This window comes from Pseudomonas sp. WS 5010 (assembly GCF_012985565.1).
Classification (GTDB): Bacteria; Pseudomonadota; Gammaproteobacteria; order Pseudomonadales; family Pseudomonadaceae; genus Aquipseudomonas.
Genome location: NZ_JAAQWQ010000006.1, coordinates 229,794 through 345,136, shown reverse-complemented (window position 1 = coordinate 345,136; position 115,343 = coordinate 229,794). Strand labels below are relative to the sequence as shown.

Genomic DNA, 115,343 nt, shown 5'->3' with positions numbered 1-115,343 from the left:
CATCGCCTGGCTGGAGCGCGCCATCTCGTGGGCCAGGTGTTCAATGTGCGCCACTGCATCCGTCACCACCTGGTCGCCCAGTTCGGTCTGCTGGTTGGCCTGGCTGGCGGCAATCGAGGCCTGTTCGGCATGCCGCGCGACTTCCTGGGCGGTGGCGAGCATCTGGTTCATGGCGGTCGCCACCTGCTCGGTTTCGTCACGCTGATTATTCACGCCCGCCCGGGTTTGCTCGGTGACGGCCGACAACTCCTCGGCGGCGCTGGCGATCTGCCGGGCATTGTCGCTGATGCTGCCAATCAGCCCCCGCAGGTTCAGGGTCATTTGCGCCATGCTGCATTGCAACTGGCCCAGCTCATCGCGGCGCCGGGTCTGCACATCGTGGCTGAGGTCGCCGTCGGCAATGCGATTGGCCACGGCCAGGGCCCTGCGCAGTGGCTTGACGATCTGCCCGGCGATTATCCAGGCGGCCAGGGCGCCAAAGAGCACAGCCGCAGCGGTAATGGCGAGCGTCTGGGTGCGGGCCTGTTCGGCTTCCCGATTGCGGCGCTGGGTCTGGTCCTGGCTCAACAGGTCACTCTGTACCAGCAGTTGATCCAGCTGCTGCTCCAACTCGTTTTGCGCCGTTTCGGTGGTGAGCTGGGTATCGCGCAGGCGTGCCAGATGGGTGCGCAGGCTGAGCACGGCATTTTTCAATGCGCTGCTGTCCACGGGCAGTTTCTCCACCGCCGCCTGGGCGAGTTCGAGGCTGCGCTCGGCGTCGCTGACGGCCTGGGCATAGGTATCCAGGCTGCTGGCCGCCCAGGCCGGGCTTAGGGCGCGGTCTTCGGCTTGTTCAATGGCCAGGCGCAGGGCTTCGATGGCATCGAGGGCTTTTTCGTCGTCCTGGTCGGGCAGGTCGCTGGCCAGTTGCGCCAGGCTGTCGCTGGTACGGATGGAGCTCTGTTTCAGCTGTTCGCGGGCAGTTTCCCGCTGCTTGACCAGTGAGGGCACATCCTTGAGCGTGGTTTTGAACTTGCCTGAAATACTGGCCATGCTCTGCAGGTATTGCAGGGCTTTTGGCGCCTTGAGACGGTTTGACAGCTCGCTCATGTACCCGTCGACCTTGTCCATGGAGACGCTCAATTTATTGAGGCTGGTTGCGTCGTCCAGGGTGCGGTACACGATGCGGTCGGCCCGCACTTGTTCACCGGTCACTGCCAGTTGCGCCAGCACGGTCAGGGTTTGTGAGCGGTAGAGCGAGGCGGCGAGGGACTGCCAGCCAGTCAGGGCGATTACAAGGCTCAGGGCCAGCACCAAGGCAAAACCCAGGACCAGTTTGAGAGTGACGCTGGTGTTACCCAGCAGTTGAGTCATTCGACGAAGCATGGCCAACCTCCGGCAAGTGAACAAAGGCGTTCGACGTGCCGGGGCGCCGACGGGCGCGGACACATTGAATCCATTTGAACGCTAGTCGGCGTAGGCGCCAGGTGTACCGATCATGGCCTGAAAAACGTGTAGGAAATTTCACAAGCTGCGAGCGGCGACCCGGACGGATCGCCGCGAAGGGCAGGGGTCAGACCCGGAAGCGGCCGACCAGTGATTGCAGATGGGTGCCCAGGCGCGCCAGTTCGGTACTGGAGGCGGCAGTCTCTTCGCTGGCTGCTGCGGTCTGCTCGGACACATCGCGTACGTTCAGCACGCTGCGGTTGATCTCTTCGGCCACGGCGCTCTGTTGCTCGGCGGCGGTGGCGATCTGCTGGTTCATCGCCTGGATGGCCGAGACCGTGCGGGTGATGTTCCCCAGGGCATTGCCGGCGCGACGGGTCAGCTCGACGCTGCTGTCGGTGAGGCCACGGCTGTTGTCCATGATGGTCGCCACCTGCTGGGTGCCGCTTTGCAGGCCAACGATCAGCTCTTCGATCTCTTCGGTGGATTTTTGCGTGCGCTGCGCCAGGCTGCGCACCTCATCGGCCACCACCGCGAAGCCACGGCCGGCTTCCCCGGCGCGTGCCGCTTCAATGGCGGCGTTGAGTGCCAGCAGGTTGGTTTGCTGGGCCACGGACTTGATCACGTCCAGCACGCTGCCGATCTTGTCGCTTTCGCGCTTGAGATGGCCCATGGCCTCGGTGGAATTGCCGACTTCGCCGGCCAGGCGCTCGATCTGGGCGATGGCTTCGCCGACCACCCTGTCGCCTTCGCGGGCTTGTTGGTCGGCGGCGACGGCGGCTTCCGAGGCCTCCTCGGCATTGCGCGCCACTTCCTGCACGGTGGCGGCCATTTCGTTCATCGCGGTGGCGACCTGGTCGGTCTCCACCTTCTGGCTGTTGACCCCGGCGCTGGTCTGCTCGGTAACCGCCGACAACTCTTCGGCGGCGCTGGCAATTTGCGTCACGCCGTCGCTGATCCCGCCGATCAGGTCACGCAGGCCCATGGTCATGCTTTGCATGGCGCGTTGCAGTTGGCCCAATTCGTCCTGGCGTTGCGAAACCAGATCATGGGTCAGGTCACCGGCGGCGACGCGCTCGGCGACCTTGAGGGTCTGGCTCAGTGGAATCACGATCTGCCGGGTAATCGCCCAGGCCGCCACCATGCCAAAGACCAGCGCCAAGGCGGTGGCCAGCATCAACAGGAACTTGGCCTGTGCGGCGTCGGCGTCGCGGATGATGGTTTGGGAGGCGGTGAGTTTTTTGCTGCGCTCGAACAGCAGGTCACCTTGCTCGGCCATGGCCTTGAGGGCCGCGGCGCTGGCCACCTGGGAGTCGCGGAACTGACTGACGGCGGCGAGGTAGGCCTTGAGGGAGTCGCTGGCCTCCTGCAGGTTGGCGCTGTATTGATCCGGCAGTTGGCTGCGCAGGCTGTCGGCGCTCTTCAGGGCGTTGGCAATGGCATCCAGCGCCGGTTGCTCAGCTTCGACCTTGGCGCTGTAGGTATAGCCGCGCACCTGGAAGCGCGCCTGCTGGATCAACTTGCTCAGTTCGACCGCGCTGTTGAACTGGGGGACGCTGTCACCTTGCAGCAGGACTTTTTCGATTTCCGCGACGCGCCCGACGGCGTTGTCGGCGGTAGCGCCAAGCTTGCTGCGTGCATCTTCGCGGTGGGCACCGGCCTGGACCATGGCGCCAAAGGCCTGTCGATACTTGGCGACGGCGGCCAACTGCTCATCGATGATGGCGACATCGGCCGGTTGCTCGATCTGGCTGCGCGCGGTCTTCAGGCCGCTGTCGAGTTTATCCATCAGCTCGTTGACCAGCCCCGGGCCTTGTTCGCCACGGCGCATTTCATAGTCCAGCCGGGCCTGGCGCAGGTCTTTGGTGAGTTCGTTGAGGCTGGAAATAAAACCCAGTTTATCGCCACGGCTGATCACGCCACTCAGGCCCGTCCAGCCGGTGAAGGTGATCAGCAGCGTGAGGACCAAGACCAGGCCAAAGCCCACGCTCAGCTTGCGATTGACGCTCACATTCCCCAGTTTTTCAGCTAGCCAACGGTACATGCGGTGAACTCCCCTGAACAAGGCTTGGACTTATCCTGAGGGTATCGGCATGCGAGCGGGATTCTGTAGCGGCACAAAGCCCCGTGGTGTTTGGAGGGGCGGGGTTAGAAGAGGCGGGCGAGCAGGGCGGTCACGGCGGTTTCTACGCGCAGGATCCGCGCGCCCAGTTGCACCGGCTGCAAGCCGGCCTTGGCCAGCAAGTCCACTTCATAGGGAATCCAGCCACCTTCGGGGCCGATGGCCAGGGTCACCGGTTCATCCAGGCCGCGTGGGCAGGCCGGGTAATCGCCGGGATGCCCGACCAGGCCTAGGGTGTCCTGGGCCAGGGTCGGCAGGCGGTCTTCAACGAAGGGCTTGAAGCGTTTTTCGATGACGATCTCGGGCAGCACCGTATCCCGCGCCTGTTCCAGGCCGAGGATCAGTTGCTCGCGGATGGCTTCGGGCTCTAGGAACGGGGTCTGCCAGAAACTTTTCTCGACCCGATAACTGTTGACCAGCACCACCCGTGGCACACCCATGGACGCTACGGTCTGCAACACCCGACGGAGCATTTTCGGGCGTGGCAGGGCCAGCAGCAGGGTCAGTGGCAACTTGGCCGGTGGCGGCTGGTCGAGGCTGATTTGCAGCTCGGCCTCGCCCGTTTCCAGGCGCAGCAACTGTGCATTGCCCATCAAGCCGCCAATGCGCCCCACGCGCAGGCTGTCGCCGACCGCGGCGCGATGCACTTCTTGCATGTGCACCAGGCGCCGGTCACGCAGCACGACCCGGTCGGCCGCGATAAAGTCGGCCTCTTCAAGCAGCAGCAGGTTCACGGTTGGGTCGCTGGCGGCTGGTCGTCATCGGCGGGTTGGTCATCCGGGTGTTCGCCGCGCTTGCTTATCAGGCTGCCAAACAAGATGCCAATTTCAAACAGCATCCACATCGGCACGGCCAGCAAGGTTTGCGAGAAGATATCCGGCGGAGTCAGGATCATGCCGACCACGAAGCAGCCGATGATCACGTACGGGCGGATCTTGCGCAGGTACTTCACGTCGACCACGCCGATCCACACCAGCAGCACCACCGCCACCGGGATCTCGAAGGCCACGCCGAAGGCGAAGAACAGCGTCATCACGAAGTCGAGGTAACTGGTGATGTCGGTCATCATTTCCACACCGGCCGGGGTGGCGGCGGCGAAGAACTTGAAGATCAGTGGGAACACCAGGAAGTAGGCGAACGCCATGCCGGTGTAGAACAGCATGATGCTCGACACCAACAGCGGCACCGCGATGCGTTTTTCATGCTTGTACAGGCCCGGTGCGATAAAGCCCCAGATCTGGTGCAGGATCACCGGGATCGCCAAGAACAGCGACACCATCATCGTCAACTTGAGCGGCGTGAGGAACGGCGAGGATACGTCGGTGGCGATCATCGTCGCGCCCACCGGCAGGTACTCGCGCAGTGGCGTGGAGACGAAGGTGTAGATCTGCTGGGTAAAGGCAAACAGCCCGGCAAAGATCACGAAGATCGCCGCGACACACCGCAGCAGGCGGGTGCGCAACTCGGTGAGGTGCGAGACCAGCGGCATATGCTGGTCGTTTTCCGGTTTATCAGCGCTCATGGGGCTCGCGGCGGCAATGTAGGGTCGTGGGGAGCGGGCGACGCGGTAGGCGTCGGCGCAGGCTCTGCTGGGGGAGCGGGCGTGGCGATCGGGGCCGTCTCGGCCACCGGCGCAATGCTCTGCTCGGCCACCGGTTCAACCGGTGTCGGCGCCTGTTGCTGGGGCGCGAGGATTTTGCGCGCTTCCTGCTCCAGGGACAGAATGTGTTCGTTGTGCAGTTGCCGGCGAATTTCGTCGGCGCCGATTTCCCGTTCAACTTCCTGTTTGATGGCGTTGAAACTGCGTTTCAGGCGCCCGACCCACAGGCCAGCCGTGCGCGCGGCGCCGGGCAGGCGTTCAGGCCCCAGCACCAGCAGGGCAACGAGGCCGACGAGCAGCAGTTCAGAGAAGCTGATACCAAACATTAGTCAGTGCTCACGAGTCTTTGCGGGACGGCTCTTCGACTTTCTCGGCCTGTACGTCGAAGGTGCGACGCTCGGTGATCGGCTGTGCCGCCTGCGGGTGTACAGGCTGCGCCGGTGGAACCGGGTTGGCGCCCGTATCGGCCGGTTTTTCGTCGTCGTTCATGGCCTTGCGAAAGCCCTTGATGGATTCGCCGACATCAGTGCCCAGGTTCTTCAGTTTCTTGGTACCGAACACGAGGACGACCACTACGAGAATGACGATCCAGTGTTTCCAGTCAAAAATGCCCATGCTGCAATTCCTCAGTCAGAAAGTTATTCAGGCGGACGGGCGCGAGGCCTTTTCGGCGTGCCCGGACAAGCCGAAGCGACGGTCCAGTTCATCCAGCACGGCCTGTGGGTGCTGCCCCAGTTGGGCGAGCATGACCAGGCTATGGAACCACAAGTCAGCGGTCTCATAGATGACATCGCTGTAATCGCCGCTGATTTCAGCATCCTTGGCGGCGATGATGGTCTCGACGGATTCTTCGCCGAGTTTTTCCAGAATCTTGTTCAGGCCCTTGTGGTACAGGCTGGCGACATAGGAGCTGTCGGCGTCCGCACCCTTGCGGTCCTCCAGCACCTGGGCCACACGGTTCAGGGTATCGCTCATGTTCAATGTCCTGCCGAGTAAATGGCGTGCGGGTCTTTGAGCACCGGCTCGACGGTTTTCCACGCGCCGTTCTCGAACACTCGGTAGAAGCAGCTGTGGCGGCCGGTATGACAGGCGATGTCGCCGACTTGCTCGACCATCAGCACGATCACGTCGGCGTCGCAGTCCAGGCGCATTTCGTGCAGCTTTTGTACATGCCCGGACTCTTCGCCCTTGCGCCACAGTTTGCCACGGGAACGTGACCAGTAGATGGCACGCTGCTCGGCGGCAGTCAGGCTCAGGGCCTCGCGGTTCATCCAGGCCATCATCAGGATGCGCCCGGTCTTGTGGTCCTGGGCAATGGCCGGCACCAGGCCGTCACTGTCCCATTTGATCTCGTCCAGCCAGTCTTTCATCTTCGACTCCGACAGCCGTGCGCGACCCGCCCCGGCAATGTGCAACAGTGTATAACCGGTCGGCCTATCGACGCACGACCAGATAAAGACCCACGGCGACCATGATCCCGGCCGGCCAATGACCCAGCTCGTTCAACGGCCCACCGGCTGCGAGCACCGCGCCACCGCCCAGGTGCGCCGCGCCCAGCAGGCGCAGGAACCAGTCGTCCTTGCGCTGGTGCCACGGCGGCGCCGGGTCCTTGGCGTGGGGCTGGGACATGCGCTCGAGCAGGTCGCGGGTCATGTTGGCCAAGTGCGGTAGCTGCTCGACCTGGCTTTGCAGGTTGCCCAGCAGGGTTTTCGGGCTGACGCGCTCGCGCATCCAGCGTTCGAGGAACGGTTGCGCGGTGTTCCACAGGTCCAGGTCCGGGTACAGCTGGCGGCCCAGGCCTTCGATATTGAGCAGGGTCTTTTGCAGCAGCACCAGTTGCGGCTGCACTTCCATATTGAAGCGTCGCGCGGTCTGGAACAGGCGCATCAGTACCTGGCCGAATGAAATATCTTTTAACGGTTTTTCGAAGATCGGCTCGCACACGGTGCGGATTGCTGCCTCGAACTCATTGAGCTTGGTTTCGGCCGGCACCCAGCCCGAATCGATGTGCAATTGCGCCACGCGCCGGTAGTCACGCTTGAAGAAGGCAAACAGGTTGCGCGCCAGGTAGTCCTGGTCCTCGGGCGTGAGGCTGCCGACGATGCCGCAGTCGATCGCGATGTACTGCGGGCTCCATGGATTTACCGTGCTGACGAAGATATTGCCGGGGTGCATGTCGGCGTGGAAGAAGCTGTCGCGAAACACCTGGGTGAAGAAAATCTCCACACCACGCTCGGCGAGCATCTTCATGTCGGTGCGCTGGTCGGCCAGGGTCGCAAGGTCTGTGACCTGCACGCCGTAGATGCGCTCCATCACCAGCACCTTTGGCCGGCACCAGTCCCAATAGACCTGCGGCACGTACAGCAGTGGCGAGCCTTCGAAGTTGCGCTTGAGCTGGCTGGCGTTGGCTGCTTCACGCAACAGGTCGAGTTCGTCGTAGATGGTTTTTTCGTAGTCGGCGACCACATCCACCGGGTGCAGCAGGCGCGCATCGGCAGAGAAGCGCTCGGCGGCGCGGGCCAGAATGAACAGCCACGCCAGGTCCTGGCCGATGATCGGCTTGAGGCCAGGGCGGATCACCTTGACCACCACCTCTTCGCCGGTTTTAAGCTGCGCGGCGTGCACCTGGGCAACCGAGGCCGAGGCCAGGGGCTCGACGTCGAAACGGCTGAACACTTCGCTGATTTTCTTGCCCAGCTGTTCTTCGATCAGCTTCATCGACTGCTGTGAGTCGAACGGCGGCACGCGGTCCTGCAACAGCATCAGCTCGTCGGCGATATCCTCGGGCAGCAGGTCCCGACGGGTCGACAGGATCTGCCCGAACTTGATGAAGATCGGCCCCAGGTCCTGCAAGGCCAGGCGCAGGCGTGCGCCACGGCTCAGGTCCAGGGTCTTGCGCGGGAACCAGCGCCACGGCAGCACGTAGCGCACTGCCAGCAACAACCACGGCAGCGGCAGGGCGAACAGCAGGTCATCGAGGCGGTAGCGAATGACGACGCGTTGGATTCGGAACAGACGGCGGACGGCGAGCAGCTTCATGCGTTATCGCTTGGATCAAGGGAGCGGTTCAGGCGCTCGAAGCGCGCCTCAAGCCGTTCCAGGTCGAGTTTGGCCTGGTCGAGTTCACGAAAGCGCGCTTCGGCTTCCCGTTTTCCGACGAGGGTGCGCGATTCTTCGCTCAGGTATTCGGCGAGGTTCTGATTGAGACTGGCGAAACCCTGCTGGTACCAGCGCGAACGGCTGCGCAGGTGCCCGCTGATCAACTGGGTGGCCACTGGGCCGAGCCAGCGCGACAGCTCGTATTCCCAGTCCAGCTCCAGGTCTTGCAGCACGGCGGCCAGGTCCATCAGCACCGCGCTGTCGCCTTCAAGGGTCACCTCGGGGCCGTGCAGGATCGCGGTCTTGTCACGGCTCAAGGCCAGGCGCAGCAGGCTCGCCGCCGGTGCACGCAGGGTGCAGTCGGCATCGGCGGCCCAGTGCGCGGCGAGCATCAGGCCTTCATCGCTGGGCAGGATAAACAGCTGCAAGGCCGGGCTGGTGCAATCGACGGCAATGATCTTGCCGTTCAGGTGCGCCAGCCGTGCCAGGGCGGTGCTGTCCAGGCGCAGGACACGGTTGAGGCCGTGTTCGACACTGGCGAGAAGGCCCGTGAACAACATCAGGGCTTGATGCCGCGATGCAGGGCGACGATACCGGAGGTCATGTTGTGGTAGGTCACGCGGTCGAAACCGGCCTCGACCATCATCGACTTCAGGGTTTCCTGGTTGGGGTGCATGCGGATCGACTCGGCCAGGTAGCGATAGCTCTCGGCATCATTGGTGATCAGCTTGCCCATCAACGGCATGAAGGCGAACGAGTAGGTGTCGTAGACCTTGGACATCAGCGCGTTGGTCGGCTTGGAGAACTCCAGCACCAGCAGGCGACCACCGGGCTTGAGCACCCGCAGCATCGAGCGCAGGGCGTCTTCCTTGTGGGTCACGTTGCGCAGGCCGAAGGCGATGGTCACGCAGTCGAAATGGTTGTCGGGGAACGGCAGCTTTTCAGCGTCGGCCTGGACGAACTCGATATTACCCGCCACGCCCTTGTCCAGTAGGCGATCGCGGCCCACCTTGAGCATCGAGCCGTTGATGTCGGCCAATACCACCTGGCCGGTGGGGCCAACGAGCTTGGAGAACTTGGCGGCCAGGTCGCCGGTGCCACCGGCGATATCCAGCACCCGGTTGCCGGTGCGCACGCCGGACAACTCGATGGTGAAACGTTTCCACAGGCGGTGCATGCCGCCCGACAGCACGTCGTTCATCAGGTCGTACTTGGCGGCCACGGAGTGGAACACTTCAGCGACTTTTTCCGCTTTCTGGCTTTCCGGGACGTTCTTGAAGCCGAAGTGAGTGGTGGGTTCGGCATCGCTGCCTTTGCGCTGATCAGTCATATCGCTGTCACCAAAAGAGAATGGGGGCATTCTAATCCCCAAGGCATGCTTTGTCTTGGCAAGGCTGAAGGTAAGATAGGTGGCCGCCGAGACCTTTTGCCGCATGGCGGGTGAGCAGGGTGCTCAATACGTCTTTATAACGAGGAGTCATTCAAATGGCCCGCATACAGATTGAACGTGCCCACGCACTGGGTAAGGAAGCTGCCAGGGCGAAAGCCGAGAAGTTGGCGCATAAACTCAAAGAACAATATGGCCTGGAGCCATCTTGGTCTGGCGACACGTTGAACCTCAAGCGTTCCGGCGTCAAAGGCACGCTGAAAGTGGCCGAGGATTCGTTAAGGATTGAAGTGGAACTGGGCCTGTTGATGTCGGCCATGAGTGGCACCATCAAGTCTGAAATCGAGAAGGCCCTGGATAAAGCCCTGGCCTGATCTGCGACTGCGCGCCGCATTGGCTGGAGGCTCATTGTGCTGTTCTTAGGGTGCCGATTCTAATTTTTCTCCCTACTTTGTACTCAGCCCTCAACTCCTGTGGGCAGTTCCTCCACCCTTTTATGCGTGAGGTGCACCATGGCCAAAGTTATTTTGAAGAAAAAAATCGATACCCAAATCAGCGCTCTGAGCGACGTTAAAACCTATGCTCGCAAGATCTGGCTGGCGGGTTTGGGGGCTTACGCGAAGGTCGGCAGCGAAGGCAGCGAGTACTTCAAGGAACTCGTTAAGACCGGTCAACATGTTGAAAGCAAAGGCAAAAAAGTTGTGAATGAACAACTTGATGCCGCCAACAGTCAGATTGATTACGTTAAGAGCAATGTCTCCAGCGTCAAAGGTCGCGTCGAAGTGCAACTGGATAAAGTCGAGAAGGCTTTTGACGCGCGTGTTGCAAGTGCCTTGAATCGAATCGGCATTGCGTCTAAACATGACGTGGAGACACTCTCTGCTAAGCTCGATGAGCTAACGGCATTGCTCGAACGTGTCGCGCGTAAACACTAAGGAGACATCGGATGGCTGTTAAAAAGACTACTCAGAAAGAAGGCAGCTCTTGGGTCGGGAAAGTTGAAGAATACTCCCGCAAGATCTGGCTGGCTGGTTTAGGCGTGTACTCGAAGATCGACAGTGACGGCAGCAAACTCTTCGAGACTTTGGTTAAAGACGGCGAGAAGGCCGAGAAGTTGACCAAGAGCACAGTCGGTAAACAAGTAGATGCGGCCAAGGCGAGCGCGAGTTCGGCCAAGTCCCGTATCAGTGATGCGAAAAAGCAGGTACTGGGTACTTGGGGCGAACTTGAAGGTGCACTCGACAAGCGCCTGAACAGTGCTATTTCGCGCCTGGGCGTGCCGAGCCGCAATGAAGTGAAGGCGCTGCACAGCAAGGTCGATACCCTGACCAAGCAAATCGAAAAGCTGACCGGTGCTAAAGTCGCTCCCGTCAAAGCAGCGGCCAAGCCTGCTGCCAAGCCGGCCGCGAAAACGGCTGCGGCCAAACCTGCGGCGAAAACCGCGGCCAAGCCACTGGTCAAGGCCGCGGCCAAGCCAGCCGCTAAACCTGCAGCCAAGCCAGCGGCGAAAACGGCAGCAGCCAAACCTGCCGCCAAGCCTGCTGCCAAGAAGCCAGTAGCGGCTAAAGCTGCTGCAAAACCTGCGGCCAAGCCGGCAGCGAAACCTGCCGCCAAGCCTGTGGCAAAAACGGCTGCGGCCAAGCCGGCTGCCAAGCCAGTGGCAGCAAAACCCGCTGCCAAACCGGCCGCCGCGAAGCCTGCAGCCAAGCCAGCAGCGGCAAAACCTGCGGCAAAGCCAGCAGCGAAAAAGCCGGCCGTAGCCAAGAAACCTGCAACGCCCAAGCCTGCTGTAGCGGCCAAGCCTGCAACCCCGGCACCTGCGACCAACTCGGCCACCGCGCCGACGCCCGCCGCAGCGACCCCGACTGTAACGCCGGCCACCCCGACGCCATCCAGTCAGTCCTGATTTACGGGACGTATAAAAACGCCCGGCCTGCAAAGGTCGGGCGTTTTACTGGGTGCTTGCAACAACACATTCCTAATGTGTGTGGGCTTGTGTGGGAGCGGGCTTGCCCGCGATAGCGGTGTATCAGTGCCAGATTTGTTGGCTGACCCACCGCAATCGCGAGCAAGCCCGCTCCCACATTTCTAGTCCGTGTCGTCCAGGTAGCGCAGAGCAAAACGCTCGGTAGCCAACCGCGCCGGCATCAACAGATGCGGCGCCACCAGCATCATCACTTGATACACCGCCACCCGCACCTCGGCCTCACGATCGAGGATGCGTTGGTAATCCAGGGAAAACAGCAGGGTCATGGTGATCTGCTCCACCAACTGCCCCAGTGCCTGGGTATCGCTGACCAACTGCCCCTCGGCCTTGAGCCGCGCCAGCAGCGAAGCCAGGGTGCGCTTGAGCGCGGTCAACAGGTTGCGAATGCCCTTGGCTAGCTTCGGCAAGCGCCCGGCCAGGTTCGACAGGTCCTGGAACAGGAACCGATAGTGCGCCATGCGCTCGACGATCAAGTGCAGGAACAGCCAGTAATCCTCCGGTGCCAGCTGCACATCGGCCGGCGGGTCGAGCAGCGGCGCCAACTCCCCCTGAAAACGCTCGAATAGCCCCAGTACCAGGGGTTCCTTGCCATGGAAGTGGTAGTAGAGGTTGCCGGGGCTGATCCCCATTTCATTGGCCACCTCCATGGTTGAAACATTTGGCTCGCCCTTGTGGTTGAACAACTGCAGGGCACATTCCAGGATCCGGTCGCGGGTTTTCATCCAGTCTTCTTAATCTGATCGTTGAGCTCAGCGCACTCGCACATAGGTGCCCGGCGCCGCTTCCATCGGTGGGTAGTTCTGGTTGCCCAGGGCCGTCAGGGTTTCGCGCTGCACCCCGGAGCGTTGCTGGATCCACTCAAGCCACTGCGGCCACCAACTGCCCTCGATGTGGCTGGCGTCGTAGTACCAGGCGCGGGGGTCGCTGCTCAGCTTGAGGTTCTCGACAAAATTCGCCTTGGGATTGCCCGGCGGGTTGAGGATGCTCTGGATATGCCCGCTGTTGGAGAGCACGAAGCGCTTGTCGCCGCCCAGCAGCAAGGTCGAGCGGTAGACCGCGTCCCACGGCGTGATGTGATCGTTGATTCCGGCCACGCTGAAGCTGTCTACCGTGACTTTCTGCAAGTCGATGGGCGTGCCGCAGACTTCCAGGCCACCGGGGTGGCTCAGTGGGTTGTGCTTGAAAAAATCCAGCAGATCGCCGTGCAAGGCTGCCGGCAGGCGGGTGTTGTCGTTGTTCCAGTACAGGATGTCGAACGCCGGCGGCTCCTTGCCGAGCAGGTAGTTGTTGATCCAGTAATTCCAGATCAGATCATTGGGGCGCATCCAGGCGAAGACCTTGGCCATGTCGCGGCCATCCAGCACGCCCTGTTGATAGGAGCGGCGCTTGGCCGCTTCCAGGGTCTGTTCGTCGGCAAACAGCATGGCGGGGCTGTCGATCTGACTGTCCAGCAGGCTTACCAGGTAGGTGGCACTGGCGACCCGCCGTTGTTGGCGCTTGGCTTGCAGATGGCCTTGCAGCGCGGCGATGGTCAGGCCCCCGGCGCAGGCGCCCATCAGGTTCACTTCACGGGCGCCGCTGATCGCCCGGCAGATGTTCAGGGCTTCTTCCAGGGCCGCCACGTAGGTTGACAGGCCCCACTCGCGATGGCGCACGTCCGGGTTGCGCCAACTGACCATAAACACCTGCAGGCCGTTTTTCAGGGCGTACTGCACGAAGCTGTTGGCGGGGCTCAAATCGAAAATGTAGTACTTGTTGATTTGCGGCGGCACCACCAGCAGCGGCTTGGCGTACTGTTTTTCGCTCATGGGCTTGTACTGGATCAGCTCCAGCAGTTCATTGCGAAACACCACCGAGCCAGGCGTGGTGGCCACCGTCTTGCCGACCTCGAAGGCCTGCTTGGTGACCTGGCGCGGCAGGCCGTTGTTGTGCAGCAAGTCATCGAACAGGTTGCTCATGCCACGCACCACGCTGTTGCCGCCAGAGTTGAGCAACTCCTTGATCGCCAGCGGGTTGAGCAGGGTGTTGGACGGCGACACCGCATCGTTGAGCAACGAGAAGGCAAAATGCGCCCGCGCGCGGTCGTCTTCGCTAAGGCTGCTGTCGTCGATCCAATGCCGGGTCTGTTTCTGCCAGCTCAAATAAGCTTGCAGGCTGCGCCGGTACAGGGGGTTGAGGGTCCAGGTGGGGTCGGCGAAGCGGCTGTCGTGGGGGTTGGGTTCGTGCACGGTTTCACCCAGTAGTACCCGGCCCAATTGCCCACCCAGTGCCAACGCATGCCGCGCGCTGTGCAGCGGGTTGCGCAAGCCATGGGCGGCGACACTGCGCAGGGTCGACAGCAGATCCCGGCCGCGCAGCCCGGTGATCGCACTTTGTGCATTGATGAACGCGGCGGGTGTAGGCGCCGGGACGTTTACGGGTCGGTCACGCATGGGTCAACACTCCTTCGTCAATTCGCCAACAAGCACGCCAATTCAGAACCATAGTCGGTTCTGGCCAAGTTGCGCGTAGGGGTCGTCCTGACCCGATACCGCTCAGGTGTTGCTATAGGGCGCCGGCTGCGGATGGATCACCGCACGCAGGCGTTCCTCCTGGAGAAACTTCATGATGATCGGTGCCACGGCTTCGGCCCGGGTGATCAGGAACAGATGGCCATCGTCGATGATGTGCAGTTGGGCATTGGGAATGCGCCAGGCCAGCATGCGCATGTTGACCAGCGGGATCAGTGGGTCGTCGTCGCCGGCCAGTACCAGGGTCGGTTGCTTGATCTTGTGCAGCCAGTGAATGCTGGTCCAGCCCAGGCCCGCAAACAGTTGCCAGTAGTAGCCCAGCTTGCCGGCCGAGCGCACCTTGCTCGCGTGTTCGGCGGCCAGTTTCGAGTCGCGGCGGAACGAGCCGCCATAAATCATCGGTGCGATACGCACCACATGGGACGGTTGGATGTAGCGCCGCGGGCTGGCCATCAGCCATAGCACTTTCGGCTTGCCGGGCACCATAAAGGCGCCGGCGGCGGTGGCGGCGAGGATCAGCTTTTTGCAGCGTTCCGGGTAGTCGTAGGCAAACTGCTGCGCCAGGGCGCCGCCCCAGGAAACCCCCACGGCATTGACCTGGCCATAGTCCAGGTAATCGAGCATGCGCGCGGTGAGTTTGGCCAGGCCGGGAAAACGATAGGGGCGGCTGGGTGTCGACGACCCGCCGACGCCGGGTACGTCGAAGGCAATCACTTCCAGGTCCGGGTCCAGAGCCTGGACGAACGGAAACACCAGCTCAAGGTTGGCGCCGATGCCGTTGAAAATCAGCAATGGCGTCAAGTGAGACTTGCCCGGTCGTACCGCCGTGCGGATGGTCTGGCCATCCAGGTCGATGGTACGGAAGATGAACGGTTGCGGCATGCTCAAGCCCTGTGAAGTGTTACTGCTGGAATGCGGCCCATGCGGGAGCAGGTGTGTGTGGGAGCGGGCTTGCCCGCGATGGCATCAACTCGGCCTGACAGATACACCGTGTTGCCTGCATCGCGAGCAAGCCCGCTCCCACCCTGACCGAGTTCCCACATTTGATCTCATTGCAATCACACAAAAGTGTGGCCTTAGCGCTCGTGAACGTATGTGCCTGGCGCAGCCTCTGCTGCTGCGTAGGTCTTGTTACCCAAAATCGTAGGGGACTTCTTGAGCTTGCCTGAACGCTCACCCACCCATCCCTGCCAGTGCAGCCACCACGAGTCGGTATGCTTGGTGGCATTTTCCTGCCAGTCCAATGCCTTCTCGCCCATGCTCTCGCTGGTCTGGTAGCGCGCCTTGGGGTTGCCGGGCGGGTTGAGGATGCTTTGGATGTGCCCGCTGCTGGACAGCACGAACTCGACCTTGCCGCCAAACAACTGCGCCGACTTGTAGCAGGACTGCCACGGCGTGATGTGGTCGTTGGTGCCCGCCAGCGAGTAGATGTCGGCTGTGACCTGCTTGAGGTCAATCGGGGTGCCGCACACTTCCAGGGCGTTGGCCCGCACCAGCGGGTTGTTTTTGAACAGTTCGATCAAGTCGCCGTGGAAGGCTGCCGGCAGGCGCGTGGTGTCGTTGTTCCAGAACAGGATGTCGAACACCGGCGGCTCATTGCCCAGCAGGTAGTTGTTGACCCAGTAGTTCCAGATCAGGTCATTGGGGCGCATCCAGGCAAATACCTTGGCCATGTCCCGGCCTTCCAGCACGCCGGCCTGATACGAATGGCGCTTGGCCGCTTCCAGGGTCTGTTCGTCGACGAACAGGGCCACCTGGGTGTCGAGGGTGGTGTCCAGCACGCTCACCAGCAAGGTCAGGGCGTTGACCTTCTTCTCGCCCAGCGCCGCGTAGTGGCCCAGCAGCGCGGTGCAGGTGATGCCACCCGAACAGGCGCCGAGCATGTTGATGTCCTTGCTGCCGGTAATCGCCGTGACCACATCGACCGCCTCTTTCAGCGCTTCGATATAGGTCGACAGGCCCCATTCGCGCTGGGCCTTGGTGGGGTTGCGCCAACTGACGATAAAGGTTTGCTGGTTATTGCGCAGGCAGAAACGCGCCAGGCTCTTGTCCGGGCTCAGGTCGAACACATAAAACTTGTTGATCTGCGGCGGCACCACCAGCAGCGGGCGCTCGTACACCTGTTCGGTGATCGGCTTGTACTGGATCAGCTCCAGCACGTCATTGCGAAACACCACCGCGCCTTCGCTGGTGCCCAGGCTCTTGCCCACTTCAAAGGCGCCCATGTTCACCTGGCTCGGCATGCCGCCGTTGTGCACCAGGTCCTTGGCCAGGTGCGAGAGGCCATCGAGCAGGCTCTTGCCACCGGTTTCAAAGAAGCGTTTGACGGCGGCCGGGTTAGCGGCGCTGTTGGTCGGTGCCATGGCCTCGGTCATCAGGTTGATGACGAAGTGGCCGCGGCTGATGTCCTGCTCCGACAGGTTGCTGTCGCCGATCCAGTCGTGCAGCTCCTTGCGCCACGCCAGATAGGTTTGCAGGTAGCGTTTGTAGAGCGGGTTCTGGCTCCACGCCGGGTCATTGAAGCGACGGTCATCGCTCTCGGGGGCAAGCTCGGACTTGCCGAACACCACATTCTTCAATTCGACGCCAAAGTGGGCGACGTGCTTGACGCTGTGCAGCGGTTGCTTGATGGCCTGGGTCAGCACCATGCGCGCAGAAGCCAGTAAATCCTTTTTCCGTAATGCGATGATCGGGTTGAGCCCCAGGGTGTTTTCCGAGGCCTGGCGTTTCAAGTCATCGTTATTCTTGTTACTCATCTACGACGCTCCATTGTCCGAAAGACGAGTACCGGGTACCGCTGTGCTCCCAATTATCGAGGCACAACACAAGCCTGGTACTGCTGCTCGGGTGACCGTAAATACCGCATCGTCAAATGCAGGGAACTTGCCAATTCCATTGGTTACCCGAGTTTAATTTTTTTCGCAAGCGGGCCAATCTTTGGCCACACGGAGGGGCATTCAAGCAGATGAAATTAGAAAATGCCCACTAATGAGCAAGAGGCTTGAGTTAGAGCATCAGCTTGACGACGGACTGGCTCGGGTCGCGGGTTTTTCCGGCCGCCTTGAGCTCGGCAAGATAATCGGCCCACAGCTCGTCCTGACGTACGGCGAGTTGGTAGAGGTAGTCCCAAGTGAACAGTCCGCTGTCATGACCGTCGTCGAAGGTCAATTTCAGTGCGTACTGCCCGGCAGGTTCGATCTTGGTCAGGCCGACATTCAGCTTGCCAAATTGCAGGATCGGTTTGCCGTGGCCCTGGACCTCGGCGGAAGGGGAGTGGACCCGCAGCAGTTCGGCGCTCAGGTGATAGACCTCGTCGGGGCCGTAGGTCAGCGAGAGGGTCTTGGAGGCTTTGTGCAGGTTGATGGCGGTAGGCAGTTTGGTCATTTGGGGAACCGCTCAGAGATGATCCTGAAGGAACCGGCTTTAAAATGTGGGAGCGGGCTTGCTCGCGAATGCGGTGGGTCAGTCACCGTTGCATAAACTGACCCACCGCATTCGCGAGCAAGCCCGCTCCCACTTTAAAGCAGAGCGGTTCCTGCGTAAGCCTTACAGGATATAACGAGACAGGTCTTCGTTCTGCGCCAATTCGCCCAGGTGGCTGTTGACGTAGTCGGCGTCGATCCTGATTGCTACGCCATTCTGCGCGCCCGCCATGTCGCCGGCGCTGAAGGACACTTCCTCAAGCAGGCGCTCAAGCAGGGTGTGCAGACGACGGGCACCGATGTTCTCGGTCTTCTCGTTGACCTGCCAGGCAATTTCCGCCAGGCGCTTGATGCCATCCGGCAGGAACTCGATCCCCAGGCCTTCGGTTTTGAGCAGCTCGCGGTATTGCTCGGTCAGCGAAGCATGCGGTTCGCTGAGGATGCGTTCGAAGTCGCCCGGCGTCAGGGCCTTGAGCTCCACGCGAATCGGCAGGCGGCCTTGCAGCTCGGGCACCAGGTCGCTGGGCTTGCTCAGGTGGAACGCACCGGAAGCGATAAACAGGATGTGGTCAGTCTTGACCATGCCCAGCTTGGTATTGACCGTGCAGCCTTCGATCAGCGGCAGCAGGTCGCGCTGCACGCCTTCGCGGGATACATCGACGCCACCGGAATTGCCGCGCTTGGCCACCTTGTCGATCTCGTCGATAAACACGATGCCGTGCTGCTCGACCGCTTCCAGGGCCTTGGCCTTGAGCTCTTCCTCGTTGACCAGGCGCCCGGCTTCTTCGTCACGCACCAGCTTGAGCGCGTCCTTGACCTTGAGCTTGCGGTTTTTCTTCTTGCCCTTGCCCATGTTGGCGAACAGGTTTTGCAGCTGGCTGGTCATTTCTTCCATGCCGGGCGGTGCAGAGATGTCGACGCCGGCGCTTTCGGCGACTTCGATCTCGATTTCCTTGTCGTCCAACTGGCCTTCACGCAGGCGCTTGCGGAACAGCTGGCGCGTGTTGGAATCCGAGGCGGGGGCGGCGTCTTCATTGAAGCCCGTGCGTGCCGGTGGCAGCAGGGCGTCGAGGATGCGTTCTTCGGCGGCGTCTTCGGCGCGGTGGCTGACCTTGGTCATTTCCTGTTCGCGCAAAAGTTTCAGGGCGGCGTCGGCCAGATCACGGATGATCGACTCGACGTCGCGGCCCACATAGCCGACTTCGGTGAACTTGGTCGCTTCGACCTTGATGAACGGTGCGTTGGCCAGCTTGGCCAGGCGCCGGGCGATCTCGGTCTTGCCGACACCGGTCGGGCCGATCATCAGGATGTTCTTGGGGGTTACTTCAACGCGCAATTCTTCGGGCAGTTGCATCCGGCGCCAGCGGTTACGCAGGGCGATGGCAACGGCGCGCTTGGCATCGTCCTGGCCGATGATATGGCGATTGAGTTCGTGGACGATTTCGCGGGGAGTCATGGACATAGTGGTGTGTGGTCCTCAAGCAGGAACAAGCCGACGGCTTATTCCGCGAGGTCCTGCTCCTCAATGGTCAGGTTGTGGTTGGTGAACACGCAGATATCGCCGGCGATACCGAGGGCGGTCTCGACGATTTCCCGGGCCGACAGGTCGGTTTTTTTCAGCAGGGCGCTGGCTGCGGCCTGGGCATAGCCACCGCCGGAACCCATGGCGATCAGGCCGTTCTCGGGCTCCACCACGTCACCGTTGCCGGTGATGATCAAGGAGGCGTCTTTGTTGGCGACGGCGAGCATGGCTTCGAGGCGGCTGAGGGAGCGATCGGTGCGCCACTCCTTGGCCAGTTCGACGGCGGCACGCACCAGATGGCCCTGGTGTTTTTCCAGTTGGCCTTCAAAACGTTCGAATAAGGTAAAGGCGTCAGCGGTGGCACCTGCAAAACCGGCGAGGACCTGGCCGTGGTACAGGCGGCGCACTTTTTTGGCGTTGCCTTTCATCACGGTATTACCAAGGGAAACCTGGCCGTCGCCGCCCATGACGACTTTGCCGTGGCGACGAACTGAAACGATGGTGGTCAAGGGGAGAGTCTCCACGCTGCGGGGCGAAAATGCCCTGATGGAACTCATATGGGGGTGGCGGGGGAGATTTCAACCGTAGGAAGGGTGCGCGGACGAGTGGTGTCTAGCGGGCCGGCACAAGCTCAAGAGCACTATAAAACCAATGTGGGAGCTGGCTTGCCTGCGATAGCGGTGCACCCGTCACTGAAAATATTGACTGATACACCGTCATCGCAGGCAAGCCAGCTCCCACATCTGATCCATGTTGCCTGTGGCTCAACGGCTCTGGCGTTGTTGTAACAACAGGTTGCTAAAGCCCGCACCCGCCAGCTGCTTCTGGGCCACGGTCAGCTGTTCACGATTGCTGAACGGTCCCACCAGCACGCGATACCAGGTCGCTTCCTTCACCGTCCCGGATTCCACCGTCACCGTCTGCCCGAGCAGGATAATCTGCGCCCGCACCCGGTCCGCATCCGCCTGCTTGGGGAACGAGCCCGCCTGCAGGAAGAACTTGGTGACCGGCGCCGCCTTGGTAGTGGCCACCGGTGGTGCCGGCGGCGGGGTAATCCCGGCCAACGCCGCCTGGGCTCGTGCGGTGTCGATCTTGGCTGCTTCCGCCGGGGTTACCGGGGTGGTCGGCACTTGCGGCGTCGGCAGGGTTTTCTCCGGCACGGCGTCTTGCGGCACGATCACTTCCGATTCCGGCAGCAGCGTATAGAAGTCGTATTTCGGCTTCACAGGCGCGGTTGGGCTCGGCGGTGTCTTGTTCGCTTCGGCGATCTTGCTGGCCTTCTGCTGCTCCTGCTTGACCCGCTTGACGTCTTCGCCCTGGCCCGGCTCCAGTTTCATCAGGAACACGATAAACGCACCGACCGACAGGCCGATGGCCAGCCACATCCAGCCCGGGATCGGTTGTTTGGCCGGTGCCTGGTAGCGGCTGGCGCCGCGCTTGGGTGCAGGTTTTTTCTTGGCTGCCAACTTACATACGCTCCAGAGTTTCCAGGCCCAACAGTTCCAGGCCTTGCTTGAGGGTCCGTCCAGCCAGTGCGGCGAGGCGCAGGCGGCTTTGCTTTTGCGTTTCGTCGTCGGCGCTCAGGATCGGGCAGTTCTCGTAGAAGCTGGAGAACAACCCGGCGACTTCATACAGGTAGGTGCACAAAATGTGCGGCGTACCTTTCTCGCCCACGCTGTTGAGCACTTCGCCGAACTGCGCCAGCTTGGCGGCCAGGTCGTGCTCTTGCGGTGCTTGCAGGATGATCTGGCCGTCGACTTCGCTGAAATCCTTGCCCAGCTTGCGGAACACGCCCGCCACACGGGTGTAGGCATACAGCAGGTACGGCGCGGTGTTGCCTTCGAAGTTGAGCATCAGCTCGAAGTTGAAGCTGTAGTCGCTGGTGCGATGCTTGGACAGGTCGGCGTATTTCACCGCGCCGATGCCCACCACCCGGGCGATATTGCGCAGCTCGGCTTCGGCCAGTTCCGGGTTCTTTTCCTTCACCAGGTTGTAGGCACGCTCCTGGGCTTCGTTCAGCAGGTCGATCAGCTTCACGGTGCCGCCGTCGCGGGTCTTGAACGGGCGGCCATCGGCGCCGTTCATGGTGCCGAAGCCCATGTGTTCCATGTGCATCGGGTGGGTGACGAAACCGGCGCGGCGCGCCACTTCGAACACTTGCTGGAAGTGCAGGGCCTGGCGCTGGTCGACGAAATACAGCGCACGGTCGGCCTTGAGCACGCCGCTGCGGTAGCGCACGGCCGCCAGGTCGGTGGTGGCGTACAGATAGCCGCCGTCGGCCTTGACGATGATCACCGGCAGCGGCTCGCCGTCGGCGGTCTTGAATTCGTCGAGGAACACACATTGGGCGCCGTTGCTCTCGACCAGCAGGCCCTTGGCCTTGAGGTCGTTGACCACATTGATCAGGTCGTCGTTGTAGGCACTTTCGCCCATCACGTCGGCCATGGTCAGCTTGACGTTCAGCAGTTCGTAGATTTTCTGGCAGTGGGACAGGGAAATATCGCGGAAACGTGCCCACAGCTCCAGGCATTCCGGGTCGCCGGCCTGCAGCTTGACCACCAGGCCACGGGCGCGGTTGGCGAACTCTTCGGATTCGTCAAAGCGCTTCTTGGCGGCGCGGTAGAAGTTTTCCAGGTCCGACAGCTCGTTGCTGGTGATGGGGTTCTCTTGCAGGTACGCCATCAGCATGCCGAACTGGGTGCCCCAGTCGCCCACGTGGTTCTGGCGGATCACGGTGTCGCCAAGAAACTCCAGGACCCGCGCCACGCCGTCGCCAATGATGGTCGAACGCAGGTGGCCGACGTGCATTTCCTTGGCCAGGTTGGGGGCCGACAGGTCGATGGCCACGCGCTGCAGGGGGCCGGCCTTGCGCACGCCGATCTTGGCGTCGGCCAGGGCGGCGTCCAGGCGTGAAGCCAGGGCCTGGGTGTTCTGGAAAATATTGATAAAGCCTGGGCCGGCGATTTCGGCCTTGCTGACCTGTGGGTCGGCCGGCAGTGCGGCAATGATTTTTTCCGCGAGGTCGCGCGGTTTCATGCCCGCAGGCTTGGCCAGCATCATTGCGATGTTGCTGGCGAAGTCGCCGTGGGTCTTGTCTCGAGAGTTTTCCACCTGGATCGCCGGCGTCAGGCCTTCAGGCAACACACCTTCGTTGACGAGTTGGGTGAGGGCTTGTTGGATCAACTGGCGAATTGTGTCTTTCATGGTGTTCTCTTTCGACCGCAAGCGGCGGTGCGCGATGCGCAGGTGGAAAAACTGGACATTATCCGGTGCGCGGGCGGGCTTGCCAACCTTCAAGGTCCGTTACTGGACCTGCGGGCCTCATCGCGGGCAAGCCCGTTCCCACATTTTGATGTGTGAATACCGTCAAATGTGGGAGCCGGCCTGCCTGCGATAGCAATTTATATATCAGTACAAATCCACCGGATCGACATCCAACGACCATCGCACCTGTCGCCCGCTGGGCATTTGCTCCAGCGCAAGTAACCAGCTACTTAATAGCCGATGCAGCGGTGCGCGGGCGGTGGCTTGCAACAGGAGCTGGGCGCGATAACGTCCGGCGCGGCGCTCCATCGGTGCTGGCACAGGGCCCAGCAACTCGATGCCGCTCAGACCCAGCTCACCGAGCAAACGTTCAGCGGCGCTGCATGCCTCGTCCAGGAAACCTTCGGCCTGCCCCGGTTTATGGGCCTCGGCGCGCAACAGCGCAAGGTGCGCAAAGGGCGGCAAGCCGGCGGAGCGACGCTCGCTCAACGCCTGCTCGGCGAAGGCGAAATAGCCTTGTTCTGTCAGTTGAATCAGCAGGGGGTGGTCGGCCAGGTGGGTCTGGATGATCACTTTGCCAGGCTCTTCGGCGCGCCCGGCGCGGCCTGCGACCTGCACGATCAGTTGCGCCATGCGTTCACTGGCGCGAAAGTCCCCGGAGAACAGCCCGCCGTCGGCATCCAGGATCGAGACCAGGGTCACCCGTGGGAAGTGATGGCCTTTAGCAAGCATCTGCGTGCCGACCAGGATGCACGGCTGGCCTTTCTGGATGGTGGCGAACAGCTGGTTCATCGCATCCTTGCGCGACGTACTGTCGCGGTCCACGCGCAGTACCGGGAAGTCCGGAAACAGAATCCCCAGGCGTTCCTCGGCGCGCTCGGTGCCTGCGCCCACGGGCCGCAGGTCGACTTTGCCGCATTGCGGGCAGTGGCGCGGGACCCGCTCCACATGGCCGCAGTGATGGCAGCGCAGCTCGCCGGAGCGTTGATGCACGGTCATGCGCGCATCGCAGCGGTTGCACTCGGACATCCAGCCGCAGTCGTGGCACAGCAGGGTAGGCGCAAAGCCCCGGCGATTGAGGAACACCAGCACTTGCTGGCCGGCCGCCAGGGTCTGGCCGATGGCTTGTTGCATCGGCCCGGAGATGCCGCTGTCCAGTGGCCGGCTTTTCACATCCAGGCGCAGGAAGCGCGGTTGCTTGGCGCCGCCCGCGCGCTCGTTGAGGCGCAGCAGGCCGTAGCGCCCGGTGTAGGCGTTGTGCAGGCTCTCCAGGGAGGGCGTGGCCGAGCCGAGCACAATCGGGATGTTTTCCTGGCGCGCGCGCACCAGGGCCAGGTCGCGGGCGTGGTAGCGCAGGCCTTCCTGCTGTTTATAAGAGCCGTCGTGTTCTTCGTCGATGATGATCAGGCCGGGATTTTTCATCGGCGTGAACAGCGCCGAACGGGTGCCGATAATGATGTCGGCCTCGCCGTCCCGGGCGGCCAGCCAGGATTCCAGGCGTTCGCGGTCGTTGACGGCCGAGTGCACCAGGGCGATCCGCGCATTGAAACGCTGCTCGAAGCGCGCCAGGGTCTGGGGGCCGAGGTTGATCTCGGGAATCAGCACCAGGGCCTGCTTGCCGGCCTCCAGGGTTTCGCGGATCAGTTGCAAATAGACTTCGGTCTTGCCGCTGCCGGTGACGCCGGCCAGCAGGAACGCGTGGAAGCTGTCGGCGCCGGCGCTGATGGCCTCAAACGCGGCGCGTTGTTCCGGGTTCAGTGGCAGTTCCGGTTGGGCCAGCCAGTGCTCGTGGCGCTCGCCGGGGGCGTGGCGGCGGATTTCCACCTGCACCAGGTCCTTGGCCAGCAGCAGGTCGAGGCTGTCCTTGCTCAGCATCAGTTTGCTCAGCAATTGGTGCGCCACGCCATGTGGATGCTGCGCCAGGGTGGCCAGGGCCTCGCGCTGGCGCGGGGCGCGGGCGATGCGCGGGTCGTCCAGGCGCGCGCCGGGCGTTATCGACCAGAAGCGCTCCTGGCGGGTCTCGGCCAGCTCGCCCTGGCGCAACAGCACTGGCAACGCCCAGCTCAAGGTGTCGCCCAGGCTGTGCTGGTAATACTGGGAAGTCCACAGGCACAGCTTGAACAGCGACGCCGGCAGTGGCGGCGTGGCGTCCAGGATGGCCAGGGCCGGCTTGAGCTTTTCTGCCGGCACTTCGCTGTGGTCTGCCACTTCGATCAGAATCCCGATCATTTCCCGCCGGCCAAACGGTACGCGCACGCGCATCCCCGGCTGCAACTGCGACCTTACGACACCCGCAGGCGCCCGATAATCGAAGAGGCGGCGCAGGGGCGAGGGCAGGGCGAGGCGCAAAATGGCGTCGGGCACGCGGGAGGTTCTCATATGGCAGACGGTGAAGAAGGGCGCGAGCCTAGCAGACCCGCAGGGGAGTGTCCTGCCACAGTTTCTGATGAAAGGGGGCATGGCGGCGCTTGCGTGATTAAAAAGCTCTGGTAGAATCCGCGGCCTAATTACGTGCGGTATTCGACAATAGTGTCGAGTGGCGGCACGCTAGCCTGAGGAAGACACCATGAAAGCCGATATCCATCCAGCGTACGAAACCATCCAAGTTACTTGCAGCTGCGGCAACAAGTTCGAAACTCGTTCGAACCTGTGCAAGCCACTGGGTACTGACGTATGCAACGAGTGCCACCCGTTCTACACCGGTAAGCAGAAGACTCTGGATACTGGCGGCCGTGTACAGCGCTTCGCCGACCGTTTCGGTGCTTTCGGCAAGAAAGCTCCAGCTGCTGCAGAGTAAGGTTCGAAAGCCTGATGGGCTTTTACCTGCTTATGAAGAAGGCGTCCCTTGTGGGCGCCTTTTTTGTGCCCGCGATTTGGCTGTCGGCCGCCCAGGCCGAGGTGTTTTGCCCAGCGCCGGCCTCGGTCAGCGCCGTCGAGGTGCAGCGCGTGGTGGATGGCGACACCGTCCGCCTCAAGGACGGGCGCAGTGTGCGCATGATCGGCGTCAACGCCCCGGAGACCGGCAAGAAAGGCCGCCCGGACGAGCCATTCGCCGTGGCCGCGCGCCAACGCCTGCAAGGGCTGGTGGATGCCAGTGGTGGTCGGGTCGGCTTGGTGTCGGGTCGCGAGGGCAAGGACCGTTATGGGCGAACCCTGGCGCACCTTTATGGGGCCAACGGTGCGAATCTGGAGGCGCAACTGCTCGCCGAGGGCCTCGGGTTCCTGGTGGCGGTGGCGCCCAATGTCGATCTGGTCGCCTGCCAGCAAGCCGCCGAGCGCAGTGCGCGGGCGGCCAGGTTGGGCCTGTGGCGCCAGTCGCCTGTGCAGAAAGCCGGGCAAATCCAGCAGTCGGGCTTCGCCGTGGTCAGCGGGCGCGTGAGCAAGGTCGAACGCAATCGCGGCGGGATCTGGATCGAATTGCAGGACTCACTGGTATTACGGGTTGCACCCAATCTGGTCGGGCAATTTGATAACGCCCTGCTCAAGCGCCTGCAAGGCCAGGAGGTCGAGGCTCGTGGCTGGGTGCTGGACCGTTCCCGACGTGGTGGCCTGAAAAGTGGCCAGGCACGCTGGCTGCTCCCCTTGACCGATCCCGGCATGCTGCAATTGGCACAATAAGAAAAAATTGTAGACATTTTTTCAGTCGATTGTGAACAGTTGTAGGCCTTGTATCCCGTGGCTCTTGGCCGAAAGTCGTAGGGCAGGGCCCTTGACACCGGTGACTGCCCAGTCTTGTAGGGACTTTGCGACACGAGTATCCTCGGCGGTCCGTCGTCCAACAGTAAAAAGCGGAATGCCGATATGTCTGATTTGAAAACTGCCGCTCTCGAATATCATGCCCATCCTCGTCCAGGAAAGCTGAGTGTCGAGCTCACCAAAGCCACTGCTACCGCACGCGACCTGTCGCTGGCGTACAGCCCCGGTGTAGCCGAGCCCGTGCGTGAAATCGCCCGCGATCCTGAACTGGCCTACAAATACACCGGCAAGGGCAATCTGGTTGCAGTGATTTCTGATGGCACCGCGATTCTCGGCCTGGGTAACCTCGGCCCATTGGCTTCCAAGCCAGTGATGGAAGGCAAGGGCGTGCTGTTCAAGCGCTTTGCCGGCATCGACGTATTCGACATCGAAGTCGACTCCGAAAGCCCGCAAGCCTTCATCGACACCGTCAAGCGCATCTCCATCACCTTCGGTGGCATCAACCTGGAAGACATCAAGGCACCTGAGTGCTTCGAGATCGAAAAGGCCCTGATCGAACAGTGCGACATCCCGGTATTCCACGATGACCAGCACGGCACCGCGATCGTTACTGCGGCCGGCATGATCAACGCCCTGGAAATCGCTGGCAAAACCCTGTCCGACGCGAAAATCGTCTGCCTGGGCGCCGGTGCCGCGGCCATCTCGTGCATGAAGCTGATCGTGAGCATGGGTGCCCGGCTTGAAAACATCTACATGGTCGACAGCAAGGGCGTGATCCAGTCCGAGCGTACCGACCTGAACCAGTACAAGGCGATGTTTGCCCACCCGTCCTCCAAGCGCACCCTGGCTGACGCACTTGACGGTGCTGACGTGTTCGTCGGCCTGTCCGGCCCGAACCTGCTGAGCGCCGAAGGCCTGAAGTCCATGGCGGCCAACCCGATCGTGTTCGCCTGCTCGAACCCTGATCCGGAAATCGCCCCGGAACTGGCGCACGCCACCCGTAACGACGTGATCATGGCCACTGGCCGTTCGGACTACCCGAACCAGGTCAACAACGTACTGGGCTTCCCGTTCATCTTCCGTGGCGCCCTGGACGTTCGCGCCAAGCGCATCAACGAAGAGATGAAAGTAGCTGCCGCCAACGCCCTGCGTGAACTGGCCAAACTGCCGGTACCTCAGGACGTATGCGACGCCTACGGTGGCGCCAAGCTGGAATTTGGCCGTGAGTACATCATTCCCAAGCCAATGGACAAACGCCTGATCACCGTGATCTCCGATGCCGTGGCCAAGGCCGCCATCGAGACAGGTGTGGCCACCCTGCCGTATCCGAAGAACTACCCGCTGCAAAGCGTGGATGATGTGTTCAACGGCTAAGCCGTTGTAGCGCACCAACAAAAAGCCCCGGCTCTTGCGAGTCGGGGCTTTTTTGTGGCTGTGCAAAACGGTGGGAGGGTACACCGTCAAAATGTGGGGGCGGGCTGCCACAATTGGATCTGTGTTTGTCAGAACAGATCGATTGGCGCCGACTCATCCGCTGGCAGCGGGCTGCCCGGTGCCACGCCATTGCCCAGTTCATTCATCGACGGCGGCGTGTCTTCGCTCTTGAACAGTTCAAAGTACGCATTCGGCGTGCCCGGTGCTGCAGCGCGGCCGCTGATCGGGTCGATGCGCAGGCTGAGGATGCCTTCCGGCTCGGCCTGGGTGTGAGCCGGCTTGTCCTTGAGGGCGGCGCCCATGTAACTCATCCAGATCGGCAAGGCGACGGTGCCGCCGTATTCGCGGCGACCGAGGCTTTCTGGCTGGTCGTAACCTGTCCAGACGGTGGTGATGTAATCGGCGTTGTAGCCGGAGAACCACGCATCCTTGGATTCGTTGGTGGTACCGGTCTTGCCTGCCAGGTCCGTGCGGCCCAGGGCCAGGGCGCGACGGCCGGTGCCGCGCTTGATCACGTCCTGCAGCATGCTGGTAAGAATGTAGGTGGTCCGCCCATCAACCACGCGCTCTGCCACCGCCGGTGCCTGCGGGGCAGAAGCGGCATCGGTAGGTGCCGTGCCAGGCGCAGGCTCGACGGTGATGCCACCATTGGCGGGCGCGGCCAGGCCATCGCTGGCGGCAACGCCGTTGGGCACGCTCGGCGGGTTGGCGACAAACAGCGTGTCGCCGTTGCGGCTTTCGATCTTGTCGATCAGGTACGGCGTGACCTTGTAGCCGCCGTTGGCGAATACGCTCCAGCCGGTGGCGATCTCCATTGGCGTGAGGGTCGCGGTGCCCAGGGCCAGGGACAGGTTGGGCGGCAGGTCCTGCTTGTTGAAGCCGAAGCGGGTCATGTAGTCGATGGTCTTGCCCACGCCCATCGCTTGCAGCAGGCGGATCGATACCAGGTTGCGCGACTTGTACAGCGCCTCACGCACGCGAATCGGGCCGAGGAAAGTGTTGGTGTCGTTCTTCGGGCGCCAGACCTTATCCAGGTACTCGTCGACAAACACGATAGGCGCGTCGTTGACCAGGCTGGCGGCGGTGTAGCCGTTATCCAGCGCGGCACTGTAGACAAATGGCTTGAAGCTGGAGCCGGGCTGGCGCTTGGCCTGGGTGGCGCGGTTGTAGTTGCTCTGCTCGAAGGCGAAGCCCCCGACCAGGGCGCGGATTGCACCGTTCTGCGGGTCCAGGGAGACCAGTGCGCCCTGGGCGACCGGGACCTGGCTGAATTTCAGGCTGTCGTCCTTCTGGCGCTGCACGCGGATCAGGTCACCGACCTGGGCCACATCAGATGGCTGCTTGGGCATCGGCCCCATGCTGTTGGTGTTCAGGAAGGGGCGCGCCCACTTCATGCTGTCCCACGCCACATGTTCTTCGCCGCTGCGGGTCAGGACCTGCACGCCATCCTTTTTTACCTGGGTGACGATGGCTGGATCCAGGCCGCTGATGGAGCGCTGCTTGCCCAGTTCGACGGTCCAGGCGCTTAGGGTCTTGCCCGGCAGGCGCGATTCCGGTCCACGGTAGCCGTGGCGCTGGTCGTAGGTGATCAGGCCTTCATGCACCGCGTGGTTGGCGATTTCCTGCAAGTTGCTCGGAATGGTCGTGGTAACGCGGAAACCTTCGGTGTAGGCATCGCTGCCATAGCGGCCAACCATTTCGGCGCGGGCCATCTCGGCGATATACGGTGCGCTGACTTCTGGCGTCGGCACGTGGTAGCTGGCGTTCAGCGGCTCGGCCACCGCCGTCTCATAGGCGTTCTGGTCGATCTTGCCCAGCTTGTACATGCGCCCCAGGATCCAGTCGCGACGCTCCTTGCTGCGGGCCGGGTTGGCCAGCGGGTTGAAGCGCGACGGGGCCTTGGGTAGGCCGGCAATCATGGCCATTTGTGCCAGGCTGGCGTCGCGAATCGACTTGCCGTAGTACACCTGGGACGCCGCTTCGATCCCGTAGGCGCGGTTGCCCAGGTAGATCTTGTTGACGTACAGCTCAAGGATTTCATCCTTGGTCAGCTGGCGTTCGATCTGCAGCGCCAGGAGGATTTCCGTGGCCTTGCGCGAGAAGCTGCGCTCGCTGGTGAGGAAGAAGTTCTTCGCCACCTGCATGGTGATGGTGCTGCCGCCCGATTGAATGTGTCCGCTTTTTACCAACTGCGTGGCTGCGCGCACCAGGCTGCTGGGGTCCACGCCATAGTGGTTGGCAAAATTATCGTCTTCAGCCGACAGCAGGGCATTGATGAAATTGGGTGGAATGTCGGCGAAACGGATCGGGGTGCGGCGCATTTCGCCGAACTCCGCGATCAGTTTTTCATCGCTGCTGTAGACCCGCAAAGGAATCTGCAACTGGATACTTCTCAGGGCCTCTACCGAGGGCAATCCCGGACTAAGGTAGAGATAGGCGCCGCTGAACACGAGCAGCAGCCCGCAAACGATAGCGACGAAGGAGTACCCGAAAAACTTCAGCAGACGAATCAAGGCTTTTGGATTTCCAGAGAAAAGAATGAGTTAGGTGTCGGGATAGGCATGACTAAAGATGTATCGACCCGACCTGCAGATAAAAAGCGGGAAAAAACGCTGGGCATTAAAGCATTTTTCGCCTCGGAGCGTCATGGGCGCCGCTCAACCGAGCCGACCGAATGCATCAAACCCGGAACTGACCAGCCCTGAGACAGGCAAAGCTTTAGGGAGTTTTATGAAAAAGGGATTTTTCAAGCGAAAAGCCGATACCGTACTGGGCGTGGACATCCAGGACAGCAACGTGAAGATATTGGAGCTGGCCCGCGCCGGCGATGGCTATGCGGTGCGCGCGTATGCGAGCCAGCCTCTGCCTGGCCATGCGGTGCTCGACAGTAATATCGTTGATCTGGAGGTTGTCGCGCAGACCCTTTCCAAGGCATTGTTCCGGGCCCGGACCCAGGTCACCCATGCGGCAGTTGCCGTGGCGGGGCCATCGGTGATCAGCCGGGTGGTGGCGCTGGAGGCGGGGCTTGAGGCCGACGAGATGGAGCAGCGCCTGCGCTGTGAAGCCGACCAGTACATTCCTTATCCGTTAGATGAGGTTGCAATTGATTTTCAGGTCCAGGGCCCATCGGGTCGTGAACCCGGTTATGTTGATGTACTGCTTGTGGCGTGCCTCAAGGAGCAGGTGGAGGCGCGCGAAGCAGTGTTGGCCCTGGCCGGCCTGGTTGCGCGAGTGGTGGATGTAGAGGCGTTTGCCCTGGCGCGGATGACCGACCAGGTGGTTGCCCGGATAGCGCCGGGGAGTGGGATCAATAGTGCACAATGGGCTGCCGATGCCCAGGGATTGCGGGTCGCCTGCGGTTTGGCCCTCAGGAGTTTCGATTGATGACAAGAATCAACCTTTTACCCTGGCGTGAAGAACGCGCTGAGCGCCGTCGCAAGTTCTTCCTGATTTTCCTGTTGGTGATCACCACTATTGCATTGGCCGCCGTATGGCTGGCCGACCGGGTCATTGACCGGGCGATTGATCGACAAGTGGCCCGCAACAACCACTTGAGCAAGCAAGTCACGGTGTTGGATTCGCGCATCAAGACCATCGACGAGCTGCGCGAACAGCGCCAGCAACTGATGGAGCGGATGAAGGTGGTCGAAGATCTCCAGGGTCATCGTGCATCGGGCCAGGAATTGTTCGAGCAGTTGGCCCGCGCGATGCCCGATGGTATCCAACTGAGCGAGGTCAGCGTCAGCGGCACATCGGTGCAAGTCACCGGCACGGCGGTGTCCAACGATGATGTCGCGCGGTTGATGCGTAGCCTTGAGGCTTCCAACAGCCTGCGGGCGCCCAATCTGCGTCATGTGAGGGCCGAGGAGGGCGCAGCCGGCAGTGCCTTCCAGTTGATGGTGGACCATGGGGAGCACCAGGAGACGCAGCGGTGAGCCTTGTGTCCAGCCCGTCAGGGCTGGCACTCCTGCAACTGTCCACGCTGTACCGCAACATCGCCCACTGGCCCTTGGCTGGCAGGATTCTGCTGGGCGCGGTACTTGCCTTGCTAGTGCTGGCGGCGGGGGATGCTATCTACCTGGGCGGTGCCCGTGAGGTCTTGCAGCGCCAGGAGGCGGGAGAAATAACGCTGCGCCAGCAGTTTGCTGCCAAAGCCCGGCAAGCCGCCGAGCATGAGGGCGTGGTACGTGAGCTTGAAACCCTGCGCACTGCCTTTGCCGAACAGTTGCGCCAAATGCCGACACTCACGCAAATGCCCGGCCTACTGGAAGACTTCGCCCGGCTGGGTCAGGTCAGTGGGGTGCTGGTCGAGCAGCTCAGTGTGCTGGACGAGCAGGTGCAACCGGTGTTCGTCGAGCGGCCGATGCAGCTCAAGCTGGTGGGCACCTATCACGACCTGCTGGCTTTCATCAGTGGCGTGGCCGGGTTGCCGCAGATCGTGACCCTGCATGACTTTGTCATTCGCCCTGTGGATTCCCAGGCTGGCGCATTGCTGAGCCTGACGATGCTCGCCAAGACCTACCGGTACGGCAACCAGGGAGCATTGCCATGAGCCGCTTCAAGGTTGCGGGCCTGGGCCTGGTCTTGCTTGCTGGATGCGACAGTGATCCGCAATTGCAGGCGCTGAACGCCGAGTTGCAAGCGATTCGCCAGCAGGCAGTGCCGCTGGCTGACGAAACGCCTGCAACACTGGCGGGACTACGCTTTGTCTCCAGCCCGACTCCCTTGCGTGACCCTTTCCAGCCGCCGGACCAACCCGCCAGTCGTCCCACCGGCAAGCCCGGGCCTGCCCCGGATCTCGACCGCCCCCGGCAGTTTCTCGAAGGGTTTGCTGTGGACCAGTTCCAGATGGTCGGCACCTTGTCCCTGGGCGCGCAGACATTTGCCCTGCTGCGCGGCGCGTCAGGGGTTCATCGCCTGGCGGTGGGGGATTACCTGGGTGCCGATCATGGGCGCGTCGTGAGGATCCATGAAGGTCAGTTGGAGCTGGTCGAACTTTTCCCCGATGGCGAGGGCGCTTGGCTTGAGCGCCCGCGCACCTTGGTGTTGAACGTGAACTCATAACGGAAGCAAAAAATGAAAAGGATTATTTCGTCCTTCGGTGTGGCGCTATGGATAGCGTTCACGGCACCGATGACTGAGGCTGTGCCCAATCGGATCGACCTGATTCACCTGCCACCACCCGGTGCTTCGCCCCAGGGTAGCGGGCGTGGCCCGTTTAGCGGCGACAAGCTCTCCCTCAACTTCCAGGACATCGAGGTCCGCGCAGTACTGCAGCAGATTGCCGACGTGGCCGGGCTTAACCTGGTGGCCGGTGATGATGTGCACGGCTCGATTACCCTGCGCCTCAAGGACGTGCCGTGGGATCAGGCCCTGGACCTGGTGCTGCAAGCCAAGGGCCTCGACAAGCGTGTGACGGCCAATGTGCTGCTGGTGGCGCCGGCCGAAGAACTGGCCGCCCGCGAGCTGCTGGCCCTGGAATCGCGCAAATTGATGACCGAGCTGGCGCCCCTGCGCCGGGAGCTGCTGCAAGTCAATTACGCCAAGGCGTCTGAGCTGGCCAAGCTGTTCCAGTCGGTAAGCGGGCCTGAGGGGGTGGCCGATGAGCGTGGCTCGGTGACGGTAGACGATCGCACCAACAACATCATTGCCTACCAGACGGGAGAGCGTCTGGAGGAGCTGCGGCGCATCGTCAATCAATTGGATATCCCGGTGCGCCAGGTGATGATCGAGGCGCGGATAGTCGAAGCCAATGTCGATTATGACAAAAGTGTGGGGGTGCGCTGGGGCGGGTTGCTGCGCAATAAAGGTAACTGGAGTGGTGGCGGGGTGGATAAAAGCCCGACAGGGGATGGCGAGTCTCCCGATCGCTCGCCCTTCGTGGACTTGGGCGTCGTCAATGCAAGCTCCGGCCTTGGCATCGCGTTTATCACCGATAACGTGCTGCTGGACCTGGAGCTCACCGCCATGGAGAAGGGCGGCAATGGCGAGGTGATTTCCCAGCCCAAGGTGGTCACGTCCAACAAGGAAACCGCACGGATTCTCAAGGGTACCGAGATTCCTTACCAGGAAGCTACGTCCGAGGGGGCGACCTCGGTCTCGTTCAAGGAAGCCTCGCTTTCTTTGGAGGTGACGCCGCAAATCACTCCGGACGACCAGGTAATCATGGAGGTTCGGGTGACCAAGGATGAACCGGACTACCTGAACAAACTCAACGATGTGCCGCCGATCAAGAAGAACGAGGTCAACGCCAAGGTGCTGGTCAGGGACGGCGAGACCATCGTCCTTGGCGGGGTTTTCTCCAAAAACCAGAGCAAGGTGGTAGATAAAGTGCCATTTTTGGGCGATGTGCCGTATCTTGGCCGCCTTTTCCGGCGTGATGTCGTTGCCCAAAGAAAATCCGAGCTGCTGGTATTCCTGACTCCGCGTATTATGAATAACCAGGCGATTGCTGTGAGTCGTTGATTCTGTGCGAAATTTGATTCTTGTAGGGCCGATGGGGGCTGGAAAAAGCACCATCGGCCGTTTGCTGGCCAAAGAGCTGCGCCTGCCATTCAAAGACTCCGATAAGGAAATTGAATTGCGCACGGGCGCCAATATCCCGTGGATCTTCGATAAGGAAGGCGAACTGGGCTTTCGTGACCGCGAACAGGCGATGATTGCCGAGTTGTGCGGCTGCGATGGCGTGGTATTGGCCACCGGCGGCGGTGCGGTGATGCGCGAGGAAAACCGACGGGCGCTGCGGGATGGCGGTCGGGTGGTCTATTTGCATGCGTCGGTCGAGCAGCAGGTAGGGCGCACCGCACGTGATCGCAACCGGCCATTGTTGCGTACCGCCAACCCCGAGAAAACCCTGCGGGACTTGCTGACCCTGCGCGATCCGCTTTATCGGGAAATCGCCGATCTGGTGGTGGAAACCGATGAACGGCCACCGCGCATGGTCGTAATCGACATTCTCGAACGCTTGCAGCAGTTGCCACCCCGTTAAAGCCAGGGCCGAAATGCGCTATCCTCGGCAGCGCGTTGCAACCGTCCGAGGTGTGGCGTAGAGCCATCAGGCAGCGTCCGATCTCGACGGTGCCGACAACGTTAATAAAGGGCAGGACGCCTGCTTCCATCTTCAGCGCGGGGACACATGCAGACACTTAAGGTCGATCTTGGCGAGCGTAGCTACCCGATCCATATTGGCGAAGGCTTGTTGGACCAGCCCGAGTTGCTCGCGCCGCATATTGCCGGGCGACAAGTGGCGATCATCTCCAACCAGACCGTCGCGCCGCTCTACCTTGAGCGTCTGAGTCGCAGTCTTGCGGCGTATTCGGTGATCTCGGTGATTCTGCCCGACGGCGAAGCCTTCAAGAACTGGGAAACCCTGCAATTGATCTTTGACGGGCTGCTCACCGCGCGTCATGACCGGCGTACCACGGTGGTGGCCCTTGGCGGCGGCGTGATCGGCGACATGGCCGGTTTTGCCGCGGCCTGTTACCAGCGTGGCGTGGACTTTATCCAGGTGCCGACCACCCTGCTGTCCCAGGTCGATTCGTCGGTGGGCGGCAAGACCGGGATCAACCATCCCCTGGGCAAGAACATGGTCGGCGCGTTCTACCAGCCCAATGCCGTGCTGATCGACACCGCCACCCTCAATACCCTGCCGCCCCGCGAGCTGTCGGCGGGCCTGGCGGAAGTCATCAAGTACGGGTTGATCTGCGATGAGCCTTTCCTGACCTGGCTTGAAGATCACGTCGATGCCTTGCGCAACCTGGACCAGGTGGCGCTGACCGAGGCTATCTCCCGCTCCTGTGCGGCCAAGGCGCTGGTGGTCAATGCCGACGAGCGTGAGTCTGGCGTGCGCGCCACCCTGAACCTGGGCCACACCTTCGGCCATGCGATTGAAACCCACATGGGCTATGGTGTCTGGCTGCATGGTGAGGCCGTGGCGGCTGGCACAGTGATGGCGTTGGAGATGTCGCAACGCCTGGGCTGGATCAGTGTCCAAGAGCGTGATCGTGGTATCCGCCTGTTCCAGCGCGCCGGGTTGCCGGTCATTCCTCCCGAGGAGATGACTGAAGCCGATTTCCTTGAACATATGGCGATAGACAAGAAAGTGATCGATGGTCGTTTGCGTCTGGTGCTGTTGCGCCGAATGGGCGAAGCGGTAGTGACCGACGATTATCCGAAAGAGATTCTACAGGCCACGCTGGGAGCGGATTACCGCGCCCTGGCCCAGCTGAAAGGTTAACCAGATCCCGATGACTAGTTTGCATGCCGACGAGGCTTTCCTCGGCCATTACCAGTTGAGCCATGACCCTTTTGCGCCACGGGTCCCCGGTTTCAAGTTTTTCCCTGCACAGCGCAAGCCGGTGCTGGGGCAGTTGCACCACCTGGCGCGCTACAGCCAGTTGCTGTTGGTGGTCACTGGCCCCTTGGGCAGCGGCAAGACCCTACTGCGCCAGGCCCTGGTGGCCAGCACCAACAAGCAATCGGTGCAAAGCGTGGTGGTTTCCGCCCGTGGCGCCGGCGACGCGGCAGGTGTGTTGCGCCAGGTTGCCCAGGCGCTGGACGTGGCCAATGCCGAGCCGACTGCAATTCTCAAGCAAGTGGTGCAACTGGGCCTGACCGGCCAGGAAGTCTACCTGCTGGTGGACGATGCCGAGCAGCTCGACGAGTCCGCCCTGGAAGCGTTGCTCGCCCTGGCGGCGGGTACGCCGGAAGGGCGCCCCCATGTCTTCCTGTTCGGTGAGGCGTCGCTGATTGCCGACCTGGAGCAGCTCAGTGGCGAGCAAGAGCTGTTTCACGTCATCGAATTGCAGCCCTACGAAGAAGAAGAAACCCGCGAGTACCTGGCCCAGCGCCTTGAAGGTGCCGGCCAGGGCATCGAACTTTTCTCTGCCCAGCAGATCTCTGATATTCACGAAAGCTCCGACGGCTGGCCTGGCACCATCAACCAGGTGGCCCGGGATGCGATGATCGAAGCAATGATTGCCAGCCGCTCTGCGGTTAAGCGTCCAAAGATGGGGTTCACCATGCCGAAGAAACACGTACTGGCGATTTCCGCTGTTGTCGTGGTTGCCGTTGCCGCCGCCTGGCTGATTCCCGGCCGTAGCAAGGCCCCGACTGCTCCAGGTGCACCGACCGAGCAGGCGCAACTGCCACTGGGCAAGCCCACTACCAATGGCGCACCAGCCGTTGAGTTTGCCGGCTCTGGCCAGCCTACCAACCTGCCGATGGTCGGCCAGCCGGTCATGCGTGGCCCGTTGGCAGAAGAGGCCGGTGCCATTTCCGAAGGCGACGACGGCGTGCCGGTAGAAGGCTCCAGCGCCACGCCACCGACCGTCACCACCGTGGCTCCGCCGCCTGGCGCGACAGCCAGCCCGGCACCGGTGCCTGCGGCCAAGCCGACGCCTGCGCCGACCCAGGTTGCCACCGCCAAGCCAACCCCGGCACCCGTGGTCAAGCCGACGCCAGCCCCGGCGGCCAAGCCTGCACCCGTCGCCAAGCCTGCTGAAAAACCGGTGACCGTGGCCAAGGCCGCTGCCGGCAGCGGCTGGTACGGCAGCCAACCGGCGAAGAACTACGTGGTGCAGATCCTCGGCACCAGCTCCGAAGCCAACGCCCAGGCGTTCGTCAAAGAGCAGGGCGGCGAGTACCGTTATTTCAAGAAAGTGCTCAACGGCAAGCCTCTCTACGTGATCACCTACGGCAGTTTCCCGAGCCGCGCGGCAGCCGATTCCGCGATCAAGGCCTTGCCAGCGAAGGTTCAGGCTGGTAAACCTTGGCCTCGCACTGTTGCCAGCGTTCAACAAGAACTCGCAACAACTCGCTGAAGTCCGGCGACCTTACCCAGGTCGCCCTCCCAGCACCTCAAAAAAAACAACAAAGCGTGCAGCCCTGAAGGCCGCGCGCTTTGTGGTGTCTGCCTCACAGTAGCTTTTGAGTAGTAGCAGTCAGAATTAAAAAAGTTTTGACTAGCACAGCATATCGCTTTAAACCTTTCATAAATGCGACATAGATTTGCGACAGTTCGTCGCCAAATTTGTGGGCGTCTGTGTCGGTGTGTACAATGACCTCCCTTTTGCCCCCGCTAAGCCGGCGTACGTTCGGCGTGGAAGGTAACCGGTTGAATTGAAAAGAAATTTGCCTCGAAATAAGAGGCAGCCTGGTGAGAAAGTGTCTATGAAAGCAGGTCTGTACCAACCCGATGAATTCAAGGATAACTGTGGTTTCGGCCTGATAGCCCATATGCAGGGCGAACCCAGTCATACCCTTCTGCAAACGGCCATCGAGGCCCTGACCTGCATGACCCACCGCGGTGGGATCAACGCCGACGGCAAGACCGGTGACGGTTGTGGCTTGCTGATTCAAAAGCCCGACCTGTTCCTGCGCGCTGTCGCCAAGGAAACCTTCGGCGCCGATTTGCCCAAGCAATACGCGGTGGGCATGGTGTTCTTCAATCAGGACCCGGTCAAAGCCCAGGCCGCTCGCGAGAACATGAACCGCGAGATCCTCGCCGCCGGCCTGCAACTCGTCGGCTGGCGCAAAGTGCCGATCGACACCAGCGTGCTCGGCCGCCTGGCCCATGAGCGCCTGCCGCAGATCGAACAAGTGTTTATCGCAGGCGACGGCCTGAGCGACCAGGACATGGCGATCAAGCTGTTCACCTCGCGTCGCCGCTCGTCCGTGGCCAACGCCCTGGACACCGACCACTACATCTGCAGCTTTTCCCACAAGACCATCATTTATAAAGGCCTGATGATGCCGGCGGATTTGACCGCCTTCTATCCGGACCTGAGCGATGAGCGCCTGCAAACCGCGATCTGCGTGTTCCACCAGCGCTTCTCCACCAACACCCTGCCGAAATGGCCGCTGGCCCAGCCATTCCGTTTTCTCGCCCACAACGGCGAGATCAACACCATCACCGGCAACCGCAACTGGGCCGTGGCCCGTCGCACCAAGTTCGCCAACGACCTGATGGACCTCGAAGAGCTCGGCCCGCTGGTCAACCGCGTGGGTTCCGACTCCTCGAGCATGGACAACATGCTGGAACTGATGGTCACCGGCGGCATCGACCTGTTCCGTGGCGTGCGCATGATCATTCCGCCAGCGTGGCAGAACGTCGAGACCATGGACCCCGATCTGCGGGCGTTCTATGAGTACAACTCGATGCACATGGAACCGTGGGACGGCCCGGCCGGCGTGGTCATGACCGATGGTCGCTACGCGGTGTGCCTGCTCGACCGTAACGGCCTGCGCCCGGCGCGTTGGGTGACCACCACCAACGGCTTCATCACCCTGGCGTCGGAAGTCGGCGTGTGGAACTACCAGCCGCAGGACGTGATTGCCAAAGGCCGCGTCGGCCCTGGCCAGATCCTTGCCGTGGACACCGAAACCGGGCAGATCCTCGACACCGATGCCATCGATAACCGCTTGAAGTCGCGTCACCCGTACAAGCAATGGCTGCGCAAGAACGCCCTGCGCATCCAGGCGACCATGGAAGACAACGACCACGGTTCGGCTTTCTATGACGTCGACCAGCTCAAGCAGTACATGAAGATGTACCAGGTCACGTTCGAGGAGCGCGACCAGGTGCTGCGCCCACTCGGCGAGCAAGGCTACGAGGCCGTCGGCTCCATGGGCGATGACACGCCGATGGCCGTGCTGTCCCAGCGCGTGCGCACGCCGTACGACTATTTCCGCCAGCAGTTCGCCCAGGTGACCAACCCACCGATCGACCCGCTGCGTGAAGCCATCGTCATGTCCCTGGAAGTGTGCCTCGGTGCCGAGCGCAACATCTTCCAGGAATCGCCAGAGCACGCTTCGCGCGTGATCCTCAGCTCGCCGGTGATTTCCCCGGCCAAGTGGCGCTCGTTGATGACCCTGGAGCGTCCAGGCTTCGAGCGGCAGATCATCGACCTGAACTACGACGAGAGCCTCGGCCTGGAAGCTGCTGTGCGCAACGTCGCCGATCAGGCTGAAGAAGCCGTGCGCGCCGGTCGTACCCAGATCGTGCTGACCGACCGCCATATCGCCCCGGGCAAGCTGCCGATCCACGCTTCGCTGGCCACCGGCGCGGTCCACCACCGCCTGACCGAAAAAGGCCTGCGCTGCGACTCCAACATCCTCGTCGAAACCGCCACCGCCCGCGACCCGCACCACTTTGCGGTGCTGATCGGCTTTGGCGCCTCGGCGGTGTATCCGTTCCTGGCCTACGAAGTGCTGGGCGACCTGATCCGCACCGGCGAAGTGCTGGGCGACCTGTACGAAGTGTTCAAGAACTACCGCAAAGGCATCACCAAGGGCCTGTTGAAGATCCTGTCGAAGATGGGCATCTCCACCGTCACCTCGTACCGTGGTGCGCAGTTGTTCGAGGCTATCGGCCTGTCGGAAGAAGTCTGCGAGCTGAGCTTCCGTGGTGTGCCAAGCCGCATCAAGGGCGCGCGTTTCGTCGATATCGAAGCCGAACAGAAAGCCCTGGCTTTGGAGGCCTGGAGCGCGCGCAAGCCGATCCAGCAAGGTGGCCTGCTCAAGTTCGTGCACGGTGGCGAATACCACGCCTACAACCCGGATGTGGTCAGCACCCTGCAAGCCGCTGTGCAGCAGGGCGACTACGCCAAGTTCAAGGAATACACCGCGCTGGTGGATAACCGCCCGGTGTCGATGATCCGCGACCTGTTCCAGGTGAAAACCCTGGACACGCCGTTGGCTATTAGCGAAATCGAACCGCTGGAGTCGATCCTCAAACGCTTCGACTCCGCCGGTATCTCCCTGGGCGCCTTGTCGCCCGAGGCCCACGAAGCCCTGGCCGAAGCCATGAACCGCCTGGGTGCGCGCTCCAACTCCGGCGAAGGCGGCGAAGATCCGGCGCGCTACGGCACCATCAAGAGCTCGAAAATCAAGCAGGTGGCCACTGGCCGTTTCGGCGTAACCCCGGAATACCTGGTCAACGCCGAAGTACTGCAGATCAAAGTCGCCCAGGGCGCCAAGCCCGGTGAAGGCGGCCAGTTGCCAGGCGGCAAGGTCAACGGACTGATCGCCAAGCTGCGTTATGCCGTGCCGGGCGTGACCCTGATCTCGCCACCGCCGCACCACGACATCTACTCGATTGAAGACTTGTCGCAGCTGATTTTCGACCTCAAGCAAGTCAACCCGCAGGCCCTGGTCTCGGTGAAACTGGTTGCTGAAGCCGGCGTCGGCACCATCGCCGCTGGCGTGGCCAAGGCCTATGCCGACCTGATCACCATCTCCGGCTACGACGGCGGCACCGGCGCTTCGCCGCTGACCTCGATCAAGTACGCCGGCGCACCGTGGGAGCTGGGCCTGGCCGAGACCCACCAGACCCTGCGCGGCAACGACCTGCGCGGCAAGGTCCGGGTGCAGACCGACGGCGGCCTGAAAACCGGCCTCGACGTGATCAAGGCCGCGATCCTCGGCGCCGAAAGCTTCGGCTTCGGCACCGCGCCGATGATTGCCCTGGGCTGCAAATACCTGCGCATCTGCCACCTGAACAACTGCGCCACCGGCGTGGCCACGCAGAACGAGAAGCTGCGCAAGGATCACTACATCGGCACCGTCGACATGGTGGTGAATTTCTTCACCTACGTCGCCGAAGAAACCCGTGAGTGGCTGGCCAAGCTGGGCGTGCGCTCCCTGCAAGAGCTGATCGGGCGTACCGATCTGCTGGACATCCTCCAGGGCCAGACCGCCAAGCAGCACCATCTGGACCTGACGCCGCTGTTGGGCAGCGATCACATCCCGGCAGACAAGCCACAATTCTGCCAGGTCGACCGCAACCCACCGTTCGACAAAGGCCTGTTGGCCGAGAAAATGGTCGACATGGCCGGCTCCTCGATCAACGACGCCAGCGGTGGCGAATTCACCCTGGATATCTGCAACTGCGACCGCTCCATCGGCGCGCGGATCTCCGGCGAAATCGCGCGCAAGCACGGCAACCAGGGCATGGCCAAGGCGCCGATCACCTTCCGCTTCAAGGGCACCGCGGGCCAGAGCTTTGGCGTGTGGAACGCCGGCGGCCTGCACATGTACCTTGAAGGCGACGCCAACGACTACGTGGGCAAGGGCATGACCGGCGGCAAGCTGGTGATCGTCCCGCCCGTGGGTAGCATCTACAAGACCCAGGACAGTGCCATCATCGGCAACACCTGCTTGTACGGCGCCACCGGTGGCAAGCTGTTCGCCGCAGGGACCGCCGGTGAGCGTTTCGCCGTGCGTAACTCCGGTGCCCACACCGTGGTCGAAGGCACTGGCGATCACTGCTGCGAGTACATGACCGGTGGTTTTGTCTGCGTGTTGGGCAAGACCGGTTACAACTTTGGTTCGGGGATGACTGGCGGTTTCGCCTACGTGCTGGACCAGGACAACACCTTCGTCGACAAGGTCAACCACGAGTTGGTCGAGATCCAGCGGATCAGCGGCGAAGCCATGGAGTCCTACCGGAACCACTTGCAGCACGTGCTGGACGAGTACGTCGAGGAAACCGGCAGCGAATGGGGCCGTAACCTCGCCGAGAACCTCGATGATTACCTGCGTCGTTTCTGGCTGGTCAAGCCCAAGGCTGCCAACTTGAAATCGTTGCTTTCCAGCATCCGTGCCAACCCGCAGTGATATGCGCCTGAAGAGTTTGATGAGGTTTTAACATGGCTGAACGTCTGAATAACGACTTCCAGTTCATCGATGTCGGGCGCAAAGATCCGAAGAAGAAACTGTTGCGTCAACGCAAGAAAGAGTTCGTGGAAATCTACGAGCCCTTCAAACCCCAGCACTCGGCCGACCAGGCCCACCGCTGCCTGGGGTGCGGTAACCCGTATTGCGAATGGAAGTGCCCGGTGCACAACTTCATTCCCAACTGGCTCAAGCTGGTGGCCGAGGGCAACATCCTCGCCGCCGCCGAACTGTCGCACCAGACCAACACCCTGCCGGAAGTCTGCGGCAGGGTTTGTCCCCAGGACCGTCTGTGCGAGGGTGCGTGCACCCTCAACGACGGTTTCGGCGCGGTGACCATCGGCTCGGTGGAGAAGTACATCACCGACACCGCATTCGCCATGGGCTGGCGCCCGGACATGTCCAAGGTCAAGCCCACCGGCAAGCGCGTGGCGATTATCGGCGCGGGCCCGGCGGGCCTGGGTTGTGCCGACGTGCTGGTACGTGGTGGCGTGACCCCGGTGGTATTCGACAAGAACCCGGAAATCGGCGGTCTGCTGACCTTCGGCATCCCCGAGTTCAAGCTGGAAAAGACCGTGTTGAGCAATCGCCGCGAAGTCTTCACCGGCATGGGCATCGAGTTCCGCCTGAACACCGAGATCGGCAAAGACGTGACCATGGAGCAACTGCTCGAAGAATACGATGCGGTATTCATGGGCATGGGCACCTACACCTACATGAAGGGCGGCTTTGCCGGTGAGGACTTGCCGGGCGTGTACGACGCGCTCGACTTCCTGATCGCCAACGTCAACCGCAACCTGGGCTTTGAAAAGTCGCCGGAAGATTTCGTCGACATGAAAGGCAAGAAGGTCGTGGTGCTCGGCGGTGGTGACACCGCGATGGACTGCAACCGCACCTCGATTCGCCAGGGTGCCAAGTCGGTGACCTGTGCCTATCGCCGCGACGAAGCCAACATGCCCGGCTCGCGCAAAGAGGTGAAGAACGCCAAGGAAGAAGGCGTGAAGTTCCTCTACAACCGCCAGCCGATCGCTATCGTCGGTGAAGACCGTGTCGAAGGCGTGAAGGTGGTCGAGACCCGTCTCGGCGAACCGGACGCCCGTGGCCGCCGCAGCCCCGAGCCGATCCCGGGTTCCGAAGAGATCATCCCGGCCGACGCCGTGGTCATCGCTTTCGGCTTCCGCCCAAGCCCGGCGCCGTGGTTCGAGCAGTTCCAGATCCAGACTGACAGCCAGGGCCGCGTCGTGGCCCCGGAACAGGGCCAGTACAAGCACCAGACCAGCAACCCGAAAATCTTCGCCGGTGGCGATATGGTGCGCGGCTCTGACCTGGTGGTGACGGCGATCTTCGAAGGCCGCAACGCCGCCGAAGGCATCCTGGACTACTTGCAGGTCTGATCTGGTCCCGAGTTGAAACGGGATCAAAATGTGGGAGCTGGCTTGCCTGCGATGCAGGCAACTCGGTCTGTCAGCCAGACCCAGTTGATGCCATCGCAGGCAAGCCAGCTCCTACACAAACCCCATTGCCTATTGAGGTTTGTGCTGCCAGCCATTGCGACAAATTGACCCGATAGACAAAAGGCTGACCTGTAACCGTGCCTTTTGCGTCCGGCTCTGAGAAAATGCCCGCACTTTTTTTGCGGATGCCGACATGACTGCCCTCAAGAACGACCGTTTCCTTCGTGCCCTGCTCAAGCAACCCGTAGACGTCACCCCCGTGTGGATGATGCGTCAAGCCGGTCGCTACCTGCCGGAATACCGCGCCAGCCGCGCCAACGCGGGCGATTTCATGAGCCTGTGCATGAACCCGGAGTTCGCCTGTGAAGTCACGATGCAGCCGCTGGACCGCTATCCACAGCTGGATGCGGCCATCCTCTTCTCCGATATCCTGACCATCCCCGATGCCATGGGCCAAGGCCTGTACTTTGAAACCGGCGAAGGTCCACGTTTCAAGAAAGTGATCAGCACCCTGGCCGATATCGAAGCCCTGCCGATCCCCGATCCGCACAAAGACCTCGGCTACGTGATGGACGCTGTCAGCACCATCCGCCGTGAGCTCAACGGCCGCGTACCGCTGATCGGCTTCTCCGGCAGCCCGTGGACCCTGGCCACCTACATGGTCGAAGGCGGCTCGTCGAAAGACTTTCGCAAGACCAAGGCCATGCTCTACGACAACCCACAAGCCATGCACTTGCTGCTGGACAAGCTGGCGCAGTCGGTCGTGTCCTACCTCAACGGCCAGATCATGGCCGGCGCGCAAGCGGTGCAGATCTTCGACACCTGGGGTGGCAACCTGTCGGCGGCGGCGTACCAGGAGTTCTCCCTGGCCTACATGCGCAAAATCGTCAGCGGCCTGATCCGCGAACACGAAGGCCGCAAAGTGCCGGTGATCCTGTTCACCAAGGGCGGCGGCCTGTGGTTGGAAAGCATCGCCGATGCGGGCGCCGATGCATTGGGCCTGGACTGGACCTGCGACCTGGGCGAAGCCCGTCGCCGCGTCGGCAACCAGGTGGCCCTGCAAGGCAACATGGACCCAACCGTGCTCTACGCCAAGCCGGAAGCGATCCGCACCGAAGTGGGCCGTATCCTCGCCAGCTACGGCAAGGGCAGCGGCCACGTGTTCAACCTCGGCCACGGCATCACCCCGGAAGTGAACCCGGAGCATGCGGGCGCGTTCCTGCGGGCGGTGCATGAGTTGTCGGCGCAGTATCACGAGTAAGCATCAGCTAATAAAAAACCGGCTCAGGCCGGTTTTTTATTAGCTGACGATTGTTGTAGGAGCCGGCTTGCCGGCGATGACATGCCTGAGCCCTGCGGTGATTCTTCGGGCCACATCGCTGGCAAGCCAGCTCCTACAGTTTGAGCGGTGGCAACTTTGCCAGCTTCAACGCCACCAGCAATGCCACGATCAGCAGCGCGACGATAAACCCGCCAATCCCGTTCCAGCCGGCGTAGTGCCAGAAAAACCCACCGGCCGTCCCGGCAATGCTCGACCCCGCGTAATAGCTGAACAGGTACAGCGACGAAGCCTGGCCCTTGGCTTTGACTGCGCGGCGGCCAATCCAGCTGCTGGCCACCGAGTGGGCGCCGAAGAAGCCGAAGGTGAAGATCAGCATGCCGATGATGATCAGTGCCAGCGGGCCGAACAAGGTCAGGGTGATGCCGGCGAGCATCAGCACGATGGTGGCCCACAGCACGCGGCGGCGGCCCAGGCGGTCGGCCAGCGAGCCAATCTTCGCCGAGCTGTAGATGCCCGACAGGTACACCACCGACAGCAAGCCCACCACCGCCTGGCTCAGGTCATAGGGATCGGCCAGCAAGCGGTAGCCGATGTAGTTGAACAGCGTGACAAAGGCGCCCATCAGCAAGAAGGCTTCGAGGAACAACCAGGGCAGGCCGGCATCCTTGAAGTGCATGACGAAACCATTGAGCAAATTGCGCGGCTTGAGGCTGCTGGCGCGGAAGTTGCGCGAGGGCGGCAGGATTTTCCAGAACACCGTCGCCGCAATCAGCGCCAGCGCGCCGATGACCAGCATTGCGGTATGCCAGCTGACAAAGTCGATCAACACGCCAGTGATCAGGCGCCCGCTCATGCCCCCAATCGCATTGCCGCCGATATACAGGCCCATGGCCAGGCCGATGTGCTGCGGGTGGATCTCTTCGCTGAGGTAGGTCATGGCCACGGCAGCCAGGCCACTGAGGGACAGGCCCAGCAGCGCGCGCATCCACAGGATGCCTTCCCAGGTCGGCATCAGGCCGCTGGCGATGGTGCACACGGCCGCGCAGAACAGCGAGGTGACCATCACCGGCTTGCGCCCCAGGCGGTCGGAAACTGGCCCGGTGATCAGTAGGCCAAAGGCGAGCATCGCGGTGGAGACAGAAAGGATCAGGCTGCTCCGCGCGGCATTGATGGAAAACTCGTGGGACAGCGCCGGCATCATCGGTTGTACGCAATACAGCAGGGCAAAGGTGGCAAAACCGCCGGAAAACAGCGCCAGCACTGTACGCATAAACATCGGCGTACCTTTTTCGATGTACACGTCGTTGAGCTGCGCCACCACCTCATCCAGGGCAGTGGGCGGACGTTCTTGGGCAAGTGGAGCGACAGCAGCTTTCACGCGGGACCTCGGCAAGCAAAGGCAGCCAGGACTGGCCATGCAAAAAAGAATATAGCTGGCTAATGATTCTTTCCAATATATTGTTCGACCTGTTTGATAGCTTTTACGACCTAATGAGGTTTTCATGGAATTGCGCCACTTGCGCTACTTCATCGCCGTGGCTGAAGAGCTGCATTTCGGCCGGGCCGCCCAGGTTTTGGGGATCTCCCAGCCGCCCTTGAGCCAGCAGATCCAGGCGCTGGAACAGCAGGTCGGCGCGCGGCTGTTCGAGCGCACCAATCGTCGGGTCGAGCTGAGCGAGGCTGGGCGCCTGTTCCTCGTGGAAGCCCGCCTGGTGCTGGCGCAGGTCGACAAGGCTGCGGATGTGGCGCGCCGTGCGCAGTTGGGGGAACTGGGTGAACTGAAGATTGGCTTCACCTCTTCGGCGCCGTTCAACTCCAGCATCCCACAAGCGATTTTTGCTTTTCGCCAGGCCTTCCCGGCGGTGCACCTGAACCTGCAGGAAATGAGCAGTACCGAAGTGGCGGGTGCGCTGGTGGATGAGTCGATCCAGGTCGGCTTGATGCGCCCGTTGCCGTTGCCGGACTCACTGAGTGTCGTGGAGTTGATGCGTGAGCCCCTGGTGGCGGTGCTCAGTGCCGGCCATCCGTTGGCGCAAGGCAGCGAGCGGGGCTTGCATCTGACGCAGTTGGCCGACGAACCTTTTGTGTTTTTCCCACGGGCCTATGGCAGCGGTTTGTACGCCCAGTTACTCAGTCTGGCTCGCGACGCCGGCTTCAGCCCGCACTTCGCCCAGGAGGCCGGCGAGGCCATGACCATCATCGGCCTGGTGGCGGCGGGGTTGGGGGTGTCGGTGTTGCCGGCGTCGTACCAGCGCATCCGCATCGATGGCGTGGTCTACCGCACCTTGCTCGACCCGGAGGCGGTAACGGCGGTGTGGCTGGTGCAGCGCAAGGACCAGCAGTCACCCATGGCCAAGGCGTTTGTCGAACTGCTGACGCGCAAGGCGTTGGTGTAACCGCGGTCACATATCAGGTAACGGAACCGATTTAGTGATTTGCCTTGGCGTTGCGCAGAATCGTTTCTTTTTCACTGAGTGACATGGATGACACTTCTCTATCAGCCCAAAGAAGGCAGCGTGTTGATTTGACAAAATCGCTGAACTTTCCAGTGAGCAGTTTTTGGCTGTCAAGGCGATGACAAGCCAGCCTGCTTGTGAAGAGGGCGCCGAAAGGCGCCCTTTGTCGTTTCTGGTGCTAGGTAGATGCCGGTTTTTCAGGCGCCGATCAGTTCTGCTTCGACGTCCCCGTCTCCTTGAACAACTGCGCCGCCGTGCCCGCTTCAGCTGCGCCATTGGAGCGCAGCCCGGCCATGATGTCGCGGTCGAGCATGCTCACCCAGCGGTTGTAGTTGCGATGGATCTTGCCGTCCTTGTAGCCCAGTTCCTGGCTGTCGCGGTAGGTGATGGCGTAGCTGGTGCCGGTGTAGCGGATGTCGATTTCGGCGTAGTAGCGGTTGCGCACGTTGATCTGGGCCTGGATCAGGCGTGGGTCGGCGCGTTGTACGGTCCAGTTGCGCTTGTCCAGCGCGGTGAGGATGCTCTGTTTCATTTTCGCTTCGCTGACCTGCTCGTTGGCGGCGAGTGCGTGCTGGGTGTTGAGCACCGGCTTGCTGGTACAGCCGGCAGCGGTCAGCAGGGTCAGGGCGATAAGGGTGGCGCGTAGCAACGAAGACATTGCGTTCTCTCCAATCAGATAAAAGGCTTACTGCCAGCGGCGAAAGATCAGCGACGTGTTGACGCCGCCAAAGGCAAAGTTGTTGTTCATCACGTAATCGTTGTGCATCTGGCGGAACTCGCCGCGCAGGTAATCCAGTTCGCCGCAGCGTGGGTCGACTTGATCGAGGTTGAACGTCGGCACGTATTGGTCGCGGTTCATCATCTCGATGCTGAACCACGACTCCAGCGCCCCGCAGGCGCCCAGGGTATGGCCCAGGAAACTCTTTTGCGAGCTGATGGGCATGCGGCTGCCGAACAGGCTGCTGGTGGCCAGGGTTTCGGCAATGTCGCCTTGTTCGGTGGCCGTGCCGTGGCCGTTGACATAGCCGATGGCATCCGGCGCCAGGCCGGCATCTTCCAGGGCCAGCTCCATGGCCCGGCGCATGGTGGCCTGCTCGGGGCGCGTGGTGTGCTGGCCGTCGGCGTTGCTGCCAAAACCGACGATCTCGGCATGGATATGCGCGCCACGGGCCAGGGCATGCTCCAGCTCCTCAAGCACCAGCATGCCGCCGCCCTCACCAATCACCAGGCCGTCGCGACCGCTGTCGTAGGGCCGTGGGCTGGTCTGCGGGGCGTCGTTTTTCAGGCTGGTGGCGTAGAGCGCGTCAAACACCATGGCTTCGGTGGGGCATAGCTCTTCGGCGCCGCCGGCGAGCATCAGCGGCAGGCGGCCGAACTTGATCGCTTCATAGGCGTAGCCGATGCCCTGGCTGCCGCTGGTGCACGCGCTGGACGTGGGGATCAGGCGCCCGGTGAGGCCAAAGAAGATGCTGATATTGGCCGCCGTGGTGTGCGGCATCATGCGCACATAGGAGTTGGCGTTCAGGCCCTCGGCCACCGAGTTGAGCAGCATATTGCCGAACGCCTTGATCTCATCGGTGCTGCCGGTGGATGAGCCGCAGGCCACACCCATGCGTCCATCCTTGATCGACGCATCGCCCAGCAGGCCGGCGTCGTGCAACGCCTGTTCGGCAGCCCACACCGCCAGGCGCGAAACCCGGCCCATGCTGCGCAGTTGCTTGCGGGTCCAGTGGGCCGGCACGACAAAGTCGTCAATCGGCCCGGCCAAACGGGTGTTCAGTTCGCTGAAGCGATCCCACTCGTCCATGCGCCGGATACCGCTGCGCTGGGCACGGAAGTTGGCGACGATGGTGTCCCAATCGCAGCCCAGGGAGGTCATGCCGGCCATGCCGGTGACTACCACACGTTTCATCAGCACAGGCCCCCGTTCACGGCCAGGACCTGGCGGGTGATGTAGCCGGCTTCCGCCGACATCAGGAAGTTCACCGCACTGGCGACTTCTTCGGGGGTGCCCATGCGCTGCGCGGGGATCATCTTCATCAGTTCTTCCACCGGCACGTTTTCATCGAGCATTGCCGTGTCGATCAGGCCCGGAGCCACACAGTTGACGGTGATCTTGCGCTTGCCCAGCTCAATGGCCAGGGCCTTGGCGGCGCCGATCAGGCCGGCCTTGGACGCGCTGTAATTGACCTGGCCACGATTGCCGATCAGCCCCGAGACCGAAGTAATGCACACAATGCGCCCGGCCGCGCGCCGCCGGATCATCGGCATCATCACCGGGTGCAGCACGTTATAGAAACCATCGAGATTGGTGCGCATCACCACGTCCCAGTCGTCCTCCGACAACGCCGGGAACGCGCCATCGCGGGTCAGCCCGGCATTGAGCACCACGCCGTAATAGGCACCGTGGGTTTCTACGTCGGCTTCAAGGATCTGCTTGCAGGTGGCGCGGTCCGCCACATCGAATTGCAGCACCCGCGCCTTGCGGCCCAGGGCCTCGACTTCGGCCTGTACGGCATCCGCCTCGGCACGGCCACTGCGGCAATGCAGCACCAGGTCATGGCCGGCCTGGGCCAGGCGCAGGGCGATAGCGCGGCCGATACCCCGGCTGGAGCCGGTGACCAGTACGGATTCAGTCATGACACGTGTCCTTCGATTCAGCTAAATAGTTGGCCGCCTGGGGCGGTCGAAATACGTTCAGGCGTGCGCTGGCCTGGATGCCGTCGCCGGTCAGGTGGCATTCGAACACACCCATGCCGTTGTCGTCTTCCAGGGAGCGCAGGCCGTGGATGGTCAGTTCGGCACCTAGGGGAAAGTACTCGACATTGCATTCGAACTTGCGCGTGCCCAGCAGGAAGCCCAACTCCACCGCTTCGCCGTTCTGGCGCGCGCGGCAGCCGGCATAGGCGGCCACGCTTTGCGCCATCAACTCGACGCCGACCCAGGCCGGCAGGCTGCCGTCGGGGCGATTGAACAGGCCGCCGGGCTTGACGGTGACGCGGGTGTGGATCTGTTCTTCATCGAATGCCAACACCTGGTCGATCAGGATCATGTCCCCGGCGTGGGGCAACAGTTCGGCGAGTGGCCAATGGCTCATGGGGCGTCTCCGATAATCAGGCTGACGTTGTTGCCGCCGAAGGCAAACGAGTTGCTCATCAGGCAGCGTTTTTCCAGGGTGTCGCCGACCTTGGCCCAGCGCAGGGCGGGCAACGCCGGGTCGGCTTGACCGTCCCAGATATGCGGCGCCAGTGTGCCCTCGACCAGGCTCAGCCAGCAGAACGCAGCCTCCAGTGCCCCGGCAGCGCCGAGGGTATGGCCGGTCAGCGGCTTGGTCGAGGAACAGGCCACGCCAGCCGGAAACAGGGTGGCCACGGCCAGGCTTTCCATGGCGTCGTTATGCTGGGTCGCGGTGCCGTGCAGGTTCAGGTAACCGATCTGCGCCGGTGCCAATTTTGCACTGGCCAGGGCCTTGCTCATCGCCTGCAATGCGCCCTTGCCGCTGGGCTCCGGCGCAGAAATATGGTGCGCATCGCAACTGGCGCCGCTGCCCAGCAGGGCGATGGGCGCCGGTGTTTTGCTCATCAGGAACAGCACCGCCGCCTCGCCGATATTGATGCCATTGCGGTTCAGCGAAAACGGGTTGCAGCGCTCGGAAGACACCGCCTCCAGCGAGGTGAAGCCATTGAGGGTCAGCTTGCACAGGCTATCGACCCCGCCGCACAGCACCGCATCGCACAGGCCCAGGTCCAGCAGGCGGCGTGCGCTCATCATTGCGCGGGCGCTGGAGGTGCAGGCGGTGGAAATCACATAGGCCGGGCCGCTCAGTTGCAGCCAGTCGGCGAGGAAGTTGGCCGGGGCGCCGAGCTCTTGTTGGCGGTAGTCATAGGTCTGGGGGAACTGCCCTTCGCGCAGGTAATGGGCGATGCCGCGACTGGCCTCATCGATGCCCGAGGTGCTGGTACCCAGCACCACCCCGATACGCGAGGCGCCAAAGGTGTGGATCGCCTGCCGGATCGGGCCTTCGATCTGCAAGGCGGCCTCCAGCAACAGCTGGTTGTTGCGACTGCTCTGTTGCGCCAGGTGCGGCGGCAGTGGCACCAGTTCGCCAGGCACGCTGCCCACCGGCAGTACTCGCTCGGGCACCCAGCCGCTCTCGGCGCGCATGCCCGAACAATCCCCGGCAAACAGATTGCGCCGCACTTGCTGCTGGCCACGGCCCAGGGCGCAGATGATCCCCAGGGCATTGAGATAAGCGGTCATGGGCTGCTCTCAAGCGCGGTGACGCGATAGTTCAGGTGCTGGCCCGGCATGTTCACGCTGAAGGTCAAGGGGGCGCGGTAGATCACCTGCCAGTGCGGCTTGAGTACCCGTACGCCATCGTCTTCACGGGCTTGGGGGTAGTTGCCGGGCATTTCGGCGGCCGGGGTCAGGGCAAACAGCAGCGCCGCAAACAGCTCGCGGGCCTGGGGGTTGGGTGGTAGCAGGCCATCTGCCTGCCAACTGCCGGCCACCAGCTTTTGCCGGGCCAGGGGGATGCCCAGCGGGTCCATCAGCGACCAGCGCAAGGCCTCGCCTTCGCGCTGGATCACCAACAACCAGTCCTGGCGCTGGCCGTCCTGCTCGCGCTCGATATGCAACTGCAGGGGCAACGCCAGGCTCGGTGTATGCACCGGCAGCGGCGGCTGGCTGGCGCATGCGGCCAGCAGCAACAGGCAGCCGATCAACAGCGCGCGGATCATGCTGGCGGGCCTGTGAGTGGCTTGCGTGCAACCACATTCACCAGCGTCTCTTCACGCTCGCCAAACGGCTTGGGCTGGCGCAAGCCCCAACGCTCCAGCAGGCCGAAGTCTGCCGAGCGGCTCCACCACAGGTACGGGTACGACACGTTCTGCGGGCCAAACTCGAAACCCTGCTCGCGGATCATCTCCAGGTACTCATCGGCACTTTTCTGCACATGCATCGGGTGACGGAATAGCCAGCGAATCACCCAGGTGTCGATATAGGCTTCGGTGGACTCGGCAAACAGCAGGTAGCCGCCGGGCTTGAGCACTCGATAAAACTCGGTGAGTGCCCGTTGTTGCTCCACCAGGTGGTGGAAAGTCTGGTGGCAGAACAGGATGTCGACACTTTCATCGGCCACTTTGAGGGTGGCGCAATCGCTGCCAATCAACTCGATCTCAATGCCCTGGCGCGCCGCTTCGGCACGGCTCAGGTCGAGGCTGTGCGGGTCGGCGTCAAGGCCGATCAGGCGCTTGGGAGCGAACACCTGCTGTAAATAGCTGAACGACTTGCCCTGGCCACAACCGGCATCCAGCAGCACCGGCGCCTCCGGCAACTGCGTGCTGAACAGGTTGCGCAGGTCGTTGATTGCCACGCGCAGTACGTGATGCTGCCAGGTGTGGCTGCGCAGGAACCAGAAGCCGAACTTGGTTTCTTCGACGTAGTTTTTGCTCAAGTACTCTTTAGACACAGGTGGGCTGCTCATAGGTTTTCCCCCGCACAGATTTCCGAGAGCATCCGCAAGCGGCGCTTGGGTTCGCTGACAAAGGGATTGCGCTCGTCCCAGGCATAACCGGCGAGGATCGAGCTGATCATGCGGCGGATTTCCGGCGAGCTGCCAGGGTGGTAGATCACATCCTGGAAGGTGCCGGCGTACCAGCCTTCGACGTAGCAACGGAAGGTATCGACCCCGCGTTTGAGTGGTGCGGCGAACTCGGTTTGCCAGTCCACGCTTTCGCCCTTGAGTTGGCGGTGCAGGAGACCTGCGGCCATGCTGGCCGAGCGCATGGCGATGGTCACGCCTGAAGAGAACACCGGGTCGAGGAACTCTGCGGCATTGCCCAGCAGCGCGAAGCCCGGGCCATGCAAGGTGGTGACGTTTGCCGAGTAGCCGCCGATAGTCCGCGCCGGGGTATCCCAGACCGCGTTCGCCAGCACCTTGGACAGGCTCGGGGTTTGCTCGATAAAGCCGCGCAGGCAGGCATCCAGATCCCCATCGCAACCGTCGAAATGCTCCTTGGCCGCGACCACGCCTACCGAGCAGCGGCCGTTGCTGAACGGGATGGTCCAGAACCAGATATCGCGCTGGGTCGGGTGGGTGGTGATGAGGATCTTGCTGCGGTCGAAGCCCGGATGTTCGATACGGTCCTCGACGTGGGTGAACACCGCCTGGCGCAACGGGAAGTTTGACGGCGCCTCAAGGTTCAGCAGGCGTGGCAGCACGCGGCCGTAACCGCTGGCGTCGAGCACAAAGCCGGCCTTGATGTGGTATTCGCGGCCGTTTTCGCGGCGTACATGCAGGTAGCGGTGGCCCGCGGCGAAATCCACCCCGACCAGGGTCTGGCCGTAACGGATCTCCACGCCTTGCAACGCCGCCTGATCGGCCAGCAACTTGTCGAAGTCGGCGCGCTGGACCTGGAAGGTAGTGGGCTTGCCTTCGCTGAAAGTGTCACCGAAATCGAAGGCACTGTAGCGCTCGCCCCAGGCAAACGCGGCGCCGGTTTTCAGCTGGAAGCCGGCGGCGTTGACCGCCTCGAGCATGCCGGCCTCTTCGATAAAGTCGATGCAATGGGACAACAGGCTTTCGCCGATGGAAAAACGCGGGAAGTGCTCGCGCTCGATGATCAACACATCATGCCCGTTGCGCTTGAGCAACGCGGCCGCAATGGCACCGGACGGGCCGGCCCCGATCACCACGACCTGGCGACGTTCCATTTCAACTGTGGGCACTGTGGCTCCTTGCCGGGTTGGCGATCATCACATTCAACAAAAAAAAATTAGTCGGCATCATTGCGCATGTTCCTGGCGGCCGGCCCATGGCGCCAGCATAAAGCTGAAGGCCAGGCCCAGGCTGACCGACAGGCCGAAGTTACTCACCGCCGGGGTGCTGGACACCGCCAGCAGGCCAAAGGACAGCCAGGTGGTGACCGCGGCCAGCAGCGTCCCCAGCAAGCTGACCGCGGCCCCGCCGATCTGTTCGCGCATGAGGATCGCATAGTCGACGCTGATCGCGGTCACCAGCAACAGGCCGAACAGGCTGAACAGGGTCAACGGTTGCCCCAGCCACCCGAGGCTGGCCAGGCTGCACAGCGCAGCCAACAGCGGCAGGGCGACAATGCGCAGCGCGCCGCCCAGGCCAAAGGGCAGGATCAGCAGCAAGACGATCAGTACACAGGACAATAATTTCAGTTCGGCGGCGCTGACCTGGGTCGCGGCAAATACCTGGTTCAAGTCGCCGAGGCGATCCACCAGTTGCACGCCCGGCAGGTCCAGGGCCTGGATACGCAGCAGCGCCGGGTTGTTCAGGCCTTGCAGGCTGACCATCGCCGCCACGCCGCTGTCGACATTGCCCAGCCACAACAGGCGCCACGGCTCGGCCAGCGGGCCGGCGAGGGCGGCGTCGATGTCGGCGGTGGGCAGCGCCTGCAACTGCGCCACCTCCGCTTGCAGGGCGCTGGCGGGGATGCCGAGGTCGAGCAGCGGTTGCCACAGCGCCGGCAGTTGATTCAGGGCCTCGCGCACGTGTTGCTGTTCGCCGGGCGTACTGACCAGTTGATTGAGTGCCAGGTAGCCCTGCAGCTTGTCCATGTGCACCAGTTGATCCAGGCGCTGGCTCAACGCCGCCTGGCGCTCCAGTAACTGTTGTTGATTGTCCGCATGCACCAGGAAGAACTGGCTGGTGGGTTGGTAGCCGGTAATGCGCGCAATGGCCTGGGCTTCTTGCAGTAACTGCGGCGGTGCGCCGATCCACTGGCGAATATCGTTCTTGCTGTTCAACTGCCACAGGCCGCCGGCGCAGAACAGCAGGGCCAGCACCAGCAGCGCCTGGCTCGGCAGGCGCTTGAGCAAGGATTCACGCACCCCCAGCAGGAACTCGGCGACCCGCAGCGGCCATTGCGCCGGGCGCAGGTCCATGCCGTTGAGCAGCGCCGGCAACAGGCACACCGCCGACAGGTAGGCGCCCACCAGGCCGGCGGCGGAGAATACGGCGATCTGGGTCAGCGCCGGGAATGGCGTCCAGGCCAGGGCCAGGTAGCCGATGCAACTGGTGGCCAGGCTCAGGCTCAGGCCCGGCAGGGTCAGGCGCAAGGCCGGCCAGCTGCGCCAGGGTTGCAGGCTCCAGCTCTTGGACAGGTAATGCAGCGGGTAGTCGACGGCCACGCCGATCAGGCTCGCGCCCAGCACCAGGGTCATCACATGCATATGGCCGAACAGCGCCACACAGGCCACCGCGCCAAACAGCATGCCCACCAGCACCGGGACAAAGGCCAGCAACACCCGCCAGCGACGGAACGCCAGCAGCAACAGCAACAGAATCCCTACCGTTGCGCCGCCGCCGACCCAGGTCATCTCGCGGCTGGCCTGTTGTTGGCCGTTGGCCGCGTACAGCAGGCCGCTGGCGGCGAGCAGTTGCACGCCTTGCTCGCTGGCCAGGTCGCGGCTGGCTTGCAGCAGGTCGGCGACTTGCAGCGGCAGTTTCATATCAAAGGCATTGCCCTGGGTACGCGCGCGCAGCAGCACCCAGCTTTTGCCGTCGGCATCGGCAATCAACGCGCCGCTGCCGATATCCAGCTGCACCGCACCGTGTTGCGGCTGGCTGTTCTGGATGCGTCCGGTCAGGCCCAGCCAATCGTCCTGGCTCGGCACCAGGCTGAAGCCGGTAAAGGGGTCGAACAGCGCCTGCACCCGCTGCGCGATAAACGCCTCGGGCTCGCTGACCAACTGCTCGCGGTCCTTGGCCGACAGCATCGCCAGGCGTCCTTGCAGCAATTGCTGGCGCAGGGCTGGCAGGTCGGCCTGCAGGGTCCAGGTGACCTTTTCAAACAGGCCGCTGGCTTGCCACTGTTCACCGAGCTGTTGGGCCATGGCCAGTGCGTGCTGGCGATCGGCATGCCCGACCAGCACCAGCATCTCGCGGTTCAGCGGCTCTTGCATGCGTTGCTCGGCCGCCAGTTCCAGCGCGTCCGGGGTGTTGCCCGGCACCAGATCCATCAGGTTGGCCGACAACGGCGCGCCCTCGCGCCATTGCCAGCCGGCCAGGGCCAGCACGGCCACCAGCAGGATCAGGAACAGGCGCGGCAACCAACGCTCACTGGGCAAAGTCGTGTTGCTCCGCGTCGCTCAAGGGTTGCGTGCTGGTGCTGTCTTGCATGCGTAAAAGGGTGCTGTCGCCCTGGGTTTCCCGCAGTTCGATGGTGTGCACCAACTCGCCGCCGTCGATATTGATATGGGTGAACACTTGCTTGAGCAGCAGCGAGCGGGGGATCAGCTTGAGTTTCCAGGCCTTGGCCTCGCCTTGCAGCTGCAACTCGAAGTCGCGCTGCAAGCCGCTGCTGTCGCCTTGCAGCACGGCCAGGAACAAACGGTTCTGCTCGGCGCCGGCGCTTTTGTTCGGCAGCGGTTGCCAACCGTTGGCATCACGCCGGGCTATGCCTTGGGCGTTGATGCGATAGTCCTGTTGCAGTGGGGTTTTCAGCAGCCAGAGCAGGCCGTGGTCCCGGGCCAATACGAAGGTGCCTTTGCTGGTCAGCGGCTGGGGCAGGGCGCGCAGGTGCTTTTCCTGGATGAAGCTGCCGTGGATCACCGAGGGCTTGGCCAACTGATCGCTCAGTTGTTGCAAGTCGAAGGCATAAGCCCCAACGCTCAGCAGCAACCCAACCCCTGTAGGAGCGAGCTTGCTCGCGAAAAACCGGAGGGCGCTGCGCAGTGTCAGGCCCCCCGCGTTATTGTTGGCGACCATCGCGGGCAAGCTCAGCATTCCAGGGCCCTTTCGACGGCGGTGATGAACACGGTGGGCGAGGCCAGTTGCATCTCGCGGCTGGCAATCTCGACGGCCACTTGCACGGTGCTGGCGCGGGTCAGGCGTTCGCCGCTGGCAAGGTCGGTGATCAGGTAGTTGACCTTCAAGCGGTTCTCCCACTCCACCAGGCTGGCGCGCACGTTGAGGGTCTGGCCAAAGGTGGCGCCACGCACGTAGCGCAGTTGCAGGTCGATTACCGGCCACGCATAGCCGGATTCGAGCATCGCCGTGTAGTTGTGGCCGAGCTTGTCGAGCAGCGCGCAGCGGGCGATTTCCAGGTATTTCACGTAGTGGCCGTGCCAGACCACGTTCATCGTGTCGATGTCGAAGAAGGGCACGAGGATTTCAGTGTCGCAATGCAACACGCCGGGGCTACGCATGCAGCCTCCAGTGTTGCGCGGCGATGCGTTGCAGGCACAGGCGCAGTTCGCCCTCCAGGGCACGGTCTTCGATCACCGGCGGGAAGTCCTTGGCCAGCTCGATGTGCATCGCGGCCAGGGCCGGCGGCAACGGCCTGGCATCCGTGACCTGGGCGCGCAACCACACGCCCTGGTTGGCGGCAAGCAAGGTGGCGGCGGCCACCTGTTCGGTCAGCTCCAGCACGCGGATTGCATCGCGGGCGGCGATCGTACCCATGCTGACCTTGTCCTGGTTGTGGCACTCGGTGGAGCGCGAAAACACGCTGGCCGGCATCGTATTTTTCAACGCTTCGGCGGTCCAGGCGCTGGTGCCGATCTGCACCGCCTTGAAGCCGTGGTTGATCATCGCGCGGTCCGCCGGGGCGCCCGACAGGTTGCTCGGCAAGCCATGGTTGTAGCGCTCGTCCACCAGCAGCGCCAGTTGCCGGTCGAGCAGGTCGGCGACGTTGGCCACCAGGTTTTTCAGGCTGTCCATGGCAAAGGCGATATGCCCGCCGTAGAAGTGCCCGCCGTGCAACACGCGCTCGGCCTCGGCGTCGATGATCGGGTTGTCGTTGGCGCTGTTGAGCTCGATCTCGATAAACGAACGCAGCCAGTTCAGGCTGTCGGCCAGCACGCCGAGGACGTGGGGCGCGCAGCGCAGCGAGTAGCGGTCCTGCAAACGGTGCAGCGGCGCGGTCGGGGCGTCGATGGCCAGGTCCTTGCGCAGCCACGCCGCAACCTGCATCTGCCCGGGGTGCGGCTTGGCGGCGAACAGGCGTTCGTCAAAGTGCTCCGGGTTGCCTTGCAGCGCCACCACGTTCAACGCGGTGATGCGCGTGGCCAGTTGCAGCAGGTAGTCGGCGCGGGCGAAGGCAAGGCAAGCCAGGCCGGTCATCACGGCGGTGCCGTTCATCAGCGCCAGGGCTTCCTTGGGCCGCAGCACCAACGGCGTCCAGCCCAGCTCACGGTGTACGTCGGCGGCCAGGCGGCGCTCGCCACGAAACAGCACTTCACGCTCGCCGGACAAGGTCGCGGCCACGTACGACAGCGGCGTCAGATCGCCGCTGGCGCCCACCGAGCCTTCTTCCGGGATCAGCGGCAGGATGTCGTGTTCAAGGAACGCATGCAGGCGCTCCAGCAGTTCAACCCGCACCCCGGACACGCCGTGGCACAGCGACTGCAAACGCGCCGCCAGCACCGCACGGGTGGCCTGGGCGTCGAGCAACTTGCCCAGGCCGCAGCCGTGGAAGGTGTACAGGTGACGCGGCAATGCCTCGACATGCTGCAACGGCACCGCCACCACGCACGAGTCGCCGTAGCCGGTGGTGACGCCGTAGATCACGCCTTCCTTGTCCAGCAGCGAATCGAGGAACTGCGCGCCCTTGGCGATGCGCTGGCGATACCCGGCATCGTCTTGCAGGCGGGTGGGCGCCTGACGGTTGGCCAGGGCCAGCACGTCTTCGATGCGCAAAGGGAGTTCGCCGAAGGTTACCGGCTCAAGCAGATGCGTCGTCATCGGTCTTCCAGAAAGGGTAAAAGTTGAACCATTGTTGGGGCGCTTGCAGGCAGAACTGGCCCAGGCGTTCGGCGTAGCGGGCGGCCCAGTGGGCGATCACCTGCTGGCGGTCGCTGCGTTTCCATTCGATCAATGGGGCAAAGGGCTCGATGATCAGCCGATAGCGCCCCTGGTGCTTGAGGCACATCAGCAGGTTGACCGGGCATTTGAGCAGGCCGGCCAGCAGCCATGGGCCCTGGGGGAAGGCGGCGCTATGGCCGAGAAAATCCACGCGCACCGTGCGCCCGCCGTGCAGCGGGATGCGGTCGCCGGCAATCGCCAGCCACTCACCGTCGTCCAGGCGCTGGCTGAGCAGCAGCATCACCGCCGGGTCCAGCTCGCTGACCTGGATCAGCCGCAGGTTGCTCGCCCCGGCTTCGCCCAGCAGGCGGTTGAACTGTTCGGCGTGTTTGGTGTGCACCAGCACGTTCATGGTGACTTTCTCACCCAGCTCCGCGAGGGCCCGGCACACTTCCAGGTTGCCCAGGTGCGCGCCCACCAGCATCTGCCCGCGTTCGCCGCGCAGTTGCCCGCGCAATTGGGCCGGGTCGATGATTTCGATCTGTTCCAGGCGCAGCTTGCCGTTCCATACGTCGAGCTTGTCCAGCAAGGCGTCGGCGAAAGCCATGAACTGGCCGAACACCCTTGTGTGGCTGGGGCGCAGGTCGTCGCGCCCGCTCCAGTCGGCCAGGCGCTGCTGGTACTGCCAGATGCTCTGGCGCGCGGCACGGCCAAACACGAAAAAGTACAGGACGATGCCATACAGCAGCGGGCTCAGCACCCGGCGCCCGAGGACCTTGGCGGCGAATGCGGTGAGTTTCATCAGCCAGAAACTGCCGCGTTCCTGGCGGTCGGCCCAGTGCCGGGGGTTGTCGCTCATGCCTGCCACCGTCGCCAGAGGATCATTGGCGCACGCAGCAACATGCCGAAAAACAGCCGGGTGTGCATGGATGAAATCAGCAGGTTGTCGTGGACCAGGCGAAAGTGCGACAGGCCGTCGGCCGGGTAATGCACTTGGGTCGGCAGCCAGCGCATCGGCTGGTTGCGCCATGACAGGCGCACGAGGATGTCGGAGTCGAAATCCATGCGCTTGCCGATCCGTGCCGAGTCCATCAAGGCCAGCACCGGTGCCAGGGGGTAGATGCGAAAGCCGCACATCGAATCGCGGATCTGCAGCGACAGGCTGTTGATCCACACCCAGACATGGGTCAGGTAGCGCGCATAGAGGCGGCCCTTGGGCACGCTGTCGTCGTATTCGGGGTAGCCGCAGATCACCGCGTCGGGGTGGGTGCGCGAGGCGTCGAGAAACAGCGCGACTTCGCGCAGGTCGTGCTGGCCGTCGGCGTCCACTTGCAGGGCGTGGGTGAAGCCCAGGTGCGCGGCTTCGCGAAAGCCGGCCATCACTGCCGCGCCCTTGCCTTGATTGACGGGCAGGGTCAGCAGCGACACGTTATCCAGGCTTGCCAGTTGCGCCAGCACGGCGGCGCAGGCCGGGCTGCTGCCATCGTCCACCAGCAGGCAGGGTAGGCCATGGTCCAGCAGGCTGCGGACCACGGCGGGCACGGCGGCTTCATGGTTGTAGACCGGGATCAGGGCGCAGGGGTTATGCATGGTGGTGGGCACCTGATGGACCGAGTTGCCTGCATCGCAGGCAAGCCAGCTCCCACATTTGGGATGTGCGCTTACCCAACCTATGCATGAGAATTCTCCAGCAAAACCCGCCCGCTGGAACACGCCGCACTGTCATTGCGATAAGCGAAATACAACTTGCCCCGCTCGCGATCAAAACGCAGGTGCAACTCGATCACGTCGCCAGGGCGCACCAGTTGCTGGAACTTGAGCACTTCCATGCCGGCAAAGGTCGGCGGTAGATCGAGCAGTTGCTGGCCCAGGTTGAACGCCCATTCCACCTGCACCACCCCTGGCAACACCGGGGTGTGAGGGAAGTGGCCGCTGAAGTAGGCCAGGTCCGGCGGGATGCTCAGTTGCAGGGTCCATTCGCCGTCGGTCTCGACTTGCGCCAGCAATTCCGGCGCCTTGGGGCGCGGCGCCAGCAGCAGGGCTTCGACATCGGCCTGGGGCAGCTTGCCCTGGGGGGTGAGCGGCAACTGGCGCAACAAGCGCCAGCGGCGGGGCAGGGCCAGGGCTTCGCAGTGCTGGCCCAGGTGCTGGCGCAGGGCTTGGGTGACGCTGCGCCGGCCTTGGTTGCGCAGGGCGTGCAGGCCGTCGCCACTGAGTACCACCAGGGCACCGAGGGACGCGCGGTTTTCCTGGACCACTCCCAGGCGCGCTTCCGCGACCCAGGCGTGGTCGGCCAGGGCCTGTTCGAGCATCGGCAGGGAGATGCGTTTTTCTTCCAGCTTGACGATCCGGTCCAGGCGCCCGAGCAGTTCGAAGCGCCCATCTGCGTGGATCTGCGCGGCATCGGCCGTCTGCTCGACATGCCCGGCCGGCAGGTACGGCGAGGCAATGCACAAGGCGCCATCGGCATCCTGAGTCAGGCGTACATCGGCAAACGGCTGCCAGGGCGTGTGGCCCTGGCGCCAGGCAATGCCGCCGGTTTCCGAGCTGCCGAGGATCTCGGTCGGCCACTGCTGCAGGCGTTGGTGCAGGCTGTCGGCAGCCTCGGCGGGCAGCGCGCCTCCGGAGGAGAACACGCGCTTGACCGTGCTCAAGGCCGTCCAGTCGAGGTTATCGCCCATGCGCTTGAGCAGGGCCGGGCTGGCCACCCAGGCGAAATGCGGGTGCTGGCGGCTGACGCGCTGCAAGTCTTCGGGGAACGGCAGTTGCTGGCGCACAAAGCTGCGACCGGCGCACAGCGGCCACAGCACGCGGAACAATAGGCCATAGATGTGCTGGGTAGCGACGCTGCCGACGATGCACGCGCGGCCCAGGTCGGCGCCCCACAAGGCTTCCAGGGCCTGTACCTCGTTGGCCAGTTGGCGCAGGGTCTTGTCGATGCGCTTGGGCGCGCCGCTGGAGCCGGAGGTGCACAGGCCCAATTGGCAGGCGTCCAGGTCCAGGGCTGCGGCGGCGAGCGGCGGGTGGTAGAGCGCCTCCAGGTCGCCCGCTTCGGTCAGCCAGGCGTCGACCGCAGTGGCCCAGCGTTGGCGGGTCTGGGCTTGCAGGTCGGCGGGCAGCAGCACACTGGCCCCGGCGCGCCAGGCGCCCAGCAGGGCAATCGCCAGCTCGCCGGCGTCGCTCAGGTGCACGGCCAGGCGCTGGATGCCACGGGCTTTGAGCCCGGCCGCCAGGCTCAGGGCCCGTTCGCACAGTTGTGCGTGGTTCATTGCAGGTTCAGTGGTGACCGAACGCAGTTGCACAGGCTCAAGCAACAGATGCTCAAGATTGACCCAATTCATACGCGGCCTCGAACCCTTTGTCGTATCAGCCATTCCACGGCAAACAACAACCCCATCAGCCCATAGGCGATCAGGCCGTTGTACAACGTCCACCAGCTCAACGGTGCCCACAAGGTGAGCGCGGCGGCGAGCAGGCCGTTACACAAGAAAAACCCACTCCACACCACGGTGACCTGGCGCGTATACGCAATGGCCTTTTCAGGCAGATGCGGATCGCTCAGGCGCGCCAGGCGCTCGACCATCGGCGGGCCGTACTTCAGGCTCAGGCCGAACAGCGCCAGCATGAAGATGCTGACCAGGCTTGGGTACCAGCGCAACAACTGCGGGTTGTCGAACCAGGCCAGCAGCAGGCAAAACACAAGCGCCACGCCGGCCATCCAGCCACTGCCGGGACGCCGCGGGCCGGTCAGCGCGCGCAGCAGCCAGAGGCTGGCCAGCAGCAGGCCGAACTGCCACGGGGCGAAATGCTCCGTGCCGTAATACACCGCGAAAGGGTACAGCAGCCCTACCAGCAACAGGCCAAGGCCGATCAGCCGGCTCATGCGGCCGGTTGGACCAGACGGTAGACCGCCTCGACCACATCATTGACCGTACGCACGGCCTTGAACTCTTCGGCGGCGATTTTCTTGCCGGTCTGGCGCTTGATATGGTCGATCAGGTCCACCGCATCGATGCTGTCGATTTCCAGGTCCTGGTACAGGTTGGCGTCGAGGGTGACCCGCGTAGGCTCCAGTTCAAACAGTTCCACCAGGGCGTCGCGCAGGGTGTTGAAGATATCGTCACGAGTTTGCATGGTCGGGTCTCAAGCTGCCTGTCGGGCCGTGACGAACGCCGCGAGGCTGGCCACGTTGATAAAGTGATTGCGGGTGTCCTTGGCGTCGGCATCGATCTTGATGCCGTACTTTTTCTGGATCGCCAGGCCCAATTCCAGGGCATCTACCGAATCCAGGCCCAGGCCTTCGCCGAACAGGGTTTGCTCGCTGCCGATGTCGCAGGCGTCGATGTCTTCCAGGCCCAGGGCCTCGATGATCAGGGTTTTGATTTCGTGTTCAAGGCTGTTGGGGTTGCTCATCTTCGGCGAGCTCCTTAATGAAATAGTGATGCAGATAATCGTTGAGCTTGCGTGAGGCCTGAGGTGGTGGCCCTTGTGAGGCAAACACCTGTGGGTCTATATCGGCACCCACCCGCAAACTGAAGTGAAAGCGGCGGTTGGGGATGCGATACCAGGGCTCGGCCTTGGTCAGCGTGGTCGGGCTGACCTTGAGCACCACGGGGGTGATGATTGTCGCACCGCGCAGGGCGATGGCGGCGGCCCCGCGATGAAAGGCCGGGGCTTTGCCCGGCACGGTGCGGGTGCCTTCGGGAAAGATAATCAGGGTCTGGCCGCCTCGCAGGGCACTGGCGGCGGCATCGAGCATGTCGATGCTGCCATCGTTGCTGATATAGCCGGCATCATTCACGGGGCCACGGGTGAAGGGGTTTTGCCACAGGCTCTGCTTGACCACGCAATTGGCCTGGCGTACCAGGCCGATCAGCACCACGACGTCGATCAGCGACGGGTGGTTGGCGATGATCATCTGCCCGGGGCGCCCGAGTTTTTCGGCGCCTTCGACGCTGTAGGTGAGAATGCCGGCGCGGTACATCATGTTGATAAAGAACCAGAACAACCGCCCGACGGTCAGGCGCGCACGGCGCTGGTGCTGCCGGGCGTCCCCCGGCAGGCAACTGAGCAGCGGGAACACCAGCAAGCGCAGGCACAAGCCGCCCACGCCGAACAGCACGAAGCTGGCTGCCGTGGCGAACAGGCGCCAGTAGTAGGCGTCCCGGGGCTTGTCGGTCAGGGTTTGCGTTGCCAGTTCCATACTCGGTTCTTCCAGGCATGTTGGCAGGCACCTTGCTCGGTGAGCAGGGTGCGCAGCAGGTTCAGGGCGTGGGGCCACTGGGTCTCGGTGGGTTGGACCGTTGTGGTGTGCAGCGCCAGTTGCCATTCGTCGCCTGGGGTCAGCAGCAGGCCCAGGGCGTAGGGGAACGGCACATCATCGATCCACCGCGCGTAGGCCAGGGGTGGCTGCTCTTCGGTAATCACCAGCAGAACGGCCGGCGCGCCTTCGTTGAGCAGGGCTGCGGCTTCGAGCATGCCGTGCTCCAGGCCGTCGCCCGCGGCTGCCAGGGCGGTCATTTCGCTGGTTTCGTTACGCAGGATCGACCACAGGCCAATCACCGCATTGTGTACCGACAGGCTGAATTGGGTGGGCGACAGCGGCTGGTCGTTGGCCAGGTCGCTGAGAATGTCCAGGGTGCGTGGGGTTTCGCCATGACGCGAGACAAATACCAGCGGCAGGTCCTGCAGGCCGTCGGCCAAGGGCCAGCCGACGCTGAAGGCCATCCGGGCCAGGCGGCTCAGGCGCCGGCGCTGCATGGCCGGCAGGAACGACACATCGGGCGCGGCATCGCTTTGGGCCACCAACACTGGGGCCTGGCACCAGTCGCGCCAGGCATCCACGCTGTCGAGCCCAGGGGCCCAGGCGCGCCATTGGGCGATGTTGAAGTTGATCACTGAGAAGATTTCCCGCCCCTGCGGGCTTCCTTGTGCTGCAAATTGCCCATAAAACCGGGGCATGGCGCGATGGCCGAGTGGCGCGCATTATCCCGGTGCGGTGGGGTTCTAGCAAACTTTGGTAAAGAATTGTTCACGAGAAATTACAAATTCGCCGAAAAGAATCAGTGATTGTCCGCCAATGGCTACGGGGGGCTGGTGTCAGGCAACTCTTTATTGGTTGGCGTATTAAGAGATAGTTATGCGGGATCCGTCTTCAGATGCTGTAGTACAAGCTTGATCAAGGTAGCGAGCGGGCGCTTTTGCCCTCTACACTCGGGCATTCATTGATACACGGAGGTTTTTCCATGCGGCGCGTGGTGTTCAATCAAAAAGGTGGCGTTGGCAAGTCCAGCATCGCCTGCAACCTGGCGGCGGTCAGCGCCAGCGAAGGCTATCGAACCCTGTTGGTGGACCTCGATGCACAGGCCAACTCGACCCAGTACCTGACAGGGCTGACGGGTGACGATATTCCCATGGGCATTGCCGACTTCTTCAAGCAGACCCTGTCATCCGGGCCGTTTTCGAAGAAAAACCAGGTGGATATCTACGAAACCCCGTTCGACAACCTGCACGTCATCACCGCCACCGCAGAACTGGCGGACCTGCAGCCCAAGCTCGAGGCCAAGCACAAGATCAACAAGCTGCGAAAGCTGCTGGATGAACTGGCCGAGGATTACGACCGGATTTACCTGGATACCCCGCCGGCCCTGAACTTCTATGCGGTTTCGGCGTTGATCGCGGCTGATCGTGTACTGATCCCTTTCGATTGCGACAGCTTTTCGCGCCAGGCGCTGTACGGCCTGCTGGCGGAAATCGAAGAGCTCAAGGAGGACCACAACGAAGGCCTTGAAGTGGAAGGCATCGTGGTCAACCAGTTCCAGGCCCGGGCGAGCCTGCCGCAGAAGATGCTGGACGAGTTGATCGCCGAGGGCCTGCCGGTACTGCCGGTGTACCTGGCCAGTTCGGTGCGCATGCGCGAATCCCACCAGGAGAGCAAACCGCTGATCCACCTCGACCCGCGCCACAAGCTGACCCAGCAGTTTGTGGAGTTGCATAACCTGCTGGAAAACGCCTGATCATCAAGGATGAGCATGCTCGATGTGGGAGCTGGCTTGCCTGCGATGACGGTGTGCCAGCTTGCATATCCATCAAGCTGCCCCTCGCCATCGCGGGCAAGCCCGCTCCTACAGGGTTACACCCCTTGGCTACGCAACCAGCTCATCAGTTGCGGTAACGCAAATGCCCCGCTCTGGCGCGCCACTTCCCGGCCGTTCTTGAACAGGATCAGGCTGGGAATCGAGCGAATGCCCAATTGCGCCGAAAGCTGCTGGTTGGCCTCGCTATCGAGCTTGGCCAGCCGGCACTTGCCGGCCAACTGCCCGGCCGCCTGTTCAAACACCGGCGCAAACGACTTGCACGGCCCGCACCATTCGGCCCACACATCCACCAGGAGCGGTAAATCGCCCTTGATCTGGCTGGAATAATCGCCCTGGCTTAATTCAAACGGTGTGCTGAGCAACACCGGCTGCTTGCAGCGCCCGCACTTTGGGGCATCGCCCAGGCGTTCGTGGGGGATGCGGTTGAGGGCGTTGCAGTGTGGGCAGGGGATTACAAGAGAATCGGACATGATGGGCTCCTTGGGTGTGGCCTATGGGCTCAATCTGGCGCCCGTCACGGGGATTATCAAGGCCAGACGAATAGGCGACAGTGAAGACTAACGTGGCGTGAGCACGCTGCGCTTTTGATCCTAGGACGAACAACTGATCTCCAAATGTTTGCCCCAATCGGGCGGCCGTTGCGCGTACTGCTCCATCCCGGTCAGTTCTTCAAATGGCTGGCTCAATACCTCATGCAGCCGTCGCACTTCACTGTAGTCACCTGATTCGGCGGCGGTGATGGCGTTTTGCGCCAGGTAGTTGCGCAGGATGTACAGCGGGTTGACCGCGTGCATGCGCTCGCGGCGTTCTGCCTCGCTGCCTGTGCCGTCGCGCTCAACCCGGGCCTTGTACTCGTCGGCCCAGGCATCGAAGCCCGCGCGGTCGACAAAGTCATCGCGCAGGCGCGCCACGGCCAGTGCGGCGGATTCGTCGCCCAGATGGCGGAAGAACAAGGTGTAGTCCACGCCACTGTTTTGCATCAGTTGCAGCAGGCGCTCCAGCAGTTTCTGGTCATCGTCCTCGGCGGTGGTCAGGCCCAGGCGGCGGCGCATCAGGTCCAGGTAGTGGGCCTGGTACAGCGGCAGGTACAGGCCCAGGATCTCGCGCAGGGCTTGCACGCTGATGTACGGCGTCAGCGCCTGGGCCAGGGCGCTGAGGTTCCATTGGCCGATGGGCACCTGGTTGCTGAAGGAGTAGCGGCCTTCGTGATCGGAGTGGTTGCAGATGAAGTGAGCGTCGAAGTCATCGAGGAAGGCAAACGGCCCGAAGTCGAAGGTAATGCCCAGGATCGACATGTTGTCGGTGTTCATCACCCCGTGACAAAAGCCGTAGGCCTGCCATTTGGCGATCAACTCGGCATTGCGCTCGACGATCTCGCGGAACATCGCCAGGTACGGCTCGGGTTGCTCCTGGCAGTGGGCGAAGTGCAACTTCAGCACATGCTCGGCCAGTTGCTGGTGCAGCTCGGTTTTCTGGGTGTAGTAGAAGTATTCGAAGTGCCCAAAGCGGATATGGCTCGGCGCCAGGCGCAGGACCATGGCCGCGCGTTCCTGCTTCTCGCGCCATACCGGGGTGTCGGAGCCGATCACGCACAGGGCGCGGCTGCTGGGGATACCCAGGGCGTGCAAGGCTTCGGAGGCGAGAAACTCGCGGATCGACGAACGCAGCACCGCGCGGCCATCGCCCATGCGCGAGTAAGGCGTTTGCCCGGCGCCCTTGAGGTGCAAGTCCCAGTGTTCGCCCGCCGCGTTATATACCTCGCCCAGCAGCAAGCCGCGACCATCCCCCAGTTGCGGGTTATAGGAGCCAAACTGATGCCCGGAATAGACCATCGCCCGCGGTTCGGCCTCGGCCCACAGCTTGTGGCCGCCGAACAGTTCGGCAAACACTGGCGTCTGGGCGACGGCTGGATCGAGGTCCAGCAGGGCCATGGCGGCGTTGCTCGCCACCACCAGCCGCGGCTCGTCGATGGGCTCGGGCAATACGTGGGTTGAGAAACCGTCGCCCAGGCGGGCGAAGCGGTTGTCGAAGGTCAGGTCGTCGAGGGCTTTCACCGGCCATCTCCAGCAGAATGTCCGAGCATTCTGCTGGGGATAGCGCGGTTAGTCGAGTTTGGCCGGCGGCGTGGGTTGCGGCGAGCCGTCATTGGCCGGCTTGCTCAAGGGCTCGATTTCCACCAGTTTGTATTCCTGGCCGTGCAGGTTCTTCAGGTAAACCTCCATCTGGCGGAACGAAATGTTGATGCTCTGCTTCTTGAACTCGCGGTTGATGAAGCGGTTGACCTCATCGATGACCGGGTTGCGGTCGCCGAGGTCGCGCACATGCATGCGCAGTTCGTGGTCCAGGGTGCTTTCGCCAAAGTTGAGGAAGTACACGTGGGGTTCCGGGTCTTTCAATACCCGTGGGTTATCCCTGGCGGCCTTGAGCAACAATTCCTTCACCAGGTCCAGGTCGGAGCCGTAGTCCACGCCGAGCTTGAGGGTCACCCGGGTGATGGTGTCGGTCAGCGACCAGTTGATCAGTTGCCCAGTGATGAAGGTTTTGTTCGGGACAATGATGTCCTTGCGGTCGAAGTCGGTGATGGTGGTGGCGCGGATGCGGATCTTGCTCACCGTGCCCGACAGGTTGCCGATGGTAATGGTGTCGCCGATGCGCACCGGGCGCTCGAACAGGATCATGATGCCGGAGATAAAGTTGGCGAAGATCTCCTGCATGCCGAAGCCCAGGCCCACCGACAGTGCGGCCACCAGCCATTGCAACTTGTCCCAGCTCACCCCGAGGGTCGACAGGGTCGACACAAAGCCCACGCCGGCGATCACATACGACAGCAGGGTGGTGGTGGCATAGGCGCTGCCCTGGGCCAGGTCCAGCTTCGACAGCACCAGTACTTCCAGCAGGCCCGGCAGGTTGCGCGCCAGGGCAAAGGTAATGCCGATGATGATCAGCGCGCCCAGCATGTCGCCGATGCTGATGGGCACCATGCTGATATTGGCGCCGGTGCCGCTGGTGTATTCGTAGAGGGTGACGTTGTCCAGGTAGGAGAACACCGAGATCAGGTCCGACCAGACCCAGTACAGCGCCGCAATAAAGCCGCCGAGCAGGGCCAGGCGGATCAGGCGCATGGATTGTTCGTTGACCTGCTCGATATCCAGGGTCGGTTCCTCGATCACCACTTCGCCGTCGCCGGCTTCCTTGGCGGCCTGGCGTTTGGCCAGTGCCCGGGCATAGGCCAGGCGCCGCGCGGCAACACCCAGGCCACGGACGAAGGTGGCTTCGATCACCAGCCAGAACATCAGCAGGTACAGGGTGTTGATCAGGCGGTCGCTGAGTTTGAGCGCGGTGTAGTAGTAGCCAAAACACACGGCGATAAACAGCGCGATGGGCAGCGCGGTAAACGCCACGCCGACGACCTTGCGAAACAGCGAGGCCTTTTCATGGGTCGGGCTGTTGAGCAGCAGGCGGCTGAGCAGCCAGGCCATCAGCCCATAACAGGTGAGGACTACGGCGATCCCCAGCACATCATCGGCCAGGGCTGCCGGCTGGTGCTCGGCGATGGACACCACGGCCACCAGCGCCAGCACCACCAGCCCCAGCTTGCGGATCCAGCCCTGGAGAAACTCGACCTGGGGTTTTTCCCAGCGGAAATGCAATTCGGCCACGCCACCCGGCGCGAGGATGCGATAGGCGGTGTAGAACACCAGCCACGCCTGGGAAATTTGCACCAGGGCCATGCCCAGGTTGGCGTTCTGCCCGCGTGCATCGATCTGCAGGGCGTAGCCGCACAGCGCCAGGCCGAGGGTTACCGGCAAGGCCAGCAGGATATTCACCAGGATCGCGACCGGAGTGTGCCACTGGCTGTCCCGCTTGAAGTGCCCGATATCCATATGGATTTTTTTCAGGCGCTCGTAGAGGCTGTTGCGCCGCCACAACAGCGCGCCGATCAATAGCAGCAGGGGCAGGAACAGCAGCGGGCGCTGGGCCAGGCCGTCATACAGTTCGCTGAGGCTGGAGGCCCAGGGCAGGGTGTCGACCTGTTTGCTCAGGCGGTTGGGCACGCCTTCGAGCCATTCGACGTCCAGCGGCTTGTTGCTGGGGATCCAGAACATCTGTTCGTCGAGGGTCGCGCGCAGGCTGGCGGCGGTGCTGAGCAGTTGTTTCTGGTTCAGTTGCAGGGTGATGGATTCGTTGAGCAGCGCGCTCAACTCCCGGCTCAGGCGTTCGAGCAGGTCGCTGCGGGTCACGGCCAGCTCCAGCAGGGTGCGGCGCAACTGTGGCGTGACTTGGTCCTCGGGCTGGTTGGCCAGCAGGTTGTCGACGTAGGTGCTGGGCGAACTGATCAGTTCGCGCTGCTGGTTGACCTCGAACTGGTACAGGCGAATGTTGGCGATATCGTCGGCCAGGTCGCGGTCGACCTTCAGGCGCGGCAAGGCCTGTTTCTGTTTATAGAGGATCTTCGATAGCAGCAGGCTGCCCTTGAGCACGTTGATCTGCTCGTCCAGGGCCGAATCGCTCTGGGTCACGTTGTCCAGCAGCTGTTTGGTTTGCAGGTTCTGCTGGGTCAGCTCATTGAGCCGGTCGGTGCTTTTGAGCAGGTAGTCAGAGAGTTTCAGGTTGGCTGCGCTTTCCGTAGCCAGCAGGCTGCTGCCACCGGCTTTCTGCGCTTCGATGGACTGCTGGGTCACGGTTTCCTGGGACTGGGCCAGGCGTTTCTGGTTGATCAGGGTTTGCAGGTCCTGGATTTCCTGCTCCAGGCGCGCGGTTTTTTCCACCGCCAGGTCATGTTGGCTGTTACCCAGGTCTTGCAGTTGGCTGTTGCCCGCCAGCTCCTGGCGGCGCAGCGGGATCAAGGCGTTGAGCGCCGCCAGTTCGGCGTTCAGCAGGTTGCGCTGGTCGCCATTTAGCGGTTTGCCATTGTCCTTGCCGGCCTTGAGGATGCCGTTGATCTGCTGGATGCGCGTCTGGCTGTTGCTGATTTCGGTCTGGGCACGCTCGGGGCGGGTTTGGGCGGCGATGCTCAGGCTGTTGGCGTCGGCCAACTCCTTTTGTAGGTCGCCTTGCTGGGTGCTGCGCTGCACCAGCAGTTGTTCGAGCTGCGGCACTGGCAGGCTGGCGTAGCGCTGGGCGACCGGGACCACCTTGGTGGCCTTGAGCCGGGCCAGTTCACGGGCGTTTTCCGTGGTCTGGCGTGGCGCGTCTTGCAATTGGCGCTTGAGATCGCTCAGGCGTTGCTCGTAGTCCTGCTTGTTGCCCAGCAACGTCAGGGTCTGCTGCAACACATTTTGCAGCGCCTTCATGTCGGCGTCGGGCAGCTTGCGGTCCGGCAGCTTGTCCAGGGTCTGTTGCACACTCTCGATGCTTGGCGGGTCGGCGGCGAACACCGGGCTGACGCAGAGACTCAGGCCCAGCAGGGCAGTGGCTAAAAAAGTGCGCAGGATTGTCATAGAGACCGGTCGAACAAGATGAAGAATAGGGGGCGTGTTGATGGCCAATGGCACACCGTCGCCCCGCAGTTTAGAGGAAGAGTCCGGGGGCCGGGCGACTTCCTTCGGGGAATCTGACGCCGACTTTGCCGATCTTGTTCCCGTCCATCACGGCGACTGTCCAAATGGTGTTGTTCCACTCCACCTGGTCGCCGACGATGGGGGCACCACCGACCTTCTGCGTGATGAACTGGCCCAGCGGCATGTCCGGATCGATGCCGTCGAGCTTGAGCCCGTACAGCGCCGACACCGCGCCCAGTTGGGCGTCACCTTCGAGCACGAAGTCGCCGAAGAAGCGCAGGTCCAGGCCCCGTTGCGGCGCCTGGCTGAACAGTTTGCCGAGGGCGGCTAGGTTGTGTTCATGGCCGATCACGCACAGCAAATCATCGGCTTCGAGCACCGTACTACCCGACGGATGGAGCAGTTGCTGGCCGCGAAACAGGGCGGCGATCCGCGTGCCTTCGGGCATTTTCAGCTCGCGCAGGGCGGCGCCGATGCACCATTTCTCGGCACCCAGGCGGTAGACGAACAACTCCCACTCGCTGGTGACGTGTACTTCCAGGGCCGCCCGGGAAATCGGCGCGGGCTCGGGCGGTACCGTTACTTTCAAGAGCTTGGCTACCCACGGCAGGCTGGTGCCCTGCACCAGCAACGACACCAGCACGATAAAGAACGCCAGGTTGAAATACAGCTGGGCATGGGGCAAGCCGGCCATCAGCGGGAACACCGCAAGAATGATCGGCACCGCGCCGCGCAGGCCGACCCAGGCGATAAACACTTTTTCGCGGCCATGGAACGCCTTGAACGGCAGCAGGCCAACCGCCACCGACAGCGGCCGCGCAAACAGGATCATCCACAGCGCCAGGCCCAGGGCCGGCAGGGCGATGGGCAGCAGGTCATGGGGCGTGACCAGCAGCCCCAGCACCAGGAACATGCCGATCTGCGCCAGCCAGGCCATGCCGTCGAGCATATGCAGGATGCCGTGGCGGCTGCGCACCGGACGGTTGCCGATCACCAGGCCGCACAGGTACACGGCGAGGAAGCCGCTGCCGTGCAGGGCGTTGGTCAAGGCGAAGACGAACAGGCCGCCGGCGATCACCAGGATCGGGTAAAGGCCGTTTGCCAGGTTGATCCGGTTGACCAGTTGCAGCATCAACCAACCGCCGCCCAGGCCGATAATGCCGCCGATCCCGAATTCGCGGATCAGGTGGGTCAACAGGCTCCAGTGCAGGCCAGTCTGGCCGCTGGCGAGCATGTCGATCAGGGTTACGGTGAGGAACACCGCCATCGGGTCGTTGCTGCCGGATTCGATTTCCAGGCTGGCGCTGACCCGTTCGTTCAGGCCCTTGCCGCCCAGCAGCGAGAACACGGCGGCGGCGTCGGTGGAGCCGACGATGGCGCCGATCAGCAGGCCCTGGATGATATTGAGGTCAAACAGCCAGGCCGCCGCCATACCGGTGAGGCCGGTGGTTATCAACACCCCCACGGTCGCCAGCGATAGGGCCGGCCACAGTGCCACGCGAAAGCTCGCGACCCGGGTCCGCAAGCCGCCATCGAGCAGGATCACTGCCAATGCCAGGTTGCCCACCAGGTACGCGGTAGGGTAGTTATCGAAAATGATCCCGCCGCCATCGACGCCGGCGATCATGCCCACGGCCAGGATAATCACCAGGATCGGGATCCCCAGGCGGGACGAAAGAGAACTCACCAGAATGCTCGCACTTACCAGCAACGCGCCGATCAAGAACAGGCTGTTGATGGTCGTCGCATTCAAAGGCAGTACTCCGGAATTAAGGCGAGGCGCAGACTGACCATGCAGTCTGCGTGCCAGCGATTCTAACCTGTTGAATTGCTGCGCTGTCAAAAAGCTTTTGTAGGATCTGGCTTGCCTGCGATGGCAGCGCCGCGGTGAATCAGGCTCACCGCGGCGCTGCCATCGCAGGCAAGCCAGATCCTACAGGGGGTGACTGTATTTCAGAGGCGGAAACGCCCCACCATCCCATTCAAATCCACCGCCAGGCGTGACAACTCGCCGCTGGCCGCACTGGTCTGGCTGGCGCCCGTGGCCGATTGCACCGACAAGTCGCGGATGTTCACCAGGTTGCGGTCCACTTCCCGCGCGACCTGGGCCTGCTCTTCGGCGGCGCTGGCGATCACCAGGTTGCGCTCGTTGATCTCGATAATCGCGCTATTGATGGTATCCAGGGACATCCCTGCGCCTTTGGCGATATTGAGCGTCGACTCGGCGCGCTCGGTGCTGTTGCGCATCGAGTCCACTGCCTGTTCAGTGCCGGCCTGGATACTGCCGATCATCCGCTCGATTTCACTGGTCGATTGCTGGGTGCGATGGGCCAGGGCCCGCACTTCATCGGCAACCACCGCAAAACCACGCCCGGCTTCCCCGGCACGCGCCGCTTCGATGGCGGCGTTGAGGGCCAGCAGGTTGGTCTGGTCGGCCAGGCCGCGAATCACATCCAGCACCTTGCCGATATCCCGCGATTCTTCGGCCAGGGCGCCGATCAGGGTGGCGGTGCCCTGTACATCGCCGCTCATGCGTTCGATGGCGCTGACGGTTTCCTGCACCAGGTCGCGGCCATCGCCGGCCGAGGTGGTGGCGTTTTTCGAGGCCTCGGAGGTGCTGACCGCATTGCGCGCGACTTCTTCGACGGCGCTGGTCATCTCGTTGACAGCGGTGGCTGCCTGCTCGATTTCGTTGTTCTGCTGGGTCAGGCCACGGGCGCTTTCGTCGGTGACGGCGTTCAGCTCTTCGGCAGCCGAGGCCAGTTGAGTGGCCGAGCCGGAAATGCGCTGCAGGGTGTCGCGCAATTTCTCCTGCATTTTATTCATCGCGCGCAACAGACGGCCGGCTTCGTCGTCGCCATCGACCTTGATCGGCTGGGTCAGGTTGCCTTCGGCAATGTTCTCGGCGGCGTCCAGGGCCTGGGCAATGGGCAGGGTGATGCTGCGGGTCAGCAGCCAGGCAAACAGCACAGTCAGCGCCGTGGCCAGCACCAGCAGGGCCACTACCAGGTCAAAGGCTGAATCATATTGATCGGCAGCTTTCTGGTTGCTGTCGTTGGCCATCGAATTGTTGATGTCCAGCAGGCGCGTCAGCACCGCGTTGACCGCCTCGGAGTTGCTCAGCAGTTCGGTGTTGAGCAAGGTGCGCAGCTCTTCGGTCTGATTGTTGCGCGACAGGCTCTTCATCCGCTCTTCGATCTGCCGGTACTGGCCCAGCAGGCGCACATAATCGTCGTAGGCCGAGCGCTCCTCGCGGCTGTCGATCAGCTTTTCGTACACGCTCTGGGCGGCACGAATCTGCTGGTTGCGCAATTCAAAGGCTTCCAGGGTCTTTTGTTGCACATCCGGCTCGCGGTTGGTCAGCAAGCGGTAGGACAGCACGCGCAGGCGCAGGGTCAGTTGGGTGAAGTCGTCCAGCGCGCGAATGCTCGGCACGCTGCGCAGGGTGATGTCTTCGGTGGCGCCACGGATCTTGCTCATCTGGTTCAGCGCAAAAATACCGAGAAACAACATCAGCGCACCAATGCACGCGAAGCCGAGAAACGCGCGCGGCGCGATATTCATATTACGAAGAGACATGCAATGGTCCTGGGAGAGGCGCGATCCGTGCGGCTTTGAGGCGGGGTAAGCATGACCTATCGGACATACGACTAAAGTCTTGAGGGGCTGTGCGCTTTTGTCGCACCTTGCGCGCATTGGAATGGATTCAGGAACCAGATGGCGTAAATGCAGTCACTAAGGCTCCACAGCGTGGCCTGACCCGTGAAATCGGGGCTGCGCGCCAGGATAACCCTGGCTTCCACGGTGAATTTTCTTTATCGTCACCGCCCTTTGAAAAAGCCCGAGAATTCAAAATGTTAGAAACATCCCTCAGCCAACTGGAACAACTGGTCAGTGACCTGGTGCAGCAGAATCAAGCATTGCTGGGCACCAACGAATCCCTCAAGGCGGAACTGGCCCGCGCCAAGGATGAGAACGACAGCTTGCAACTGAACCTGATGGAACAGGAAGAAAAGCAGGGCGCCACCGCAGCCCGTATCCAGGCGTTGGTTGAGCGTGTGAGCGCAGGTCCTGTGAGCGCATGAGTGAAGGGATAAAGGTCGTTTCGATTCTCGGTGAGGATTACTCGATCAAGGCACCGGACGGGGAAGACAACACCCTGCTCAAGGCCGTGACCCTGCTCAAGGCGTCCCTGGCCACCACCAAGCAGAAGTACCCGACCCTGATCGGCGACAAGCTGCTGGTGCTGGCGGCGCTGAATCTATGTGCCGAGCAGATCGACATGCAGCAGCGTCACCAGCAGGAACTCGACCGTTACCAAGAGCAAGTCAGCGCCACGGTCGACGTGATTGCCAAGGCCATCGGCCAGCCCTGATCAGAACCATTCATCCTGCATGGCCAGGCACGTATCGTCCCGAGTTTCCAGGATCGACAGTTCATGATGGCAGCCCGGTACTTCCCACGTCAGGAAGTACCGGGCCGCTTGCAGCTTGCCTTTATAGAAGGCCACATCCGCCGCATTGCCCCTGGCCAACCCTTCTTCGGCGCGGATCGCCTGTTCCAGCCAGCGCCAGCCAATCACCGTATGCCCAAACACTTTCAGGTACAGCGCCGAGTTCGCCAGGCTGCTGTTGACCTTGCCCTGGGCGAGATCCGTCAACAGTCCCAGGGTCACCCTTTGCAGGCGTGCCACCAGTTGCTCCAGCGGCTCGCGCAATGGCGTGAGTGACGGATATTCCTGCGACCGTGCGCCCGTCTCGGCGATCAGGCGAATCAACTGTTTCAAGCCCGCGCCGCCGTTTTGCCCCAGCTTGCGCCCCAGCAGGTCCAGGGACTGGATGCCGTGGGTGCCTTCGTGGATCGGGTTCAGACGGTTGTCGCGGTAGTACTGCTCCACCGGGTATTCGCGGGTGTAGCCGTGGCCGCCGAGAATCTGGATCGCCAGTTCGTTGGCCTTGAGGCAGAACTCCGACGGCCAGGACTTGACGATCGGCGTCAGCAGATCGAGCAATTCATGGGCCTGCTTGCGCGCGGTTTCGTTGTCCAGGGTGGTGGTGTCATCGAACAGCCGCGCGGCGTACAGGCCCAGGTCGAAGGCGCCTTCCACATAGGCTTTTTGCGTGAGCAGCATGCGCTTGATATCGGCGTGCTGGATGATCGACACCGGTGCGGTGTTCGGGTCCTTGCTGTCCGGCAGGCGGCCTTGCGGGCGTTCCCGGGCGTATTCCAGGGAATACAGGTAGCCGGCGTAGCCAAGCATCACCGCGCCCATGCCGACGCCAATCCGTGCCTCGTTCATCATTTGGAACATACACGCCAGGCCTTGGTGCGGCTTGCCCACCAGATAGCCGACACACTCGCCGTTATCGCCGAAATTCAGCGCCGTCGAAGTGGTGCCGCGCCAACCCATTTTGTGGAACAGCCCGGCCAGCAGCACATCATTGCGCTGGCCCAGGCTGCCGTCCTCGTTGACCAGGAACTTGGGCACGATAAACAGCGAAATTCCCTTCACCCCAGCGGGTGCGTCCGGCAGTTTGGCCAGGACCATGTGCACGATGTTTTCCGACAGCGGGTGGTCGCCACCGGAGATAAAGATCTTGTTGCCCTTGAGCCGGTAGGTGCCGTCCGCCGCCGGCTCGGCGCGGGTGCGGATATCCGACAGCGACGAGCCGGCATGGGGCTCGGTCAAGGCCATGGTGCCGAAGAACCGGCCTTCGATCATCGGTTGCAGAAAACGCTGCTTCTGCTCCTCGGTGCCAAAACTTTCGATCAGATTGGCCGCGCCCATGGTCAGGAACGGGTACGAAGTGGAAGCCGCATTGGCTGACTGGAAATGCGCAAAGCAGGCCTGGGACAGCAGTGTCGGCAGTTGCATGCCCCCGGCTTCGAAACTGCGCGCCGCATTCAGAAAGCCGGCTTCGAGGAAGGCATCCACGGCAGGTTTCACCTCCGGGATCAGGATCGCCTGGCCGTCTTCGTAGCGCGGTTCGTTTTCGTCACCTTTGCGGTTGTGCGGGGCGAAGTACTTTTCGGCGATGCTGCGGGCGGTGCCGATGGCGGCATCGAAGGTTTCGCGATTATGTTCGGCAAACCGCTCGCGCTGGGTCAAGCCCTCGGCATCGAGGACTTCATACAGCTCGAAAGCCAGATTGCGGGAACTGAGGAGCGTCTCGGACATGGCGGCTTACCTATGTGGGAATAGGCCGCAGTCTAAGTGCGCGAATAGAGGCGCGATAGCAAGATTGATCTGGGTGATGGAGCAGCAAAACACAGCGCAAAGGTATGACGCGGTCAATGTGGGAGCTGGCTTGCCGGCGATGGCGGTAGACCAGGCAATATTTGCTTGGCTGACGCGCCACTATCGCAGGCAAGCCCGCTCCCACATTTATCCGGTTTCGACCCATGCAATGCAGTGGGGCACCCATTGCAGGTGCCCCACTGGATTGATTAGCCGATGGTCATCAAGCTTGCGTTACCACCCGCCGCAGCGGTGTTGACGCTCAATGCACGTTCGATCACCAGGCGCTCCAACGCAATGTTGGTTTCGCCCGAAGACAGGCCGTTGACCCCGACAATCGCGCCGCTACGCTGCGCCACTTGCTGGCAAACCCCGCGCAGTTGGTCGCAATCGCCATGGTGCAGGACCGCATCGAAGATCACTTCGTCCTTGGTCCAGTCGGCCACGCGCTGGATCTTCGCCTGAACTTCCTTCGGCAGCCGTGGGAACAGCGCCTTGGTCAGGTCAGTTTCCGGCCATACCGCCGAGCTGCCTACAGCCAATACCGCCGCCAGTTGCGCCAGCAGATCGCCTTCCACCTCTGCCAGGCACAGAACGTGCTCGCGGGGCAGGATGGCGTAGCTGTTGCGCTCGCCGGTCGGGCCGGCCAGCAGGCGGGTGATACCGCTTTGCGATTGAGCGGCGAACTGGTTGCACAGGGCGCCCAGGTCGCTGAACTTATTGCTCTCGGCCCAGGTTTTCAGGGCGGTCAGCGGTTGGCTCATGGCGTCACGCAGACGTACATCCGGCGCGGCCAGTGCGTCACCCCGTACGAAGGATTGCTCGATCGCATCGGTAGGACGTGTCGACAGCAGGCGGTACAGGTACAGCGGGCCACCGGCTTTCGGACCGGTGCCCGACAAGCCTTCGCCGCCGAATGGCTGCACGCCGACCACGGCCCCGACGATGTTGCGGTTGACGTAGACGTTACCGGCATGGACGTTGTCGATCACCTTGGCGATGGTCTCGTCGATACGGGTGTGCACGCCCAGGGTCAGACCGTAGCCAGAAGCATTGATCTGACCGATCAACTGGTCGATTTCCTTACGCTTGTAGCGCACCACGTGCAGGACCGGGCCGAAGATCTCCCGTTGCAGCTCGTCGAAGCTTTCCAGCTCGATCAGGGTTGGCATCACGAAGGTGCCGCGCTTGATTTCTTCGCTGTCGGCGATTGCCACCTGATACACGGTGCGACCCTTGTCGCGCATGGCCTGGATGTGTTTCTCGATGCCCGCCTTGGCTTCGGCGTCAATTACCGGGCCGATATCCACGGACAGGCGCTCCGGATTGCCGAGACGGCATTCGGCCATGGCGCCCTTGAGCATTTCGATGACGCGGTCTGCCGAATCTTCCTGCAGGCACAGTACGCGCAAGGCAGAGCAACGCTGGCCGGCACTGTCGAAGGCCGAGGACACGACGTCGATCACCACCTGTTCGGTCAGGGCCGAGGAGTCGACGATCATCGCGTTCTGGCCACCGGTTTCGGCGATCAGCGGGATTGGGCGGCCCTGGGCATCCAGGCGCCCGGCGACGTTGCGTTGCAGCAGGCGCGCCACTTCGGTGGAGCCGGTGAACATCACGCCTTTGACGCGATCATCACCCACCAGGCGGGCACCGACGCTTTCGCCCTGGCCCGGCAGCAGTTGCAGCACGCCTTCCGGGATGCCGGCTTCCAGCAGCAGGCGCACGGCTTGCGCGGCAACCAGCGGGGTTTGTTCGGCCGGCTTGGCCAGTACCGGGTTGCCGGCGGCGAGTGCGGCGGCGACTTGGCCGCTGAAGATCGCCAGCGGGAAGTTCCACGGGCTGATGCAGACTACCGGGCCCAGTGGGCGGTGGGCGTCGTTGGTGAAGTCGTTACGCGCCTGCACTGCGTAGTAGCGCAGGAAGTCCACGGCTTCACGCACTTCGGCGATGGCGTTGGCGAAGGTCTTGCCGGCTTCGCGGGCCAACAGGCCCATCAGCGGCTGGATCTCGCCTTCCATCAAGTCGGCGGCACGTTCCAGGATCGCGGCGCGTTCGGCCGGCGGGGTGGCCTGCCAGATCGGTGCGGCGTTGAGGGCGCACTGGATCGCGTTGTCCACGTCTTCGACCGTGGCTTCCTGGACATGGCCGACTACATCCCGCAGGTCGGACGGGTTCAGTACCGGCACAGCGGCTTCATTGCTCGAAGCACAGCCGAGCATCGGCGCGGCTTTCCAGTTGTTGTGCGCGGTGGCCAGCAAGGCGCAGGACAGCGACGCCAGGCGGTGTTCGTTGGCCAGGTCGATACCGGCCGAGTTGGCGCGCTCGCTGCCATACAGGTCGCGCGGCAGTGGGATACGCGGGTGCGGCAGGCCGAAGCCGCCTTCCAGCGTAGCCATCTGCTCGATGCTGGCCACTGGATCGGCCACCAGCTCCTGGATCGAGATGGATTGGTCGGCGATCCGGTTGACGAACGAGGTGTTGGCGCCGTTTTCCAGCAGGCGACGCACCAGGTAGGCCAGCAGTGTTTCGTGGGTGCCGACCGGAGCGTACACGCGGCACGGACGGTTCAGCTTTCCTTCGGAAACCTTGCCTACAACCTGTTCGTACAGCGGTTCACCCATGCCGTGCAGGCACTGGAACTCGTACTGGCCGGGGTAATAGTTCTGGCCGGCAATATGGTAGATGGCCGACAGGGTGTGGGCGTTGTGCGTGGCGAACTGCGGGTAGATGACTTCCGGTACCGACAGCAGCTTGCGTGCGCAGGCGATGTAGGAAACGTCGGTGTACACCTTGCGGGTGTAGACCGGGTAGCCTTCCAGGCCTTCGACCTGGGCGCGCTTGATCTCGCTGTCCCAGTACGCACCTTTTACCAGGCGGATCATCAGGCGGTGACGGCTGCGGCGTGCCAGGTCGATCACGTAGTCGATCACGTACGGGCAGCGCTTCTGGTAGGCCTGGATCACGAAACCGATACCGTTCCAGCCGGTCAGTTGCGGCTCGAAGCACAGGCGCTCGAGCAGGTCCAGGGACAGCTCCAGGCGGTCGGCTTCTTCGGCATCGATGTTCAGGCCGATGTCGTATTGCTTGGCCAGCAGGGTCAGGGACAGCAGGCGCGGGTACAGCTCGTCCATCACGCGCTCGTACTGGGCACGGCTGTAGCGCGGGTGCAGGGCCGACAGCTTGATGGAGATGCCCGGGCCTTCATAAATCCCACGGCCGTGAGAGGCTTTGCCGATGGAGTGAATGGCTTGTTCGTACGAGGCCAGGTACTTCTGTGCATCGTGTTCGGTCAGTGCAGCTTCACCGAGCATGTCGTAGGAATAGCGGAAGCCCTTGGCTTCGAACTTGCTCGCGTTGGCCAGGGCTTCGGCGATGGTTTCGCCGGTGACGAACTGCTCGCCCATCAGGCGCATGGCCATGTCGACGCCCTTGCGGATCATCGGCTCGCCGCTCTTGCCGATGATGCGGCTCAGGGAGGAGGTCAGGCCGGCCTCGTTGTGGGTGGCGACCAGTTTGCCGGTCAGCAGCAGGCCCCAGGTGGCGGCGTTGACGAACAGCGACGGGCTGTTGCCCAGGTGCGGCTGCCAGTTGCCGGTGCTGATCTTGTCGCGGATCAGCGCGTCACGGGTGCCTTTGTCAGGGATACGCAGCAGCGCTTCGGCCAGGCACATCAGCGCCACGCCTTCCTGGGACGACAGGGAAAATTCCTGCAGCAGGCCCTGGACGATACCGGCACGGCCGCCGGCGCTCTTCTGGTTACGCAGTTTTTCGGCAATCGAGGCGGCCAGCTTGTTGGTGGCTTCGGCCATCTGGGCCGGCAGGCGGGCCTGCTCGATCAGCATCGGCACCACTTCCGGCTCAGGGCGGCGGTAGGCGGCAGTGATCGAGGCGCGCAGCACCGATTGCGGCAGGATGCTTTCGGCAAATTCGAGGAAGCACTGGTGGGCGTGGTCGTTCTGCACCTCACCGGCGTCGTCCGCGTCCTTGAGGCCCGAACCGTTGAGTTCGGTCAGGGTTGCACCACCCTCCAGTTTCTCCAGGTAATTGAAAATTGCCTGCTTGATCAGCCAGTGCGGCGTGCGATCAATGGAGGTCGCGGCGGCCTTCAGGCGTTCGCGGGTCGGGTCATCGAGTTTGACCCCAAGGGTGGTCGTAGCCATATTTTTATCCTCATGGGTGCCACTACTGCGTGGCATCAGCTGGCCGCAAGATTAGCTTTGCGCCGTACGAGGTGCAACCGGGTGCAACCCATTTTCTTCAGGAAATCCGCACTGCTCGTCAGAATTCATTTTCACTCGACGGAATCGGCTTGTTGTTGGTGCATTTACTTCTGGATTTGGCTGTTCTTGCTCCGAAAAGGAGCAAAAAACTGCCATTTGCCGAAAAACGCCTACAGGTGCAACTAATTCTCAAGAAACTGGTTGCACCTTATTTGCTTTGTTGAATAGCATTCGCGGCCAAGGTGCAACCAATTGTAAAGTTCGGTTCATCGGCTGATGGCTTTCCTGGGGAAACGTCAGTCATAAATGCGCGGCATGCAGCTTCGTCTACAAGAGCTGACAGACCGCCGCTACATAAAAACAAAGCCAGGGCGTAACTCAATGAGCGTAAGTAATCCAACCCTGATCACATTTGTGATCTACATCGCCGCAATGGTGCTGATCGGTCTCATGGCCTATCGCTCCACCAATAACCTTTCCGATTACATCCTCGGTGGTCGCAGCCTCGGCAGCGTCGTTACCGCACTCTCGGCTGGCGCCTCGGATATGAGCGGCTGGTTGTTGATGGGCCTGCCGGGCGCCATCTACATGTCGGGCCTATCGGAAAGCTGGATCGCCATCGGCCTGATCGTCGGTGCTTACCTGAACTGGCTGTTTGTGGCCGGTCGCCTGCGCGTGCAGACCGAACACAACGGCGACGCCCTGACCCTGCCGGACTACTTCTCCAGCCGCTTTGAAGACAAAAGCGGCCTGCTGCGGATTATCTCGGCGGTAGTGATCCTGGTGTTCTTCACCATCTACTGCGCCTCCGGCATCGTCGCGGGTGCGCGTCTGTTCGAAAGCACCTTTGGCATGTCCTACGGGACTGCGCTGTGGGCCGGTGCTGCGGCGACGATTGCCTACACCTTCATCGGTGGTTTCCTGGCAGTGAGCTGGACAGATACCGTACAAGCTACGCTGATGATCTTCGCGTTGATTCTCACGCCAATCATCGTGCTGTTGGCCACCGGCGGTGTCGATACCACGTTCCTGGCTATCGAAGCGAACGATCCAACCAACTTCGACATGCTCAAAAACACCACCTTCATCGGCATCATCTCGCTGATGGGCTGGGGCCTGGGCTACTTCGGCCAGCCGCACATCCTCGCGCGGTTCATGGCGGCGGATTCGGTCAAGTCGATTGCCAATGCCCGTCGTATCTCCATGACCTGGATGATCCTGTGCCTGGCCGGCACCGTGGCGGTAGGCTTCTTCGGTATTGCCTACTTCTCGGCACACCCTGAAGTCGCCGGTCCCGTGACCGAAAACCCTGAGCGTGTGTTCATCGAACTGGCCAAGCTGCTGTTCAACCCGTGGATTGCTGGCGTGCTGCTGTCGGCCATCCTGGCTGCCGTGATGAGCACCCTGAGCTGCCAACTGCTGGTGTGCTCCAGCGCCCTGACCGAAGACTTCTACAAGGCGTTCCTGCGCAAGGGCGCGTCCCAGCTTGAGCTGGTATGGGTCGGCCGGATCATGGTGCTGGTGGTGGCGTTGATCGCGATCGCAATGGCCGCCAACCCGGAAAACCGCGTACTGGGCCTGGTGAGCTACGCTTGGGCCGGCTTCGGCGCTGCGTTCGGTCCTGTGGTGCTGATCTCGGTCCTGTGGAAAGGCATGACCCGCAACGGCGCACTGGCCGGGATCCTGGTCGGCGCGATCACCGTGATCGTGTGGAAACACTTCGAACTGCTGGGTCTGTACGAAATCATCCCAGGCTTCCTGTTCGCCAGCCTGGCGATCTACTTCGTGAGCAAGATGGGCGCCCCGACTGCCGGTATGGTTGAGCGCTTCACTGCTGCCGAGAAAGACTACAACCTCAACAAATGAGGCGTTCGTGTTGGCCTTGATGGCCAGGTGAACTGAAAAAGGCCCGCATCCTTGGATGGCGGGCCTTTTTTTGTGTCGGGATTTACTGAAATTGCCTGTAGCGCACGCAGCCACGCCAGCCTTGCCTGGCTGCGTGCGCGGGTGAGTCAGGCGTTCAGTGACTGTTGCAGGTCATCGAGCAGGTCTTCAATCGCCTCGATGCCCACCGACAGGCGGATCATCTCCGGGCGTACCCCGGCCTTGGCTTGCTCGTCTTCGTTCATCTGCCGGTGGGTGGTGGACGCCGGATGGCAGGCCAGGGATTTGGCATCGCCGATATTCACCAGGCGCTTGAAGATTTGCAGCGCATCGTAGAAACGCACACCGGCCGCATAGCCGCCCTTGAGGCCGAAGGACAGGATCGCCGAGGGTTTGCCCTGCATGTACTTTTGCGCCAGGTGATGGTGCGGGTGATCCGGCAGGCCGGCGTAGCTGACCCATTCCACCTGCTCGTGGGCTTGCAGGAACTGCGCGACTTTCAGCGCGTTCTCGGTATGGCGCTCCATGCGCAGGGCAAGGGTTTCCAGGCCTTGCAGCAGCAGGAAGGCGTTCATTGGCGCCAAGGCTGCGCCGGTGTTGCGCAGCGGTACGGTGCGGGCACGGGCGATAAAGGCCGCCGGGCCGAATTTTTCGCTGTACACAACACCGTGGTAGGCCGGCTCCGGCTGGTTGAGGCCGGGGAATTTGTGCGGGTAGTCGGTCCAGGGGAAGGTACCGCTGTCGACGATCACTCCGCCCAGGGAGTTGCCGTGGCCGCCGACATACTTGGTCAGGGAATGCACGACGATGTCCGCGCCAAACTGGATCGGCTTGCACAGGATCGGCGTGGCGACGGTGTTATCCACCATCAGCGGTACGCCGCGGGCATGGGCGACGTCGGCCAGGGCCTGCAGGTCGACGATATTGCCGGCCGGGTTGCCGATGCTTTCGCAGTACACCAGCTTGGTGTTGTCGTCGATCAGCTCGGCGATGGCCTCGGCCGAGTCATCACGGGCGAAGCGCACGTCTACGCCGAAGCTCGGCAGCAGGTGGGCGAACAGGGTGTAGGTGCCGCCGTACAACTGCGGGGTGGAGACGATATTGTCGCCGGCGCGGGTCAGGGCCTGGATGGCATAGTGGATCGCCGCGCTGCCCGCCGACACGGCCAGGGCAGCGATCCCGCCTTCCAGCGCCGCCATGCGCTGCTCCAGCACATCGTTGGTGGGGTTCATGATCCGTGTGTAGATGTTGCCGGGCACGTCGAGGTTGAACAGGTCGGCGCCGTGCTGGGCGTTATCGAACTCGAACGCGACGTTCTGGTAGATCGGCACGGCGACGGCCTTGGTGGTCGGGTCCGACTTGAAGCCGTGATGCAATGCGATTGTGGCGTCTTTCATGAGTGTTACTGACCTCCCTGGATTGCATGGGGCAGCCCCGGATAAGGTAGGAGCTGGCTTGCCTGCGATGGCATCAGCGCAGAGTACGGGTAATACCGCGTCGCCTGCATCGCGGGCAAGCCCGCTCGCACATAACTCGCTAGAACGTTTTCGCTGCTGTTCCTACATTTGCGACATAAGCACCGCCCAGCATGCAGCCCTGCACCTTTGCCCGCGTAAAAGGTAAACTTCGCCCCCTGCGCAGGAGCAACCATGAATTATCGTCACGCCTTTCACGCCGGCAACCATGCCGATGTCTTCAAACACCTGACCTTGACCCGCCTCATCGCCCTGATGTCGCGCAAGGAGCAGCCGTTTGCCTATCTCGACACCCACGCCGGGATTGGTCTGTACGACCTGCAAGGCGACCAGGCCAACCGCACCGGTGAATACCTGGAAGGCATCGCCCGCCTGTGGGGCGAGGCGGACCTGCCGGCGCTGACCGCCGACTACATGCAGGTGCTGCACGAGATGAACCCGGATGGCCAATTGCGCTATTACCCCGGTTCGCCAGAGCTGGCGCGGCGCCTGACCCGGCCCCAGGACCGCGTACTGCTCAACGAAAAACATCCCGAAGACGGTGTGTTGCTCAAGGACAACATGAAGGGCGATCGGCGTGTGAAGGTCCATCTGGGCGAAGGTTGGCACGTGCCACGGGCCTTGCTGCCGGTGCCGGAAAAGCGCGCGTTGATGCTGATCGACCCACCCTTCGAGCAACTCGACGAGATGCAGCGCTGCGCCGCCTCCCTCAAGGAAGCCGTGGGCCGCATGCGCCAGACGGTCGCCGCGATCTGGTACCCGGTGAAGGATCAGCGCATGTTGCGCCGCTTCTACCAGGACCTGGCCGGCACCGGCGCGCCGAAGCTGCTGCGTGTGGAATTGCTGGTGCATCCGCTGGACACGCCCAACACCCTGACCGGCTCGGGCCTGGCGATTGCCAACCCGCCGTGGGGGCTGGAGGAGGAACTGCGTGAGCTGCTGCCGTGGCTGTCAAAGAAACTGGGGCAGACCCAGGGTGGCTGGCAGATGGATTGGTTGATCGCCGAATAACGGCATCGCTGTTTAGATTGCTATCGCGGGCAAGCCCGCTCCCACATGGTTATGCGATCCCATGTGGGAGCGGGCTTGCCCGCGATGCTTTTGAGGTCAGATCGGGCAGGTCACGCCAGTACCGCCGATCCCGCAGTAACCCTGCGGGTTCTTCGCCAGGTACTGCTGGTGGTAGGCCTCGGCGAAGTACACTGTTGGCGCCTGGTCGATTTGCGTGGTGATCTCGCCCAGGCCAGCCTTGGTCAGTTCTTCCTGATAAGCCTGTGCACTGGCCTGCGCCGCGTCCAGTTGCTCAGGCGTGGTGGCATAGATCACCGAGCGATACTGGCTGCCGATATCATTGCCCTGGCGCATGCCCTGGGTCGGGTTGTGCAGTTCCCAGAACATCTTCAACAGGTCTTCGTACTTGAGCTTGGCCTGGTCATACACCACCAGCACCACTTCGCTATGGCCGGTCAGGCCCGAGCAGACTTCTTCATAGGTCGGGTTTGGCGTGAAGCCGCCGGCGTAGCCGACCACCGTGCTGACCACGCCGTCGCGCTGCCAGAACTTGCGCTCGGCGCCCCAGAAACAACCGAGGCCAAAGATCGCAAAGCCCACATCGTCCATAAACGGGCCCAACAGCGGGTTACCGTTGACGAAGTGCGTCTCGGGCAGGTTCATCGGGGTTTCACGGCCAGGCAAGGCTTGTTCGGCAGTAGGCAGCACGTTTTTATTCACCAGGATTTCCGAGCGCAAGACCATGATCAGTCCTCTCGTCAGGTTGAGTTAACAGTTCAGACCACCAGTGTGCCCGAGTGTTACAGCGCTGTCAGGCGATTGGCCCGCGCGGATAGCGTTTGAGCTTCTCTAGCAACTCGGAGCCGGGAATTGGCCGGTCGAACAGGTAGCCCTGGCCGACGTCGCACCGATGGCGGCGCAGGAACGCCAGTTGTTCGGCGGTCTCGATGCCTTCGGCGACCACCTTGAGCTTGAGGTTGTGCGCCATGGCGATCACTGCTGAGGTGATTTCCATGTCGTCCTGGTTGTCCGGGATCTCATGGATAAAGCTGCGGTCGATCTTGATGATGTCGATGGGGAATTTCTTCAGGTAACTGAGGGACGAGTAACCGGTGCCGAAATCATCCATGGCCAGGGTCAGGCCAAAGCTCTTCAACTGGTCCAGTTGCAGGCGCGTGTCTTCGGTGGCTTCCAGCAGCAGGCCCTCGGTCAGCTCCAGCTCCAGCAGGTTGGCCGGCAGCTGTTCTTCCTTGAGGATGCTGGCGATGGAGGCCACCAGGTCCGGGTCGGAAAACTGCTTGGGCGACAGGTTGATCGCCACCTGCAGGTTGCCCAGGCCGGCGGCGCTCAACTGCTTGCTCATGCGGCAGGCCTGGCGCGCGATCCATTTGCCGATGGGGATGATCAGGCCGGTCTCTTCGGCGACGCTGATGAACTGGTCCGGGCGGATCATGCCCTTTTCCGGGTGGTTCCAGCGCAGCAGCGCCTCCATACCCAGCAGGCGCCCGCTGCGCAGGCACAGCTTGGGCTGATAGAACACGTCCAGCTCGTTCTGGGTCAGGGCGCGGCGCAGGTTGTTTTCGACGAACAGTTTGTAACTGGCCTCGGCATTCAGGGCCTCGGTAAACACCTGTACCTGGTGCTTGCCGTTGGCCTTGGCCTTGTGCAGCGCCAGGCCGGCGTTGCGCATCAGGGTCTGCGGGTCGCGGCCATGCAGCGGCGCGCAGGCCAGGCCCACGGAGCCGGTGACGCTGATCAACTGGTTGTCGACGAACATCGGTTTGTCGAGGGTCATCAGCAACTGGCAGGCCATTTGCTGGCCGGCCTCAAGGTCGGCGTTGTCGAGCAGCACCGCAAATTCGTTACTGGCAAAGCGTGCCAGGCTGCCGCCGGCATTGAGGCTGTTGCGCAGGCGTCGGGCCAGGCTGATCAGCAGCTTGTCGCCGGTCTGGTGGCCGAGGCTGTCGTTGATCCGCTTGAAGTTGTCGATATCCACCAGCAGCAGGCTGATGGGCGCGTCGCTGTCGCGGGCGAAGCGTTCGTCGAGGTTGCGGATAAACGCCGGGCGATTACCCAGGTTGGTCAGGTTGTCGGTGTAGGCCAGGCGCTCGATACGCTGCTGGGCCAGCTTGGTCTGGGTGATGTCTTCGTAGATGCCGATGTAGTGGGTCAGTTCGCGGTTGTCGCCATACACCTTGGAGATCGACAGCTGGCCCCAGTACGGTTCGAGGTTTTTGCGCCGGCTCTTGAACTCGCCCTGCCAACTGTTGCTCTTGGCAAGGCTGGAGGGCGCGTCGAACAGCAGTTCGCTGAGGTTTTCCAGGGCCGGCAACTGGGCCAGGCGATGGCCGTGGACTTCCTCGGTGCTGTACTGGGTGATCGCGGTGAAACTGGGGTTGACGTACTCCACCACGCCGTCGCAATTGACCAGCAGGAAGGCATTGGCACTTTGCTCCACGGCGCGCTGGAACAGGTGCAGGGCGCTGGTGGCGGTGCGCCGGTTATGGTTGTTGATGACCTGGGCGAACTGGTCGGCCAATTCGCCGGCAAAGGCGATTTCATCGGACAGCCAGTCCCGGGTGCCAGCGCTTTGTTCCAGGCACAGTACGCCCACCACCTGGCCATCGACGCGGATGCTGGCGTCGAGCATGGCGTGGATGTCCATGGGCCGCAGGCTTTCGACCATGTCCCGGGTGCGCGGGTCGCGCATCGCATTGCCGGCATCGATGGCGCGGCAGCTCTGCAGGGCTTCGAGGTAGTCCGGGAAGCCACTGGCATCGATCGGCGCCGGCATATGGTGTTGCTGGTCGGCGCGATGAAACGCAGAGATCGGCACCAACTGCTGGCCTTCGAGGTTCCAGATGCTGGCGCAGTCGATCTGGTAGATGTCACAGGCACTGCGGGTGATCAGTTCGGCGGCTTCTTGCAGGGAGTTGTTGGTGCTGTAGCGCTGGCGGGCCAGCAGCAGGATCAGTTCCTGCTGGGCGCGCACCCGCTCCAGGTGCTGCAACTGCTCCTGTTGGGCGCGCTGGTTGAGCTCCAGGGCGATCTGCAGGCGGCTGTTCTGGTCTTCCAGGTCGGCGGCGGGCAGCGGCGCCAGGTTGCTGAATAAACCGTCCACCACCATCAGGTAGCCGCGCAGCAGGTGGCGATTGTGTTGCTTGTAGGCCTCGCCGACCTCCAGCAGGCTCAGCGGGCCGTCGTTGGTGTGCAGGGTGTAGCGCACCAGGTAATGGGGGCTGGTGGTCAGTTGCTGCTGGATCGTGTCGTGCAACTGATAGCGCGCCTGGGGTTCCATCAGGCTGGCGTAGGGCGAGCCGATCAGCGAGCACAGCTCTACTGCGGGCAAGCCGAATTGGCGTTCACAATTGGGGTCGAGGTACAGCAGCGCCCAGCTAGCCTCATTCAGCCGCTCGAAACGCAGCATACCGAGGCGCGAAGGCACCGGTAATTGCGTCACGACCTCGGCCGCCGTTCGGGCGACATCGGGTTGGCTTTTCATGGGGGAACTCGCTTGGAAAAATGCGCATCGCGCCGGGCTATCGCCCTCTTTGCTGCTGTCTGCGGCAAGGTTGCATCATGCAGCGCGGACTGACAAGAGAGGATGAAGGCTAAGTGCTATAAGTGGGTTATCGGCCGCAGGGCGGTTTTCTACAGTCGGCCTGATAGATGGTCTGTCGATTCCCTGTAGGAGCCGGCTCCTGCAAACCACAGGCAAAAAAAGCCCCGCCAAATTGGCGGGGTTGAGGTACGAGCGTGGCGCTCGGAAATCGTTGCAACCAGCCTCCCCGGTGAAGGGGAGGCTGCTGCGGCTTACAGCAGGATGGTGCGGATGTCGTTGAGCAACTGGCTCAGGCGCTGGGTGAAGCGTGCAGCGGCCGCGCCATTGATCACACGGTGATCGTAGGACAGCGACAGTGGCAGCATCAGCTTCGGCTGGAAGGCCTTGCCGTCCCACACAGGCTGGATGGTGGCCTTGGAAACACCAAGGATCGCCACTTCCGGCGCGTTGACGATTGGCGTGAAGCCAGTACCGCCAATGTGCCCGAGGCTGGAGATGGTGAAGCAGGCGCCTTGCATGTCGTCCGGAGTCAGCTTCTTGTCGCGGGCCTTGGCAGCCAGTGCAGCCGCTTCGCCAGCCAGTTGCAGCAGGCTCTTCTGGTCGACGTTCTTGATGACCGGTACCAGCAGGCCATCCGGGGTGTCGACCGCGAAGCCGATGTGCACGTATTTCTTACGAATGATCGCCTTGCCGCTTGGTGCCAGCGAACTGTTGAAGTCCGGCAGTTCCTTGAGCAGGTGCGCGCAGGCCTTGAGCAGCAGTGGCAGCACGGTCAGTTTCACGCCGGCCTTTTCGGCCACGGCTTTCTGCGCAACGCGGAAAGCTTCCAGGTCGGTAATGTCGGCCTGGTCGAACTGGGTCACGTGCGGAATGTTCAGCCAGCTGGCGTGCAGACCGGCTGCGCCGATTTGCATCAGGCGCGTCATCGGCACTTCTTCGATTTCGCCGAAGCGGCTGAAGTCTACGGTGCGGATCGGCGGAATGCCCGAGCCACCGGTAGCAGCGCCGGCAGCCGGAGCTTCCTTGGCCTTCTGCATCATGGATTTGACGTAGACCTGCACGTCTTCCTTGAGCACACGACCGTGTGGGCCGGTAGGGCTGACAGCGCTCAGCTCGACGCCGAACTCACGGGCCAGTTGACGCACGGCAGGGCCGGCGTGAGCCTTGGCACCACTTGGCGCTGGGGCAGCCGCCGGGGCCGGTGCGGCCTCGGCTTTTGCCGCAGGAGCCGGGGCGGCGGCAGCCGGTGCAGCTTCAGCCTTGGCAGCAGGAGCAGCGGCCGGCGCCGGGGCAGCAGCAGGCGCAGCGCCTTGTACTTTCAGCTTGAGGATGAAGTCGCCAGTGCCGACTTCGTCTTCGAGCTTAACCGCGATGCTTTCCACGACGCCGGCAGCCGGCGATGGGATTTCCATGGAGGCCTTGTCGGACTCCAGGGTGATCAGCGACTGGTCGGCTTCGACAGTGTCGCCGACCTTGACCAGCAGCTCGATGATCTTGGCCTTGCCCGACGAACCGATGTCCGGGACGTGAATGTCCTGGACAGTCGCCGCCGCCGGTGCAGCCGCCGGGGCCGCAGGGGCCTCGGCAGCCGCCGCTGGCTTTTCAGCCTGCGCCGGTGCAGCAGCGGCAGCAGGCGCCGCCGCCGGGGCCGCATCAGCGGCACCTTCGATTTCCAGCTCCAGCAGTTCGTCGCCTTCTTTCAGGCGGTCGCCCAGCTTCACTTTCAGGCTCTTGACCACGCCAGCCTTGGGAGCAGGGATTTCCATGCTCGCCTTGTCCGACTCCAGGGTCAGGATGCTCTGGTCGGCTTCGACGGTGTCGCCGACCTTTACAAACAGCTCGATTACTTCACCTTCACCGCTGCCGATGTCAGGTACGCGAATGAGTTCGCTCACAAAAAATCTCCTCAGCAGTCCAGTGGGTTGCGTTTTTCCGGGTTGATCCCGAACTTGACGATAGCGTCTGCTACCACCTTGGGTTCGATTTCACCACGGTCAGCCAAGGCTTCCAGGGCTGCCAACACCACGAAGTGACGGTCGACCTCGAAGAAGTGACGCAGCTTCTTGCGGCTGTCACTGCGGCCGAAACCGTCGGTGCCCAGGACTTTGAATTCCTTGGACGGGACCCACTGGCGAATTTGTTCAGCAAACAGTTTCATGTAGTCGGTAGAGGCGATGACTGGACCTTTACGGCCGGTCAGGCACTCTTCGACGTAGCTGCGCGCAGGCTTCTGGCCTGGGTGTAGGCGGTTGCTGCGTTCCACGGCCAGGCCGTCGCGACGCAGTTCGTTGAAGCTGGTAACGCTCCATACGTCAGCACCGACGTTGAACTCTTCACGCAGGATCTTCGCCGCTTCACGCACTTCGCGCAGGATGGTGCCGGAGCCCATCAGCTGTACGTGGTGTGCCGCTTCCTTGGTGTCTTCTTCGAGCAGGTACATGCCCTTGATGATGCCTTCTTCAACACCGGCCGGCATGGCTGGTTGCTGGTAGGACTCGTTCATCACGGTGATGTAGTAGAAAACGTCCTGCTGCTCTTCGGTCATCTTCTTCATGCCGTCCTGGATGATCACCGCCAGCTCGTAGCCGTAGGTTGGATCAAAGGTGCGGCAGTTCGGGATGGTGGCAGCCAGGATGTGGCTGTGACCGTCTTCGTGTTGCAGGCCTTCGCCGTTCAGCGTGGTCCGCCCGGCAGTACCGCCGATCAGGAAGCCACGGGTACGGCTGTCGCCTGCTGCCCAGGCCAGGTCGCCAATACGCTGGAAGCCGAACATCGAGTAGAAGATGTAGAACGGCAGCATCGGCTGGTTGTGGCTGGAGTACGAAGTACCGGCAGCGATGAAGGAGCTCATGGCGCCCGCTTCGTTGATACCTTCTTCGAGGATCTGGCCCTTCTTGTCTTCCTTGTAGAACATCACCTGGTCTTTATCGACTGGCTCGTAGAGCTGGCCGACGGAGGAGTAGATGCCCAACTGGCGGAACATGCCTTCCATACCGAAGGTACGGGCTTCGTCCGGGATGATCGGGACGATGCGCGGGCCGATTTCCTTGTCCTTGACCAACTGCGCGAGGATCCGCACGAAAGCCATGGTGGTGGAGATTTCACGGTCGCCCGAGCCGTCCAGGATAGCCTTGAGGGTATCGAGTGGTGGCGTCGGTACGCTGAAGCTCTGGGCGCGGCGCTGTGGCACGAAACCGCCCAGTGCAGTGCGACGCTCGCTGAGGTAGCGGGCTTCGGCGCTGTTTGGCTCGGGCTTGAAGAACGGCAGGTTCTCCAGCTCTTCGTCCTTGACCGGGATGTCGAAGCGGTCGCGGAACAACTTCAGGCTGTCGACGTCGACTTTCTTGGTGTTGTGCGCAGTGTTCTTCGCTTCGCCGGCACCGGTGCCATAACCCTTGATGGTCTTGGCCAGGATGACGGTCGGTTGTTCTTTGTGGTTGACCGCTTCGTGGTATGCCGCGTAGACCTTGTACGGGTCGTGGCCGCCACGGTTGAGTTTCCAGATCTCGTCGTCGGACAGGTCGGCAACCATCGCCTTGAGTTCAGGCGTGTTGAAGAAGTGTTCACGTACGAACGCGCCGTCTTTGGCCTTGTAGTTCTGGTACTCGCCGTCGATGACTTCGTCCATGCGACGTTGCAGGATGCCGTCGACGTCCTTGGCCAGCAGTGGGTCCCAGAAACGGCCCCAGATGACTTTGGTCACGTTCCATTGGGCACCGCGGAACACGCCTTCGAGTTCCTGGATGATCTTGCCGTTGCCGCGAACCGGGCCGTCGAGGCGCTGCAGGTTGCAGTTGATGACGAAGATCAGGTTGTCCAGCTTCTCGCGGCCGGCCAGGGAGATGGCGCCCAGGGATTCCGGCTCGTCGCACTCGCCGTCGCCCAGGAAGCACCAGACTTTCTGCTTGCCTTCGGGGATGAAGCCACGGGCTTCCAGGTACTTCATGAAGCGTGCCTGGTAGATCGCCTGGATCGGGCCCAGGCCCATGGATACAGTCGGGAACTGCCAGAAGTCAGGCATCAGCCAAGGGTGCGGGTACGACGACAGGCCGCCACCGTCGACTTCCTGGCGGAAGTTGTTCATCTGGTCTTCGGTGATGCGACCTTCCATGAACGCACGGGCGTAGACGCCTGGCGAGGTGTGGCCCTGGAAGTAGATCAGGTCGCCGCCGTGTTCTTCGGTCGGGGCCTGGAAGAAGTAGTTGAAGCCGATGTCATACAGGGTTGCGCTGGAAGCGAAGCTGGAGATGTGACCGCCCAGGTCAGAATCTTTCAAGTTCGTGCGCATAACCATCGCCATCGCGTTCCAGCGTACCAGCGAGCGAATGCGGCGTTCCATGAACAGGTCGCCAGGCATGCGTGCTTCGTGGGTAACGGGGATGGTGTTGCGGTATGGCGTGGTGATGGCGTAGGGCAGTTGCGAGCCGCTGCGGGTCGCGAGTTCGCCCATACGGGTCATCAGGTAATGCGCACGGTCTTCGCCTTCTTTGTCGAGAACCGATTCCAGGGCGTCCAGCCATTCCTGGGTTTCGACGGGATCGAGGTCTTGCATGGCTTGCTCCAGGGCGGAAAGGCTACCAGAATCGGTTGCCTGAAGTTTGCGACTGGCCTTGTGGGCAGACGACATAAATTCTTGGATGGCCGAAGGTTGCTTCGGCGTCCTGTAGTTTTACTACAAATCGTCGGCCATTTCAGCCTTTCGAATGTATATACGAGTAGTAAAACTACACAAGACTGAGCGTATGGCTCGGTCTGGCTGGTGAGCATAATCGTTATTGTTGATCTTTTGCGAACAAGAAAAGGTAGAAGTTTAATGTTGCCTGCCAAAATTAAAGAATTTTCAGCTATTTCTAACCTTTGTTCGACAGTCCTTCATCGAGCGTGGTTCTTGCGTTCACAGCTACAAGTCATTTACGCGCCGATCAAGGATAGACCATGAGCCTTCCAATGCTGGTTGAACTCCCAGTCATTCTGTTGCCATTTGCCAGCCGGGCCGAGCAGTCATTTCGTGACGCGGTGGCCATGCTGGATGCCGATCATGGCCTGTCCGCGTGGACGCCGCAACGTTGGGCCGACTTCGCCCGGGTGTGCGCCGCCAGTGACTTTGTGATTGAACAGAGTGTTCGTGACCCTTTGATGTTGCTTGAGCTGGTGGCTTGGGGCGAGCTGGATCGCGGCTTTGCGCCCGATGAGCTGTGTGGGCAGATTGCCGCAGCCGTGCAACAGGCGCAAACAGAAGACGAACTGGGTCGCGTGCTGCGCCGCCAGCGCACCCGCCAGCAAGTGCGCATCATCTGGCGCGACCTGACCCGACAGGCGGACCTGGTGCAGACCTGCCGCGACCTGTCGGACATGGCCGACGCCAGCATCGACCAGGCTTACCAGTGGCTGTACCAGCGTCACTGCGCGCAATTCGGCACGCCCACCGGCGGGCGTAGCGGCGAGCCGCAGCAGATGGTCATCCTCGGCATGGGCAAGCTGGGCGCGGTGGAGTTGAACCTGTCGTCGGACATCGACCTGATCTTTGCCTACCCCGAGGGCGGCGAGACCGTGGGGGCCAAGCGTGCCCTGGACAACCAGGAGTTCTTCATCCGCCTGGGCCAAAAATTGATCAAGGCCCTGGACCCGATGACCGTCGACGGCTTTGTGTTCCGGGTCGACATGCGCCTGCGGCCCTACGGTTCCGCCGGGGCGCTGGTGCTGAGTTTCAATGCCTTGGAGCAGTACTACCAGGATCAGGGCCGCGACTGGGAACGCTACGCGATGATCAAGGCGCGGGTGGTGGCCGGCGACCAGGTGGCCGGCGCGCAATTGCTCGACCTGTTGCGCCCGTTCGTCTATCGGCGCTACCTGGACTTTTCTGCGATCGAAGCGCTGCGCACCATGAAGCAGTTGATCCAGCAGGAAGTGCGGCGCAAGGGCATGGCCGACAACATCAAGCTGGGCGCGGGCGGTATCCGTGAGGTGGAATTTATCGCCCAGGCGTTCCAGCTGATTCACGGCGGCCGCGACCTGAGCCTGCAACAGCGGCCTTTGCTGAAGGTGCTGGGCACCCTGGAAGGCCAGGGCTACCTGCCGCCGGCGGTGATTGCCGAGTTGCGCAGCGGCTATGAGTTCCTGCGCTACACCGAACATGCGATCCAGGCCATCGCCGACCGCCAGACCCAGATGTTGCCCCACAGTGATGAAGACCAGGCGCGGATCGCGTTCATGCTGGGCTTTGCCGACTGGACCGCGTTCCACGGGCAGTTGATGTACTGGCGTGGCCGGGTGGATTGGCATTTCCGCCAGGTGATCGCTGATCCGGACGAAGAGGAGGGGGTGGAAAGCGAATTGGTGGTCGGCGGCGAGTGGCTGCCCTTGTGGGAAGAATCCCAAAATGAGGAGGCCGCCTGTCGCCAATTGGCCGAAGGCGGCTTTGCCGATGCGCCCAAGGCCCTGAAAGCCCTGGCCAGCCTGCGCGGCAGCCCGCAACTGCGGGCGATGCAGCGCCTGGGACGTGAGCGCCTGGATGCGTTTATCCCGCGCCTGCTGGCCCAGGCCGTCGAACACGCCAACCCGGACCTGGTGCTGGAGCGCGTACTGCCGCTGGTAGAAGCTGTCGCGCGGCGTTCTGCGTATCTGGTGCTGTTGACGGAAAACCCTGACGCCCTGCGTCGGCTGTTGACCCTGTGCGCGGCCAGCCCGTGGATTGCCGAGCAGATCACCCGCTTCCCGCTGCTGCTGGACGAACTGCTCAACGAAGGCCGCCTGTTCAAGCCGCCCTTGGCGCCGGAACTGGCCGCCGAACTGCGCGAGCGCCTCACGCGTATCCCCGAAGATGACCTTGAGCAGCAGATGGAAGCCCTGCGCCACTTCAAGTTGGCGCACCGCCTGCGTGTCGCCGCTTCGGAAATCGCCGGCAGCCTGCCGCTGATGAAGGTCAGCGATTACCTGACCTGGCTCGCCGAGGCCATTCTGGAGCAGGTGCTGGCCCTGGCCTGGCGCCAGACCGTGGCGCGCCACGGCACGCCGCAACGCCTGGACGGCACCCTGTGCGACCCCGGATTCATTATTGTCGGCTATGGCAAGGTCGGCGGGATCGAGCTGGGGCATGGCTCGGACCTGGACCTGGTGTTTATCCACGACGGTGACCCGCAGGCCGAAACCGACGGCGACAAGCCGATCGATGGCGCGCAGTTCTTTACTCGCCTGGGCCAGCGCATCATTCACCTGCTGACCACCCAGACCAACTCCGGGCAATTGTACGAAGTGGACATGCGCCTGCGACCTTCTGGCGCATCCGGGCTGCTGGTCAGCTCCCTGGGGGCTTTTGCCCGTTATCAGGAAAACGAGGCCTGGACCTGGGAACATCAAGCCCTGGTGCGGGCGCGGGTGCTGGTCGGCAGCCAGGACGTGGGCCGCGCGTTTGAAGGCGTGCGTGCGCAGGTATTGGGCCGCACGCAGGACCTGGCGAAGCTGCGCCAGGAGGTCAGCGAGATGCGTGCCAAGATGCGCGATAACCTGGGCACCAAGTCGACCGGGGCCGGCACGGCGGCGAACGCCTTCGAGCCCACGGCGCTGTTCGATCTCAAGCAGGACGCCGGAGGTATCGTCGATATTGAATTTATGGTGCAATACGCCGCTTTGGCGTGGTCTGCGCAGCATCCATCATTACTGCGCTACACCGACAATATCCGCATCCTGGAAGGCTTGGAGCAGGTCGGGCTGATGCCCGCCGCCGATGCCCACCTGTTGCGTGAGGTGTATAAGGCCTACCGCTCGGCGGCTCATCGCCAGGCCTTGCAGAACGAGGCGGGGGTGGTTGCCGGGGATCAGTTTGCTGACGAACGGCGCCAGGTGAAACGGATCTGGCAAGAACTGGGGTTAAGCTAAAACACTACAGCGACCCCAATTGAATGTGGAGACCGGCTTTATGTGGGAGCGGGCTTGCCCGCGATGCAGGCGCTGCGGTCTGGCTGACAGCACGCGGTGATGCTATCGCGGGCAAGCACGCTCCCCCACACACCGTGACCTACAGTAATTATCGAGGCGGGGAGGCATGAGCCTCCCCGAATCGTTTGTGGAAACTACATGAATATTCTGATCGTTGGGCCCAGTTGGGTCGGTGACATGGTGATGGCGCAGACACTGTTCCAGTGCCTGAAACAGCGTCATCCCGACTGCCAAATCGACGTGCTCGCCCCCGAGTGGAGCCGGCCGATCCTGGAGCGCATGCCCGAAGTACGGCAGGCCTTGAGCTTCCCGCTCGGCCATGGCGCGCTGGAACTGGCGACCCGGCGGCGGATCGGCAAGTCCCTGGCCGGCCAGTACGACCAGGCGATCCTGCTGCCCAACTCGATGAAGTCGGCCCTGGTGCCGTTCTTCGCCGGCATCCCCAAGCGTACCGGCTGGCGCGGCGAGTTCCGTTATGGCCTGCTCAACGACGTGCGCAAGCTCGACAAGGCCCGCTACCCGCTGATGATCGAGCGCTTCATGGCCCTGGCCTATGCGGCCAATGCCGAGCTGCCGACACCGTATCCACGGCCGAGCCTGCAAATCGACCCGGTCACCCGCGATGCAGCCCTGGCCAAGTTCGGCCTGAGCCTCGACCGCCCGGTGCTGGCACTGTGCCCAGGCGCCGAGTTTGGCGAGTCCAAGCGCTGGCCGTCGGAGCATTATGCGAAGGTTGCCGAGCTGAAAATCCGCGAAGGCTGGCAAGTCTGGCTGTTTGGCTCGAAAAACGATCATTCGGTGGGGGAGGACATCCGCCAGCGCCTGATCCCCGGCCTGCGCGAAGAAGCGGTCAACCTCAGTGGCGATACGTCCCTGGCCGAGGCGATCGACCTGCTGTCCTGCGCCGACTCGGTGGTGTCCAACGACTCTGGCCTGATGCACGTGGCCGCCGCGCTGAATCGCCCGCTGGTGGCGGTGTACGGTTCCACCTCGCCAGGCTTCACGCCGCCGTTGGCCGACAAGGTCGAGGTGGTGCGCCTGGGCCTGGAGTGCAGCCCGTGCTTTGACCGCACCTGCCGTTTCGGCCACTACAACTGCCTGCGCCAGTTGCTGCCCGACTCGGTAGCCCAAGCCTTGCAGCGCTTGCAGGGCAACGTGGTCGAGGTTCATTGAGTTGCGGGTACTGGTAATCAAGACCTCATCCCTGGGCGATGTGATCCACGCCTTGCCTGCATTGACCGACGCGGCCCGGGCGATCCCGGGGATCCGTTTCGACTGGGTGGTGGAAGAGGGCTTCGCCGAAATCCCCACCTGGCATCCGGCGGTGGACAAGGTGATCCCGGTGGCGATTCGCCGCTGGCGCAAGAACCTTTGGCAGACCTTCAAGAGCGGCGAATGGCGCCGCTTCAAGAAGCAGATCCAATCGACCAAATACGACCTGGTGATCGACGCCCAGGGCCTGCTGAAAAGCGCCTGGCTGACCCGCTATGTGCGGGCGCCGGTGGCGGGCTTTGACCAACATTCAGCCCGCGAACCCATCGCCGCGCGCTTCTATTCCCGGCGCCTGGCGGTTGCGCGTGGGCAGCATGCGGTGGAGCGCCTGCGCCAGTTGTTCGCCGTGGCCCTGGGCTATGACCTGCCCAAAGGCCTGGGGGATTACGGCCTGAGCACCGAAAAACTGCTCGGCCTGCCGCCGAAGAAGCCCTTTGTGCTGCTGCTGCACGGCACCACCTGGGACACCAAGCACTGGCCCGAAGCCTATTGGCGCGACCTGGCCGAACGCATGGGCAGCCTGGGGGTGGACGTGAAGTTGCCATGGGGCAATGCCGCCGAAAAGGCCCGCGCCGAGCGCCTGGCCCAAGGCCTGGCCAACGCCGAGGTGCTGCCCAAGCTGAACCTGGCCGGTGTGGCGCGGGTACTGGCCGGCGCCAGGGCCTGTGTGGCGGTGGATACCGGCCTCGGGCACCTGGCCGCCGCGCTGGATGTGCCGACAATTTCCCTGTTCGGCCCGACCAACCCGGGCCTGACCGGTGCCTACGGCAAGGCGCAGATCCATCTGGGCAGCGATTTCCCCTGCGCGCCCTGCCTGCAAAAGAAATGCACCTACCAACCGACCGCTGAAGACCAGCGCCGGTTTGATCTCAAGCGCGAGTGGCCGTTGTGCTTCACTCGCCTGAACCCTGAGCGTGTGGCCAGCCGACTGAGCACGTTGTTATTGGCTGAGGAGCTGCACTGATGCAACTGGCATTTGTACTGTACAAATATTTCCCCTTTGGTGGCTTGCAGCGCGATTTCATGCGCATCGCCCTGGAGTGCCAGCAGCGCGGCCACCAGATCCGTGTCTACACCCTGATCTGGGAAGGCGACGTGCCCCAAGGTTTTGAAGTGCTGGTGGCGCCGGTCAAGGCGTTCTTCAACCATCGGCGCAACGAGAAGTTGACCGCCTGGATGCAGGCCGACCTGGCCAAGCGCCCGGTGGACCGTTTGATCGGCTTCAACAAAATGCCTGGCCTGGATGTGTACTACGCAGCAGACGGCTGTTTTGAAGACAAGGCGCAGAACCTGCGGCACTCGCTGTATCGCAGCTTCGGCCGCTACCGGCACTTTGCCGAGTACGAGCGCGCGGTGTTTGCCAAGGACGCCAAGACCCAAGTGCTGATGATCTCCCAGGTCCAGCAGCCGCTGTTTATCAAGCACTACGACACGCCGCTGGCGCGCTTCCACCTGCTGCCACCGGGTATCGCCCAGGATCGTCGGGCGCCGCCGAATGCGGCCGAGATCCGCGCAGGCTTTCGCGCCGAATTCAACCTTGCGCACGATGACTTGCTGCTGGTGCAGATCGGCTCGGGTTTCAAGACCAAGGGCGTGGATCGCAGCCTCAAGGCACTGGCCGCACTGCCGCCAGACCTGAAAAAGCGCACCCGTCTGTTTGTAATTGGCCAGGACGACCCCAAAGTATTCCAATTGCAGAGTGCTACCCTTGGCCTGGGCGACAATGTGCAGTTCCTCAAGGGGCGCAGCGATATCCCGCGTTTTTTGCTGGGCGCCGACCTGTTGATTCACCCGGCGTACAACGAAAACACCGGGACCGTGCTGCTCGAAGCCCTGGTGGCCGGGTTGCCGGTATTGGTCACGGCGGTGTGTGGTTATGCCCATTACATCAGCGAGGCCGATTGCGGGCGTGTGCTTGACGAGCCTTTCGAGCAGGCCCAGCTCAACCAGTACCTGGCCGGGATGCTCAGTGATCAGCAGCAACGTGCGGCCTGGAGCCGCAATGGTCTGGCCTTCGCCGAGACGGCCGACCTCTATAGCATGCCGCAGCACGCTGCGGATGTAATTCTGGCGGAGCAACACTGATGAAGTTGATTCTTGCCGAACCGTTCAAGAGCCTTTGGGCCGGGCGCGATGCGTTCGCCGAAGTCGAGCTGTTGGAGGGTGAGGTTTACCGTGAACTGGAAGCCCGTCGCACCTTGCGCACCGAGGTGGATGGGCGCGGCTACTTTGTGAAAATCCACCGTGGCATCGGCTGGGGTGAAATCTTCAAGAACCTGTTCACCGCCAAATTGCCGGTGCTGGGCGCCGGGCAGGAGTGGCAGGCGATCCAGCGCCTGCACGAAGTGGGCGTCCCGACCATGACCGCCGTGGCCTACGGCGAACGTGGCGCCAACCCGGCCGACCAGCATTCCTTTATTGTCACCCAAGAGCTGGCGCCGACCATCAGCCTGGAAGACTTGAGCATGGACTGGCTCAAGCAGCCGCCCGAGCCGCGTCTCAAGCGCGCGCTGATTGCCGAAGTGGCGCGCATGACCGGGATGATGCATCGCGCCGGCGTCAACCATCGTGACTGCTACATCTGCCACTTCCTGCTGCACACCGACAAGCCGGTGACGGCCGATGACTTCAAGCTGTCGGTGATCGACCTGCACCGCGCCCAGGTGCGGCCGCGCATCAGTCAGCGCTGGCGCAACAAGGACCTGGCGGCCCTGTATTTTTCGATCCTGGATATCGGCCTGACCCGCCGCGACAAATTGCGCTTCCTCAAGGGCTACTTCCAGCAGCCCCTGCGCCAGATCCTGGCCGAGGAAGGCGCGTTGCTGCAGTGGCTGGAGCGCAAGGCCAGCAAACTCTATGACCGTAAAATCCGCTACGGAGGCGCGCTCTGATGGCGGGTTGGAACCTGGAACCTGCTTACTCGGAGCTTGTGGACGATTTTGGTAGCCTCGACGCGGTGTTCGCCCTGCAAGGCGAGCGGCTGACCCGAGACCCACTGTCCGAAGTGATTCGCGTGGAGCGCGGTGGGGTCAACTACTACGTCAAGCGCTACACCGGCGCCGGCAAAGGCTTGCGGCGTTACCTGGGCAAGCCACGGGTCAAGTCCGAATGGCAGAACCTCAAGCGCTTCGCCAAGTGGGGCATCCCCACGGCCGAAGTCGTGGCCTGGGGCCTGGAGCGCAAGGGCCTGGCCTATGACCGTGGGGCGATGATCACCCGCGAGTTGCCGCGCACTGAAGACCTGGCGGCCCTGGCCGAACGCAAGGACCCGCAATTGTCCGACCCGGTGTGGGTCGACAAGGTCAGCCGCCAGCTCGCCGAATACACCCGGACCATGCACGACCACCGGTTTACCCACAACGATTTGAAGTGGCGCAACCTGTTGATCGACGACCAGCAGACCCTGTACCTGATCGACTGCCCCAACGGCGACTTTTGGCGCGGCTTCTGGCTCAAATACCGGATCACCAAGGACTTGGCATGCCTGGACAAGGTCGCCAAATACCACTTGTCGGCCACCCAGCGCCTACGCTTCTACATGCAATATCGTCGGCGCAAGCACCTGAACACATCGGATAAACAGCGGATCCGCCATGTGCTGAAGTTTTTCGAGGGACGCGAATGAATGACTTCCTGGCAACTGAAGACCGGGCCTTGCTGGAGCGCAATGGCCTGGCTGACTTCGATGCCCTGTGGGCCAGGCAACTGGATGCAGTGGACGAGCCCAACACCAGTCGCGGCGGCTGGAGCAGTGTGTTCCGCCTGGAGCTGGAGGGCCGTGGCTTCTACCTCAAGCGCCAGAGCAACTACCTGACGCGCACCCTGCATCGGCCGTTTGGCGAGCCAACCTTTGCCCGCGAGTTTCGCAATATCAGCCGCTATCGGCAGAAGGCGATCCCAGCCTTGCAGGCCGCCTTTTATGGCGAGCGCAAAGTTGCCGGCGAATACCGCGCCTTGCTGCTGACCCGCGCGCTGGATGGCTGGAATGACCTGGATTCACTGCTGGAGCAGTGGCCGGCCCTGAGCGAAGCCCAGCACCACGCAATCCTCGTGGCCTGCGGCCAATTGGCGCGCAAGCTCCATGGTGTCGGCCAGGTGCATGGCTGTTTTTACCCCAAGCACATCTTCCTGCAGGCCACCGGCGACGGTTACGCGGCGCAGTTGATCGACCTGGAAAAAACCCGGCCGCTGTTGCTGGGCCGGCGTGATCGGGTCAAGGATCTGGAGCCGCTACTGCGCCGTGCCGGGGCATGGACCGCAGAGCAGGTGCGGCAATTTCTGGCGGCTTACCTCGACCAGCCGGTCGACAGTTCGCTGGTGGATACCTGGGCAACTTACCTGGCGGGGCGCCGCAGTCACAAGGAGGCCCGCTGATGCGGCTGTCTGAACTCAAAAACGCCGGGCGCACCCCCGCGTTGCCCTTGAGTATTGAGTTGGCGGATGCAGCGGGCCCTGGGCAGTTGCAGCTGCTGAGCGTGTTGCGGGTGTTGCCCGGCCAGCGTTATGTGGGCGCGGCCATCTGGCGCGGCCGGCCGGTGCTGGCCAAGTTGCTGGTGGGTAGCAACGCCGCGCGACATTTCCAGCGCGAACTCCAGGGCGTGCGCCTGCTCGCCGAGCAAGGCCTCACTACCCCGCTGTTGCTTGCCGACGGCCTGCAAGACGGCGAGGGTGGCTGGCTGCTGTTCGAGTTTCTGGAAGGGGCCCAAAGCCTGGCCGACGCCTGGGCGGCAGTCGAAGCCTTGCCGCTCTTGGCCGATGAGCAACAGGCGGTACTGGCCCAAGCGCTGGGTGCGATTGCCCAGATGCACGCCAAGGGTTTGTGGCAGGAAGATCTGCACCTGGACAACCTGATGCGTCAGGCTGACAAGCTGTATTTGATCGACGGGGGGGGCATCTGCGTCGAGCAGGCGGGTAAACCCCTGTCACGTAACCGGGTGCTGGAAAACCTCGGGGTGTTTTTTGCCCAGTTACCGAGCGACCTCGAACCGTTTACCGAAGAATTACTGGTGCACTACCTGTTAAGCAACGGCGAGCACGCGTTGCCTCTGGAAGCCTTGCAAAAACAGGTGCGCAAAGTGCGCGCATGGCGCCTGAAAGACTTCATGGGCAAGATCGGCCGTGAGTGCACCTTGTTCAGCGTAGTGCGCGGGGCCTTTGGGCTGCGCGCCATCCGGCGTGAAGAAGAAGCCACCCTGCTGCCAGTACTGGCACAGGTCGATGGGCTGATCGACCAGGGCCAGATGTACAAGGCCGGCGCCTCGGCCACGGTGGCCAGGGTGGATGTCGCGGGGCGGCCGCTGGTGATCAAACGCTACAACATCAAGGGTTTTACACACTGGCTCAGGCGCTTCTGGAGGCCCAGCCGCGCCTGGCACGCCTGGAGCGAAGGCAACCGCCTGACATTCCTGGGGATTGCCACACCCAAGCCCCTGGCGCTTCTGGAACGACGCTTTTTCTGGCTGCGCGGCCGGGCTTATCTGGTCACCGAGCACCTGTCCGGGCCCGACCTGATCGAGCACCTGGCCCCTTACGTGGACAGCGGTGAGGTGCCCGAGCCTGAACTGCTGGCCCTGGAGCGCCTGTTTGGCGAACTGATTCGCGAGCGGATCAGCCACGGTGACTTCAAGGGTCGCAACCTGTTCTGGCAGGGAGGGCGTTGGGTGCTGATAGATCTGGATTCGATGTGTCAGCATGGCTCGCTGAGCAGCTTCGCACCGGCGTTTGCCAAGGACCGTGCGCGGTTTATGCGCAACTGGCCGGCTGATAGTGCTTTGTATCGCGTGATTGATCAGCGCTTGCCCAAGGTGAGCGCGTTAGTTAGGTGATCCGCGTGAGGCCGTCATAAGTCGTAGCGATTTTTTCAGGTCTGGGAAATCACAGTGTTTTCGAAGGCAAGGGGCATTACTTAATATTTTGATTAAGTAGTGCTCTGGACATTGTTCGTTGGGGTTAATAGGTTGTATAGACGCTTGATAAAAATATCTTATATAGATGTTTATTGAGTGATCGAAATGTTAATTCCGGGAGTGTGCAAATGACTTCGATAACAGGTTTTCAATCGTTTTCTTTTTACAGTGATCTGGCCGGTGAAAATAAGCCGATAGATCCGGTGAATCCAGCAAGTCCGATAGATAAAGTGCAGTCGGGTGTCCGCAATCCAAAGGACACAACCGCTGGTGATGACGCTGAATTTTTTAACGCTGATACCCAGGAATGGCAGCCAACCGCCTCTAATGGCAAAGGTGATGGCGGTTATGTGAACTTTGGTGATCCCTATCGAGAGCCCATAGATCATGAACTGGTTTACGGGGCTAATGGAGAGTGGCAATTAAAGGCTGATGGGTGATTGCTCAAAAGTTGAGTAGGTGTTTGCGTTTATAGTTCTTTATGATTTTGGTGGGTACTTTTCCAAAGTGTAGGGGCTGAGTTATGGGAAGTGTCTGTTATTGATGTGGGAACCAAATGGGCAATGTTGTTTGCCCATTGGTTTTTATCACTCAAAAACTGTACTGGGCTCCTGCGCCCGCATACCACGACCTGCCGGGCGCGGCTTCGTAATAACGATCGTTGCCATCGCCGACAATCACCGAACCGACGTACTGGCGATCCAGCAGGTTGTCCAGGCGCAGGGTCTGGTGAAAGGTCCAGTGTTCGACCTTCTGCTCAAAGCGTGCACGCCAGTTGAAAACGCTGTAACCCGGAGCAGCATGCTTCTGGTTGGTGTCTTCGACATAGATCTTGCTGCGGTACACACCTTCGACGGCGGTACTCACCCAGTCTCGTGGTTTCCAGTTCAGTTCGGCAAAGAGCGTGGTCTGTGGGACGCCGGGTAGGTAGTTGCCCTTGTCCACGGTTTTGCCGCTATTGCTGAAGTTGCTGTCGTAGGTGGCTTGCAGGCGGGTGTAGGCGAGGTTGGCGCTCCACTGTTCGCTCAGTTGGCTTTCGATGCCCAGCTCAAAGCCACGGCGCAGGGTGCGGCCGGCGTTTTGGTAGCTGGTGCGTCCATCCTTCGATGCATTGACCACCAACTCATCTTCCGTAGTTATTTGGAATACGGCAGCGTTGACCCGCGTGTTGTTGTTCACCTGGGCCTTCAAGCCCACTTCATATTGAGTGCTTTCTGACGGCTTCAGGCCGAAGTTGAAGCCTTCGATGGCGCCCGGGGCGTAAGCCATTTCGGCCTGGGTCGGCGTTTCGAAGCCCTTGCCGGCGCTGACGTAGCCGTGCAGGTCTGGGGTGAAGGCGTACATCACGCTCATCGAGGGTGTGTTCTTCTGGTAGGTCTTATTGCCGCTGGCATCGCCATTGCTCAGGAACTGGTCATCCACGTCCATTTCCATGGTGCTGTGGCGCAGCCCGGCTTGCAGGGTCCAGCGCTCGATGGCCCAGTTGGCCTGGATGTACGGGTCGAGGCTGCGGGCGGTGTCGATTTCATTGCGGCGTAATTCGCCTTTCACGCCGAGGGTGTTGCCGCTGTAGTTCTGGTAGCCGTGGCGGCTGTCTTCGCTCTGGTCGAAGTCCAGGCCGGTGATGATCATCAATTCGCCCGGCACGCTGTCGATGGGCTGCATCCAGCGCACGCCACCGCCGTAGAACTTGCGGTCGAATTGCACCACGCCGCCGCCGCGTTCGTTGGCCGGGTTAAGCCCTCCGCTCATCGTGAACTTTGGAATCGACAAATACTGAATCACACTCCGCCGCCCGGTATAGGCATTCACCTGCAACGTCGCATCGCCAATGTACCGCTCGTAATTCATCCCCAGTTGCTGATGATCAATGCTCTTGCGCGTGTTGTACGCCAGGGCATTGCTGCTTACCGAACGCGGGTCGGCCTTGTAGCCTGCCCAGGTTTGCCCCAGCGGGTCTTGGGTGCCGTTTTGCTCCAGGCTGCTATAGATCAGGGCCAGCTTGCTGTCGTCATCGGGTTCGAGGTTGAGCTTGGCGAAGGTCTGGTCACGGCGGGCGCTGCTGTGGTCGCGGTAGCCGTCGGTGTCCATGCGCGAGGCATCGAGGACAAACCCGGCGCCCTGCACCGCGCCTTCGGCGCTGAGGTGGTTCTTGTTCAGGCCGTCGCTGCCAAACAGGGTTTCGGCGCCGATACGGGGCGGGCCTTCGCCATTGCGCGAGAACATCTGGATCACCCCGCCGGCGTTGCTGCCATACAGGGTGGCGGCCGGGCCGCGCAGTACTTCGATGCGGTCCGCTGTGTCGAGGTTGAAGGTGGCGGCCTGGCCCTGGCCATCCGGGGTGCTGGCGGGGATGCCATCGGCAATCAGCTTGATCCCGCGCACGCCAAACGCCGAGCGCGCGCCAAAGCCGCGGGAGGAAATCTGCAGGTCCTGGGCGTAGTTCTGGCGGTTCTGCACCACCAGCCCCGGCACGCGGGACAGGGCCTCCGAGGCATTGATACCCAACTGGCCGTCGCTGATCTGCTCACGGCTGATGCTGTCCACCGAGTAGGGCAGGTCGAAGCTGCGACTGGCGCTGCGCGAACCTGTCACCACGCTGGGGTCGAGGATCAGCAGGGCATCTTCGGCCAGGGCAGTTTGCTGCAGGCCCGGCAGGCTCTGGAGCAACATCGCAAAACACGTGGGGGCAACAACTTTCATGAGCAAACCAACTTCCATGACGCGCAGCGCGGGCGCGGAAAAAGGGCGCGAGTTTAACGATTCTGCGCGGCGTTTTTTGAAGAATATTCCCGCAAAATGCCGGCATATTCGTCTTACACAGTCTTGGGTTAGGCTGTGCGCCCCATACCAAAGAGGGTTACCCGTGAATCCTACAAACATTCTGCTGCTCGCCGCCATTGTCCTTTCGACCACGGCCTGCGGCACCCTGAATACGGTGTTTCGCGAAGACGCGGTGGCCAGCCAGAAGCTCAAGGACCTGCGCAGCCACTGCGAGAGCGTGCCCCGTATCTACAGCGGGGTGGTGTATGACTTCTGCTCCCTCAATGGCGAACCCAACAGCAAAAAAAGCCTGGAAGACCAGCAGATCGCCTCGGTGCCGTGGATAGCCATTGATTTCGTGCTATCGGGCGTTCTCGATACTTTGGTACTGCCCTACACCGTCTACCGGCAAAATCGAGACGGCAGTATCGAGATTTTCCGATGATGCCTCTTGTTTCTCCGTGCCATTTGCGGCTAGAGGCGTTTTGCCGCTTTTAAGCTATAATCCCGCCCTTTAGCTTTTCTCGCCGAGGCGAGGGGCTCACATTTTTTCAGGCGCCAGCGCCTGCATGCAGACTAAAAGAGGCTAGACCCCAGTGGCATTGACGATTCTTGGCCTGTCCGGCGCCCTTAGCCATGATCCTTCCGCAGCGTTGTATATCGACGGCAAGCTGATCGCGGCCGCCGAAGAAGAGCGCTTCGTACGCGATAAACATGCAAAGAACCGCATGCCCTACGAGTCGGCGAAGTTCTGCCTGGAACAGGCTGGCATCAAACCCTCCGACGTTGATGTGGTGGCGATCCCGTTTGCCCCGATCAGCTTGTTCGGCGAGGCTCGCTGGCACTATGCCAAGCGTTACTGGTATGCCCCGGACCGCGCCCTTGACGCGATCCTGATGGGCAACCGGCGCTACAAGCGCTACCGCAACAAGATTGTCTGGTGCCTGGAGCAACTGGGCTTCGATCCGAAGAAGATCAAGATCGAGCCGGTTGAACACCACCTGGCCCACGCTTCCAGCGCCTATCACTGCTCGGGTTTCCAGGAGAAGACCGCGATCCTCGGGATCGACGGCAAGGGCGAGTACGCCACCACCTTCTTCGGCTACGGCGAAAACGGCAAGATCCACAAGATCAAGGAATTCTACGATCCGGACTCCCTGGGCGGCCTGTACGGCGCGATCACCGAGTTCCTCGGCTTTGAAATGCTCGACGGCGAGTTCAAGGTCATGGGCATGGCGCCGTATGGCGATGCCAGCAAGTACGATTTCTCGCGCCTGGCTTCCTTTGAAAATGGCGAACTGGTGATCAACACCGACTACGCCAACGTCATCGGCCTGCGCCGCTATAAAGAGAAGGGCAAGGGCTTCTACTTCTCGCCAAAACTGATTGAGTGGCTGGGTCCCAAGCGTGAAGGCGACATCGCCGACGAGCCGTACATCCACTACGCAGCCAGCATGCAGGCGCTGTTCGAGAAACTGGCCTTGCAGATGATCGACCATTACCTGGGCGATATCCTCAAGGAAACCGGCAAGCTGGCCTTCGCCGGCGGCTGCGCGCTGAACGTCAAGTTGAACCAGAAGATCATTGCCCGCGACGACGTCAAGGAGCTGTTCGTGCAGCCGGCGTCCGGTGATGCCGGCACTGCCGTGGGCGCGGCGGCCTATGTGTCCCATGCCCGTGGGGTACCGGTAGAGAAGATGGAACACGTCTATCTCGGCCCGTCCTACAGCAATGAAGAAGTGATTGCCGCGTGCGCCAAGCACCCGAGCAAGCCGAAGTGGCGCCAGATCGACGACATGCCCAAGCGCATCGCCCAGATCATGGTCGACGGCAATCCGGTGGCCTGGTTCCAGGGCCGCATGGAGTTCGGCCCGCGCGCCCTGGGCGGACGTTCGATCATTGGTTGCCCGAGCGCCGTGGGCGTGGCTGACCGGATCAACCACCAGATCAAGTTCCGCGAGCGCTGGAGGCCTTTCTGCCCGTCGATGCTCGACACCGTGGCCCCGCAGATGATCAAGGTCGATCACCCGGCCCCGTTCATGACCTTCACCTTTGAAGTGGCCGAAGAGTGGAAAACCCGCGTGCCGGAAGTAGTCCATGAAGATGGCACCTCCCGCGCCCAGGTGCTCAAGCGCGAGTACAACCCGCGCTACTACGACATGATGAAAGAGCTGGAAGTGCTGACCGGCAACGGTGTGTCCCTGAACACCTCGCTCAACCGCCGCGGCGAAGCGATGATCTGCTCGCCGACCGACGCCCTGAACATGTTCTTCGGCTCCGATCTGCAGTACCTGATCATGGAAGACATCCTGGTCGTCAAAGACGGTGTGGAAGGGCAAGCCGTTGACTGAAGCACTGATTGGCGTCGTCATCCCGGCCTACAACTACGCGCGCACCCTGGGGCGCGCGGTTGAGTCGGTGCTGGCGCAACTCGACGAAGCCGATGCGCAGCTGTTGGTGATTGATGACGGCTCTACCGATGAGACGCCGCAGGTGCTGGAAGCTCTGCTGGCCAAGCACCCTGGGCGTTTCCAGGCCCTGCGCAAGCCCAATGGCGGCCTGGCCTCGGTGCGCAATCGCGGGATTGAGGAGTCTGCGGGCCAGTACCTGATGTTCCTCGACGCCGATGATGAAATGGCCCCAGGCGCCTTGGCCCTGGTTGCGCAGCATATTGCTGCTCACCCGGATAGCCGCCTGATCATCGGTGGCCACTGGTCGGTATTTGAAGATGGCAAGCGCCGCCTGCATGCCGTCAAGCCGCTGCCTGCCACCCCATACCAGCGGGTTCGCGGGTACTTGCTGGACAAGACCATCGCGATCTCCAATGGCGCTTGCGCCATGCACCGGGACATCTTCGCGGTGGGCAACTACCCGGAGCGCATGCGTAACGCCGAGGATATCCCGGTGTTTGCCCAGGCCCTGGCGCGCGTGCCTTGCACGGTCATCGACCAGCCACTGGCGCTGATCTACAAGCATGCGGACAGCCTGCGACATGACATCAACCACAGTGTCGCGGCGGGCGTGAGCCTGGTAGACGAGGTGTTTTCGCCGGTGCGTATGCCAGCAGAGTTGCAAGGCCTGCGCAGTGCGTTTCTCGCGCAGCGCTGCCTGTCGTTGTTTCGCAATTGCTTCAGTGCTGGGGAATACACGCTTGCCAGGCAGTTTTACTGCCAGGCGGTACGTACCGACTGGCGCGCCCTGACGCGCTGGTCGTACACACGCAAGGCGCTTCAGCTGATGTTCAAGTAAGCGCTTTATAGCCTGTTACGCTACGCCGGGAATTACCTATGCAGCGCCAGAGTTGATTGCAATGACTGGGCGCTGGGTTTTCGTGGTGCAGTGGTTTTTCTGAAATGTATGTTTTCAAATCTTGTGCACGCGATGTGACGCCAGGTTTTAAGGGGGGGGTGTGGTTGGAATAGGCAGCAAGTTGTGGGCCCGGGTGTTGAGTATTGTCGTCGAGCATCCCGTTCGAGTGGCATTTTTTGGGAGCCTGCTGCTGTCCCTGATCGCTGTGCTGGGCGCAGCGACTGTCGGACGTGATGCGGCTTTCTACCTGACCATTGCCCAGGACGCTCACGTCCATGGCCCGAAAGCCGCCTTTGCCGTATTCAACTGGCCCTGGTTCTCCCTGCTCCTGGCGGGCACCCATTCGGTTTCAGCCCTGCCCATAGAACTGAGTGCGTACTTGTGGTGTTCGCTGTTTGCTGCCGGTACCTGTGCGCTACTGGTTGACTGCGTGCGCCAGCGCTCGGTGCAGGTGGCGCCTTGGGCTTGCCTGGTGGTGTTGGCGATGCCTGCGTTCAACCAGTTTCGTGGCGAGATCCTGCGTGAGTTCGGCTTCTGGTTCTTCTGCATCCTGACGCTTTGGCTGGCCATGCGCTGGCAGGCCCGCGGTGGATGGCTGCGGGCGGCAATCATCCACCTGGCGATTGTCGCGGCGGCAGCCTTCCGGCTGGAAGCGTTGTTGCTGTTGCCGGCGTTGGGCTTATGGCAGTTGCCTGGCCTGTGGGTGCGCGAGCGGCGCCTGGCGCTCCTGCAGTTTGTGGCGCTGCCGCTGTTGGGTGTCGTGGCGGGGATAGTGCTGGTCTCGGCCACGGATGGTTTTACATCGGCTCGCGTTGACTACTATCTGGGCTTGATCAACCCCAACCAGGTGCTGGCGTCGTTTGACTTGCTGCGCGATCAGTTCGCCAACTCGCTGATCAACAAGTACTCCCAGGATGAAGCCGGACGCATCATCTTTTTTGGCATCCTGGCGGCCATGGCCATCGGCTTTGTAAATATTTGCGGTCCGTTTGCCGTGCCGTTTTTGCGTGGCCGCAATTGGCAGGCGATCAAGCGCTACTGGCACGAATACCGGCCTTTTGCCTGGGCGGCGCTGTTGTACCTGTTGGTATTGCTGCTGTTCTTTATCCAGCAGCAGTTCATGAACTTGCGCTACATGAGCTTCCTGAACCTACTGTTTGTGCCGGCGCTGGCCTTGGCGATGCAGATGTTTGCCCAACAGTTCCCGCGCCTGGGCAAGGCCCTGGTGGCGGTCTGCCTTTTGGTGATGTTGTCCAATGTGGTGTCCACCGGGCCGGGCAAGGTCCAGTACGTTGACGCGGGGCGCTGGATGGCGGCGAATGTCGAGCCGGATGTCCCAGCGTATTTCGATGACGGCCGGATCGGTTATTACGCCGGGCGTGGTTATCTGCTCAAGCAATTGACCCGGGAAGCGGCGATGTCGCCGGCCTATGCGGATCAATTCCGCTATTTCCTGATCGAAGCCCGCGGTAACGAGCCCTGGCTCATCAGTTGGCTGGCCGAGCGCAACATGCGCATCGTCGAGCGCTTCGCCAATCGCCGAGGCGCCACGGTGCTGATCATCACCCGGTGAAGTCAGTCCAGTAATTGCCGCAGGCGCTCAATCAGCGGTGCCTGCTGACTGCCGGCCGGCAAGCCCTGGCGATAGCCATCGAAGAAGGCTTGCCCGGCATCATCGCCCAGCAGCCATTGCCGATCCTCGGGATAGCGCCGCAGATGGCTGAAGTTACGCAGGCGCTTGCTCTGGCTCAGGGCGGCGGCCTGGCAACTCAGGTCGGCAATGTCGATCAGCCCCAGGGTGTTTTCCGGAGTCAGGACCACGTTGCCAAAGTGCAGCGAGCGAAAGTACACGCCCTTCTCATGCAGTTGCGCAATGAAACAGCCCAGGCGCACACGCAAGGCGTCGGCCTCGGCCTTGGCGAGTTTCAACTGGCGGATGGTTTCCCCGGCCAGCGGGCTGTAATACACCGCGTCCCGCGCAATGCTGGGAATGCGATACACCGCAATGATGCGCGGGCAGGGGATATCCCGTTGCTGCAATGCGCGGGTGTTGTTGGCGAAGCGCTGGGCATACGGGTAGAACAGCGCCGAACTGAGCAGGCGCTTGCGCCGGAACAGTTTGAGCATGCAACCATCGGTCAACCGGAGCACCTTGTCGCCAGAACCATCGGCTTCCAGCACCTGCGCGCCGGCGCGCAATGCCTCATAGGTGTTGTGATCGATTACTTGCATGCCTGACTCCCATCAATAGCCGGTTATCTTAACCGACTTGATGCAAGGCTGGCCCCTGCTCATGTTTTTTGGGGCGAAGAGGCCTGTGATATGATCCGCGCCTTACTGATTTGCGCGGATTCCCATGAGCAGTCCTGAACCGAAAACCCAGTCGACGCTGGCGATTTACTTCCGCCTCCTGACTTACGTACGGCCTTATGTGGGTCTGTTCATCCTGAGTATCGTCGGGTTCCTGATCTTCGCATCGACCCAACCGATGCTCGCTTATATCCTCAAGTATTTCGTCGATGGCCTGGCGAATCCCGAGGCCAGCCTGTTCCCCGGCAACCCCTATCTGGGCAAGTTGCAGTTACTGGAAACCGTGCCGCTGATGATCGTGCTGATCGCGGCCTGGCAGGGCGTGGGTTCGTTCCTCGGCAACTTCTTCCTGGCACGGGTTTCCCTGGGCCTGGTCCACGACCTGCGCGTGGTGCTGTTCAACAAACTGTTGGAGTTGCCCAACCGCTTTTTTGACAAGAACAACTCCGGCCACCTGATTTCGCGCATTACCTTCAACGTCACCATGGTCACCGGTGCTGCCACCGATGCGATCAAGGTGGTTATCCGCGAAGGCATGACCGTGATTTTCCTGTTCTGCACCCTGGTGTGGATGAACTGGAAGCTGACCTTGGTGATGCTGGCGATCCTGCCGGTGATCGGCATGATGGTGAACAGCACCAGCCGTAAATTCCGCAAGCAAAGCAAGAAAATCCAGGTGTCCATGGGCGACGTGACCCATGTGGCCTCCGAGACGATCCACGGCTACCGTGTGGTCCGCAGCTTTGGCGGCGAGAAATATGAAAAGGTGCGCTTCGAGCAGGCGAGCCTGAGCAATACCGAGAAACAACTGGCGATGACCAAGACCGGCGCGGTATACACGCCGATGCTGCAGTTGGTGACCTACAGTGCGATGGCCGTGGTCATGTTCCTGGTCCTGTATTTGCGTGGCGATGCCTCGCCCGGCGACCTGGTGGCCTACATCACCATGGCCGGCCTGTTGCCCAAGCCGATTCGCCAGCTATCCGAAGTCAGCTCGACCATCCAAAAGGGCGTGGCGGGTGCCGAGAGTATTTTCGAGCAGTTGGATGAGCCGGTCGAAGTCGACCAGGGCGTGATCGAGCATGAACGTCTGGCTGGGCGCATTGAAGTGCGCAACCTCAGCTTCCAATACCCGGAAAGCGACAAGAAGGTGCTCAACGACATCAGCTTTATCGTCGAGCCTGGGCAAATGGTCGCGCTGGTGGGGCGTTCGGGCAGCGGCAAGTCGACCCTGGCGGGCTTGATCCCGCGCTTCTATCAGCACGAACAGGGGCAGATTCTGCTCGACGGCGTACGCGTGCAGGATTTCACCCTGCGCAACCTGCGCCGGCAAATTGCCCTGGTGACCCAGCAAGTCACCTTGTTCAACGACACCGTGACCAACAACATCGCCTATGGCGACCTGGCTGGCGCGCCCGCCGACGCGGTGCACCATGCCGCTCGCGAAGCCTATGCCGACGAGTTCATCGTGAAGATGCCCCAGGGCTACGAAACCCTGGTGGGCGAGAATGGCGTGCTGCTGTCTGGCGGCCAGCGCCAGCGCATTGCGATTGCCCGGGCCTTGCTCAAGGATGCGCCGCTGCTGATTCTCGACGAGGCGACTTCGGCCCTGGACACCGAGTCCGAGCGTCATATCCAGGCGGCCCTGGACCATGTGGTGAAGAACCGCACGACCCTGGTGATTGCCCACCGCCTGAGCACCATCGAGAAAGCCGACCTGATCCTGGTGATGGACGACGGCCAGATTG

Annotated in this window: 96 protein-coding genes (2 of these 96 cut by a window edge); 39 read left to right on the top strand and 57 right to left on the bottom strand. The window is 62.2% G+C overall.

Features of this window, described 5'->3' with window-relative positions; all coding sequences use genetic code 11:
- The 11 genes from HBO11_RS21660 to ubiE all read right to left on the bottom strand — a co-directional run.
- Positions 1-1,365: the 5' portion of a methyl-accepting chemotaxis protein gene (locus HBO11_RS21660; protein WP_169955676.1), read on the bottom strand. It extends 543 nt beyond the left edge of the window; only the first 1,365 of its 1,908 coding nucleotides appear in the window; the start codon lies at positions 1,363-1,365; the stop codon falls past the left edge of the window.
- Between the two features lie 187 nt (positions 1,366-1,552).
- The gene (locus tag HBO11_RS21655; protein ID WP_169955677.1) at positions 1,553-3,469 is read right to left on the bottom strand and encodes a methyl-accepting chemotaxis protein; all 1,917 of its coding nucleotides are present in this window, start codon (positions 3,467-3,469) and stop codon (positions 1,553-1,555) included.
- Between the two features lie 104 nt (positions 3,470-3,573).
- Positions 3,574-4,281: a 16S rRNA (uracil(1498)-N(3))-methyltransferase gene (locus tag HBO11_RS21650; RefSeq protein WP_169955678.1), complete on the bottom strand. Its 708-nt coding sequence runs from the start codon at positions 4,279-4,281 to the stop codon at positions 3,574-3,576.
- On the bottom strand, positions 4,278-5,069 hold the full coding sequence (gene tatC / locus HBO11_RS21645) for a twin-arginine translocase subunit TatC (RefSeq protein WP_170058129.1): 792 nt from the start codon (positions 5,067-5,069) through the stop codon (positions 4,278-4,280). The genes HBO11_RS21650 and tatC overlap by 4 nt, the downstream gene beginning before the upstream one ends.
- Complete coding sequence (tatB, locus tag HBO11_RS21640; RefSeq protein ID WP_169952420.1) at positions 5,066-5,473, bottom strand: Sec-independent protein translocase protein TatB; 408 nt, start codon at positions 5,471-5,473, stop codon at positions 5,066-5,068. Before tatB ends, tatC begins: the two co-directional genes overlap by 4 nt.
- A 10-nt stretch (positions 5,474-5,483) precedes the next feature.
- Positions 5,484-5,762, bottom strand: coding sequence for a twin-arginine translocase TatA/TatE family subunit (locus tag HBO11_RS21635; protein ID WP_038445371.1), 279 nt, complete (start codon positions 5,760-5,762; stop codon positions 5,484-5,486).
- Positions 5,763-5,789: 27 nt separating this feature from the next.
- Positions 5,790-6,122 carry a phosphoribosyl-ATP diphosphatase gene (locus HBO11_RS21630; protein ID WP_029295998.1) on the bottom strand — a complete coding sequence of 111 codons (333 nt, stop codon included), beginning with the start codon at positions 6,120-6,122 and terminating at the stop codon, positions 5,790-5,792.
- A 2-nt stretch (positions 6,123-6,124) separates the two neighbouring features.
- Positions 6,125-6,517 (bottom strand): phosphoribosyl-AMP cyclohydrolase, encoded by a 393-nt coding sequence (hisI, locus tag HBO11_RS21625; RefSeq protein ID WP_169952418.1) that lies wholly within the window; start codon positions 6,515-6,517, stop codon positions 6,125-6,127.
- A 64-nt stretch (positions 6,518-6,581) separates the two neighbouring features.
- Positions 6,582-8,186, bottom strand: coding sequence for a ubiquinone biosynthesis regulatory protein kinase UbiB (gene ubiB, locus HBO11_RS21620; protein WP_169952416.1), 1,605 nt, complete (start codon positions 8,184-8,186; stop codon positions 6,582-6,584).
- Positions 8,183-8,806 carry an SCP2 sterol-binding domain-containing protein gene (locus tag HBO11_RS21615; protein ID WP_169952414.1) on the bottom strand — a complete coding sequence of 208 codons (624 nt, stop codon included), beginning with the start codon at positions 8,804-8,806 and terminating at the stop codon, positions 8,183-8,185. Before HBO11_RS21615 ends, ubiB begins: the two co-directional genes overlap by 4 nt.
- Entirely contained in the window at positions 8,806-9,576 is a 771-nt protein-coding gene (gene ubiE, locus HBO11_RS21610; RefSeq protein ID WP_003209306.1) for a bifunctional demethylmenaquinone methyltransferase/2-methoxy-6-polyprenyl-1,4-benzoquinol methylase UbiE, read from the bottom strand. The genes HBO11_RS21615 and ubiE overlap by 1 nt, the downstream gene beginning before the upstream one ends.
- Positions 9,577-9,731: 155 nt before the next feature.
- On the opposite strand from ubiE, the gene HBO11_RS21605 reads away from it, so the two are divergent.
- The 3 genes from HBO11_RS21605 (at position 9,732) to HBO11_RS21595 (ending at position 11,539) form a co-directional block, all read left to right on the top strand.
- Positions 9,732-10,007 carry a polyhydroxyalkanoic acid system family protein gene (locus HBO11_RS21605; protein ID WP_032862236.1) on the top strand — a complete coding sequence of 92 codons (276 nt, stop codon included), beginning with the start codon at positions 9,732-9,734 and terminating at the stop codon, positions 10,005-10,007.
- 138 nt (positions 10,008-10,145) lie between these two features.
- Complete coding sequence (locus HBO11_RS21600) at positions 10,146-10,568, top strand: phasin family protein (RefSeq protein ID WP_076961706.1); 423 nt, start codon at positions 10,146-10,148, stop codon at positions 10,566-10,568.
- Between the two features lie 11 nt (positions 10,569-10,579).
- A complete protein-coding gene (locus HBO11_RS21595) occupies positions 10,580-11,539 on the top strand; it encodes a phasin family protein (protein WP_169952412.1) in 960 nt (319 codons plus the stop codon).
- Between the two features lie 182 nt (positions 11,540-11,721).
- On the opposite strand, the gene HBO11_RS21590 is transcribed toward HBO11_RS21595, so the two are convergent.
- The 10 genes from HBO11_RS21590 to HBO11_RS21545 all read right to left on the bottom strand — a co-directional run bounded on the left by HBO11_RS21590 (position 11,722) and on the right by HBO11_RS21545 (position 24,702).
- Entirely contained in the window at positions 11,722-12,342 is a 621-nt protein-coding gene (locus HBO11_RS21590) for a TetR/AcrR family transcriptional regulator (protein ID WP_169952410.1), read from the bottom strand.
- A 27-nt stretch (positions 12,343-12,369) separates the two neighbouring features.
- Complete coding sequence (phaC, locus tag HBO11_RS21585) at positions 12,370-14,052, bottom strand: class II poly(R)-hydroxyalkanoic acid synthase (RefSeq protein ID WP_169952408.1); 1,683 nt, start codon at positions 14,050-14,052, stop codon at positions 12,370-12,372.
- A gap of 102 nt (positions 14,053-14,154) precedes the next feature.
- The gene (gene phaZ, locus HBO11_RS21580) at positions 14,155-15,012 is read right to left on the bottom strand and encodes a poly(3-hydroxyalkanoate) depolymerase (protein WP_029296035.1); all 858 of its coding nucleotides are present in this window, start codon (positions 15,010-15,012) and stop codon (positions 14,155-14,157) included.
- A gap of 194 nt (positions 15,013-15,206) precedes the next feature.
- The gene (phaC, locus tag HBO11_RS21575) at positions 15,207-16,886 is read right to left on the bottom strand and encodes a class II poly(R)-hydroxyalkanoic acid synthase (protein WP_169952406.1); all 1,680 of its coding nucleotides are present in this window, start codon (positions 16,884-16,886) and stop codon (positions 15,207-15,209) included.
- Between the two features lie 250 nt (positions 16,887-17,136).
- Complete coding sequence (locus tag HBO11_RS21570; RefSeq protein WP_169952404.1) at positions 17,137-17,514, bottom strand: DUF971 domain-containing protein; 378 nt, start codon at positions 17,512-17,514, stop codon at positions 17,137-17,139.
- A 162-nt stretch (positions 17,515-17,676) separates the two neighbouring features.
- On the bottom strand, positions 17,677-19,014 hold the full coding sequence (hslU, locus tag HBO11_RS21565) for an ATP-dependent protease ATPase subunit HslU (RefSeq protein WP_169952401.1): 1,338 nt from the start codon (positions 19,012-19,014) through the stop codon (positions 17,677-17,679).
- A gap of 38 nt (positions 19,015-19,052) precedes the next feature.
- On the bottom strand, positions 19,053-19,583 hold the full coding sequence (gene hslV / locus HBO11_RS21560; protein ID WP_017738857.1) for an ATP-dependent protease subunit HslV: 531 nt from the start codon (positions 19,581-19,583) through the stop codon (positions 19,053-19,055).
- Between the two features lie 255 nt (positions 19,584-19,838).
- Positions 19,839-20,540, bottom strand: coding sequence for an SPOR domain-containing protein (locus HBO11_RS21555; RefSeq protein ID WP_029296044.1), 702 nt, complete (start codon positions 20,538-20,540; stop codon positions 19,839-19,841).
- Position 20,541: 1 nt separating this feature from the next.
- Positions 20,542-22,278, bottom strand: a complete 1,737-nt coding sequence (gene argS / locus HBO11_RS21550) for an arginine--tRNA ligase (protein ID WP_169952399.1) — start codon at positions 22,276-22,278, stop codon at positions 20,542-20,544.
- Between the two features lie 204 nt (positions 22,279-22,482).
- Positions 22,483-24,702 carry a primosomal protein N' gene (locus HBO11_RS21545; protein WP_169952397.1) on the bottom strand — a complete coding sequence of 740 codons (2,220 nt, stop codon included), beginning with the start codon at positions 24,700-24,702 and terminating at the stop codon, positions 22,483-22,485.
- A gap of 202 nt (positions 24,703-24,904) precedes the next feature.
- Between HBO11_RS21545 and rpmE the strand changes: the two genes are divergently transcribed.
- The 3 genes from rpmE to HBO11_RS21530 all read left to right on the top strand — a co-directional run bounded on the left by rpmE (position 24,905) and on the right by HBO11_RS21530 (position 27,408).
- Complete coding sequence (gene rpmE / locus HBO11_RS21540) at positions 24,905-25,135, top strand: 50S ribosomal protein L31 (RefSeq protein ID WP_029296053.1); 231 nt, start codon at positions 24,905-24,907, stop codon at positions 25,133-25,135.
- 14 nt (positions 25,136-25,149) lie between these two features.
- Entirely contained in the window at positions 25,150-25,956 is an 807-nt protein-coding gene (locus HBO11_RS21535) for a thermonuclease family protein (RefSeq protein ID WP_169952395.1), read from the top strand.
- A gap of 183 nt (positions 25,957-26,139) precedes the next feature.
- Positions 26,140-27,408 carry a malic enzyme-like NAD(P)-binding protein gene (locus HBO11_RS21530; protein WP_057958076.1) on the top strand — a complete coding sequence of 423 codons (1,269 nt, stop codon included), beginning with the start codon at positions 26,140-26,142 and terminating at the stop codon, positions 27,406-27,408.
- Positions 27,409-27,536: 128 nt separating this feature from the next.
- Here the strand turns inward: HBO11_RS21530 and HBO11_RS21525 are convergent, their stop codons facing one another.
- On the bottom strand, positions 27,537-29,981 hold the full coding sequence (locus tag HBO11_RS21525; RefSeq protein ID WP_169952394.1) for a penicillin-binding protein 1A: 2,445 nt from the start codon (positions 29,979-29,981) through the stop codon (positions 27,537-27,539).
- A 48-nt stretch (positions 29,982-30,029) separates the two neighbouring features.
- On the opposite strand from HBO11_RS21525, the gene HBO11_RS21520 reads away from it, so the two are divergent.
- From HBO11_RS21520 to hemE, 12 genes are all read left to right on the top strand, one after another.
- Complete coding sequence (locus HBO11_RS21520; RefSeq protein WP_169952392.1) at positions 30,030-30,173, top strand: hypothetical protein; 144 nt, start codon at positions 30,030-30,032, stop codon at positions 30,171-30,173.
- Between the two features lie 25 nt (positions 30,174-30,198).
- Positions 30,199-30,852: a type IV pilus assembly protein PilM gene (gene pilM, locus HBO11_RS21515; RefSeq protein WP_169952390.1), complete on the top strand. Its 654-nt coding sequence runs from the start codon at positions 30,199-30,201 to the stop codon at positions 30,850-30,852.
- On the top strand, positions 30,852-31,403 hold the full coding sequence (locus HBO11_RS21510) for a PilN domain-containing protein (RefSeq protein ID WP_169952387.1): 552 nt from the start codon (positions 30,852-30,854) through the stop codon (positions 31,401-31,403). The genes pilM and HBO11_RS21510 overlap by 1 nt, the downstream gene beginning before the upstream one ends.
- On the top strand, positions 31,400-32,020 hold the full coding sequence (gene pilO, locus HBO11_RS21505) for a type 4a pilus biogenesis protein PilO (protein WP_169952385.1): 621 nt from the start codon (positions 31,400-31,402) through the stop codon (positions 32,018-32,020). The genes HBO11_RS21510 and pilO overlap by 4 nt, the downstream gene beginning before the upstream one ends.
- Entirely contained in the window at positions 32,017-32,532 is a 516-nt protein-coding gene (locus HBO11_RS21500; RefSeq protein ID WP_169952383.1) for a pilus assembly protein PilP, read from the top strand. Before pilO ends, HBO11_RS21500 begins: the two co-directional genes overlap by 4 nt.
- A gap of 69 nt (positions 32,533-32,601) precedes the next feature.
- Complete coding sequence (locus HBO11_RS21495) at positions 32,602-33,933, top strand: type IV pilus secretin PilQ family protein (RefSeq protein WP_169952450.1); 1,332 nt, start codon at positions 32,602-32,604, stop codon at positions 33,931-33,933.
- 4 nt (positions 33,934-33,937) lie between these two features.
- The gene (aroK, locus tag HBO11_RS21490; RefSeq protein WP_169952380.1) at positions 33,938-34,456 is read left to right on the top strand and encodes a shikimate kinase AroK; all 519 of its coding nucleotides are present in this window, start codon (positions 33,938-33,940) and stop codon (positions 34,454-34,456) included.
- Between the two features lie 147 nt (positions 34,457-34,603).
- On the top strand, positions 34,604-35,704 hold the full coding sequence (aroB, locus tag HBO11_RS21485) for a 3-dehydroquinate synthase (protein ID WP_169952378.1): 1,101 nt from the start codon (positions 34,604-34,606) through the stop codon (positions 35,702-35,704).
- 10 nt (positions 35,705-35,714) lie between these two features.
- Entirely contained in the window at positions 35,715-37,289 is a 1,575-nt protein-coding gene (locus HBO11_RS21480; protein WP_169952376.1) for an AAA family ATPase, read from the top strand.
- Positions 37,290-37,638: 349 nt separating this feature from the next.
- Positions 37,639-42,084, top strand: coding sequence for a glutamate synthase large subunit (gene gltB / locus HBO11_RS21475; protein ID WP_169952374.1), 4,446 nt, complete (start codon positions 37,639-37,641; stop codon positions 42,082-42,084).
- A gap of 32 nt (positions 42,085-42,116) precedes the next feature.
- Positions 42,117-43,535 (top strand): FAD-dependent oxidoreductase, encoded by a 1,419-nt coding sequence (locus HBO11_RS21470; RefSeq protein WP_010213750.1) that lies wholly within the window; start codon positions 42,117-42,119, stop codon positions 43,533-43,535.
- Positions 43,536-43,788: 253 nt separating this feature from the next.
- Positions 43,789-44,856, top strand: a complete 1,068-nt coding sequence (gene hemE / locus HBO11_RS21465; RefSeq protein ID WP_169952372.1) for a uroporphyrinogen decarboxylase — start codon at positions 43,789-43,791, stop codon at positions 44,854-44,856.
- Between the two features lie 133 nt (positions 44,857-44,989).
- On the opposite strand, the gene HBO11_RS21460 is transcribed toward hemE, so the two are convergent.
- Entirely contained in the window at positions 44,990-46,255 is a 1,266-nt protein-coding gene (locus HBO11_RS21460) for an MFS transporter (RefSeq protein WP_169952370.1), read from the bottom strand.
- 124 nt (positions 46,256-46,379) lie between these two features.
- Here HBO11_RS21460 and HBO11_RS21455 point away from each other — a divergent pair, with 124 nt between their 5' ends.
- On the top strand, positions 46,380-47,273 hold the full coding sequence (locus HBO11_RS21455) for a LysR family transcriptional regulator (protein WP_169952367.1): 894 nt from the start codon (positions 46,380-46,382) through the stop codon (positions 47,271-47,273).
- A gap of 268 nt (positions 47,274-47,541) precedes the next feature.
- On the opposite strand, the gene HBO11_RS21450 is transcribed toward HBO11_RS21455, so the two are convergent.
- From HBO11_RS21450 to HBO11_RS21355, 20 genes are all read right to left on the bottom strand, one after another.
- Positions 47,542-47,991 carry a hypothetical protein gene (locus HBO11_RS21450; RefSeq protein ID WP_169952365.1) on the bottom strand — a complete coding sequence of 150 codons (450 nt, stop codon included), beginning with the start codon at positions 47,989-47,991 and terminating at the stop codon, positions 47,542-47,544.
- A 27-nt stretch (positions 47,992-48,018) separates the two neighbouring features.
- Positions 48,019-49,245 (bottom strand): beta-ketoacyl-ACP synthase, encoded by a 1,227-nt coding sequence (locus tag HBO11_RS21445; protein ID WP_169952363.1) that lies wholly within the window; start codon positions 49,243-49,245, stop codon positions 48,019-48,021.
- On the bottom strand, positions 49,245-49,973 hold the full coding sequence (fabG, locus tag HBO11_RS21440; protein WP_169952361.1) for a 3-oxoacyl-ACP reductase FabG: 729 nt from the start codon (positions 49,971-49,973) through the stop codon (positions 49,245-49,247). The genes HBO11_RS21445 and fabG overlap by 1 nt, the downstream gene beginning before the upstream one ends.
- The gene (locus HBO11_RS21435; RefSeq protein ID WP_169952359.1) at positions 49,966-50,430 is read right to left on the bottom strand and encodes a hotdog family protein; all 465 of its coding nucleotides are present in this window, start codon (positions 50,428-50,430) and stop codon (positions 49,966-49,968) included. Before HBO11_RS21435 ends, fabG begins: the two co-directional genes overlap by 8 nt.
- On the bottom strand, positions 50,427-51,593 hold the full coding sequence (locus tag HBO11_RS21430; protein WP_169952357.1) for a beta-ketoacyl-[acyl-carrier-protein] synthase family protein: 1,167 nt from the start codon (positions 51,591-51,593) through the stop codon (positions 50,427-50,429). Before HBO11_RS21430 ends, HBO11_RS21435 begins: the two co-directional genes overlap by 4 nt.
- Positions 51,590-52,072, bottom strand: a complete 483-nt coding sequence (locus tag HBO11_RS21425) for a DUF3261 domain-containing protein (protein WP_169952355.1) — start codon at positions 52,070-52,072, stop codon at positions 51,590-51,592. The genes HBO11_RS21430 and HBO11_RS21425 overlap by 4 nt, the downstream gene beginning before the upstream one ends.
- Complete coding sequence (locus tag HBO11_RS21420) at positions 52,069-52,818, bottom strand: class I SAM-dependent methyltransferase (protein ID WP_187699227.1); 750 nt, start codon at positions 52,816-52,818, stop codon at positions 52,069-52,071. The genes HBO11_RS21425 and HBO11_RS21420 overlap by 4 nt, the downstream gene beginning before the upstream one ends.
- On the bottom strand, positions 52,815-54,062 hold the full coding sequence (locus tag HBO11_RS21415; protein ID WP_346266879.1) for an NAD(P)/FAD-dependent oxidoreductase: 1,248 nt from the start codon (positions 54,060-54,062) through the stop codon (positions 52,815-52,817). The genes HBO11_RS21420 and HBO11_RS21415 overlap by 4 nt, the downstream gene beginning before the upstream one ends.
- A 57-nt stretch (positions 54,063-54,119) precedes the next feature.
- Positions 54,120-56,432, bottom strand: coding sequence for an MMPL family transporter (locus tag HBO11_RS21410; RefSeq protein WP_169952353.1), 2,313 nt, complete (start codon positions 56,430-56,432; stop codon positions 54,120-54,122).
- Positions 56,422-57,072, bottom strand: coding sequence for an outer membrane lipoprotein carrier protein LolA (locus tag HBO11_RS21405; RefSeq protein WP_169952441.1), 651 nt, complete (start codon positions 57,070-57,072; stop codon positions 56,422-56,424). The genes HBO11_RS21410 and HBO11_RS21405 overlap by 11 nt, the downstream gene beginning before the upstream one ends.
- An 11-nt stretch (positions 57,073-57,083) precedes the next feature.
- Entirely contained in the window at positions 57,084-57,512 is a 429-nt protein-coding gene (locus tag HBO11_RS21400) for an acyl-CoA thioesterase (RefSeq protein ID WP_169952351.1), read from the bottom strand.
- The gene (locus tag HBO11_RS21395) at positions 57,505-59,049 is read right to left on the bottom strand and encodes an aromatic amino acid ammonia-lyase (protein ID WP_169952349.1); all 1,545 of its coding nucleotides are present in this window, start codon (positions 59,047-59,049) and stop codon (positions 57,505-57,507) included. The genes HBO11_RS21400 and HBO11_RS21395 overlap by 8 nt, the downstream gene beginning before the upstream one ends.
- Entirely contained in the window at positions 59,030-59,968 is a 939-nt protein-coding gene (locus HBO11_RS21390) for a glycosyl transferase (RefSeq protein WP_169952347.1), read from the bottom strand. The genes HBO11_RS21395 and HBO11_RS21390 overlap by 20 nt, the downstream gene beginning before the upstream one ends.
- Positions 59,965-60,699 (bottom strand): glycosyltransferase family 2 protein, encoded by a 735-nt coding sequence (locus tag HBO11_RS21385; protein ID WP_169952345.1) that lies wholly within the window; start codon positions 60,697-60,699, stop codon positions 59,965-59,967. Before HBO11_RS21385 ends, HBO11_RS21390 begins: the two co-directional genes overlap by 4 nt.
- A gap of 80 nt (positions 60,700-60,779) precedes the next feature.
- Positions 60,780-62,450: an acyl-CoA synthetase family protein gene (locus HBO11_RS21380; RefSeq protein WP_169952343.1), complete on the bottom strand. Its 1,671-nt coding sequence runs from the start codon at positions 62,448-62,450 to the stop codon at positions 60,780-60,782.
- Positions 62,447-62,992 (bottom strand): hypothetical protein, encoded by a 546-nt coding sequence (locus HBO11_RS21375; protein ID WP_169952341.1) that lies wholly within the window; start codon positions 62,990-62,992, stop codon positions 62,447-62,449. Before HBO11_RS21375 ends, HBO11_RS21380 begins: the two co-directional genes overlap by 4 nt.
- On the bottom strand, positions 62,989-63,243 hold the full coding sequence (locus HBO11_RS21370; protein ID WP_169952339.1) for an acyl carrier protein: 255 nt from the start codon (positions 63,241-63,243) through the stop codon (positions 62,989-62,991). Before HBO11_RS21370 ends, HBO11_RS21375 begins: the two co-directional genes overlap by 4 nt.
- 9 nt (positions 63,244-63,252) lie before the next feature.
- Entirely contained in the window at positions 63,253-63,522 is a 270-nt protein-coding gene (locus HBO11_RS21365) for a phosphopantetheine-binding protein (protein ID WP_032862152.1), read from the bottom strand.
- Positions 63,500-64,312, bottom strand: a complete 813-nt coding sequence (locus tag HBO11_RS21360) for a lysophospholipid acyltransferase family protein (protein WP_169952337.1) — start codon at positions 64,310-64,312, stop codon at positions 63,500-63,502. Before HBO11_RS21360 ends, HBO11_RS21365 begins: the two co-directional genes overlap by 23 nt.
- Positions 64,288-65,007, bottom strand: a complete 720-nt coding sequence (locus HBO11_RS21355; protein ID WP_169952335.1) for a beta-ketoacyl synthase chain length factor — start codon at positions 65,005-65,007, stop codon at positions 64,288-64,290. Before HBO11_RS21355 ends, HBO11_RS21360 begins: the two co-directional genes overlap by 25 nt.
- Positions 65,008-65,354: 347 nt before the next feature.
- Here HBO11_RS21355 and HBO11_RS21350 point away from each other — a divergent pair, with 347 nt between their 5' ends.
- On the top strand, positions 65,355-66,125 hold the full coding sequence (locus HBO11_RS21350) for a ParA family protein (protein WP_169952333.1): 771 nt from the start codon (positions 65,355-65,357) through the stop codon (positions 66,123-66,125).
- 116 nt (positions 66,126-66,241) lie between these two features.
- Here the strand turns inward: HBO11_RS21350 and trxC are convergent, their stop codons facing one another.
- The 5 genes from trxC to HBO11_RS21325 form a co-directional block, all read right to left on the bottom strand.
- Positions 66,242-66,676: a thioredoxin TrxC gene (trxC, locus tag HBO11_RS21345; protein WP_169952331.1), complete on the bottom strand. Its 435-nt coding sequence runs from the start codon at positions 66,674-66,676 to the stop codon at positions 66,242-66,244.
- Between the two features lie 120 nt (positions 66,677-66,796).
- On the bottom strand, positions 66,797-68,260 hold the full coding sequence (locus tag HBO11_RS21340; protein WP_169952328.1) for a protein adenylyltransferase SelO: 1,464 nt from the start codon (positions 68,258-68,260) through the stop codon (positions 66,797-66,799).
- Positions 68,261-68,308: 48 nt separating this feature from the next.
- A complete protein-coding gene (gene mscK / locus HBO11_RS21335; RefSeq protein ID WP_169952326.1) occupies positions 68,309-71,647 on the bottom strand; it encodes a mechanosensitive channel MscK in 3,339 nt (1,112 codons plus the stop codon).
- 70 nt (positions 71,648-71,717) lie between these two features.
- Positions 71,718-73,460, bottom strand: coding sequence for a potassium/proton antiporter (locus tag HBO11_RS21330; RefSeq protein WP_029299228.1), 1,743 nt, complete (start codon positions 73,458-73,460; stop codon positions 71,718-71,720).
- A 200-nt stretch (positions 73,461-73,660) separates the two neighbouring features.
- Complete coding sequence (locus HBO11_RS21325; RefSeq protein ID WP_169952324.1) at positions 73,661-75,286, bottom strand: methyl-accepting chemotaxis protein; 1,626 nt, start codon at positions 75,284-75,286, stop codon at positions 73,661-73,663.
- A gap of 275 nt (positions 75,287-75,561) precedes the next feature.
- Between HBO11_RS21325 and HBO11_RS21320 the strand changes: the two genes are divergently transcribed.
- A complete protein-coding gene (locus tag HBO11_RS21320) occupies positions 75,562-75,792 on the top strand; it encodes a hypothetical protein (RefSeq protein WP_029299225.1) in 231 nt (76 codons plus the stop codon).
- A complete protein-coding gene (locus tag HBO11_RS21315) occupies positions 75,789-76,082 on the top strand; it encodes a cell division protein ZapA (protein ID WP_169952322.1) in 294 nt (97 codons plus the stop codon). The genes HBO11_RS21320 and HBO11_RS21315 overlap by 4 nt, the downstream gene beginning before the upstream one ends.
- Here the strand turns inward: HBO11_RS21315 and HBO11_RS21310 are convergent, their stop codons facing one another.
- Together HBO11_RS21310 and putA are read right to left on the bottom strand one after the other, a co-directional pair.
- Complete coding sequence (locus HBO11_RS21310) at positions 76,083-77,885, bottom strand: acyl-CoA dehydrogenase (protein WP_169952320.1); 1,803 nt, start codon at positions 77,883-77,885, stop codon at positions 76,083-76,085.
- 269 nt (positions 77,886-78,154) lie between these two features.
- Positions 78,155-82,108, bottom strand: coding sequence for a trifunctional transcriptional regulator/proline dehydrogenase/L-glutamate gamma-semialdehyde dehydrogenase (gene putA, locus HBO11_RS21305; RefSeq protein ID WP_169952318.1), 3,954 nt, complete (start codon positions 82,106-82,108; stop codon positions 78,155-78,157).
- Positions 82,109-82,137: 29 nt separating this feature from the next.
- Here putA and HBO11_RS21300 point away from each other — a divergent pair, with 29 nt between their 5' ends.
- Positions 82,138-82,392, top strand: a complete 255-nt coding sequence (locus tag HBO11_RS21300) for a hypothetical protein (RefSeq protein WP_169951992.1) — start codon at positions 82,138-82,140, stop codon at positions 82,390-82,392.
- A 157-nt stretch (positions 82,393-82,549) separates the two neighbouring features.
- On the top strand, positions 82,550-84,034 hold the full coding sequence (gene putP / locus HBO11_RS21295) for a sodium/proline symporter PutP (RefSeq protein ID WP_169952316.1): 1,485 nt from the start codon (positions 82,550-82,552) through the stop codon (positions 84,032-84,034).
- 146 nt (positions 84,035-84,180) lie between these two features.
- Here the strand turns inward: putP and HBO11_RS21290 are convergent, their stop codons facing one another.
- Positions 84,181-85,449, bottom strand: a complete 1,269-nt coding sequence (locus HBO11_RS21290) for an aminotransferase class V-fold PLP-dependent enzyme (RefSeq protein ID WP_169952314.1) — start codon at positions 85,447-85,449, stop codon at positions 84,181-84,183.
- A 252-nt stretch (positions 85,450-85,701) separates the two neighbouring features.
- Between HBO11_RS21290 and rlmJ the strand changes: the two genes are divergently transcribed.
- Positions 85,702-86,538 carry a 23S rRNA (adenine(2030)-N(6))-methyltransferase RlmJ gene (rlmJ, locus tag HBO11_RS21285; RefSeq protein ID WP_032862126.1) on the top strand — a complete coding sequence of 279 codons (837 nt, stop codon included), beginning with the start codon at positions 85,702-85,704 and terminating at the stop codon, positions 86,536-86,538.
- A gap of 96 nt (positions 86,539-86,634) precedes the next feature.
- Here rlmJ and msrA read toward each other — a convergent pair whose 3' ends face one another.
- The 4 genes from msrA to aceE all read right to left on the bottom strand — a co-directional run bounded on the left by msrA (position 86,635) and on the right by aceE (position 94,652).
- Positions 86,635-87,282 carry a peptide-methionine (S)-S-oxide reductase MsrA gene (gene msrA, locus HBO11_RS21280; protein ID WP_169952312.1) on the bottom strand — a complete coding sequence of 216 codons (648 nt, stop codon included), beginning with the start codon at positions 87,280-87,282 and terminating at the stop codon, positions 86,635-86,637.
- A gap of 67 nt (positions 87,283-87,349) precedes the next feature.
- Complete coding sequence (locus HBO11_RS21275) at positions 87,350-90,040, bottom strand: GGDEF and EAL domain-containing protein (protein ID WP_169952310.1); 2,691 nt, start codon at positions 90,038-90,040, stop codon at positions 87,350-87,352.
- Positions 90,041-90,351: 311 nt separating this feature from the next.
- Positions 90,352-91,995: a dihydrolipoyllysine-residue acetyltransferase gene (gene aceF, locus HBO11_RS21270; protein WP_169952308.1), complete on the bottom strand. Its 1,644-nt coding sequence runs from the start codon at positions 91,993-91,995 to the stop codon at positions 90,352-90,354.
- 11 nt (positions 91,996-92,006) lie between these two features.
- Complete coding sequence (aceE, locus tag HBO11_RS21265; protein WP_169952306.1) at positions 92,007-94,652, bottom strand: pyruvate dehydrogenase (acetyl-transferring), homodimeric type; 2,646 nt, start codon at positions 94,650-94,652, stop codon at positions 92,007-92,009.
- Between the two features lie 383 nt (positions 94,653-95,035).
- Between aceE and glnE the strand changes: the two genes are divergently transcribed.
- From glnE to HBO11_RS21220, 9 genes are all read left to right on the top strand, one after another.
- Positions 95,036-97,975, top strand: coding sequence for a bifunctional [glutamate--ammonia ligase]-adenylyl-L-tyrosine phosphorylase/[glutamate--ammonia-ligase] adenylyltransferase (glnE, locus tag HBO11_RS21260; protein ID WP_169952304.1), 2,940 nt, complete (start codon positions 95,036-95,038; stop codon positions 97,973-97,975).
- A 198-nt stretch (positions 97,976-98,173) separates the two neighbouring features.
- A complete protein-coding gene (waaF, locus tag HBO11_RS21255) occupies positions 98,174-99,208 on the top strand; it encodes a lipopolysaccharide heptosyltransferase II (protein WP_169952302.1) in 1,035 nt (344 codons plus the stop codon).
- A gap of 1 nt (position 99,209) precedes the next feature.
- Entirely contained in the window at positions 99,210-100,271 is a 1,062-nt protein-coding gene (gene waaC, locus HBO11_RS21250) for a lipopolysaccharide heptosyltransferase I (protein ID WP_169952300.1), read from the top strand.
- Positions 100,271-101,392, top strand: coding sequence for a glycosyltransferase family 4 protein (locus HBO11_RS21245; protein ID WP_169952298.1), 1,122 nt, complete (start codon positions 100,271-100,273; stop codon positions 101,390-101,392). The genes waaC and HBO11_RS21245 overlap by 1 nt, the downstream gene beginning before the upstream one ends.
- Entirely contained in the window at positions 101,392-102,198 is an 807-nt protein-coding gene (rfaP, locus tag HBO11_RS21240) for a lipopolysaccharide core heptose(I) kinase RfaP (protein WP_169952297.1), read from the top strand. Before HBO11_RS21245 ends, rfaP begins: the two co-directional genes overlap by 1 nt.
- Entirely contained in the window at positions 102,198-102,932 is a 735-nt protein-coding gene (locus HBO11_RS21235) for a lipopolysaccharide kinase InaA family protein (RefSeq protein ID WP_169952295.1), read from the top strand. The genes rfaP and HBO11_RS21235 overlap by 1 nt, the downstream gene beginning before the upstream one ends.
- Entirely contained in the window at positions 102,929-103,681 is a 753-nt protein-coding gene (locus tag HBO11_RS21230; RefSeq protein WP_169952293.1) for a lipopolysaccharide kinase InaA family protein, read from the top strand. The genes HBO11_RS21235 and HBO11_RS21230 overlap by 4 nt, the downstream gene beginning before the upstream one ends.
- Complete coding sequence (locus HBO11_RS21225) at positions 103,681-105,132, top strand: lipopolysaccharide kinase InaA family protein (RefSeq protein WP_169952291.1); 1,452 nt, start codon at positions 103,681-103,683, stop codon at positions 105,130-105,132. The genes HBO11_RS21230 and HBO11_RS21225 overlap by 1 nt, the downstream gene beginning before the upstream one ends.
- Positions 105,133-105,341: 209 nt before the next feature.
- Complete coding sequence (locus HBO11_RS21220) at positions 105,342-105,653, top strand: hypothetical protein (protein ID WP_169952289.1); 312 nt, start codon at positions 105,342-105,344, stop codon at positions 105,651-105,653.
- Between the two features lie 151 nt (positions 105,654-105,804).
- Here HBO11_RS21220 and HBO11_RS21215 read toward each other — a convergent pair whose 3' ends face one another.
- A complete protein-coding gene (locus tag HBO11_RS21215; RefSeq protein ID WP_169952287.1) occupies positions 105,805-107,916 on the bottom strand; it encodes a TonB-dependent receptor in 2,112 nt (703 codons plus the stop codon).
- A gap of 163 nt (positions 107,917-108,079) precedes the next feature.
- Between HBO11_RS21215 and HBO11_RS21210 the strand changes: the two genes are divergently transcribed.
- The 4 genes from HBO11_RS21210 (at position 108,080) to HBO11_RS21195 (ending at position 112,858) form a co-directional block, all read left to right on the top strand.
- Complete coding sequence (locus HBO11_RS21210) at positions 108,080-108,421, top strand: YceK/YidQ family lipoprotein (RefSeq protein ID WP_346266505.1); 342 nt, start codon at positions 108,080-108,082, stop codon at positions 108,419-108,421.
- 151 nt (positions 108,422-108,572) lie between these two features.
- Positions 108,573-110,327, top strand: a complete 1,755-nt coding sequence (locus HBO11_RS21205; protein WP_169952285.1) for a carbamoyltransferase — start codon at positions 108,573-108,575, stop codon at positions 110,325-110,327.
- Entirely contained in the window at positions 110,320-111,225 is a 906-nt protein-coding gene (locus tag HBO11_RS21200) for a glycosyltransferase family A protein (protein WP_169952283.1), read from the top strand. Before HBO11_RS21205 ends, HBO11_RS21200 begins: the two co-directional genes overlap by 8 nt.
- A gap of 160 nt (positions 111,226-111,385) precedes the next feature.
- The gene (locus tag HBO11_RS21195) at positions 111,386-112,858 is read left to right on the top strand and encodes a hypothetical protein (RefSeq protein WP_169952281.1); all 1,473 of its coding nucleotides are present in this window, start codon (positions 111,386-111,388) and stop codon (positions 112,856-112,858) included.
- 2 nt (positions 112,859-112,860) lie between these two features.
- On the opposite strand, the gene HBO11_RS21190 is transcribed toward HBO11_RS21195, so the two are convergent.
- Positions 112,861-113,517: a phosphotransferase gene (locus HBO11_RS21190; RefSeq protein WP_169952279.1), complete on the bottom strand. Its 657-nt coding sequence runs from the start codon at positions 113,515-113,517 to the stop codon at positions 112,861-112,863.
- A 124-nt stretch (positions 113,518-113,641) separates the two neighbouring features.
- On the opposite strand from HBO11_RS21190, the gene msbA reads away from it, so the two are divergent.
- Positions 113,642-115,343: the 5' portion of a lipid A export permease/ATP-binding protein MsbA gene (gene msbA, locus HBO11_RS21185; protein ID WP_169952278.1), read on the top strand. The gene runs 119 nt beyond the window's last position; only the first 1,702 of its 1,821 coding nucleotides appear in the window; it begins with the start codon at positions 113,642-113,644; its stop codon lies beyond the right edge, outside the window.

Excerpts from the sequence above, each read along its gene's own strand:
- HBO11_RS21655 (WP_169955677.1), bottom strand. The coding sequence starts at position 3,469 with ATGTACCGTTGGCTAGCTGAAAAACTGGGGAATGTGAGCGTCAATCGC.
- tatC (WP_170058129.1), bottom strand. The coding sequence starts at position 5,069 with ATGAGCGCTGATAAACCGGAAAACGACCAGCATATGCCGCTGGTCTCG.
- tatB (WP_169952420.1), bottom strand. The coding sequence starts at position 5,473 with ATGTTTGGTATCAGCTTCTCTGAACTGCTGCTCGTCGGCCTCGTTGCC.
- HBO11_RS21635 (WP_038445371.1), bottom strand. The coding sequence starts at position 5,762 with ATGGGCATTTTTGACTGGAAACACTGGATCGTCATTCTCGTAGTGGTC.
- HBO11_RS21630 (WP_029295998.1), bottom strand. The coding sequence starts at position 6,122 with ATGAGCGATACCCTGAACCGTGTGGCCCAGGTGCTGGAGGACCGCAAG.
- hisI (WP_169952418.1), bottom strand. The coding sequence starts at position 6,517 with ATGAAAGACTGGCTGGACGAGATCAAATGGGACAGTGACGGCCTGGTG.
- ubiB (WP_169952416.1), bottom strand. The coding sequence starts at position 8,186 with ATGAAGCTGCTCGCCGTCCGCCGTCTGTTCCGAATCCAACGCGTCGTC.
- HBO11_RS21615 (WP_169952414.1), bottom strand. The coding sequence starts at position 8,806 with ATGTTGTTCACGGGCCTTCTCGCCAGTGTCGAACACGGCCTCAACCGT.
- ubiE (WP_003209306.1), bottom strand. The coding sequence starts at position 9,576 with ATGACTGATCAGCGCAAAGGCAGCGATGCCGAACCCACCACTCACTTC.
- HBO11_RS21605 (WP_032862236.1), top strand. The coding sequence starts at position 9,732 with ATGGCCCGCATACAGATTGAACGTGCCCACGCACTGGGTAAGGAAGCT.
- HBO11_RS21600 (WP_076961706.1), top strand. The coding sequence starts at position 10,146 with ATGGCCAAAGTTATTTTGAAGAAAAAAATCGATACCCAAATCAGCGCT.
- HBO11_RS21595 (WP_169952412.1), top strand. The coding sequence starts at position 10,580 with ATGGCTGTTAAAAAGACTACTCAGAAAGAAGGCAGCTCTTGGGTCGGG.
- HBO11_RS21590 (WP_169952410.1), bottom strand. The coding sequence starts at position 12,342 with ATGAAAACCCGCGACCGGATCCTGGAATGTGCCCTGCAGTTGTTCAAC.
- phaC (WP_169952408.1), bottom strand. The coding sequence starts at position 14,052 with ATGCGTGACCGACCCGTAAACGTCCCGGCGCCTACACCCGCCGCGTTC.
- phaZ (WP_029296035.1), bottom strand. The coding sequence starts at position 15,012 with ATGCCGCAACCGTTCATCTTCCGTACCATCGACCTGGATGGCCAGACC.
- phaC (WP_169952406.1), bottom strand. The coding sequence starts at position 16,886 with ATGAGTAACAAGAATAACGATGACTTGAAACGCCAGGCCTCGGAAAAC.
- HBO11_RS21570 (WP_169952404.1), bottom strand. The coding sequence starts at position 17,514 with ATGACCAAACTGCCTACCGCCATCAACCTGCACAAAGCCTCCAAGACC.
- hslU (WP_169952401.1), bottom strand. The coding sequence starts at position 19,014 with ATGTCCATGACTCCCCGCGAAATCGTCCACGAACTCAATCGCCATATC.
- argS (WP_169952399.1), bottom strand. The coding sequence starts at position 22,278 with ATGAAAGACACAATTCGCCAGTTGATCCAACAAGCCCTCACCCAACTC.
- rpmE (WP_029296053.1), top strand. The coding sequence starts at position 24,905 with ATGAAAGCCGATATCCATCCAGCGTACGAAACCATCCAAGTTACTTGC.
- HBO11_RS21535 (WP_169952395.1), top strand. The coding sequence starts at position 25,150 with ATGGGCTTTTACCTGCTTATGAAGAAGGCGTCCCTTGTGGGCGCCTTT.
- HBO11_RS21530 (WP_057958076.1), top strand. The coding sequence starts at position 26,140 with ATGTCTGATTTGAAAACTGCCGCTCTCGAATATCATGCCCATCCTCGT.
- HBO11_RS21520 (WP_169952392.1), top strand. The coding sequence starts at position 30,030 with ATGACTAAAGATGTATCGACCCGACCTGCAGATAAAAAGCGGGAAAAA.
- pilM (WP_169952390.1), top strand. The coding sequence starts at position 30,199 with ATGAAAAAGGGATTTTTCAAGCGAAAAGCCGATACCGTACTGGGCGTG.
- HBO11_RS21510 (WP_169952387.1), top strand. The coding sequence starts at position 30,852 with ATGACAAGAATCAACCTTTTACCCTGGCGTGAAGAACGCGCTGAGCGC.
- HBO11_RS21500 (WP_169952383.1), top strand. The coding sequence starts at position 32,017 with ATGAGCCGCTTCAAGGTTGCGGGCCTGGGCCTGGTCTTGCTTGCTGGA.
- HBO11_RS21495 (WP_169952450.1), top strand. The coding sequence starts at position 32,602 with ATGACTGAGGCTGTGCCCAATCGGATCGACCTGATTCACCTGCCACCA.
- aroB (WP_169952378.1), top strand. The coding sequence starts at position 34,604 with ATGCAGACACTTAAGGTCGATCTTGGCGAGCGTAGCTACCCGATCCAT.
- HBO11_RS21480 (WP_169952376.1), top strand. The coding sequence starts at position 35,715 with ATGACTAGTTTGCATGCCGACGAGGCTTTCCTCGGCCATTACCAGTTG.
- gltB (WP_169952374.1), top strand. The coding sequence starts at position 37,639 with ATGAAAGCAGGTCTGTACCAACCCGATGAATTCAAGGATAACTGTGGT.
- HBO11_RS21470 (WP_010213750.1), top strand. The coding sequence starts at position 42,117 with ATGGCTGAACGTCTGAATAACGACTTCCAGTTCATCGATGTCGGGCGC.
- hemE (WP_169952372.1), top strand. The coding sequence starts at position 43,789 with ATGACTGCCCTCAAGAACGACCGTTTCCTTCGTGCCCTGCTCAAGCAA.
- HBO11_RS21455 (WP_169952367.1), top strand. The coding sequence starts at position 46,380 with ATGGAATTGCGCCACTTGCGCTACTTCATCGCCGTGGCTGAAGAGCTG.
- HBO11_RS21450 (WP_169952365.1), bottom strand. The coding sequence starts at position 47,991 with ATGTCTTCGTTGCTACGCGCCACCCTTATCGCCCTGACCCTGCTGACC.
- HBO11_RS21445 (WP_169952363.1), bottom strand. The coding sequence starts at position 49,245 with ATGAAACGTGTGGTAGTCACCGGCATGGCCGGCATGACCTCCCTGGGC.
- fabG (WP_169952361.1), bottom strand. The coding sequence starts at position 49,973 with ATGACTGAATCCGTACTGGTCACCGGCTCCAGCCGGGGTATCGGCCGC.
- HBO11_RS21435 (WP_169952359.1), bottom strand. The coding sequence starts at position 50,430 with ATGAGCCATTGGCCACTCGCCGAACTGTTGCCCCACGCCGGGGACATG.
- HBO11_RS21430 (WP_169952357.1), bottom strand. The coding sequence starts at position 51,593 with ATGACCGCTTATCTCAATGCCCTGGGGATCATCTGCGCCCTGGGCCGT.
- HBO11_RS21425 (WP_169952355.1), bottom strand. The coding sequence starts at position 52,072 with ATGATCCGCGCGCTGTTGATCGGCTGCCTGTTGCTGCTGGCCGCATGC.
- HBO11_RS21420 (WP_187699227.1), bottom strand. The coding sequence starts at position 52,818 with ATGAGCAGCCCACCTGTGTCTAAAGAGTACTTGAGCAAAAACTACGTC.
- HBO11_RS21405 (WP_169952441.1), bottom strand. The coding sequence starts at position 57,072 with ATGGTCGCCAACAATAACGCGGGGGGCCTGACACTGCGCAGCGCCCTC.
- HBO11_RS21400 (WP_169952351.1), bottom strand. The coding sequence starts at position 57,512 with ATGCGTAGCCCCGGCGTGTTGCATTGCGACACTGAAATCCTCGTGCCC.
- HBO11_RS21395 (WP_169952349.1), bottom strand. The coding sequence starts at position 59,049 with ATGACGACGCATCTGCTTGAGCCGGTAACCTTCGGCGAACTCCCTTTG.
- HBO11_RS21390 (WP_169952347.1), bottom strand. The coding sequence starts at position 59,968 with ATGAGCGACAACCCCCGGCACTGGGCCGACCGCCAGGAACGCGGCAGT.
- HBO11_RS21385 (WP_169952345.1), bottom strand. The coding sequence starts at position 60,699 with ATGCATAACCCCTGCGCCCTGATCCCGGTCTACAACCATGAAGCCGCC.
- HBO11_RS21380 (WP_169952343.1), bottom strand. The coding sequence starts at position 62,450 with ATGAATTGGGTCAATCTTGAGCATCTGTTGCTTGAGCCTGTGCAACTG.
- HBO11_RS21375 (WP_169952341.1), bottom strand. The coding sequence starts at position 62,992 with ATGAGCCGGCTGATCGGCCTTGGCCTGTTGCTGGTAGGGCTGCTGTAC.
- HBO11_RS21370 (WP_169952339.1), bottom strand. The coding sequence starts at position 63,243 with ATGCAAACTCGTGACGATATCTTCAACACCCTGCGCGACGCCCTGGTG.
- HBO11_RS21365 (WP_032862152.1), bottom strand. The coding sequence starts at position 63,522 with ATGAGCAACCCCAACAGCCTTGAACACGAAATCAAAACCCTGATCATC.
- HBO11_RS21360 (WP_169952337.1), bottom strand. The coding sequence starts at position 64,312 with ATGGAACTGGCAACGCAAACCCTGACCGACAAGCCCCGGGACGCCTAC.
- HBO11_RS21350 (WP_169952333.1), top strand. The coding sequence starts at position 65,355 with ATGCGGCGCGTGGTGTTCAATCAAAAAGGTGGCGTTGGCAAGTCCAGC.
- trxC (WP_169952331.1), bottom strand. The coding sequence starts at position 66,676 with ATGTCCGATTCTCTTGTAATCCCCTGCCCACACTGCAACGCCCTCAAC.
- mscK (WP_169952326.1), bottom strand. The coding sequence starts at position 71,647 with ATGACAATCCTGCGCACTTTTTTAGCCACTGCCCTGCTGGGCCTGAGT.
- HBO11_RS21325 (WP_169952324.1), bottom strand. The coding sequence starts at position 75,286 with ATGTCTCTTCGTAATATGAATATCGCGCCGCGCGCGTTTCTCGGCTTC.
- HBO11_RS21320 (WP_029299225.1), top strand. The coding sequence starts at position 75,562 with ATGTTAGAAACATCCCTCAGCCAACTGGAACAACTGGTCAGTGACCTG.
- HBO11_RS21315 (WP_169952322.1), top strand. The coding sequence starts at position 75,789 with ATGAGTGAAGGGATAAAGGTCGTTTCGATTCTCGGTGAGGATTACTCG.
- HBO11_RS21310 (WP_169952320.1), bottom strand. The coding sequence starts at position 77,885 with ATGTCCGAGACGCTCCTCAGTTCCCGCAATCTGGCTTTCGAGCTGTAT.
- putA (WP_169952318.1), bottom strand. The coding sequence starts at position 82,108 with ATGGCTACGACCACCCTTGGGGTCAAACTCGATGACCCGACCCGCGAA.
- putP (WP_169952316.1), top strand. The coding sequence starts at position 82,550 with ATGAGCGTAAGTAATCCAACCCTGATCACATTTGTGATCTACATCGCC.
- HBO11_RS21290 (WP_169952314.1), bottom strand. The coding sequence starts at position 85,449 with ATGAAAGACGCCACAATCGCATTGCATCACGGCTTCAAGTCGGACCCG.
- rlmJ (WP_032862126.1), top strand. The coding sequence starts at position 85,702 with ATGAATTATCGTCACGCCTTTCACGCCGGCAACCATGCCGATGTCTTC.
- msrA (WP_169952312.1), bottom strand. The coding sequence starts at position 87,282 with ATGGTCTTGCGCTCGGAAATCCTGGTGAATAAAAACGTGCTGCCTACT.
- HBO11_RS21275 (WP_169952310.1), bottom strand. The coding sequence starts at position 90,040 with ATGAAAAGCCAACCCGATGTCGCCCGAACGGCGGCCGAGGTCGTGACG.
- aceE (WP_169952306.1), bottom strand. The coding sequence starts at position 94,652 with ATGCAAGACCTCGATCCCGTCGAAACCCAGGAATGGCTGGACGCCCTG.
- glnE (WP_169952304.1), top strand. The coding sequence starts at position 95,036 with ATGAGCCTTCCAATGCTGGTTGAACTCCCAGTCATTCTGTTGCCATTT.
- waaF (WP_169952302.1), top strand. The coding sequence starts at position 98,174 with ATGAATATTCTGATCGTTGGGCCCAGTTGGGTCGGTGACATGGTGATG.
- HBO11_RS21245 (WP_169952298.1), top strand. The coding sequence starts at position 100,271 with ATGCAACTGGCATTTGTACTGTACAAATATTTCCCCTTTGGTGGCTTG.
- rfaP (WP_169952297.1), top strand. The coding sequence starts at position 101,392 with ATGAAGTTGATTCTTGCCGAACCGTTCAAGAGCCTTTGGGCCGGGCGC.
- HBO11_RS21235 (WP_169952295.1), top strand. The coding sequence starts at position 102,198 with ATGGCGGGTTGGAACCTGGAACCTGCTTACTCGGAGCTTGTGGACGAT.
- HBO11_RS21230 (WP_169952293.1), top strand. The coding sequence starts at position 102,929 with ATGAATGACTTCCTGGCAACTGAAGACCGGGCCTTGCTGGAGCGCAAT.
- HBO11_RS21225 (WP_169952291.1), top strand. The coding sequence starts at position 103,681 with ATGCGGCTGTCTGAACTCAAAAACGCCGGGCGCACCCCCGCGTTGCCC.
- HBO11_RS21220 (WP_169952289.1), top strand. The coding sequence starts at position 105,342 with ATGACTTCGATAACAGGTTTTCAATCGTTTTCTTTTTACAGTGATCTG.
- HBO11_RS21215 (WP_169952287.1), bottom strand. The coding sequence starts at position 107,916 with ATGAAAGTTGTTGCCCCCACGTGTTTTGCGATGTTGCTCCAGAGCCTG.
- HBO11_RS21190 (WP_169952279.1), bottom strand. The coding sequence starts at position 113,517 with ATGCAAGTAATCGATCACAACACCTATGAGGCATTGCGCGCCGGCGCG.